Here is a 115,343-nt window from a genome sequence, read left to right as displayed (position 1 = left end):
GCGCAGGCGATCCTCCGCCTTGCGATGCACCGCACCGGACCCCACGGCCGATCCGACCTGATCCGAACGAAACCCCCTAGCGGGCGGCGCAGTCCGCCAGGTGGTCGTTCACCAGGCCGCAGGCCTGCATCAGCGCGTAGGCCGTGGTCGGGCCGACGAACCGTATGCCGCGCTTCTTGAGTGCCTTGGACAACGCGGTCGACTCGTCGGTGACGGCCGGCACGTCGGCCAGGGTCCTCGGGGCCGGGCGGGAGGCCGGGTCCGGGGCGAACGACCAGATCAGCTCGTCCAGCTCGCCCGCCGCCCAGTCGGCCAGCACGCGCGCGTTGGCCACGGTCGCCTCGATCTTGGCGCGGTTGCGGATGATGCCGGGGTCGGCGAGGAGGCGCTCCTTGTCGGCGTCCGTGAACGTCGCGACCTTGGCGATCTCGAAACCGGCGAAGGCGGCCCGGAAGCCGGGGCGGCGGCGCAGGATGGTGATCCAGGACAGGCCGGACTGGAAGGCCTCCAGGCACAGCCGCTCGTACAGTGCGTCGTCGCCGTGGACGGGGCGGCCCCACTCGTCGTCGTGGTAGGCGACGTAGTCCTCGGTCGACAGGGCCCAGGGGCAGCGCAGGGCTCCGTCGGGGCCCGCGAGTGCGTCGCTCACTGGGAGTCCTCCTCGGTGTCCTTGTGCAGCGAGGGGCCGGGGGTCGCGCGGGCGCCGGCGAGCGCGGACTCCAGGTCGGCGATGCGGGAGTCCCGCTCGGAGATCTCGGCGCCGAGGCGGACGAGCGCGTCGTCGACGTCGGCCATGCGGTAGCCGCGCAGGGCGACGGGGAAGCGCAGCGCGTCCACGTCGGTGCGGTTCACCGGCCGGTCCTGGGGCAGCGGGTCGGCGAGCAGTTCGGGCGTGGCCTCGGGCAGCGGCGCGCTCTCGCCGCCGCCCACGACGGACAGGGTCACCGCGGCGACCACGACGGCGAGCGCGACGACCAGGAACAAGAACATGTACATCGCTGAGGTCCCCACGCTCTGGTGCCGGCACGAGCGCGCCGACGCGGAAGTACGGAAGCTGAAACTGTCAGGGTCAGATCGTGCCATGCGAGTCTGACAGTTAGGGTCGCAGGCGGCTCATCGGCGGAACTTACTGGGAGAGGTCACAGGGGATGCTCAGGCTGGGCAGGCGTGAATTCGGCACGCACGAGCCGGTGATCATGGCGATCGTGAACCGGACCCCGGACTCCTTCTACGACCAGGGAGCCACCTTCCGCGACGAACCGGCGCTCGCACGCGTGGAGCAGGCGGTGGCCGAGGGCGCCGCGATCATCGACATCGGCGGGGTCAAGGCCGGGCCGGGCGAGGAGGTCACGGCCGAGGAGGAGGCGCGGCGCACGGTCGGTTTCGTGGCCGAGGTCCGCCGGCGCTTCCCGGACGTGGTCATCAGCGTCGACACCTGGCGGCACGAGGTGGGCGAGGCGGTCTGCGAGGCGGGGGCCGATCTGCTGAACGACGCGTGGGGCGGGGTCGATCCGCGGCTGGCGGAGGTGGCCGCGCGGTACGGGGTGGGGCTGGTGTGCACCCACGCCGGCGGGGCCGAGCCGCGTACGCGTCCGCACCGGGTCGCGTACGACGACGTCGTGGCCGACATCCTGCGGGTGACCGTGGGGCTCGCCGAGCGGGCGGTGGAGCTGGGGGTGCCGCGGGAGTCCGTCCTCATCGACCCGGGGCACGACTTCGGCAAGAACACCCGGCACAGCCTGGAGGCGACGCGGCGGCTGGGCGAGATGACCGCTACGGGGTGGCCTGTGCTGGTCTCCCTGTCCAACAAGGACTTCGTCGGGGAGACGCTCGACAAGCCGGTGAAGGAGCGGGTGCTCGGGACGCTGGCGACCACCGCCGTGTCGGCATGGCTGGGTGCCCAGGTGTACCGCGTCCACGAGGTCGCGGAGACCCGGCAGGTGCTGGACATGGTGGCGTCGATCGCGGGACACCGGGCCCCGGCGGTCGCCCGGCGGGGGCTGGCGTAGGGGCGCTCGCCCCCACGCCGCCCGCGGGAACTACCTGCCCGCCTCCTTCGACACCAGGGCCACCGCCTCTTCCACCTCGTCCGTCAGGTGGAAGAGCATCAGGTCCTTCTCCGAGGCCTTGCCCTGTGCGATGAGGGTGTTCTTGAGCCAGTCGACGAGGCCGCCCCAGTAGGCCGTGCCGAACAGGACGATCGGGAAGCGGGTGACCTTCTGGGTCTGGACGAGGGTGAGGGCCTCGAAGAGTTCGTCGAGGGTGCCGAGGCCGCCGGGCAGCACCACGAACCCCTGGGCGTACTTGACGAACATCATCTTGCGGACGAAGAAGTACCGGAAGTTGAGGCCGATGTCGACGTAGGGGTTGAGGCCCTGTTCGAAGGGGAGCTCGATGCCGAGGCCGACGGAGATGCCCTTCGCCTCGCAGGCACCCTTGTTGGCGGCCTCCATGGCGCCGGGGCCACCGCCGGTGATCACGGCGAAGCCGGCCTCGACCAGGCCGCGGCCGAGGGCGACGCCCGTCTCGTACTCGGGCGAGTCCACCGCTGTGCGGGCCGAACCGAACACGCTGATGGCGGGCGGGAGTTCCGCCAGCGTGCCGAAGCCTTCGATGAACTCCGACTGGATGCGCAGTACCCGCCAGGGGTCGGTGTGCACCCAGTCGGACGGACCGCCCGCGTCGAGCAGCCGCTGGTCCGTGGTGCTCGCCTGCACCTGGTCCCGCCTGCGCAGCACCGGTCCCAGCCGCTGCTCCTCCGGTGGCCGCTTCTTGCCCTCGGGGTTGCCAGTAGCCATGTCCGCTCCCTCCGCATCGGGGTCTTACCCGGCCCGGTCCAAGCCGGAGACCGGGGAAGGCCGTTCCGCCCCAGCGTAGATCCACGCCGGTTACGGAGGGGGGACGCGAGCATGTCCGCCATGAACCGCCGTCGAGTACGGCTCAGGCGGTGAGCCAGGCCCTCAACCGCTCCTCGCCCGCGAGGACCTTGGCCGTTTCGACCCTTTCGTCACGCTTGTGCGCCAAGTGCGGGTTGCCCGGACCGTAGTTCACCGCGGGGACGCCGAGGGCGCTGAAGCGGGAGACGTCCGTCCAGCCGTACTTCGGCTGCGGGGTGCCGCCGACCGCCTCGATGAACGCGGCGGCGGCCGGGTGGGAGAGCCCGGGGAGGGCGGCGCCGCTGTGGTCGTCGACGACGAACTCCTCGACCCCGCAGTCCGCGAAGACCTCGCGGACGTGGGCCACGGCCTCCTCCTCGGTGCGGTCGGGCGCGTAGCGGAAATTGACGGTCACCACGCACTCGTCGGGGATGACGTTGCCGGCGACGCCGCCGGAGACGGCCACCGCGTTCAGGCCCTCGCGGTACTCGAGGCCGTCGATGACGGGGTAGCGGGGCTGGTACTCGGCGAGCCGGGCCAGGATCGGGGCGGCCGAGTGGATCGCGTTCGAGCCCATCCAGCTGCGGGCGGAGTGGGCGCGCTCGCCCGTCGTCCTGAGCAGCACCCGCAGCGTGCCCTGGCAGCCGCCCTCGACCTGGCCGTCCGAGGGCTCCAGGAGGACGGCGAAGTCGCCCTCCAGCCAGTCGGGGTGCGCCTCCGCCACGTGCTTCAGACCGTTCAGGTCCGCCGCGACCTCTTCGTTGTCGTAGAAGACGAAGGTGAGGTCGCGGTTGGGGGCGGGGACGGTGGCCGCGATGCGGAGCTGGACGGCCACGCCCGACTTCATGTCGCAGGTGCCGCAGCCCCACAGCACGCCGTCCTCGTCCAGGCGGGAGGGGACGTTGTCGGCGATGGGCACGGTGTCGATGTGGCCGGCGAGGATCACGCGCTCGGCGCGGCCCAGGTTCGTCCGCGCGACGACGTTGTTGCCGTACCGGTCGACCGTCAGGTGCGGCAGGGCGCGCAGGGCGGCCTCGACGGCGTCGGCGAGCGGCTTCTCGCTGCCGCTCTCCGAGGGGAAGTCGACGAGCTGGGCGGTGAGCCGGGCGGCATCGAGGGTGAGGTCAAGCGGGGTGTCGGCCATGGCGTCGACCCTAGCGTTCCCGGTCCGTGGCTCCGCTCCGCGGCCGGAGGCGGCCGGTCGCCCCGGGCGGCTCAGAAGTTGTCCACAACCCCAGGTACCACCGACAGGACCCTCCAGTACCTTGTACGTCGTGTCAGAGCCGTCCCCCGCACCCGTCCGGCGCGGCCGCCTCCTCCGTTCCGGGGCGGCCGTCGTGGTCCTGCTCGCGCTCGCGGGCTATCTCGCCGTGCAGTACCTCACGGGAGGCACCGGCGCGCCGAGGTGCAAGGTCGTCTCGGGCAAGGGCGACGGCGCGTCGTACGAGTTCACCCCGGAGCAGGCGGTGAACGCGGCGACGATCTCCGCGGTGGGCACCTCCCGGGGCATGCCCGAGCGCGCGGTGACGATCGCCCTGGCCACGGCGCTCCAGGAGTCCGGCCTGCGCAACATCACCCACGGCGACCGTGACTCGCTCGGCCTGTTCCAGCAGCGGCCCTCGCAGGGCTGGGGCACGACGAAGCAGATCATGGACCCGACGTACTCGGCGGGGATCTTCTACGAGCACCTGGCGAAGGTGCCGGGCTATTCGCGGCTGCCGCTCACCGTCGCCGCGCAGCGGGTGCAGCGCAGCGGCTATCCCCAGGCGTACGCGAAGCACGAGCCGGACGCCACCCTGCTCGCCGCGGCCCTGACCGGCCGCGCGGCGGCCACGCTGACCTGCGAAGGGCGCCCGGACGCGACCGAGGCGGGCGGCTCGGACTCGGTGCGGACCGCGCTCGTACGGGACTTCGGACGCGACGTGCTCCAGGAGGCGGGTGCCGACGTGGGCGCCGGGGGTGCCTCCGCCGCGCCGTCGGCCACCGCGCCGACTCCGGCGACGCGCGGCAGCCGGACCGTGACCGTCCCCGTACGCGAGGGGACCGCCTCCGACACGGACGCCGCCCGGCGCGGCTGGGAGGTGGCGCACTGGGCCGTGGCGAACTCCTCGGCGCTGCACATCGAGCGGGTGTCGTACGCGGGGCGCGAGTGGACCGCCGGCAGCACCGAGGGCGAGTGGCGCACGACGGGTGCGCAGGGAAGCTCGGCCGCGGGGAAGGCCGTCACCAAGGTCCGGATCGTCACTGCGCAGTAGTACGGCGCCTCACCCGTCCGGGGGACTCGCACCGTGCGGCTCCGCCGATGTGCGCAGGTTTTCGCGCGGTCACCCTCGCCACCGTCGAATCCCTTGAGAACAAAGGGCGGTAAGGATTCAGCAGACTTTCCGACCGGGTGCCCTTTGCCCGCTTTTATCCGCAGCCGATAATGCGACGCATTGCCAACTCTTTACGTCGGGCCACCGCAACCTTCGCGGGTTTCGAGCGGTAGTCACTGCGTCCGACGCCCAGAACGATCACCGGCAGCCAGCCGGTCAACTTCCGGGCTCGGGTGGACACTTCCACGTTCTCTCCCGTCTAAGGAGCATCATGTCCCTCCCCCTGACCCGCCGGATCGCCCGTGCCGCGCTGCTCATCGCAGCGGGAGCGGCTCCCGTGGTCGGTGCGGCCGGCTCCGCCAGCGCTGCGGCCGAACTCCCGGCCACCCCCGACCTCGGTGGGCTGACCGCCCTGGACGGGGCGAGCGTCGGCAACACCGTCGACGGTGCGGCACAGAACGTCACCAAGCTCGCGGGCGACACCGGCGGCAAGGCGGTCAAGAAGGCCGTGCCCGCCGCGGGCAAGACCGGTGGGAAGGTCGCCAAGAAGGCGACGCCGGCCGCGCAGAAGGCGGCCGGCGGCGCGGCGGGGCAGGCCGGCGGTCTGCTCGGCGACACCACGAAGACGGCGACCGGTGGTGGCCTGCCGACGGACGCGGTGACCAAGGGCGGGCTGCCGACCGGCCAGCTGCCGCTGAAGGGGCTGCCGCTCGGCTGACCACAGGGCCGGTACGCCTGATCCAAGGCCGGTACGACGGAGGGGTCCGGGGAGCTGTCCCCGGACCCCTCCGCGCTGTTCGGCCGCGGGCTCAGGCCCGGCGGGACAGTCGCTCGACCGCCGCGGCGACCCGCTCGTCCGAAGCCGTCAGGGCGACGCGAACGAACGTCTCGCCCGCCGTGCCGTAGAAGTCGCCGGGGGCGACCAGGATGCCCAGCTCGGCCAGATGGGCCACCGTGTCCCAGCAGGACTCGTCGCGGGTGGCCCAGAGGTAGAGGCTCGCCTCGCTGTGCTCGATGCGGAAGCCGTGGCCGAGCAGCGCGTCACGCAGCGCGGTGCGCCGGGCGGCGTAGCGCTCGCGCTGCTCACGGACGTGGGTGTCGTCCGAAAGGGCGGCGACCACCGCGGCCTGCGTCGGCGCCGACGTCATCATGCCGCCGTGCTTGCGGATCTGGAGGAGCTCGCCGAGGACGGCGGGGTCGCCCGCGAGGAAGGCGGCACGGTAGCCGGCCAGGTTCGAGCGCTTCGAGAGGGAGTGCACCGAGACGATCCCCTCGTAGGAACCGCCGCACACGTCCGGGTGCAGCACCGAGACCGGGTCCGCCTCCCAGCCCAGCTCGATGTAGCACTCGTCGGAGAAGACCAGCACACCGTGCTGGCGGGCCCAGGCGACGATCCGGGTCAGCTCCTCCTTGGACAGGACCCGGCCGGTGGGGTTCGACGGCGAGTTGAGCCACAGCAGCTTCAGACCCGTCGGGTCCAGTTCGGTGGGGTCGTCGTAGACGACGTGCTCGGCCCGGGCCAGCCGCGCCCCGACCTCGTACGTCGGGTACGCGAGGCGCGGGTAGGCGACCTTGTCGCCGGGGCCGAGGCCCAGCTGCGTCGGCAGCCAGGCCACGAGCTCCTTGGAGCCGACGACGGGCAGCACATGGCGGTGGGTGACGTCCCGCGCCCCGAGGCGCCGCTCCACCCAGCCCGTGAGCGCGTCCCGCAGCTCGGGCGTGCCCCACACGGTGGGATAGCCCGGCGAGTCCGCGGCGGCGACCAGAGCCTTCTGGATCAGCTCAGGCACCGGATCGACCGGGGTGCCGACGGACAGGTCGACGATGCCGCCCGGGTGAGCGGCGGCCGTCGCCTTGTAGGGCTCCAGCTTGTCCCAGGGGAAGGTGGGAAGCCGGTCGGAGACTGCGGACACGGGATCGGGCTCACTTTCTCGTACGTACGACCCGTACGTATCGCTGGTACTCGCTGTGCTCGCCGCGGGCCGTACCCGTCGCGCGCGGCGCACGCGCCCGGTACGGCAAACGCCTCGGTCCCGTACGGCGACCGGAACGATCCGGCCGTACGGGACCGAGGCGGTGCGTGTGCGAGCCGCTTACTGGTTCTGCGGCGGCAGCGCTGCGACGAAGGGGTGGTCGCGCTCGATCAGACCGAGCTTGCTGGCGCCGCCGGGCGAGCCGAGCTCGTCGAAGAACTCGACGTTCGCCTTGTAGTAGTCCTTCCACTCTTCGGGAGTGTCGTCCTCGTAGAAGATCGCCTCGACCGGGCACACCGGCTCACAGGCTCCACAGTCGACGCATTCGTCCGGGTGGATGTACAAGGACCGGGAGCCCTCGTAGATGCAGTCGACCGGGCACTCCTCGATGCACGCCTTGTCCTTGACGTCGACACAAGGCTGCGCGATGACGTAGGTCACGCTGTCGTTCCTCCTCGATAGGGCGCTGGCGGGCCTCCGTAGGCTCCGCCGCCTGGCGCGCGGGAGCGCGGCGTCGTCGATGCCCGCCCCTAGTATCTCCGTTCTTGGGCATGATCCGAACAGGAGGGGTGAACTGACCTGTGGAAATCTCGTCGTCCGGCCGCCTTGAGGTCCGTATCACCGCTGCTGACGTGGGAAAACGTGTCTCGGTACGACGCTTGAGCGACGATGGAGACACGGGGGAGAAGTTCACCGACACGGTCGGTGTTCTCACATCATGGGACAACGGTGTGCTGCTGATCACACGGCGGACCGGCGAACGTGTCCGGATCGCGGAATCCTCGCTGGTCGCGGGCAAGGTCGTGCCGGCCGCCCCGGCGCGTCGCCGGGGCCCCGCGGCCTCGTACGAGGAGCTGGCGCGGGTCGCCGCGCGGGCCTGGCGGCCGGTGGAGAGCGAGCGGCTCGGCGGATGGGAGCTGCGGGCCGCCGCCGGGTTCACCCGGCGGGCCAACTCGGTGCTGCCCCTCGGGGACCCCGGCATGCCGCTGGACGACGCGCTGGCGTACGCGAGCGCCTGGTACGCCGCCCGTGACCTGCCCGCCTACGTCCAGACCGCGACCGGGGCCGAGGGCACGCAGGAGCTGCTGTGCGCGGACCTGGAGGAGCGCGGCTGGGTCCGTGAGGTGACGGCCGGCCTGTGGATCGGTTCGCTCGCGCCGATCGGGGACCGGGACGCGCCGGGGGTCACGCTCTCGCGTACGGCCGACGACGCCTGGCTGGGCCGCTACCAGCGCAAGGGCCTCGGCGAGGTGGCGCTGAAGGTGCTGGGCAGCGGGCCCTCCGTGTGGTTCGCGACCGTGCCGGGCGAGGAGGGCGCCGCGCCCGCCGCGATCGGCCGCTGCGTGGTGGACGGCCGCTGGGCCGGGTTCGCCGCCGTCGAGGTCGACCCGGCGCACCGGCGCAGGGGCCTCGGCACCGCCGTGATGGCCGCCCTGGCCCGCCGGGCCCTGGACGAGGGCGCCTCGGCCGCCTGGCTCCAGGTGGAGGACGACAACGCGGCCGCACGTGCGCTGTACACCGGGATGGGCTTCGGGCCCCACCACTCCTACCACCACTACCGCCGGGTCGCGGGCGCCGGAGCGGCCGGGCACGGTTTCGGCGCCGCCGAGCCGTATCGATCGGCGTGAAGGGGCACGAGTCCGGCATGCGTTCCTCTCCACAACCACCGGAACCGGAGCGGGCCGCCGAGGTGCGACGGCTCTTCGCCGAGGAGGCCCGGACCGAACGGCCGGACCTGTCGATGCTGTGCCTGCTGATCGGGGCGGCGGCCGACGGGACGCTCGACGAGGCCGGGACGGACGCGGCGCAGATCGAGCTGGACCGGCTGGCGGGACTGCTGCCGTTCCGCCCGGGCGGGCCGCGGTCCTGGGCCGCGGCCCTCGCCGAACTGCTCGGGGGGCGCTGCGGGTTCCACGGCTCGCCGGCCGACTACCAGCGGCTGGAGTCCTCACTGCTGCACGAGGTGCTGATGCGGCACCGCGGGCTGCCCATCCTGCTCTCCGTGGTGTGGATGGAGGTGGCGCGACGGGCCGGCGCGCCGGTGTACGGAGTCGCCCTGCCCGGCCACTTCGTCGTGGGCTTCGGACCCGCCGAGCAGCAGGTGCTCGCCGATCCCTTCGACGGCGGGCGGGTCCTGACCGGCCCGGACGCCGAACTGCTCGTCGCGGGGGCGACCGGCGCGCCCCTCGACCCGTCGATGCTCTCCCCCGCCGACCCCCTCGACGTCGTCCTGCGCGTCCTGAACAACATCCGGGCCTGGGCGGCCCCCCGTCCGGAGCGCTCCGACGTGTCGCTGTGGGCCGTCGAGCTGTCCCTCCTGCTGCCCGCGCACCCGGCGCGGCTGCGCTACGAGCGGGCCCAGCTCCTGGTCAAGCGCGGCGACTTCCTGGGTGGGGCCACCGAACTCGACGCGTACGCGGACGTGGTGGCCGCCGTCGACGAGCCGGCCGCGGTCCGGGTGCGCCACCAGGCCGACGCGGCACGGGCGATGCTCAACTGACCAGGCCTACAGCCAGCCCTTCTCGCGGGCGATCCGTACCGCCTCCGCCCTGTTGCGGACCGCCAGCTTCTGGATGGCCGTGGACAGGTAGTTGCGGACGGTGCCCTGGGAGAGATGGAGGGCGGCGGCCAGCTCGGCATTGGTGGAGCCGTCGGCCGCGGCGCGCAGCACCTCACGCTCACGGTCGGTCAGCGGGTTGGCCCCCTCGGCGAGCGCCGCGGCGGCGAGGGTCGGGTCGATGACCCGCTCTCCGTCCAGCACCTTCCGTACCGCCGCGGCGAGTTGGGCCGCGGGGGCGTCCTTCACCAGGAAGGCGTCCGCGCCGGACTCCATGGCGCTGCGCAGATAGCCGGGGCGGCCGAACGTCGTCAGGATGAGCAACTTGACGTCCGGGAGGGCCGCGTGGACCTCGGCCGCCGCCTCGATGCCCGTCCTGCCCGGCATCTCGATGTCGAGGAGCGCGACGTCGACGTCGTGCTCGCGGGCGGCGGCCAGCACCTCGTCGCCGCGCGCCACCTGGGCGACCACCTCGATGTCCGGTTCCAGGCCCAGCAGGGCTGCCAGCGCCTCGCGGACCATCGACTGGTCCTCGGCGAGCAGGACCTTGATCGTGCGGCTCATGCCCCGGATCCTACGGGGTCGTCCGCGGCGTCCGCGCCCCCCTCCGCTCCCGTCAGCGGCACCCGTGCGACCAGCCGGAACCCGTGCCGCACCCGGCCGGCCTCCAGTGTTCCGCCCGCCTTCTCCAGGCGTTCGGTCAGCCCGGTCAGACCGTTGCCGTGCGAGCCGCCGGAGCCGCCGGAGCCGTCGTCCTCCACGGACAGTTCGAGCACCGGCCCGTCCAGCGTCTGGCGGCGCAGGAGCTCCACGGCGCAGCGCCGGGCCCCGCTGTGCCGTACGACGTTGGTGACCGCCTCGCGCAGCGCCCAGGCGAGCGCCGACTCGCTCTCCTCGGGCACGCCGGTGAGATCGGGTTCGACCGGCAGGTCGGCCCGCACGCCCGCCGCGGTCAGCGCGACCTGGGTGCCGGCGAGTTCACCGGCGAGCCGGGGCCGGCGGTAACCGGTGACCGCCTCGCGCACGTCGACGAGGGCCTGGCGGCTGACCTGTTCGATGTCGGCGACCTGCTGGGCCGCCTTCTCCGGGTGGTCGGGAAGCATCCGCCCGGCCAGTTCGCTCTTCAGCGTGATCAGCGAGAGCGAGTGCCCGAGCAGGTCGTGCAGGTCTCTGGCGAGCCGCAACCGCTCTTCGTTCGCGGCGAGTTGGGCCACCGTGGCGCGGGCCTCGCGCAGCGCGATGGTGGTCCGCAGGAGCTCGCGCACGCCGGTCATGGCGAACCCGCCGAGGAAGGCGGGGATGAGCAGTCCCGCCAGATATGCCTTGCCGCCCGGGACGATCAGGGCGACCGTCGTCAGCACGGCCGCCACGGTGGGGATGGTCAGGCGCGCCCAGCGCAGCGGGAGGGCCGCGCCGGCCGCGATGGCCACGTACACGAACAGCACGAGCCATTCCCGCCCCAGCGTGAGGGAGAGGACGGCCGCCTGCGTCGCGAGGGCGCCCAGGGAGCCGAGCACCAGCCTGTTGCTCTCCCCGCGCCCCGTACGGAAGACGAGGGCGCCGTACCAGAGCACGAATGCGATCAGGCCGATCCAGCCGAGCACCACGACACCGGTGCTGTGTCCGCCGTGCACGAGGTCGCTGACCGGCGCGCTCAGGTAGACGAGCCAGATGCCGGTCCACACGACCTTGACGATCTGCTGCTTGCGGTTCTGCGGGCGCTGCCCGATGCCGACGCTGCTCACGCCTTCAGCGTGTCCTTCCGGTACAGCCAGGCCGCGCCGCCCACGAACAGGACGAAGGAGACGGCGAGGATGGCGAGGTCCTTCGCGTGCGGGGCGTCGCCGAGTTCGATGGCCTGCCCGAGGGCAGCGTACGCGTGCGTGGGCAGCCACTTGGCGATGTTCTGCAGCCAGTCGGGGAAGGTGGTGGTGGGCATCCACAGGCCACCGAGCATCGACAGACCGAAGTAGGTGATCATCGTGATCGGGCGGACCGCGTCACCGCTGGCGAGGTAGCCGATGGCGACGCCCAGCGCGGCGAAGACGAGGCTCCCGGCCCAGATGGCGAGGGTGAGGGCGATCCACTGCCAGGCGTCCAGCCGTACGTTCTTCACGGCCGCGGCGACCACGAAGACGATCACGATCGAGGGCAGGCTGATCACGGCGGCGCTCGCCGTCTTCGCGAACACATAGCCGCGGCCCGGGAGCGTGGTGAGCCTCAACTGCCGTACCCAGCCGCTCTCGCGCTCCTTGGCGATGCGCTCGCTGTTGCCCATCAGGACGGCGGTCAGGGCGCCGAAGGACGCCATGGAGACCATGAAGAAGGTCGGCAGGTTCAGGCCCGTCCCGTCGACCTCGGTCGTGCTGTCGGCGCTGCCCGCGATCAGCAGGAACAGGGCCGAGGGGTAGATCACCGAGAAGAACAGGAACTTGCGGTTGCGCAGGGCGCGGGTGATCTCCAGTTTGATCAGGCTGTTCACTTCGCCTTCGCCTCCTCGGCGGCCGTGATGGCGACGAAGGCCTGCTCGAGACCGAGCCCGGACACTTCGAGGTTGCGGGGGTAGACACCGAGCCCGTACAGCGCGTGCACGGTCGCGTCGGCGTCGGAGGACTGGATGCGGACGGTCTGCCCGGACACGTCGACGGACGTCAGGAAGGGCAGCGCGCGCAGCGGGCCCTCGTCGATCGGACCCTCCAGGTCGAAGGAGATCCGGCGGGCGCCGGCCTTCGCCTTGATCTCGGCCGCGGTGCCGTCGGCCAGCAGTCGGCCCCGGTGCAGGACGAGCACCCGGTCGGCTATCGCGTCGGCCTCCTCCAGGTAGTGCGTGGCGAACAGGACCGTGCGCCCCTGGTCGGCCTGTTCGCGCATGGTCGCCCAGAAGGACTGGCGGGCGGAGACGTCCATGCCGGTGGTGGGCTCGTCGAGCACGATCAGGTCGCTGTCGCCCGCGGTGGCGAGGGCGAAGCGGACGCGCTGTGCCTGGCCGCCGGAGAGCTTGTTGACCTTGCGGTCGGCGATCGGGGAGATCCCGGCCCGGGCGAGGACGTCCTGGACGCGGAAGGGCTTCGGGTGCAGGTCGCACGCGAGCTTCACCAGCTCGCCCACCGTGACCTCGTCCATCAGCCCGCCGCTCTGCAGCATGGCGCCCACCCGGCCGCCGACGATGGCCTCGCGCGGGCTGGTGCCGAAGACCCGGACCGCGCCGCTGTCGGCCTGCTTGAGGCCGAGGAGGAGGTCGAGGGTCGTGGACTTGCCCGCGCCGTTGGGGCCCAGCAGAGCGACGGTCTCGCCCGGGTGCAGGTCGAGGGTCAGCCCGTCCACGGCCCGTACGCTGCCGTAGGTCTTGGTCACCGATTCGAAGCCGACCACCGAGGTGGCGGTCGCCGCAGTCGTTGTCATGGCATCCATCCTGGCGACGGACGGGGTGCCCGGGGCAGTGCAGCTTGTCGTCTCTCGGAGATGACAGATGTCATGTGCGGCGGGTGGCACGCCACTTCGCGCCGCGCGTGGTCCCGGTCGCGCGGAAGGGGGCCCGGTCGTGACCGGGCCCCCTTCCAACCGGCTCGGGACTAATTCGGGTTGGTCTCGATGACCGCGACGCGGTTGGTCTTGCTCATCAGCGCCTGGCGGAGGGCGCCGTAGACGTCCTGCGGGGTGACGGGCGTCTTCTTGCCGTTGGCCCGGGTGATGAGCACCCCGTCGAACGTCTGACCGTACAGCTCCTTCAGGGCGTTCAGGTCCGGCTTGTCGGTCAGCTTGCCGTCGGGGGTCGCTTCCACCCCGAGGAACTTCCACAGCGAGTTCTGCGGGCTCATCGGGATCGAGTGCACCGCGTCCGTCTGCACGGTCACGTTGGCCGACATCGCCGGCTTCGCGAACTTCGCCATCATCCGGTCGACCTCGGCGTTCGCGACCTTCGGCTGACGCGTCGTGGTGGCGACCTTCACCGGAGCGGTCGCGCCGGTCTCCACCTGGGCGCGGTACGCGTCCTGCACGGCCTGGGTCGAGGAGGCCACGTCGATGCCCTTGCCCGCCTTGCCGTACACAGGGACGGCCTTGCCGGACACGAACTTGATCGTGCCGTCCTGCATCGACCCGGAGCCGCCCGCGACGCCCTCCAGCGCGGCCTGGAGCTTCTCCTCGTCGACCGGCATCACGGGCTCGACCACGCGCTCCTGGCCGAACAGCGACCCGATCACCGAGACGGGGTTGTAGTCGCTGCCCGCCGCGGCACGGACCGTGGCCTGGCTGTCGAGCTGGAGCCCGGCCTGGTCCGGCTTGAGGGCGACGGTGTCGCCGTCGACCGACAGCTTGAGCGCCGTGTTCGTGCGGTCGCCGAGGGCGTCGTCGAGCTTCCTGACGGCGTCGTCGCGGGTGCCGCCGCCGATGTCGACGCCGAGCACGGTGGTGCCCTTGGGCACGTCCGAGTGGTTCATCAGAAGGCCGGCGCCGTAGGCACCGCCGACGAGGACCACCACGAGGACGCCCAGGAGGGCCGGCTTGTTGCGGCCCTTCTTCTTGTTCTTGGCCGGCTTCGACGAGGCCGGGGGCTGCTGGACCGGCTCGGGAAGCTTCGGCGGGGTGTGCGGCATCGGTCCATCGGTGTGCGCGCCCGGCGCGAACGGAGCGTTCTGCGCGGACGGCACGACGGGGATGCCGCTGGTCAGGGTGTGACCGGAGACGTTGTCCCCGGGGGCGCCGTAGCCGCCGGGGCCCGGCTCGGGGGCCGGCTTCTGCGGCGTGAGGATCGCGGTGTCGTCGCTCAGACCGCCGCTGAGGCCGCCGCCGGGCACGGCACCGGGAGCACCGGAGCCGCCGGGTCCGCCCGGACCCTGCCTCGCGGCCAGGCTGCCGGGCGCCACACCGGGACCGGCGGGCGGCACCATCGGGCCGTCCCCGGTGACCGGGCCGCCGGTCGGGCCCGCGGGTCCGCCCTGGCCGTTCTCCGCGAAGTACGGGAGGTCGTCGCGGCGCGGCTCGGAGCCGCCCGCGCCGACGGCGGGGAAGGAGCCGGTGCTGCCGAGTGCTCCGGAGACGTCGAAGGAACCCGTGCCGCCACCGTGGCCGGGGGCCACGGGTCCGGCGCCGGTGGCGCCGGGCAGCCCGGCACCGTTCGTGCCGCCGGGACGGGGAGGGTTCGCCCCGCCACCGGGCCGGGCTCCGGCCGGGGGACCCGGCCGCGCGCCGTTCTGGCCACCGGGGCGCCCGCCCTGCGCGGGCGCGGCGGCCGAACCGCCGGTGACACCCGCTCCGTTGGTGGATCCGCCGCCCGGCCCGCCCTTGGGCGCACCGGACTTGCGGGGCGCGAACCAGTCGCTCGCCTTCTCCTCGGCCGCTGCGGGCGCAGCGCCGGATTGGTCAGCGGGCACGGGCGCGGGGGCGGAGCCGGCGGCCGGCGCCGGCGAACCGGCGTTCCGCGGCGGCTCCGACGGGTTCCCGCTGCCGTCGGCGGCGTCGGCGGACGTGTCCGCGTCCGCGACGGGTGTGCGCACGACGACGGGCGGGATGGGCCGCGATCCGGGGATGTTGATCCGGATGCGCGTCGTCAGCGTTGTCTCGGTCTTGCGCTCCTCCGGCGGATTGCCGGCGTCGGCACCGCTCTGGGAAGCCATGGGGGTCCCGTACGGCGGCGTCCCCGACGGGTACGCGGCTCCACCGCGCCCGTTGGGCCCGGAGGACGAACTGTCAGTTTCACGACTCAAGGCAGGTTCTCCCGGTTGGCTCCACCGCCCGTTTACTCGACCTCATCTCGGGCAGTTCGGCGGCGCGCACCACCATACTGGCCGTGTCCGGCGCGCAAACCTCGCCCGCGAAGGAAACCCGCACGGGACCCGCACCTGTCCGATGCGGCGAAGTGGTACGTCACTTGCCAAGTCGGACGTCGGAGGCGTCCGGTTGCCGCCCCTGACCGAGGGTGGCGCACATCACAGCGACAGCCATGCCGCCGAGCAGGAAGAGATAGGAGACAAGGCCCGCGCCGAACAGGAAGTCGCCCTCGGGGCGGCTGGCGGTGAGCAGGATGACGGCCACCAGCCAGCCGGCCGCGGGAGCGACGGCCCCGGCACGCGTGCCGGTCGCCCGGCTGCCTCCGAGGAAGAGTCCGGCCGCACCCGCGAGCGCGAGCAGCAGTCCGAGGGGGAACCAGCCGGACTGCACCAGCGCCCCGGCTGCGCCCACGAGGGCGCCGAGCAGAAAGAGCCCCAGGTAAACGGCGATCCGCCCGGCGGAGGGCCGTGTCAGCGGCTGCGCGAGCATGCTCCCGCGCTGTCCGGTCGTACTCATCGCGCGTCCGCTTCCTCTCGGTCGATCCCCGCGAACAGGTCGGTCTCCCGCGTCCCGGGCCGCTCCCCGCTCACCAACTCGTAGTACTCGGTGGTGAAGAGCGGCTGCGCCAGCTGGTTCGAGAGGATGAACCAGGGCTCGGACACCTCGATCTGGGTGGCGTGGGCCCGCATGGCGGCCGCTTTGGCGGCGGCGTACGCGGTTCCGTCGATCTCGGTGGTGATCGCCGTGTCGTCGACGACACCCGGGACGTCGGCGAGGTCGGCGGACCGGGTGAACGGCAGCTCCGGGAGCGCTTCCCGCAGCCGCGCGAACGCCTGCTCGCCCACGGAGCGCGGCACCCGGTTCCAGTAGACCTTGGTGATCTTCCAGGGGTCGCCGAGATCGCGGCGGAAGGCGCCGTCACCGGCGAGCTCGGCGGCGCGCACGGCCACGCGGTGGGCCTTGATGTGGTCGGGGTGCCCGTATCCGCCGTCGGGGTCGTAGGTGACGAGCACCTGGGGGCGCACCTCGCGGATCACGGCGACGAGGTCACCGGCGGCCTCGTCGAGGTCGGCGGACCAGAAGGCACCGGCGCGACGGTTCTGTTCGACGCCCATCATCCCGGAGTCGCGATGGCGTCCCTGACCGCCCAGGAACCGGTGGTCGGTGACGCCCAGTTCCTTCATGGCGGTGGCCAGCTCGCCCGCCCGGTACGGCCCGAGCCCGCCCTCGCGGTCGGGCGCCAGGTGGGCGAGTCCGGGCGGGATGACCTCGCCCTCCTCACCGAGAGTGCAGGTCACCAGCGTCACCTGGGCGCCCTCGGCCGCGTACTTGGCCATGGTCGCGCCGTTGTTGATCGACTCGTCGTCCGGGTGCGCATGCACCAGGAGCAGACGCCGGTCGGGCAGTTCCGTCATGGAACCCACCCTACGAGGCGGCCGCCCTCGTCCCGAGCCGGGCGCGGTCGCCGGACGGGCTCAGAACTTGATGCTGCCGATCATCCCCGCGATGTTCGTGGTCAGCTCGTTGATCGTGGGAGCGACCGTCGAGGAGGCGAGGTAGAAACCGAGCAGGACACACACGATGGCGTGGGCGGCCTTCAGCCCTGACTTCTTCACCAGGATGAAGACGATGATCGCCAGCAGCACCACCGCCGAAATCGAGAGTGCCACGGCGGTTCACCTCCAAAGATCCCAGGGACATGGGGGGTCGGACATGGGGGTCGTAAATACATACAGGAGCCAGCAGGTTCATACCCACGCAGCGCTAGTGATCATAACTATCCGTACGCGCGCATCGATCGGCGCACGGCCGCACAAGGGGGCGCATGGCCAATATGGTCGGGGCATGACGAGCGAGCCTTTCTCCTTCCCGCGTCGGTACGCCCGGACGCAGCGGTTCACCTCCGGCGCACCACGGGCGTTCACGGTGTCTCCCGACGGTTCCCGTGTCGTGTTCCTGCGGTCCCTCTCCGGTACGGACCGGGCGCATCACCTGTGGGTCCTCGATGTGCCCCGGGACGGGGCGGGAGCCTCCCCGGGCGGTGGCGGGGAGCGGGTCGCGGCCGATCCAGGGGCGCTGCTCGGCGGCGCGGGCGAGGAGCTGTCTCCGGAGGAGCGGGCGCGCCGTGAACGCAGCCGTGAGGGCGGTGCCGGGATCGTCGGCTACGCCACCGACACCGCGGTCGAGCTGGCCTCTTTCGCCCTGTCGGGGAGGCTTTTCACGGCGGAGCTGCGGGCCGGGACGGCGCGTGAACTCCCCGTGGCGGGACCGGTGATCGACCCGCGCCCGTCGCCCGACGGCCGGTTCGTCGCGTACGCGGCCGGGGGCGCCCTCCGGGTCGTCGGCGCCGAGGGCGAGGACGACCGGGCCCTGGCGGAGCCGGAGCCGGCCGCGGGCGAGGGGTCGGTCTCGTACGGGCTGGCCGAGTTCATCGCGGCCGAGGAGATGGGGCGTTCGCGCGGGTTCTGGTGGTCGCCCGAGAGCGACCGGCTGCTCGTCGCGCGGGTCGACGACACGCCCGTGCAGCGCTGGTGGATCGCCGATCCCGCGCAGCCCGGGACCGAGCCGCGGCGGGTCGCGTATCCGGTGGCGGGCAGCGCCAACGCGGACGTACGACTCTTCGTCATCACGCTCGACGGGGTGCGCACGGAGGTCTCCTGGGACCGGGCGCGCTACCCCTATCTGGCGCATGTGCACTGGTCAGCAGGGGGTGCGCCGCTGATCCTGGTGCAAGCGCGGGACCAGCGCAGCCAGCTGTTCCTGGCCGTGGACCCGGACACCGGGACGACCCGCATGGTGCACGCGGACGAAGATCCACAATGGCTGGATCTTTTCCCTGGTGTGCCGTGCTGGAGCCCCGCCGGACAGCTCGTGCGGATCGCCGACGAGGGCGGGGCCCGGGTGCTCGCCTTCGGTGAACGCCCGTTGACGGGGCCGCAGTTGCACGTGCGTGCGGTGCTCGACGTGTCGGACGACGACGTGCTGGTCTCGGCGTCGGCGGGCGAGGCGGCACCCGCCCCGGAGACCGGCGAAGTGCATGTGTACCGCGTGAACGAGCTCGGAGTGGAGCGCGTCTCGCAGGAACCCGGCGTGCACTCGGCCGTGCGCGCCGGCGGCGTGACCGTGCTCGCCTCCTCGGTGCTCGACCAGCCGGGCGTCCAGGTCCATGTCCTGCGCGAGGGGAAGACGATCGCGACCGTACCTTCCCTTGCGGAAAGTCCCGGTCTGTCCCCGCGCGTGACTCTCACACAGGGGGGCGCACGGGAAATCCCATGCGCCGTGCTTATGCCTACTGACTACGACGGTGTCACTCCCCTCCCCGTCCTCATGGACCCCTACGGCGGCCCGCACGGCCCCCGGGTGCTCGCCGCGCACAACGCCCACCTCACCTCGCAGTGGTTCGCCGACCAGGGATTCGCCGTGATCGTCGCCGACGGGCGGGGCACCCCCGGCCGCTCCCCCGGCTGGGAGAAGGCGGTCCGCGACGACTTCACGCTCTCTCTCGACGACCAGATCGACGCCCTCCAGGGCCTCGCGGAGACCTTCCCGCTCGACCTGTCCCGGGTGGCGATCCGCGGCTGGTCGTACGGGGGGTGGCTCGCGGGGCTCGCCGTGCTGCGCCGGCCCGACGTGTTCCACGCGGGCATCGCCGGCGCCCCGGTCACGGACTGGCGGCTCTACGACACCCACTACACCGAGCGGTACCTCGGTGACCCCGCGACCGACCCGCACACGTACGCGCACAGCTCGCTGATCACCGACGAGGGCCTCTCCGAGCCCGCCGCCCGGCACGCCCCGCTGATGATCGTCCACGGCCTCGCCGACGACAACGTGGTGGTGGCGCACGCCCTGCGGCTGTCCTCCGCGCTGCTGGCCGCCGGACGCCCGCACGAGGTGCTGCCCCTGTCGGGTGTCACGCACATGACCCCGCAGGAGCAGGTCGCCGAGAACCTGCTGCTGCTCCAGGTGGACTTCCTCAAGCGCGCCCTCGGACTCGCCTGACGCCCGGGCCCGCGGTTGCAGGTGCGCAGGGTCGCGGCGCACCGGACCGGACGGGTTCGCGGAAGGGGTCCCGCACGCCGGAGAGGTCCGGCGTGCGGGGCGGGACGGCGAGCGCCGTCAGTTGCAGGAGCCGACGCCGGAGTAGTTGTCGATGACGACCCTGCCGCCCGTCTTCATGTACGAGTACACCTTCCCGCAGTAGCCCTTCTTCTGGCGCACGGGTCCGGCGTAGGTGCTGAACGTGCCGAAGTCCTCGTCGTCCGGGGTGGCGGTGTAGTTGTCCTTCAACCGGATACCCATCGACTGGGCCGAGCCGGTCTCGTTGAACAGCACACCGCAGGTCGGCACGTCGTAGATGCGGTCACCGGTGGTGGTGCCGTCGGTGTACACGTAGACGGTCGCGTAGCGGGCGGAGTCGCTCGGCAGCCGCTCCGCGGTGATGACCTTCGTGTAGTCGGCCCCGCAGACCGTCCCGGCCCGGGCGGCGACCGACGGGTTCGCGGCCACGACGGAGCGGGTCTCCTTCGACGCCTGGCGCGCGAAGGTGAGGTCGTCGGCGTCGACGGCCGAGGCGCGGTGCGGCGGTGTGTCGGTGGCGGCCAGAGCCTGGCCCGGCACGGTCGTGCCGAGCAGCGCCAGAGCGGCGACGGTCATGACGGAGCGGAACGCGGTCTTCGCGCGCATGTGAACATCCCCCTGATGTCGGCGTCAACAGGGGCGCCCGGCCTGGTCGGTGGCCGGCTCCCCACGAGACACACGGGAACCTATCAACGCACCCATCACTTCAACAGATCTTTACCGGTCGCGGGCCACGAGCCCGCCCGGCACGGCAACGAGCCGGGGTGACATGGCGCACCCCGGCTCGTTCACGGCACCCGCACGGCCGTACGGTGTTCACCTTGGCGCGTCCGTATATCGGTACCGCTTCCGCCAAGTTGCCTGCGTGTTAACGACGTTCATCCGGGTTTGCACACTTATGGCGCCGACTCCGGCCCTTCCGCGGGGGGTTCACCGCCCGGCTCCTCCGGCGGGACGACCTGCTTCTCCTCCGCGAAGTGACACGCCGAGTCGTGCGCGGCCGGCCCCTCGGTGAACCGGAACTCCGCGGGCACCGCGAGCAGCGGCACTTCCAGCGCGCACCGCTCCTGTGCCTTCCAGCAGCGGGTGCGGAAGCGGCACCCGGACGGCACGTTCGCCGGGGACGGCACGTCGCCGGTCAGGATGATCCGCTCCCGGTGCTCCCGGGCCTCCGGATCGGGCACCGGCACGGCGGACAGCAGGGCCTGGGTGTAGGGGTGCGTCGGATGGTCGTAGATCTCGGCGTCCCTGCCGGTCTCCACGATCCGCCCGAGGTACATCACCCCGACCCGGTCGGAGATGTGCCGCACGATCGACAGGTCGTGCGCGATGAAGACGTACGACAGGTCGAACTCGTCCTGCAGCCGCTCCAGCAGGTTGACCACCTGGGCCTGCACGGAGACGTCGAGCGCGGACACCGGCTCGTCGGCGACGATGATCTCGGGCCGCAGCGCCAGCCCGCGCGCGATGCCGATGCGCTGGCGCTGGCCCCCGGAGAACTGGTGCGGATAGCGGTTGACGTACTCCGGGTTGAGTCCGACCACGTCGAGCAGATCCTGGACCCTCCTGCGGCGGTCGCCCTTCGGCGCGACCTCGGGATGGATCTCGTACGGCTCCCCGATGATGTCGCCGACGGTCATGCGCGGGTTGAGCGAGGTGTACGGGTCCTGGAAGACCATCTGGATGTTGCGGCGCACGGCCTTGAGCGCCCTGCCGGACAGCCGGGTGATGTCCTCGCCCTTGTACTTGATGGTCCCGGCCGTGGGCCGCTCCAGGTTGACCAGCATCCTGGCCACCGTGGACTTGCCGCAGCCGGACTCGCCGACGATGCCGAGGGTCTCTCCGCGCCCGAGGCGGAAGTCGACCCCGTCGACGGCCTTGACCTCGCCGATCTGCTTCTTGAACAGGATCCCCCGGGTGAGCGGGTAGTGCTTGACCAGCCCGTCGACCTCCAGGATCGTCTCAGCCGTCGTGTCGGCCATCGAGGCACTCCCTCCAGAAGAAGCAGGCGCTCCTGCGGGCCCCGCCGCTGCCCTCCACCTCCGCCTGCGGCGGCACGTCGGTCCGGCAGACGTCGCGGGCCATCGGGCAGCGCGGGTGGAAGGCGCAACCCGGCGGAATGCGCATGAGGTTGGGCGGCAGCCCCTTGATGGCGTAGAGCTCGTGGCCCTTCTGGTCGAGCCGCGGGATCGAGTCCAGGAGGCCCCTCGTGTACGGGTGGGCGGGTGCCTTGTAGATGTCGTGCACGGGTGCCGACTCCACGATCCGTCCCGCGTACATCACGGCGATCCGGTCGGCGACGTCGGCGACCACGCCGAGGTCGTGGGTGATGAGGATGAGCCCCATGTGGAGTTCGCGCCGCAACTCGGCGAGCAGATCCATGACCTGGGCCTGGACGGTGACGTCGAGCGCGGTGGTCGGCTCGTCGGCGATGATCAGAGCGGGCTCCAGGGCCAGCGCCATGGCGATCATGATGCGCTGGCGCATGCCGCCGGAGAACTGGTGCGGATAGTCGCGCACCCGGTCGGCGGCGGCCGGGATACGGACCCGGTCCATCAGCTCGACCGCCTTGGCGCGGGCGTCCTTGCGGGACATGCCGCGGTGCACCACGAACATCTCGCCGAGCTGGTCGCCGACGCTGAGCACCGGATTCAGGGCGGACAGCGCGTCCTGGAAGATCATCGCCATCCCGGCGCCACGGACCTTGCGCCGCTCGTCCTCCTTGAGCGTGAGCAGGTCCCGGCCCTGGAAGAGGATCTCGCCGCCGGTGATGCGCGCGGGGGGTGTGTCGAGAATGCCCATCACGGCCTGCGCGGTCACCGACTTGCCGGAGCCCGATTCGCCGAGCACGGCGAGGGTCTCCCCCTCGTCCACGCCGTAGGCGACCCCGTTGACGGCTTTGGCGACACCGTCCCTGGTCCTGAACTCCACGTGCAGGTCACGCACTTCGAGCAGCACGGCCGTCACCTCAGCTTCGGGTCGAGGGCGTCGCGCACCGCGTCGCCGAGCATGATGAACGCGAGCACGGTGATCGCGAGCGCGCCGGCGGGCCACAGCAGCATGTGCGGGGCCTGGCGGATGTACGCCGACGCCGAGGAGATGTCGATGCCCCAGGAGACGGTCGGGGGTTTCAGACCGACGCCGAGGTAGGACAGCGTCGCCTCCAGGGCGATGTACGTGCCGAGCGCGATGGTGGCGACGACGATCACGGGCGCGACGGCGTTCGGGGCGATGTGCCGCAGCAGCAGCCGGGAGTTGGAGGCGCCGAGGGCGCGGGCGGCCTGCACGTAGTCGTTCTGCCGGGTCGTGATGACGGAGCCGCGGGCGATGCGGGAGATCTGCGGCCAGCCGAGCAGGACCATGAACCCGATGACCGGCCAGACCGTATTGCTGGTCACCACGGAGAGGAGGACCAGACCGCCGAGCACGACGGGGATGGCGAAGAAGATGTCGGTGATGCGGGACAGGATCGAGTCCCACACCCCGCCGTAGAACCCGGCCAGTCCGCCGAGCAGTGAACCGAGGAGGGCGACACCGAGGGTGGCGAGGACACCGACGCTGATCGAGATGCGGGTCCCGTACACGGTGCGTGTGTAGACGTCGCAGCCCTGGCCGTCGAAGCCGAAGGGATGTCCGGGCTGGGAACCCTCCTGGGCCTTGGCGAGGTCGCACTGGAGCGGGTTGCCGGAGGTGATCAGCGAGGGCCGGACGGAGATGACGACCAGGAAGAGGATGACCAGCGCGGAGACGATGAAGACGGGATTGCGCCGCAGGTCCCGCCACGCGTCGGACCACAGCGAGCGCGGTTTCTCCTGCGGTCCGGTGCCCTCGGGTCCGCCCGGCGTCTTCTCCAGGGTCAGGGCCTCGCCGGCGCCGAGGTCCATGGTGCCGCCCATCCCCGTGGGGGCGATGACGCCTTCCGGCTGCTGCGGTTCAGGCATAGCGGATCCTCGGGTCGAGTACGGCGTACAGCAGGTCGACGAGCAGGTTGGCCACCAGGAAGACGAGGACGAGGATGGTCACGAAGCCGACCACGGTCTGGGTGTTCTGCCGGACGATGCCCTGGTAGAGCTGGAAGCCGACGCCGTGGATGTTGAAGATCCGCTCGGTGACGATGGCGCCGCCCATCAGCGCGCCGATGTCGGTGCCGATGAAGGTGATCACGGGGATCAGCGAGTTGCGCAGCAGGTGCCGCGTGATCACTCTGCGCCGGGGCAGCCCCTTGGCGACGGCGGTGCGGACGTAGTCGGACCGTCTGTTCTCCGCGATGGAGGTGCGGGTCAGCCGGGTCACGTAGGCGAGCGACACGGACGCGAGGACCAGACCGGGGACGATCAGCTCGCCGAACGTGGCGTCCGGGGAGACGGACGGTCTGATCCAGCCCCACTCGACTCCGAGGAGCAGCTGGAGCAGCAGACCGGTCACGAAGGTCGGCACCGAGATGACGACGAGGGTGAGCAGCAGGACGCCGGTGTCGACGGGCCTGCCGCGGCGCAGACCGGTGACGACACCGAGCGAGATGCCGATGACGATCTCGAAGAGGATGGCGACGACCGTCAGCCGGATGGTGACCGGGAAGGAGCTGGCCATCAGCTCGGTGACCGGCTGCCCGTTGAACGCCGTCCCGAAGTCACCGGTGAACACTTTGCCCATGTATGTCAGGTATTGCTGCCATACGGGCTTGTCGAGGTTGTACTCCTGGCGCAGCTGAGCGGCCGTGGCGGGGTCGCACTGCTTGTCGCCGCACAGGCCGGCGATGGGGTCGCCCATCACGTTGACCATCAGGAAGATCAGCAGGGTGGCGCCGATGAAGACCGGGATCATCTGGAGCAGGCGCCGGATCACATACCGTCCCATGGAGTGGCTCCGGGGGTCGTGGGACAGCCGGCCGGCCGCGGACGGTCCGGCTGTCCCGGCGGCTCAGCTGACCTTGATCTCGTTGTAGACGGGGACGCTGAACTGGTTGAGCGCCACGTCGGAGAGCCGTTCCGAGTAGCCGGCGCTGCCGTTCTGGTACCAGAGCGGGATGGCGGCCATGTTGTCCCGCACGACGCCTTCGGCCTGCTGGAAGAGCTGGACGGCCTTGGCGCGGTCGGTCTCGGCGTTCGCCCGGTCGACGAGCTTGTCGAAGTCCTTGTTCGACCACTTGCCGTCGTTGGAGGAGGCGTTCGTGTAGTACAGCGGCTGCAGGAAGTTCTGGATGAGCGGGTAGTCCATCTGCCAGCCGGCCCGGAAGGGACCGGGCATCTTGTGCTGGTCGATCTGCTTGCGGAAGTCCGCGAAGGTGCCGACCGGATTGCCGACACAGGCCTTGTCGTTGCTCAGCGCGTTGTTGATCGAGTTGCAGACGGCGTCGATCCACTCCTTGTGGGAGCCGGTGTCCGCGTTGTACGTGAGCTTGACCTGACCGCCGGGCAGGCCGCCGCCCTCCTGCACCAGCTGCTTGGCCTTGGCGGGGTCGTACTCGCAGGAGGCACCGCACAGCCCGTCCTGGAAGCCGCCGTCCTTGCCGAGGACCGGCGAGGTCCAGTCGCTGGCCGGAGTGCGGGTCTTCTGGAAGATCGTGTCGGTGATCTGCTTGCGGTTGATCGCCATCGACAGGCCCTGGCGGACCTTCTGCGCTCCGCTCGAGTCCCACTTCTTGTCGTAGAACGGGAAGGCGATCGTCTGGATGATGCCGGCCGGCGTGTTGATGTACCGGCCGCCGAGGTCGCTCTTCGCGTTCTTGAGCTGGGCGGCGGGCACGTCGTCGACGAGGTCGAGGTTGCCGGCCAGCAGGTCGGTGTAGGCGGTGTTGTTGTCGGTGTAGACCTTGAGGTCCACTCCGTCGTTGCGCGCCTTGTCCTGCCCGGGGTAGGCGTCCCACTTGCGCAGGGACAGCTGCGAGCCCTTGGTGTAGGAATCCACCGTGTACGGCCCGTTGCCGACCGGCTTCTGGAGCCAGGCCGCGTGGTCGCTGAAGAACGCGCTGGGCAGCGGCGAGAAGGCCGCGTAGCCGAGGGTGTCGGGGAAGGTCGAGAACTTCTGGTTGAGCTTGACGGTGAACGTGTCGGTGCCGGTCGCCTTGAGCCCGGACAGCGTGTCGGCGCTCTGGGCGCCCGAGGAGGGGTGGACCTTGTCGTAGCCCTCGATGTAGCCGAAGAAGTACGCGTTCTTCTGCTTGTTCTTCAGGCTCGCCCCGTAGTTCCAGGCGTCGACGAAGGACTTCGCCGTGACGGCCTCGCCGTTGCTGAACTTCCAGCCGTCCTTCACGGTGATCGTGAAGTTCTGCGAGTCCGGGGTGTCGATCTTCTCGGCGAGCATGTTCTGGGCCGCGCCGGTCTTGGCGTCGTAGCGCTTCAGCCCGCGGAAGATCATGTCGAGGACCTTGCCGCCCTGCACCTCGTTGGTGTTCGCCGGCTCCAGCGGGTTCTGCGGGTCTCCCCAGGAGGAACTGAGGACTCCGGCGTTGCCACCGCCACCGTCTCCGCCGCCGCCTCCGCAGCCGGCCGTCGCGAGGGCGACGACCGTCGCACAAGCGGCCCATCTGGCGTGCGTGGCTCCACGCATGGAGTGCCTCCTCAAGAGTGCGCTGTGGCACCGGCTCCGGGTGTTCACGTCCGGCTCCGGTGCGCCCTGCCTGTAGCGCCCAATATCGGCACACACAGGACGTATCGCACATTCACCCCACCCGTCTGGACCCCACCGTCACCCGGATGCATTCGGAGGCGGTCGCTCCGGATGATCTTTGCAATGGATCTTCGCCGTTCGATGCAGAACCGTTGATTTGGGTGCACCAGATGTACGCATTCCGAGACTCCGGCGTCCGGTTATCGAACCCCTTGCCCGTTTCGCGTAGTTGGTCCGATTCCGGACACAGAACGGCCACGGTGCGCTACACGCGTAGTTACGCTGAGGTCAAGTCAAGGCAAAGAAGGTAAAGAGAAGCCCAAGGCGACCGAGAATTTATTGACCTTGAATGAATTGCGTTGAAAAAGTCCGGCGTAGCCCGTAGGGAGCGCCCTGCGGAGCCGTTGACCCCATCGGGCCTGGAGCACCATGACCCTCCCTACTCCTTCCGCGGCCGCATCGCTTGAGGTGACCGACGAGATCGGCCAGATCCCGGATTCGTCCGCCAACCCCAAGGGCTCGGAGAGTCGCTCCCCGGGACGACTCGCCTGGAAGCGGTTCAAGCGTGACCGCACAGGCGTCATATCCGCGTACATCGTGATCTTCTTCTTTGCGATCGCGATCCTCGCGCCGCTGATCGCAAAGCTGTACGGCAAGGACCCGTACACCACGTACGCCAGCCAGCGCCCGGAACTCCTCGACGCCTTCTCGTACCCCGCAGGTCCCAACGGCGGTATCAGCTCGGATTTCTGGTTCGGCATCGAGCCGCAGCTGGGCCGTGACGTCTTCACCTTCCTGCTGTACGGCATCCGCACCTCCCTGGGCATCGCCGTGGCCGCCACGCTGCTGACCACCTTCATCGGTGTCGTCGTCGGCGTCACGGCCGGCTACCTGGGCGGCAAGACGGACTACCTCGTCGGCCGCATCATCGACATCCTGCTGTCGTTCCCGTCGACGCTGTTCTTCATCGCCTTCATGCCGGTGGTGTACGGCCTCTTCGTCGCCCCCGACGAGAACATCCCCACCTCGCTGCGGGCCATCTCCCTGATCCTGGTCCTCTCCGCCTTCGGCTGGGCGTCCATCGCCCGTCTGCTGCGCGGCCAGGTCCTCGGTCTGCGCGAGCGCGAGTACATCGAGGCGGCCAAGGTCACCGGTGCGTCGCCCCGCCGCATCGTGTTCAAGGAACTGCTGCCCAACCTGTGGACGCCGATCATCATCCAGTCCACGCTGATGCTCCCGGCGTTCGTGACCGCGGAGGCCGGTCTGGCCTTCCTCGGCGTCGGCATCATCGACCCCACCCCGGACTGGGGCGTCATGATCCAGCGCGGCGCCCAGTTCTACACCGAGGACATCACCTTCATGCTCTTCCCGGGCCTGTCGATGGTGATCTTCGTCCTCGCCTTCAACCTGCTCGGCGATTCGGTGCGCGACGCGCTCGACCCGAAGTCCAAGCGGTAGCCACCAGATCCACCCGGCCCGTTCAGTGTCGTGCGGCCGGTAACACCCGTCCCGATCGTCCCTATAAGGCAGGCTCATCCATGTCTTTCTCCCGTAGAAACTTCCTGATCGCCACCGGCGTGGTCGCGGCCTCGTCGTCCGTCCTGACCGCCTGTGGCGGCAGCGGAAGCGACAGCAAGTCGAAGAGCAAGGTCCCCTCGGTCAGCGGCTCCAAGACCCAGGAGATCCCGGTCGGCACCAAGGCCGACTCCGTCGGCCCCGCGCCGGAGGTCAAGGGAGCGGTCAAGGGCGGCACGATCTACTCGCTCGACCAGTTCGACATGGACCACCTGGACCCGGCGCAGATCTACGTCTCGACCGAGGGCGCCATCACCGTCCCGATCCTGCGTGGTCTCACCGGCTACAAGATCGACGAGAAGGGCGGCGCGACGCTGGTCGGCGACGCGGCCACCGACGCCGGCACCATGAAGGACGGCGGCAAGACCTGGACCTTCACGCTGAAGGACGGCGTGAAGTGGGAGGACGGCTCCGACGTCTCCTCCGACGACCTCCGCCACACCTTCGAGCGCCTCTTCGCCTCCTTCATCACCGAGGGTCCCCGCTACGTCCAGCAGTGGCTGGAGGGTGGCGACAAGTACAAGGGCCCCTACGACGGCAAGAAGCTCGACTCCATCGAGGTCGACGGCAAGACCATCACGTTCCACCTCAACGAAGCCCGCACGGACTTCAACTTCACGCTCGCCATGCGCGGCTACTCCCTGGTGAACAAGAAGCACGACACCAAGGAGAAGTACGACAAGAAGCCCTTCTCCTGCGGCCCGTACAAGATCGGCGCCCGCAGCATCGGCAAGTCGCTCACCTACGTGCGCAACGAGCACTGGGACCCGAAGACCGACGCGATCCGCAACAACTACCCGGACAAGTACGTCTTCCAGTTCGGCTTCGAGCTGCTGGCCTCGACCGACCGCTACATCGCGGACAAGGGCAACGACCAGTACGCGATGTCGATCTTCAACGAGGTCGCCCCGGAGCGCATCGCCCAGGTCCTCACCAACGCGAAGCTCAAGCAGCGCGTCCTCACCGAGGTCGACACGGTCACGTACTACTGGCCGATCAACATGACCCGCATCAAGGACGTCAAGGTCCGTCAGGCCATCAACTGGGCCTGGCCGCACCAGCAGCTGCAGACGATCCGCGGCGGCGCCTCCACCAGCGAGCTCGCCACCACGATCCTCTCGCCGGTGACCCCGGGTTACCAGAAGTTCGACCTCTACGGCGTCACCAAGAAGCCCGGTGGCGACGCGGCCAAGGCCAAGGCCCTGCTGAAGGAGGCCGGCAAGGTCGGCCAGAAGCTGGTCATCGCCTACCAGTCCTCGGACAACTCGGTGAAGTCGGCCGTCGCGATCAAGAACGCCCTGGAGGCCGCCGGCTTCAAGGTCGTCAACAAGCAGGTCGACAAGTCGACCTTCTACACGCAGATCGGCAAGGTCGACAACGACTTCGACCTGTTCGCGGCCGGCTGGAGCCCGGACTGGCCGAACGGTTACTCGGTCTTCTTCCCCTGCTGGAGCGGCAAGAACATCGGCGACGGCCGCAGCAACTACGCCCAGCTGAACGACCCGAGCGTCAACAAGGCCATCGACGCCGCCGCCAAGATCACCGACGTCGAGGCCGCGAACAAGGCCTGGGGCGAAGTCGACCGCCAGATCATGGAGCTCGCCGCGGTGGTCCCGGACTACCACTCCATCCGTAACTGGATGCACGGCTCCAAGGTCGGCAACGTCACGTACGACAGCGGCAACACCTGCGTCGCGCTCTGCAAGCTGTACGCGATGAAGTAAGCCGTACGACCCGGGTCCTGTCGCCGGACGCCGCCCGACCCGCCCACGAGGCGGAGAGAGCGGGTCCGGCGGCAGGGCCCAAGGGCGGTGTTCACCCGAACGCCTCCCTGCGGCCCTCCCACACCCACGCCCCCGGCGACGGCGCCCCGTCCGGAAAGTCACGCCCCCATGTCCCGCTTTCTCATCCGCCGAGTCTTCGGCGCACTGGTCATCCTCCTGATCATCAGTGCCATCACCTTCGGCCTCTTCTACGCCATTCCGCGTGACCCGGCGATGATGTCCTGCGGCAAGAACTGCACGCCCGACATGCTCGCGCAGATCCGGCACAACCTGGGCATCGACCACCCGATCCCGGTGCAGTACTGGGACTGGCTCAAGGGTGTGTTCGTCGGGCGCGACTACGGCAGCTTCGGCAACTGCAACGCCCCCTGCCTCGGCTACTCCTTCGCCAACCGCGAGCCCGTCCTCGGCACCATCCTGGACCGTCTGCCGACGACCCTCTCGCTCGCCTTCGGCGCGGCCATCGTCTTCCTGATCTTCGGTGTCGGCGCCGGTATGCTGGCCGCCGTCAAGCAGGGCAAGTTCCTGGACAAGTTCGCCAGCTCGGCCTCGCTCTTCGGCTCCTCGCTGCAGATCTACTTCGTCGGCTACATCGCGATGTTCTTCTTCGTCGCCAAGCTCGGCCTGTTCGCGCAGCCGTCGTACACGCCGCTCAGCGAGGACCCGGTCTCCTGGTTCTCCGGGCTGCTGCTGCCCTGGCTGACCCTGGCGATCATCTTCACCGCCAACTACACCCGCATGACCCGCTCCCAGCTGGTCGAGCAGCTCAGTGAGGACTACGTCCGCACGGCCCGCGCCAAGGGCCTGTCCCGTGCGAACGTGTTCTTCCGGTTCGCCTGGCGCGGTGCGATGGGTCCCATCGTCACGGTCTTCGGCATCGACCTGGGCACCCTGATCGGTGGCGCGATCATCACCGAATCGACCTTCAGCATCCAGGGCATCGGCCGCCTCGCGGTGGACTCCGTGAACAAGAGCGACCTGCCCATGCTGCTCGGCGTCACCGTCCTGTCGGCCGGCGCGATCGTGTTCTTCAACATCATCGTCGACGCCGTCTACGCCCTCATCGACCCGCGGATCCGGCTCGCCTGACCCCGGGCACCCCGCCCCCGACAGCAACCCCGGCATCACCCCCTCAGGAGCGTCCCCGTGACGAGCACCGATCAGCAGCCCTTCCTGTCCGTCAGGGATCTGAAGGTCCACTTCTCCACCGAAGACGGCGTCGTCAAGGCCGTCGACGGTCTCTCCTTCGACCTGGCCAAGGGCAAGACGCTCGGCATCGTGGGCGAGTCCGGTTCGGGCAAGTCCGTCACGAACCTCACGATCCTGGGGCTCCACGACCGTGACCGCACCTCGATCGACGGGGAGATCCTCCTCGACGGCAAGGAGCTGCTGACCGCCTCCGAGCGGGAGCTGGAGCAGCTGCGCGGCAACAAGATGTCGATGATCTTCCAGGACGCGCTGGCCTCGCTCTCGCCGTACCACACCATCGGCAAGCAGATCGGCGAGACGTACCGCAAGCACACCGGTGCCTCCAAGAAGGAGGCCCGGGAGCGGGCGATCGAGATGCTCAGGCGCGTCGGCATCCCGCAGCCGGACGTCCGGGTGGACGACTACCCGCACCAGTTCTCCGGCGGTATGCGCCAGCGCGCGATGATCGCCATGGCCCTGGTCTGCGACCCCGAGCTGCTGATCGCGGACGAGCCGACCACCGCGCTCGACGTGACCGTGCAGGCCCAGATCATGGACCTCCTCAAGGACCTCCAGCAGGAGTTCGGCACGGCGATCATCTTCATCACGCACGACCTCGGTGTCATCGCCGACATCGCGGACGACGTGCTGGTGATGTACGGCGGCCGGTGCGTGGAGCGCGGCACCAAGAAGGAGGTGCTGCGCGCCCCGCAGCACCCGTACACCTGGGGTCTGCTGGGCTCGATGCCGAGCCTGGAGGGGCCGGTCGACGTCCCGCTGTCGCCCATCCCCGGTTCGCCGCCCTCGCTTCTCAACCCGCCGTCGGGCTGCCGCTTCCACCCGCGGTGCACCTTCGCGGAGAAGGTCCAGGGCGGCCTGTGCTCCACCGAGCAGCCGCTGCTGGACATCACGGACGGGCGGGGCTCCGCCTGCCACCTCACGGACGACCAGCGCCGTGAGTTCTTCGCCGACTACGCCGCGACCCGGTCGCACTGACGGACACGAGACGGGAATCACGATCATGAGCAACACCAACCCCCTCCTGGACGTCACCGGACTGACCAAGCACTTCCCGGTCATGGGCGGCTTCCCCTTCAAGCGGAAGATCGGCGCCGTGCAGGCCGTGGACGGCCTGGACTTCCAGGTCGCCGAGGGCGAGAGCCTGGGTCTGGTCGGCGAGTCCGGCTGCGGCAAGTCGACCACGGGCCGGCTGATCACGCGTCTGCTGGAGCCCACCGGCGGCAGCATCAAGTACCGCGGCCAGGACATCACGCACGCGGGCCGCAAGCAGCTGGCTCCGGTCCGCTCCGAGATCCAGATGATCTTCCAGGACCCGTACGCCTCGCTGAACCCGCGGCAGACGGTCGGCAAGATCATCTCGGGCCCGATGGAGATCAACGGGATCAACCCGCCCGGCGGCCACGAGAAGCGCGTGCGTGAGCTGCTGGAGACGGTGGGTCTCAACCCGGAGCACTACAACCGCTTCCCGCACGAGTTCTCCGGCGGTCAGCGCCAGCGCATCGGCGTGGCCCGCGCGCTCGCCCTGGAGCCCAAGCTGATCGTCGCGGACGAGCCGGTCTCCGCGCTCGACGTCTCCATCCAGGCGCAGGTCGTCAACCTGCTCCAGGAGCTCCAGCAGGACCTGGGCATCGCGTTCGTCTTCATCGCCCACGACCTCGCCGTCGTCCGCCACTTCTCGCAGCGTGTGGCGGTCATGTACCTCGGCAAGATCGTGGAGATCGCGGACCGCGAGGACCTCTACGACAACCCGCGTCACCCCTACACGCGTGCCCTGCTCTCCGCCGTCCCCGAGGCGACGGCCGACGACATCCCGGCCCGCGAGCGCATCCGCCTCACCGGCGACGTGCCCTCGCCGCTCAACCCGCCGTCGGGCTGCCGCTTCCGCACCCGGTGCTGGAAGGCGACGGAGAAGTGCGCGACGGAGGCTCCGCCGCTGGTCCAGGTCGCGGGCAACAAGGAAGGCCACCTGACGGCCTGCCACTACCCCGAGACCCACGACACCGTCCCGGCGCCCCGCCTCTCCAAGGACGTCGCGGCCTGACACACCCCTTTTCGTCAGCCCGCGGCTTGCGGGACCGACCTTCGCCGGCCCATTGACCCGAGCCCACGAACGTCCGGTTCCCGGGCATGAAGAAGGCCCGCACCCTGCTGGGTGCGGGCCTTCGCGCGTTCGTACCGCGCCGTGCCGGGCTCAGCCCGCGGCGCCGCGCTCCATGCAGAACTCGTTGCCCTCGGGGTCGGCGAGGGTGACCCAGCCCCGGCCGTCGGGACGGGTGTGGTCCGCGACCAGGCGGGCCCCGAGCCCGATGGCGCGCTCGACCTCCGCCCCCCGGGTGCGGTCCTGAGGCTGGAGGTCCAGATGGATGCGGTTCTTGGCCGTCTTGCCTTCGGGGACGCGCACGAACAGCAGGGCCGGTCCCCCTGACGGGTCCTGGATCACCGCTTCCGGGTCACCGGGTTTGTCGTCGTCGGCGAGCGGCCGTCCGAGCAACTCGCTCCAGAACAGCCCGAGATCGTACGGGTCTCCGGTGCAGTCGAAGGTGATGGTGCGGATCGTGGGGTTCAACAGGGCTTCTCCTCAGGAGCCGGTGCGGCCGTCGGCCAGCTCGCGCAGGATGTCGAGGTGGCCGTTGTGGCGGGCCGTCTCCTCGACCAGATGCAGGATGATCCAGCGCAGGTTCACATGGCGGCCGTCACGGATGGGCCGCTTCGCCTCGGCGTCCAGGTCGTGCCCGGCCACCAGGTCCTGGTAGCGGGCGCTCTGCTCCTCGTACTCGTCGAGGAGCTGGGCGAGAGGGACGTCGACGGCGATGCGCATCTCGCGGTCGGGGTCCTCGTCCGTCCAGGGGCCCTCGTCCTCCTCGCCGAGGAAGACGACCTGGAACCAGAAGTACTCGACCCAGCGCAGATGGCTGATCAGCCCGCACAGGGTCATCAGCGGGGAGCCCGGCAGCGGCGCCTTGACGGCGTCCTCCGCGGAGACGCCCTCGCACTTGTCGCGGGCGGTGGCCCGGGCGTAGTCGAGGAAGGTGGCCAGCTGAGTGCGCTCGTCCCAGGAGGGAGGCGTATCGGTTCGCGTCATCGAACGGAAGCATCCCGGCCCGGCCGTTCGATGTCGAGCGATTTACCACCGGTACTTTCCGAACATGGTTCGAGCGGCCTTGCGGGCTGACAGACTGCTGCGATGACTGATCGTTCGTTCAGTGACGTCACCCTCGCCGCCCTGTACGACGCGCTCAATCCCTGGGGCCCGAGCGACGACTTCTATCTGGACCTGGTGATGTCCGCGCAGTCGGTGCTCGATGTCGGGTGCGGGACAGGGCAGTTGCTGGGCCGGGCCCGGGAGGCCGGACATCGCGGCCGACTGTGCGGGCTCGATCCGGCGGCGGCCATGCTGGTGCAGGCGCGGCGGTGGGACGCGGTCGAGTGGGTGCTCGGGGATCTCGCCTCCACCCGCTGGGAGCGGGAGTTCGATCTCGTGGTGATGACCGGCCACGCCTTCCAGGTCCTGCTCGGTGACGAGGAGTTGCGGGTCGCCCTCGGCACCGTGCGCGAAGCGCTGTGCGACGGCGGGCAGTTCGTGTTCGAGACGCGCCATCCCGCCGCCCGCTCCTGGGAGTCGTGGAGCCCCGAGCACGTGCACGAGGTGAGCGACGCGCACGGAGCGGTCGTCCGCGTGTGGCACGAGGTGGAGGCGCCGGTGCTCGGGGAGCGGGTGACGTTCACGGAGACGTTCGAGCATCCGGCGTGGGAACGGCCGCGGACCAGCCGCAGCACGCTGCGCTTCCTCGGCCCCGAGGCGCTGTCCTGCTTCCTGGACGAGGCCGGGCTGCTGGTGCGCGAGCAGTTCGGGGACTGGGGGCGGAGGCCACTGACCCCCGCCTCCCCCGAGATCATCACCGTGGCCGGCCCGGCGGGGCGCCGCTGACCGCTCCCGGCCTGGGACCGGGACACGGAGCCTGCGCGGCCGGGCCGCGATCCGGCGGACGGGCGCCCGGGTTCGCTCGGTACCCCCCTAGTCGTCCTCGGCCTCCAGCGCCGCCAGTGCCGGATCCAGCACGATGTCCTCGGCACGCGCCTCGATGGTGGGATCCTCCGGGAAGTGGCAGGCGGTGAGGTGGCCCTCGGCGTTGCCGGAGAGGCGGACCAGCGGCGGTTCCTCCTGCGCGCACTTGTCCTGGGCCTTCCAGCAGCGCGTGCGGAAACGGCAGCCGGACGGCGGGGAGATGGGGGACGGGACGTCGCCCTGGAGACGGATGCGTTCCTTCTTCTCGGCATCGATGTCCGCGTCGGGGACGGCCGACATCAGCGCGTGGGTGTACGGGTGCCGGGGGCCGGTGTACAGCGACGTCCGGTCGGCGAGCTCCACGATCTTGCCGAGGTACATGACCGCGACGCGCTGCGAGAAGTGCCGTACCACCGCGAGGTCGTGGGCGATGAAGACGAACGCGATGCCCATCTCCCGCTGGACCTCCTGCAGGAGGTTCACCACCTGCGCCTGGATGGAGACGTCCAGAGCCGAGACCGGCTCGTCCGCCACGATCAGTTTCGGCTTGAGCGCGAGCGCGCGGGCCACACCGATGCGCTGGCGCTGACCGCCGGAGAACTCGTGCGGGAAGCGGTTGTAGTGCTCGGGGTTGAGACCCACCGTCTCCAGCAGCTCACGCACACGCTTCTCGCGCCCGCCGGGCGGGTTGACGCCGTTGATCTCCATCGGTGAGGAGATGATCGTGCCGACCGTCTGCCGCGGGTTCAGCGAGGCGTACGGGTCCTGGAAGATCATCTGGATCTCGGAGCGGATCGGGGACAGCTGACGCCGGCTGGAGCGGCTGATGTCCTTCCCGCGGTACGAGATCGTGCCTTGGGTGGGTTCCATCAGGCGGGTCAGCAGCCGTCCCGTGGTGGACTTGCCGCAGCCCGACTCTCCGACCAGTCCGAGGCTCTCACCGGGGAAGACGTCGAAGGAGACGCCGTCCACGGCCTGCACGGCGCCGACCGTCCGGCGGATCGGGAAGCCTCCCTTGACCGGGAAGTACTTCTTCAGGTCGGTCACCCGCATCAGGGGTTCGCCCGGGTCCACGTCCCGCTGACCGGGGATCACATCGGTCACGACCGCGGTTTTCTCGTCGCTCACAGTCAGTCCCCTCAGCCCAGCCTGGGCCGAATCGTCTCGGTGAAGATGCGGCTCTTTTGATCCGACGTCAGATGGCAGGCGGCGCCGCGTCCCGTCGGCAGCTCGGGCCGGATGTCCACGCACCGGTCGGCGCCCTCGACCTCGTTCCTGAACGCGCACCGCGGATGGAACGGGCAGCCCGAGGGCGGGTTCAGCAGCGACGGCGGCGCGCCCGCAATGGGGGTCAACGGCTCGTCCACGTCCGCCGTCAGGCGTGGCATGGACGCCAGCAGGCCCCAGGTGTACGGGTGTTGCGGAGTCTTGAGCACCTCACGGACGGTGCCGCGCTCCACCGCGCGGCCCGCGTACATCACGAGCAGGTCGTCCGCCATGTTGGCGACCACGCCGAGGTCGTGGGTGATCATGATGATCGCGGAGCCGAACTCCTGCTGGAGGTCCTTGAGCAGGTCCAGGATCTGCGCCTGGACCGTCACGTCGAGGGCCGTCGTCGGCTCGTCGGCGATCAGCAGATCCGGGTTGCAGACCAGCGACATCGCGATCATCGCGCGCTGGCGCATACCGCCGGAGAACTGGTGCGGGTAGTCGTCCACGCGCCGCTTGGCGTGCGGGATGCCCACCTTCTCCAGCATCTCGATCGCCCGCTCCCGCGCCTCCCTCTTCGAGGCGCCGGTGTGCTTGCGGAACGGTTCACCGATCTGCCGCCCGACGCTGTGGTACGGCGACAGGGCGGTGAGCGCGTCCTGGAAGATCATCGCCATCTTGTTGCCGCGGAGCTTCTCCAGCTCCGGCTCCGTGGCGGTGATGAGCTCCTTGCCGTCGAGGACGATCTCGCCCTCGATCGTGGTGCTCAGCGGGTTGTGCAGGCCCAGGATGCTCAGGTTGGTGACGGACTTCCCCGACCCGGACTCGCCGACGATGCCGAGCGTCGTCCCGCGCTCCAGGTCGAAGGAGAGTCCGTCGACCGCCTTGACGACGCCGTCCTCCGTGGCGAACCGGACGTGCAGGTCACGCACCGACAGGAACGCGTCGGAGGCGCCGGCGGCCGGGGCGTCCTCGGGCTTGGTGAGTGTGGTCACTTCAGAGGGCTCCTCAAGCACTAGGACAGCCGCACACGCGGGTCGATCACGGCGTACAGGGCATCCACGATGACGTTGAGCAGGAGGATGAACGCGGCGCTGAAGAGCATCACGCCCATGAGTTTCGGCAGGTCCTTGCCGACCACCGAGTCCACGGCGAGCCGTCCGATGCCGGCGAGTCCGAAGGTGAACTCGGTGACGACCGCGCCGCCGAGGAGCGCCGACAGGTCCATGCCGAGGATGGTGAGGATCGGGATCAGCGAGCCGCGCCAGGCGTACCGGAAGAAGACGTACCTCCCGGTCATGCCCTTCGCACGGGCCGCGCGGACGTGCTCCTCCTGGAGTTGCTCGATCATCGTCGAGCGGGACATACGTGTGTAGTTGGCGGTGAAGATTACGGACATCACGATCCACGGGATCAGCAGGCCCATGAACCACTGCGCCGGATTCTCGCTGAACGGAACGTACTTGGGCTTGTCCAGCCAGCCGGTGCTGTAGACGAAGATGCCGAGGACGACCGGGCCGAGGAAGTAGATCTGCATCGAGCTGAGCACCAGCGAGATGCTGGAGAACGTCTTGTCGAGCCAGGTCCCGCGGTAGCGGGCGGCGATGAGGCCGGTGCCGAGACCGACGATCAGGAAGACGAGCAGGCCGCCGATGGTGAGGGACAGCGTCAACGGGAAGCGGTCCATGATCGTGTCCCAGACCATCTGCTGGTCACGGAAGGAGACGCCGAAGCAGGGTGCCGGACAGTGTCCTACGGCGAAGTCGCGCCCGGCGAACAGGCCGGAGAGGAACTTCCAGTACTGCACCGGGATCGGATCGTCGAGCCCCAGATTCTTGTGGATGATCGCCAGCGCGTCCGGGGTGCAGTTCTTGCCGCACGCGAGTGTCGCCGGGTCCTGGGGGATCGCGTAGTACATGAAGAACGTGAAGGCGCTGATCAGCAGGAGGATGAGCACCGCGCCGAACGTCCGGCGAAGGATGAATCGAAGCATGGCGGAACGCTGCTCTCAGGACGGCGGCCAGGGACAGGAGCGCCCGGGGCGCACTGCGCGCAGTGCGCCCCGGGAGGGTGGTCAGCTCTTGAGGAAGACCCGGGTCGGGTCGGTGTAGCTGGTGACCGTGGAGTAGCGCAGGCCGCCCACGTTGGTGCCGGCGATCTGGAACGTCTTGGTGTAGTAGATCGGCGACGCGGGGTTGACCTTCTCGCTGATGTACTGGTTCAGCGCGGTCCAGGCCTTGGTGGCCTCGGCGGTGTCCGTGATCTTCAGGATCCGCTGGATCTCGGAGTTCACGTGGTCGTCGTTGATGTGCGCGTAGTTCGACGCACCGTCCTGGATCTGCGTGCCGTCGTACAGCGGCGGGAAGACGGTCGAGGCGGAGGACCAGTCCTGGCCCCAGCCGGTCATGTAGATGTCGAAGCCGTTCTTGACCTTGCCCACCTGCTCGTACCAGGTGGCGGCGTCGATCTCCTTCTTCTGGACGTCGAGGCCGATCTTGGTGAGGGCGTTCTCGACGAGGACCGCCTGCTGCTGGCGGACCGGGACGTTGGCGTAGGCGTAGACGATCTTCATGCCCTTGGCGCCGGCCTCGTCGATCAGCTTCTTGGCCTTCTCGATGTCACCGTTGGGCTTCTTCGAGCGGTCGAAGGGGTCGTAGTTCTTCTGGTAGCCCGGAGTGGTCGGCGACATCAGGCTGTTGGCGACCTCACCGCCGTACGCGCCACCGTCCGTCTTGTACATGGCGGTGGACGGCATGGCGTAGGTGATCGCGTCGCGGATCTTCTTGTCCTTGATGCGGTCCATGTTGAAGTTCATCTGCCACACGTACGGCGCGTAGCCCTGGATGGTGCGCTTCATCGCCGCGGCGTTGGAGACGACCTTCTGCACCTGCGTGGTCGCGACCTGACCGGTCATCATGATGGCGTTCTTGGCGTCACCACGGTCGGCGAGGATCGTCTTGGTCTGGTCCTCGTCGTCGTGGTTGATGTCGATGTTGAAGCCGTCGACGTACTGGTGCCGCATGGCGTCGCTCTTGGCGTCCCAGTTGGTGTTCTTGACCAGCTTCACGCTCTTGCCGGCCTTGAATTCCGAGACCTTGTACGGGCCGAGGGCGACCGGCTTGGTGTCGTACTTCGCCTTCGTGTCCGTCTTCTCCGGGACGACGGAGTAGCCGGCCATGGCCAGGGCCTGCGGCAGGTCGGGCTGGGCGACCTTGAAGTGGAAGACGACCGTCTTGTCGTCGGGGGTGGCGAGCACCGAGTCCGGCAGGTGCTTGCCGCCCTTGAACGGACCGGCGTACGCCTTGCGGTAGGTGGTGCCGGAACCCGACATCCACTGCTGGATGTAGGACGGGCCGTCCGTGATGAACGGGTCGTAGAGCCGCTCGAAGGTGTGCCGGACGTCGGCCGAGTCGATCACATGACCGGTCTCGTCCTTGATCCCGTCCTTCAGGGTGTACGTCCACGTCTTGCCGCCGTCCGACATCTTGCCGGGGTCGGTGGCGAGGTCACCCACGACGGTGAGGGCGCCCTTGTCGTCCTCCTTGTACGTGGTGAGGCCGCGGAAGATGAGCTTGGAGAGCAGGCCGGCGTCGCTCACGTAGATCTGGCCGGGGTCGAGGTGCGAGAAGTCGTCCTCCTCGTACACCTGGATCGTGCCGCCGGGCTTGGCGCCCGGGACCTCCTCGGCAGGACCCGTCGAGTCCGCTGCGGTACCCATCGTCACCGCGGCCGACTGAGCGGCGGCCTCCTTCTTGCTCTTGCTCTTGTCCTTGCCGTTGCCGCTGTCACTGCTGCTGCAGCCGGCCAGCGCGAGGGCGCCGGCCGCGACCGCGACGACGGCGGTCCGCGCTCTGCTAGAACTGATGATGCTCATGGAGTCGAGTCCACCTGCCTGTGAGTTGTGATGATCCACTGGTGCTGCCTGGCGGTGCACTGCCGGTTCGTCGCCGGCTCCCGGGTGGCAGCGGCACCCCGCGCTCGGGGTCAGCGGCCCGTCTTGGGATCGAAGGCGTCCCGGACCGAGTCACCGAGGAGGTTGAACGCCACGACGAAGATGACCATGGCGACACCCGGGAAGAACATGTAGACGGGGTCCTGTTCGTAGATGTCCGACCCGATGGCGAACATCCGGCCCCAGTCGGGGGTCGGTTCGGTGTAACCCACGCCGACGAACGAGAGAAACGCGACCGACAGGATGGTGCTCGGCAGCATGTAGGTGCCCTGCACCAGGATCGGTGTGACGAGGTTGGGCAGCAGTTCCTTGCGGATGATGCGCCACGGCGAGGCGCCCGCGACCTTCGCGGCCTCGACGAACTCCCGCTCGCGCAGCGAGAGGGTGACCGCCCGGATGAGCCGGGCGAGGCCCATCCAGCCGAGGAACCACAGCACTCCGATGATGGCGAGCGCGTGGATGTAGGTGGGTGTCTCCTCGTCGGGAGCCACGAACACCGCGGTGATGACCGGCATCGAGGCGATCATGAACAGCTGCTGCGGGAAGGCCAGCAGGAAGTCCGTGAGACGGCCGAGCCAGTAGTCGACCTTGCCGCCGAAGTAGCCGCCGAACAGGCCGATCAGCACACCCATGAAGACCATCGCGACGGTCGCCGCGAGCGCCGTGTACAGCGAGGTGCGCATGCCGTACAGGAGCTGCGTGAACACATCGCGCCCCAGGGTGGGTTCGATGCCGAACCAGTACTCCGAGGTGATGCCGCCGTTGGGGCCGGCGGGCATGTTGAAGTCGTTCAGGAGCAGCGGATCGTCCTGCCCGTACAGCGTGTACGGGTTCTTGCCGTACAGCTTCGAGATCAGCGGAGCGAGGGCGGCGATCAGGAAGAAGAACAGCACCACGTAGGCGGAGACCACACCGGTGCGGTCTCGCTTGAACCGGCGCCACATCAGCTGGCCGGGCGATCGGCCCTCCAGCTTCTCCGGCGCGTCGGAACCCTTCTGCGGCGTCTGCTCGTCGACCTCGGTGGAGGCTTCCGCGCCCTCGATCTCGATCGGACTCGTCATGATTCGTCCATTTCATGGGTACGCCGAGTCCGTGGCCGCCTCAGGGTGCGGGCGGCCACGTTCGGACCATGCGGATCAGGAGAGACGTATGCCTAGCGGTCGCTGTACGCCGCGGCGCGGCGTGCGACAACTCGCAGATGAACACGCGTAGTTGGCATCTGGTGCCTCCTCATGACTCAACCGGTGCACGGACAGGAGGGGCCCCTGACTGACCTCCGACACCCCTGACGGAGGGTCAAACACCCCACTGTGCTCGTGAGTCGGCGCTGTCCCCACAGCGCATGACCCATTGACCCGAGCGTTACGCGGCTAACTATCTGACATGAGCCAACTACCGACCACTGCCTTTAGGTCTCGGTTCCATCACAGCTGTCGCGTACATCTTCCAAAATCTGGACAAAATGATCTGAGAGAGAAGCCCGCGAAACGGACGTGTTACATGCGTATCGGGCGGCAGGCTCCGCATTTCGGACACGAGAGCCGGAAAAAACCGGTTGTACGGGACGGCGCGAACGGCTAGATCTTCCGCAACGAAAAAACCCGGGCACCCCATGACGGGGTACCCGGGTTCGATTCCCGGTGGATCAGCCGCGCTCGGCGCGGTCGATCAGCCGCGCTCGGCGCAGTGGATCAGCCGTGCTTGGCGCGGCTCGCGGTGCGGGCACGGTCACGCTGGTCGAGCACGACCTTGCGGATGCGAACGGCCTCCGGCGTCACCTCGACGCACTCGTCGTCGCGGCAGAACTCCAGCGACTGCTCCAGCGAGAGCTTGCGCGGCGGCACGATCGCCTCGAACGAGTCGGCCGAGGACGACCGCATGTTCGTGAGCTTCTTCTCCTTGGTGATGTTCACGTCCATGTCGTCGGAGCGCGAGTTCTCGCCGACGATCATGCCCTCGTACACCTCGGTGCCGGGGTCGGTGAACAGCACGCCGCGCTCCTGGAGGTTCGTCATCGCGAACGCGGTGACGGCGCCGGCGCGGTCGGCGACGAGCGAGCCGTTGTTACGGGTCGCCAGCGTGCCGAACCACGGCTCGTGGCCCTCGTGGATGGAGTGGGCGATGCCCGTGCCGCGCGTGCCGGTCAGGAACTCCGTACGGAAGCCGATGAGGCCGCGGGACGGGACGACGAACTCCATGCGGACCCAGCCGGAGCCGTGGTTCGACATGTTGTCCATCCGGCCCTTGCGGACGCCCATGAGCTGCGTGACCGCGCCCATGTGCTCCTCGGGCACGTCGATCGTCATGCGCTCGACGGGCTCGTGGATCTTGCCGTCGATCTCCTGGGTGACGACCTGCGGCTTGCCGATGGTCAGCTCGAAGCCCTCACGGCGCATCTGCTCGACCAGGATGGCGAGCGCGAGCTCACCACGGCCCTGGACCTCCCAGGCGTCCGGGCGCTCGGTGTCGAGCACGCGGAGGGAGACGTTACCGATCAGCTCGCGGTCGAGGCGGTCCTTGACCTGGCGGGCGGTGACCTTGCGGTCCTTGACCGCGGCCTTGGCGTCCGCGCCCTTGCCCGTGCCGCCGCGGCCGACCAGCGGCGAGGTGTTCGTGCCGATGGTCATGGAGATCGCCGGCTCGTCGACCGTGATCAGCGGCAGCGCGATCGGGTTCTCGGTGTCGGCGAGGGTCTCACCGATCATGATGTCCGGGATACCGGCGACGGCGCAGATGTCACCGGGGCCGGCCACCTCGGCGGGCTTGCGGGTGAGCGCCTCGGTCATCAGCAGCTCGGTGATGCGCACATTGGCCATCGTGCCGTCGCGCTTGATCCACGTGACGCTCTGGCCCTTGCGCAGCTCGCCCTGCTCGACGCGGAGCAGCGCGATACGGCCGAGGAAGTTGTCGGCGTCCAGGTTGGTCACGTGGGCCTGGAGCGGCGCGGACTCGTCGAAGGACGGGGCCGGGACGTGCTCCAGGATCGTGGAGAAGAACGGCTCCAGGTTGTCGCTGTCGGCCGGGACGGTGCCGTCCTCCGGCTTGGTCAGCGACGCCACGCCGTCACGCGCGCAGGCGTAGACGATCGGGAACTCGATCTGGTCCTCGTCGGCGTCCAGGTCGAGGAAGAGGTCGTACGCCTCGTTCACGACCTCGTCGATGCGCGAGTCCGGGCGGTCCGTCTTGTTGATGCACAGGATGACGGGCAGGCGGGCCTGCAGCGCCTTGCGCAGCACGAAGCGGGTCTGCGGCAGCGGGCCCTCGGAGGCGTCGACGAGGAGGACGACCGCGTCCACCATCGACAGACCGCGCTCGACCTCACCACCGAAGTCGGCGTGGCCGGGGGTGTCGATGATGTTGATCGTGATGGCGTCGCCGCCATCCTTCGGGTGGTACTTGACCGCCGTGTTCTTCGCCAGGATCGTGATGCCCTTCTCACGCTCCAGGTCGTTCGAGTCCATCATGCGGTCGTCGAGCGACTCAGCGGCGTGCGCGGCGAAGGCACCGGCCTGCTTGAGCATGGCGTCGACCAGGGTGGTCTTGCCATGGTCGACGTGGGCGACGATGGCGACGTTGCGGATGTCGTGGCGCGTGGCCATATTGAGGCGCTTCTCCCGGGGTGAGTGGACGGCCTCCGCTGCGCGGGGCCTGCCGGGCTGAACACGCCACGGCCTTACCCCATGGTACGTGGCCGCGACGGAGGCGGCCTCCGCAGGGCCACGACGGCGACGGCCCGGCGAGCTCTTCTCCCAGCTCACCGGGCCTTTTCGGTCCGTCGGGTGCCACTCCAGGGGAAGGGGAACCCCAGGACGTCCCCGGCTGTTCGACCGACGGTCCCCCGCTGTTCGACGGCGGACCATCCGTCGGAGCGCCGGCGGGTACCCCCTAGCTCTTCGACGGGCTGGCGGAGGGGTTCGCGCCCTTCTTCAGGAAGCCCATGTCCTCGTAGATCGGGGTCTGGAAGCCGAAGGCGCCGGTGTTGACGAGGGTCGAGCGGGCGGCCGTGAGCTGGGGGCGCTGGAAGAGCGGGATCGATCCGGCGGCGGCCCAGATCCGGGCGTCGGCCTTGCGGACCAGCGAGCTCGCCTCGTCCTCGTCGAGCGTGCCGATGGCCTGGTCGAAGAGCTGGTCGACCTGGTCGGTGCCGACGCGGGTGTAGTTCTGCTCGACACTCAGGGAGCCGTCGGCGGCGGGCACCGGCTTGGCGTAGATCGGGCGCGCGTCGGTGGCCGGGAAGGCGGAGGCGGGCCACGAGTAGAGCGCCAGGTCGTACTGGCCCGAGGCGATGTGGTCCTTGAAGTAGCTCTCGTCCGCGACCCTGGACACGTCGGTGCGGATGCCGATGCGCTGGAGCATCTGCGAGATGCGGTCGGCGACCGTGCGCAGGGGCTCCGAACCGGGGCCGGAGGGCAGGACGAAGCGGAGCGTCAGCGGCTTGCCGTCCTTGGCGAGCGCGCCGGCAGCGGCGCCGGCCGGGGCGGCCGTGCCCTTGGGGGCGTACGCCCCGGGCGCCCCGCCGGCCGGAGCGTCCCGATGGGCGTCCTTGTGCCCGTAGCGGGTCCCGTCGAGGTGCCCGCCCGCCTGTTCGTCGGCCGACTTGTACTGGTGGTTCCCCGAGTGGTCCTTCGGGTCGTTCTTCTGCTCCCGGTCGGCCTCGGCGGGCTTGTTGTCCTCGCCGACGATGTACGTCCCGTCGTCGCCGGAACCGTCCTGGTCCTCGGCGTCCTCCGCCTTCTTGCCCTTGGACCCGGCGGCCTTCTCCGTCTTCTTCTCCTCGGTGATCGGCCCGCCGCGCACCCATCCCGCGTCGGAGAGCAGGGCCTGCGCCTCGGCGGTGTCCTGGTCGCCGAGCGCGCCGCTGTTGTCGGCGTACGCCTGCTGACCCGCGAGCGCGAGGTGGCTGCCGACCGGCTCGGCGGGCAGACCGAGCGGCTGGAGCACCACCCGGGCGAGTTCCTTGCGGTCGAGGGCGCGGGCCACGGCGCGGCGCACGCGCTCGTCGGCGAGCGGGCCCTCGGAGCCGTTGAGGGCGAGCTGGGTGTAGGCCGGTTCGAGGGACTTGCGGATCACGAATCCGCTCAGGCCCGCGACCTGGTCGGCCGGCTCCGCCTTCTTCCCGTGCTTCGTGCGGCGTGCGGGCTTGCCGTCGTCGGACGCGCTCGCCGATGCCTTGCCGCTCGCGCTCGCGGATGCGGAGGCAGACGCCTTCTGGGAACCGTCGGGAGAGGCCTCACCGGACGTGCTCGCGGAGGCCTCGCCGGACACGCTCGCGGACGTGCCGGCGGACGCCTCGCCGGATGCCGGGGCCGACGCGGACGCCTCGCCGGATGCCGTGCCCGACGCCGACGCGGACGCGGACGTGCCGGGCGAGACGTGCGCCCCTTGAAGGGGTGCGGTGCCCTTGTCGCGGGAGGCGAGGGTGATCTGCTCGGCCTGCGCGGCGTCGACGTCGGCCAGGTCGACCCGGCCCGCGGCAAGCGCGGTGGTCCGATCGGCGCGCGGGACAGCGACGAGGTCGATCTCGGAGAGCTTGGTGGGACGGCCCCACCAGCGCGGATTGCGGGTGAGACTGACCTGCCCGGCCGTGCGGTCGACCGCCTGGACGGCGAACGGCCCGGCGGTGACCTTCAGCTTCCTGCGCGCGCCGTCGTTGAAGGTGTCCGGGGTGCCCATGACGTCCTTCGGGTACAGCGGCGAGAACAGCGACTTCCAGTCGGCGTAGGGCCGGCTGAAGGTGACGCGGACCTCCAGGTTGTTCTTGCCGCGCTCGACCTTCTCGATGCGGTCGTAGCCGGCATTGCGGGCGGTCCAGTACGCGGTGTCCTTGCCGGACAGGGCCCGCCACTGGGCGGCGAAGTCGGCGGCGCCGATCTCCCGCCCGTCGCTCCAGACCGCCTGCTGGTTGAGCTTGTACAGCACGACCTGCTTGGGCTCGCTCTCGACGACCTTCGCGGACTCCAGGTAGTTCGGGTTGATCTGCGGGCGCCCGTTCTGGTCGAGGCGGTACATCGACGGCAGGACGGCACCGGCGACGCGCGTGGTCGCGGCGTCGGCGTCCGCCTGGAAGGCGTTCAGAGTCTCCGGAACGGAGTCCACGGCCCAGCGCAGCGTGCCGCCGTCGGTGATCAGGTCACGGGACGCGGGCGCGATGTCCTGCGCGGCAATGGGCTTGCTCGCGTCGTCCTCCGAGCTGCACGCGCTGAGGAGGGGTACCGCGAGCGCTCCCGCGGTGAGAAACGCGACCGAGCGCATCACCGCGCGCAGTCCGACGCCGTCGTGGGACATCACTGCAACCTCCGGGGGATGCTCCGCTGTGGGGCAGCTCGGTTTCTGATCACGTTTGGCGGTATATGGAGCTGATCAGATCTATGCGCCCACTGAAGGGGAGAGGGGCCTCGCGGGCGCGGCGACACGGCGGTGGAGGGCCCGAAGCCCACCCGTGCGGAGCAATGCCGGGCGGTTCCGGGGCCTCCGCGGCCGTCCTGTGGGCCCGAGCCCGGCCTGTCACCGCTCCGCCCCCTGGAGCCGCGTCGCTCCCCGGAGCCGGGCCGCCCCCGAGTCGCGTCGTTCGAGCCGGCCCGCGCCTGGAGCCACGTCCGTCCCCCGGGCCCGGGCCGCCCCCTGAGCCTCGCCGCCCTCAGCGGCTCCGAAGAGCTCCGGAGGGTTCCGGGGCGCTCCGGGGCGCTCCGGGGCGCTTCGGGCTCTCGTCCCCCGCGCCCCGGCTCTCACAGCCGATCCGGTGGCCGAGCCGCGGGGGGCGTGACCTCAAATCCGTGCACGCGCCTTCACACGGGCGTATGTGACGCGCAACACTCGCAGGCGCATGAACGTTGCCGCCTGGGACCGCAGTGTCCGTGGAAGTGAGGGCAAGTCATGTCCGTGCACGACGACTTGACGTCAGTCCAGCGCTGTCTCGACGACCTCCAGAGGTCGGTCGGGCGCCTGGAACAGCAGATGGGCGGCGGTCTGGAGATGCGCCGGGTGCGCACAGACGCCGATCACCTGCGCGAAAGCGTCGCGCTGCTGCGCGAGGCCGCCTCGGGGACCTCCCCCGAGCGCTCGGCCGCGACCGCCCGGGGTGGCCCCCCGTCGCCCCGCCGACCCGACCTGGTCCCCATCCCCGACACCCCGTACGACAGCTCCCTGTGGACCGATTCGGACGACGAGGGTCTCGGCGCCCGCGACCGGCACGCCCCCTGACCCCGACCGGAGCATTCGTTGACCACTGGTACGGAACCTCATCTGAACAGCGGCGGCGTACGTTCCGGTACGCGCGCCGCGATCGCCGAACCGCATCTGCGGACCGACCGCTGGTGGCTGGCGCCCGCCGTCACGGCGGCCGGGCTGCTGGCCTTCGTCGTGTACTCGACCTGGCGGGCCTTCGCCGACACGTACTACTACGCGGCGCCGTACGTCTCGCCCTTCTACTCGCCGTGTCTCGCGGACCGGTGCAGGACGATGCACGCCGGGCCCAACGCGGACCTCTTCGGGAGTTGGTGGGGCCTGTCCCCCGCCATCATCATCCTGATCTTCCCGCTCGGCTTCCGGCTGACCTGCTACTACTACCGCAAGGCCTACTACCGGGGCTTCTGGGCGTCGCCACCGGCCTGCGCGGTCGCCGAACCGCACAAGAAGTACACCGGCGAGACCCGCTTCCCGCTGATCCTCCAGAACATCCACCGGTACTTCTTCTACGCGGCCGTCGTCGTCGCGGGAATCCTCACGTACGACACCGTGCTCTCCTTCCGCGACGAGCACTACCGCTGGGGCCACATGGGCCTGGGCACGCTGGTGTTCCTCGTCAACATCGTCCTGATCTGGGCGTACACCCTTTCCTGCCACTCGTGCCGGCACATCGTCGGCGGCAAGCTGAAGCACTTCTCCAAACATCCCGTGCGTTACCGGATGTGGCAGTGGGTCGGGAAGCTGAATGCCCGTCACATGCTGCTGGCCTGGTCGTCGTTGGTGAGCGTGGCACTCGCCGACTTCTACGTGTACCTGGTCGCGTCCGGCGCCTTCGACGATCCGCGCTTCTTCTAGTGAGTGGGGCCTTGTGATGTCCGTGGTCGACCGGCAGGAGTGGGACGTGGTCGTGGTCGGCGCCGGTGGCGCCGGGCTGCGTGCCGCCATCGAGGCCCGGGAGCGGGGCGCCCGCACGGCGGTGATCTGCAAGTCGCTGTTCGGCAAGGCGCACACCGTGATGGCCGAGGGCGGTATCGCCGCGGCCATGGGAAACGTCAACTCCGGTGACAACTGGCAGGTCCACTTCCGCGACACCATGCGCGGCGGGAAGTTCCTCAACCAGTGGCGGATGGCAGAGCTGCACGCCACGGAGGCCCCGGACCGCGTCTGGGAACTGGAGACGTGGGGCGCGCTCTTCGACCGCACCGGGGACGGGCGGATCTCGCAGCGCAACTTCGGCGGCCACGAGTACCCGCGGCTCGCCCACGTCGGCGACCGGACGGGTCTGGAACTGATCCGCACGCTCCAGCAGAAGATCGTCTCCCTCCAGCAGGAGGACATGAAGGAGACCGGGGACTACGAGTCGCGCCTGAAGGTCTACCAGGAGTGCACGGTCACCCGGATCCTGAAGGACGGCGAACGCGTCTCCGGTGCCTTCTGCTACGAGCGGGAGACCGGCCGTTTCTTCGTCCTCGAAGCGCCGTCCGTGGTGATCGCCACCGGCGGCATCGGCAAGTCCTTCAAGGTGACGTCGAACTCGTGGGAGTACACCGGCGACGGGCACGCGCTCGCCCTGCTCGCCGGTGCGCCCCTGCTGAACATGGAGTTCGTGCAGTTCCACCCGACGGGCATGGTCTGGCCGCCGTCGGTGAAGGGCATCCTCGTCACCGAGTCCGTGCGCGGCGACGGCGGAGTGCTCACGAACTCCGAGGGCAAGCGGTTCATGTTCGACTACATCCCCGACGTCTTCAAGGAGAAGTACGCGCAGTCGGAGGAGGAGGGCGACCGCTGGTACGAGGACCCGGACCACAACCGGCGTCCCCCCGAACTGCTCCCCCGGGACGAGGTCGCGCGCGCCATCAACTCCGAGGTGAAGGCGGGCCGCGGCTCGCCGCACGGCGGTGTATTCCTCGACGTGTCCACCCGTATGCCCGCCGAGGTGATCAGGCGCCGGCTCCCCTCGATGTACCACCAGTTCAAGGAGCTCGCCGACGTCGACATCACGGCGGAGGCGATGGAGGTCGGCCCCACCTGCCACTACGTCATGGGCGGCATCGCGGTCGACTCGGACACGGCGGCGGCACGCGGCGTACCGGGACTGTTCGCGGCCGGTGAGGTCGCGGGCGGCATGCACGGCTCCAACCGGCTCGGCGGCAACTCGCTCTCCGACCTGCTGGTGTTCGGCCGCCGGGCCGGTCTGCACGCGGCCGAGTATGCCGCCGGCCTGGACGGCGGGCGCCCGCCCGTGGACGACGTCCAGATCGACACGGCGGCGGCGGAGGCGCTGCGGCCCTTCTCCGCCGAAGGCCCCGAAGCGGGTGAGGAGGACGGCCGTCCGCCCGAGAACCCGTACACCCTGCACCAGGAACTCCAGCAGGCCATGAACGACCTGGTCGGCATCATCCGGCGCGAGGCGGAGATGGAACAGGCCCTGGAGAAACTCGCGGACCTGCGGGTACGGGCACGCCGGGCCGGCGTGGAGGGGCACCGCCAGTTCAACCCGGGCTGGCACCTCGCCCTCGACCTGCGGAACATGCTCCTGGTCAGCGAGTGCGTGGCCCGGGCCGCGCTGGAACGCACCGAGTCCCGTGGCGGGCACACCCGCGAGGACCATCCGTCGATGGACCGCGCCTGGCGGCGGATCAATCTGCTCTGCCGACTGACGGACCCGACGGGCGGACTGGCCGCGACCGACCCCGTACGCGGGCAGATCGACCTGGTCCGCGAGACCACCGAACCCATCCGCTCCGACCTGCTCGCTCTCTTCGAGAAGGAAGAGCTGGTCAAGTACCTCGCCGAAGAGGAGCTCTACGAGTGAGCAGCTACGAGGCCCGCTTCAAGGTGTGGCGGGGCGACGTCAAGGGCGGTGGCCTGGAGGACTTCGCGGTCGAGGTGAACGACGGCGAGGTGGTGCTGGACATCATCCACCGGCTCCAGGCCACCCAGGCCCCTGACCTGGCCGTGCGCTGGAACTGCAAGGCGGGCAAGTGCGGTTCGTGCTCGGCGGAGATCAACGGACGGCCGCGGCTGATGTGCATGACGCGGATGTCCGTGTTCACGCGCGAGGAGACGATCACCGTCACGCCCCTGCGCGCGTTCCCCGTGGTGCGCGATCTGGTCACCGACGTCGGCTTCAACTACACGAAGGCGAGGGAGGTCCCGGCCTTCGTGCCGCCCGCCGGACTGGGGCCCGGCGAGTACCGGATGCAGCAGGAGGACGTCGACCGGTCGCAGGAGTTCCGCAAGTGCATCGAATGCTTCCTGTGCCAGGACACCTGCCATGTCGTGCGTGACCACGAGGAGAACAAGACCGCCTTCGCGGGCCCGCGCTTCCTGATGCGGGTCGCGGAGCTGGACATGCACCCGCTGGACGCCGCCGCCGACACGGGACTCGACCGCAAGGCGACCGCCCAGGACGAACACGGCCTCGGCTACTGCAACATCACCAAGTGCTGCACGGAGGTCTGCCCCGAAGGCATCAAGATCACGGACAATGCGCTGATCCCCCTGAAGGAACGCGCCGTCGACCGCAAGTACGACCCTCTGGTGTGGCTCGGGTCGAAGATCGGCAGGCGCCGGACGTAGCGGACACGGGCCGGACCCGAGCCGGCGGGCGGCAGCGGCCGCGGGCCCGGCTCAGGGCCGGCCGGGTCGCTGCGCCGCCAGCTGGAACACGTTGCCCAGCAGGAACAGGCCCATCCCCGACATGGCGAACGAGGTCATCTCGGCGTCGGGGCCGTGGAACGGGCCGAGGAACATGAACAGGGTCATCCCGACGCTCGCCGTCACCGCTCCGTAGCCCCACAGCTTCGGGCGCAGCACGCGGTGGCGGCCCAGCGGCATCAGCCAGCCCGTCGTGATGGCCACGATCCCCAGCCCCGCGAGAGCCACCACGGCCAGTACGGCGGCCGCCACCAGATACGGGTGCATCGCTCCCCCTCCCTCCGGCGCGCCGGAGAAGCGCGCCGTCGCGTGGGCGGGCCGGAGCACGCCCACGGGCCGATCATGGCACGCGGGCGCCGGGGCCTCCAGGGACCCCGCGTCAAGAACGCGTACGGATCGGTGGCTCCCGGCGGGGGTGGGACGCGTCAGCGCATCCAGCCCTCCCGGTAGGCGGTCCAGTCGGCCTCGGTCGCCGCGAAGTCGACGTACAGGGCGAGGCCGAAGCGGTCGCGGTGGCGGTCCGTGCGGGACAGGCCGAGGCGCGCGCCGCGCACGGCCGCGGTGACCGTCTCGGCGGACTCGTGGTGGCTCATGTCGTCCTCGTGGAAGAACGGCAGGCCCATCAGCAGGTCGGTCGACTTCGGGGTGACCTCCAGGGCGAGAGAGGTCTGCTGGGCGACGTAGCCGCCGTACAGGCTCTCCATCGGAAGGGCCGTGTCGTACGACATGAGGGCGATCTGGTCGACCCGGCGGGCGACCTGTCCGAAGTACCACTGGGACCACCACTTGGGGTGGTTCGTGAGGGAGCCGCGGACCGCGTGGGCGGCCGGCAGCGGGTCGATCTGGTGGGCGGCGACGGAGAGCGGGACGTGCCGGGAGCGGGTCACCTCACGCAGGTCGTCGAGGAGGGAGAGGTAGTCGCGGTTGCCGGAGTGCAGGGGCTCGAAGTCGAAGTGGACGCCGTCGAATCCGGCCGCCAGGATCTGCCGGGTGGAGCCCACGACCGCCTTCCGGGTCCCCGCCCGCTCCATGCGCAGCCCGTGCGGCCCTTCGCTCGCCAGCGCGTCGCCGAGCCAGGCCTGCACCCGTACGCCGGGCAGTTCGCGGTGCACCGCCGCGATCAGCCACGCGGCCCGCGGGTAGGCCGTCCTCGGCAGGGTCCCGTCGTGCTCCAGCGGTCCCGCGTGCACGTACAGATCGCGTATGCCGGTGCTCCGCAGCCGCGCCGCCAGCGAGGTGACGTCCGCGTCCTTCTTCCGCCCGTCGACCCAGGCGTGCCCCAGCCAGAGGGCGTCACGGTTCCTCGTCGCGGTCCCGGGCCCGGGGTCTCCGGCGTAGTTCACCCGCAGGGCGATGCCCGCGGCCAGGGAGGGCACCAGCAGGACGAGGACCAGCGCGAGCAGCACGCGCTTGGGCCACCGCAGGCGCGGGTGCCGCCCGACGGGCCCGCGCCGGGTTCCCGCCCCGGACTCCCGGACGGCCCCGGGCGGCTCCTCGGTGGGGTGCTGCGGGGTCTCGGCGGAGCCTGCCGGGGTGTCCGCCCGGCCCGACGAGGTCTCCGCGGGGGCGGACACGGTGTCGATGTCCGCGGGGCCCGACGCGGGACCTGTGGCGGGGCCCGGCGCGGGATCGGTCGCAGGTCCGGTCACGGGATCGGCCGCAGGACCGGTCACGGAGGCCGGCGCAGGGGCGGGTGCGGAGGCCGACGCCGTATCGGGTGCGGAGGCAACATCGGGTGCGGAGTCCGGCACAGGACCGGGTGCGGGATCCGGCACAGGACCGGGTTCGGGATCCGGCACAGAACCGGGTTCGGGATCCGGCACAGAACCGGGTTCGGGATCCGGCACAGAACCGGGTTCGGGATCCGGCACAGAACCGGGTTCGGGATCCGGCACAGAACCGGGTTCGGGATCCGGCACAGGATCCGGCGCGGGACCGGGTTCACGGCCCGGGGCCGCCGGAGGCGCGGTGGTGACCGGTGCGGCGGGCGATGCCGCGGCCGGTGTCCCCGTGCCGGGCTCCCCCCGCCGTGTCTCCGTCTCGGGACCGGGGCCGCCCGCACGGGCCTCGTTTCCGGAATCCGCCCGCTCAGTAGCCATCCCCCGTGCCCCTCCCGTACGTCCCCGTATCCCCCGTACCTTAGGTGTCCCCGCCTCGGCGCACCCCGGTCGCGTCTGCGCGCATGCGGCCATACGCTCCCAAATGTGACGTCGCCCCTGAGCCGAAGCCGGTCGCGCCAGGTCCCGTCGCACATAGCCGTGCGAGTGGCGCATACCGTGCTCGGGGGGCTCATGGCGGTGGGGTGGCTGGTGCTGCCCCTGGCCACGGAGGACGGCGAGGCACCGGTGACCGCGGCACGCAACGCGCAGGGCACCGACGGGGCCGTGGCCCAGGAGACGGCGGCCTCGGACGGACCGGACGGGACGACCAACGGGGACCTCGTCCTTCCGCTCGTCGCCGTCGGCACCGCGGCGGCGCTGGGGGCGTACGGATACGCCCGGCGCAAGCAGCGCGCGAGGACCCGCACGACACCCGGCGGGCATCCGGCCGGACTGACGTCCGTGCCCGAACTCGACCGGCAGATACGGTCGTTACTCGTGGACACCGACGACTGCGTCCGTACGAGTGCCGAGGAACTCGACTGCGCCAGAGCGCAGTTCGGCGACGCGGCCGTCGAGCCGTACGCGGGCGCACTGGCCGGTGCGAAGTCCGAGCTCGCGGCGGCCTTCGGGCTTCGGCAGCTGCTCGAGGAGACCGGCCGCGGTGCCGAGGACCGGGGCACGCTGGAGGAGATCCGGGCCCACTGCGGCGACGCCGGGCGGCGGCTGGACGCGGAGGCGGCCGGGTTCGACCAGCTGCGCGGCCTGGAGCACGACACGGCCACCGCGCTGGGGCTCACGGAGACCCGGTTCCGCGCGGTGGCGGCGCGGACCCCGGCCATGGAGACGACGCTGGGCGAGCTGCACAAGCGGTACGCCCGCTCCGCGACCGCCCCGGTCACGGGCCACCGCGAACACACCAAGGAGCGGCTGGTGTTCGCCACCATCCGTCTCAACCTCGCGCGTCAGTGCGCCGACCGGGGCAAGGGCGGCAAGGCGGCGGCCTTTCTGCGTGCGGCGGAGGGCGCCCTCGGCCAGGCCGCCCTGCTCATCGACGGGGTCGACCGTCTCGCGGGCGAACTGGGTTCGGCGGAGGGGCGGTTGCCGGCCGCACTGGACACGCTGGAGGACGATCTCGCCGAGGCGCGCGGACCGCGCGCCGACGGGGCCGTCGGGGAACTGCCCGTGCGGGTCGCGCACGCCGAGGCGCTGCTCGTCGATGTGCGCCGGGAGATCACGGCCGGACCGTACGATCCGCTCGACGCGCTGCGGCAGGTCGCCGAAGCGGGCGTGGTCCTCGCCGAGGTGTGCGCCGTACCCGGGGAACGTTTCCGCGCCCTGCGCGACGACGCCCTCCTTCCGGCCCGTGCGGCGGTCGGTGCCGCGGAGGACTTCGTGGCCACGAACCGGGAGGCGGTCGGCTGCGCGGCGCGTACGCGTCTCGCGGCGGCCGAACAGCTCCTGGCGGCCGGGGCCTTCGCTCTCGCCGAGGTGCGGCGGGCCGACGTGCTCGGCCGCGAGGCACGGGACCTCGCGGAACGGGACGTGCGGGCGCACGGCAACCCCGCCGGGGGGTACGAGGGCGCCGGGGTCGGTGGTGCCGTGCTCGGCGGCATCCTGCTGCCCGGCGCTGCCGGTCCGGCGTGCTTCGGCGGTCCCCGCACCCGGCGCCGGCGGGCGGTGCGTCCCGACTGACGCGGGACCCCTGCCCACGACCCGCCGGGGCCCTCGGCCCTGCGCGCCTCGACGGCGGGAGCAGTTGTCGGCCGCGCCGCCTCAGAACAGACTCAGAAGCGCCTCCGCCGGGTCCACCAGGCCCGATTCACCGTCCGGCAGGGGGAGTTCGAACCACACGGTCTTTCCGCGAGGGGTTCTCCGGGAGCCCCAGGCGGCGGACAGCAGGCCGACGAGCTGAAGGCCCCGGCCGCCCTCGTCGGTGTCCCGGGCGCGGCGGCGGCGCGGCTGCACGAGGCCCGCGTCCCACACCTCGCACACCAGCGTGCGGTCGAGGAGCAGCCGGAGTCTGATCTCCCCCTCGCCGTACCGCAGTGCGTTGGTCACCAGCTCGCTGACGAGGAGTTCCGTCGTGTCCACGAGGGGCTCCAGGTCCCAGGCCTGAAGCTGGGTGCGCGCGTACTCGCGGGCGCGGCCCACGCTGCGCGGCTCCCGCGGCAGCGTCCAGTCGCCGACGGACTCGGCGGGCAGTCCCTGAACACGTGCCATCAGCAGGGCGATGTCGTCCTCGCCATGGTGGGTGTCGAGGGTGTTGAGGACGTGGTCGCAGACGTCCTCCAGGGGGCGGGTGGGGTCGGTCAGGGCGCCGACGAAGGCCTGCAGGCCCTCGTCGAGGGGATGGTCGCGGGATTCGACCAGCCCGTCGGTGTAGAGCGCCAGCAGCGCGCCCTCGGGGAGTTCGACCTCGACCTCCTCGAAGGGCTCGCCGCCCACGCCGAGCGGCATCCCGGGCGGCACGTCGAGCATGAGCGCGCTCTCGCCGGGTTCGACGAGCACGGGCGGCAGATGGCCCGCGTTGGCGAAGGTGCACCGGCGCGTGACGGAGTCGTAGACGGCGTACACGCAGGTCGCGAGGTACACCTCGGAGAGGTCGGCGTCGCGGGGCTGGCGGGCCGTGCGGGTGGCCTGCTGGACTCCGCCGGGGGTGCCGAGGCCGCGGGCGATCTCGTCCAGCGCCGAGAGGACCTCGGCGGGTTCCAGGTCCAGCAGCGCCAGCGTCCGTACGGCGGTGCGCAGTTCACCCATCGCCACGGCGGCGCGCAGCCCGCGCCCCATCACGTCGCCGACGACCAGCGCGGTGCGGTGGCCGGGAAGTTCGATCACGTCGAACCAGTCGCCGCCCACCTCGGTCGCCGCGTTGCCCGGCAGGTAGCGGCACGCGATGTCCAGGCCGGACGCCTCGGGGTCGCCCGGGGGCAGCAGGGAGCGCTGGAGGATCAGCGCGCGCTCGTGCTCACGGCGGTACAGGCGCGCGTTGTCGATGCAGACGGCGGCACGCGCGGCCAGCTCCACCGCGAGCGCGCGGTCGCGTTCCCCGAACGGCTCGCTGCCCTTGGTGCGGGAGAACTGGGCGAGCCCGACGACGGTGTCGTGGGCGACCATCGGGACCGCGAGCGTGGACTGGATGAGGCCGCCCTCGTCGGCCGGGATGTTCTGCGGCCGCGCGGTGCGCAGGGCGTCCGCGCAGGGCGAGTTGAAGGGGTAGTGGTGGACGGCGCCCACGGCCACCGGTGCGGGCCCGCCGACGAACGGCGCGTCGGCGACGGCGCTGGCGAAGGCGACGCGGCGGAGCTCGGCGCTGCCGTCGGCCAGGCCCGGCGGGGTCTCGTCGCCGGCCAGCAGGCCTTGGTACAGGTCGACCGTCGCCAGGTCGCAGAACCCGGGGACGACGACGTCGAGGAGTTCGCGTGCGGTGGTCTCCAGGTCGAGGGAGTTGCCTATGCGGGCGCCGGCCTCGTTCAGGAGGGCGAGATTGCGCCGGGCGGCGGCTGCTTCCCGGGCGGCGGCGCGGCGGGCGGTGATGTCGGTTCCGAGCCAGGCGATGCCGATGGGGCGCCCGGTTCCGCTGTGCACGCGGTACAGGTTGACGGACCAGTGGCGGCGCTCGTCGGACCCGGGGACGTGGCCGGTGACGTGCATGTCCGTGATGGAGTCGCCGGTCTCCAGGACGCGGCGCAAGGTCGCCGAGACGCGTTCGGCCTCCGCGTGCGGCAGGTAGTCGTGGACACCGCGTCCGCGGTGGTCGTCGACGGTGCCGCCGAAGGTCGAGGCGAACCGCTGGTTGGCGCGGCGGACGTGCAGGTCGGTGTCGATCAGCAGGAAGCCGAAAGGAGATTGACCGAAAATCGCCTGCGAGGCGGCGAGGTCCGTCTCGATCCGGCGGAGGGTGCGGACGTCCACGACGATGCACACGGCGGCCCGCTCGCCGTCCTCCGTCGTGGTGGGCATCACATAGACCTCGGCGAGCCCCTCGGCGCCCTCGCCGAGGGGCTCGGGGTCGGCGTCGAGGGGGTCGGGCATCCGGAACGGGACCACACCCGTCCACTCGCGGCCGTCCAGGATCTCCGCCATCTTGCGCTGCCCGAACTCACGCCGGTCGGGGGTGACGAACGCCTCGATGGGGTCCATGCCCACGGCGCGTTCGGAGGAGATGCCGAAGAGCTGTTCGGCGCGCAGACTCCACTGGTCGATCAGCCCGTCGGCGCCGATGGAGAAGGAGGCGACCTTGATGTAGTCGTACATCGAGCCGGGCGGGCTGCTCTGCCACATGGCGTCGCCCGCCGAGTCGCCCTCGCCGGGCGTCGTGCGCAGGGAGTCGTGGGCCTCACCGACCGCGGAACCGCCCTGGTCCCGGGCCTCGCTCCGGGAGCCTTCCTCGCTCCGGGAGGCCTCCTCGCTCCGCGCCCCGCGACGGACGGCCTCCTCGGCCCTCGTGCCGCTGCGGGAACCGTCCGCGGCATCCGTCCCGCCGGGCGTCGTGCGCCGGTCGTCGCCCGCGTAGTGGGCCCCGCCGGGCGTCTCGCGCACGGAGTCGTCCCCCGAGTGGCCCGCGGGATCGCCCGACGCATCAGCCCTCGCGCCGTCCGACGGGTCCTCGGACTCCGTGGCCTTCGCTGGTATCTCGCTCACGCGAACCGTCCCCTCCAGCTCACCGCGTCCGGCACCGGTCACCGGAGGCGGCTGCCCGCAGTATCCAGCACTACGGCGCCGCACAACACGGTGTTCACGATCACAGCAGGGTCCCGATGGTTTTTGGACCCGCCGCGACATACTCCCAGTCTTCTAACCAGGTCGCGCCCCCTCGAACCAAAGAGTCCGGCAAGCGCCAGTGGCCTGAACCACACGGTCGCATCCCGCCGCGTCCGGACGCGCCCCGCCCGCCCCGCCCGGCCTGCTCATGGGGCCGCTCGGCAGGGGAGGGTCCGCCGGCGCTCAGCCGGGCACCGCGAGTTCGAACCAGACGGTCTTGCCGGCTTCCGCGAGGCGGGTGCCCCAGCGCCGCGACGATCCGGCCACCAGCTGGAGTCCGCGGCCGCTCTCGTCCTCGGAGTCGGCGGTCCGCTCGCGCGGCGGTTCGGGCAGCGGGTCGGACACCTCGACCAGCAGGGTTTCGCCCGGCAGCCCGTCGGGGCGGACGAGCCGCACTCCGATGGGGCCGGTGGCGTACCGCAGGGAATTCGTCACCAGCTCGCTGACCAGCAGGGCGGCGATGTCACCGAGTGAGTCCAGCTCCCACGTGCGCAGCTGGCTCCGGACGACGGCGCGTGCCGTACGGACGGCACCTGGCTCCGCGGGAAAGGTCCACTCGGCGCAGTCGCCTTCGGTGTCGATCACGCCGATCACTTCCCAGGCCAGCAACCCATGTCCGGTTTCGTGGGGTTAATGGGCACATACCCGATATACGGGGAGGCTTACCGCCCACGGAGGCGCACTGTGGCACGAACGGCGTACGAGCCGCGAAACCCGTTCGCCTCTTCCTTACGCCATCCGTACGACCCGTCCCGTCGCGGCGACCGGGGCACGGCCGGGGCACACCGGCACGGCTGCGCGCCGGGCCGTCACGCCCGCGCGTCCAGCCTCTGCAGCGCGCCCTTCACGGCCGGCACGTCCTGGTCCAGCCAGTCCACGTCCCAGATCTCGTCGGGCGTGAGCCAGCGCAGCTCGTCGTGGTCCTCCAGGGGCCGGGGCTCTCCGGAGAGCAGCCGGGCGGTCCACACCCGCAGGACGTATCCGGGCTTCAGGGGCCACTCGCCGGGGATCCGCTCCAGCGGTTCCGCCTCCACGCCCAGTTCCTCGCGCAGTTCGCGTACGAGCGCGCGCTCGGGGGTCTCCCCCTCCTCGACCTTGCCGCCCGGCAACTCCCAGCGCCCGGCCAGCTCGGGGGGCGCACTGCGGCGCGCGGCGAGCAGACGTCCGCCGCCGAGCAGGGCGGCTCCGACGACCACGATCCGTTCCGTCATGCGCCGGAGCCTACGGGAGCGTCGCCCCGGTCACCGGCTTCCGTTCTGTCCGATGCGCTCGACCCAGTAGAGCTGCTTGTGCCCGCGATCGTCGAGGCTGTCCGCGATCTTCTGGGCCTCCGCGCGGGTCGCGTACCTGCCGACGCGATAGCGATTTCCGTTGTCGTCCTGTCGTATGACGAGCCAGGGAAGAGTGATCGTGCCGTCGTTCATCGCGCCCCTCCACTTCCCGTCCCGGGCCCCCGTCGTGCTCCGCCCTCTAAGGAAACCGCAATCCGCATATGCCCGAGCCTACGCCTAACCTTCACGCAGCGAATACGGCTTTTCACAAAGAGGTACGCAACCAGCCAATAAGGGAGCCGGGACCGGGGGGCGCGCGCCGTTGAACGCGCTGCCGGTCGCTCCTGGTGCGCCGTCGAGCAGGGCGAAGTCCGGCCCCGGCGCGGCACTTGAGAAAGGCCAGATTCCAACCGGGCTTCACGGGGTGGCCACTTGGTGTCCGGACTGGTCGGCCCGGCAGCCCTGTCACCGCAGTGGCCACCAGGCACTTCTCGTCCCGGAAGGCCCGTCCGCCACAGCGCCCGCAGGCGCCCCACGCCCCTTCACTCCCGGGCTGAATCCGGGCACTTCGCACGACGGCATCCTGCCCCCGTCGGTCCGTATGCCGGCGGAACGGCGCCCGCTACTTCACCGGCAGGTGATAGGCGATCCGGTACCGGTCCGCCGGGACGACGACGTCGGCCGTCTCCACCGGGCGTCCCGACGCGTAGAACGTCCGCTGGATCACCACGACCACATGCCCGGGGACCCCGCCGAGCGCGAGCAGTTCCTCGGCGAGGCCCGGGCGCGCTCCGACTTCCTCGGTGACGTTGTCCACGATCACGTCGATGGCGGCCATGCGCTCGACCACGCCCATGCCGCCGAGCGGCCCCTCCTCGGGGAGCATGACGGGGGTGCGGCCGGTGACGACGAGAGGTTCCCAGGAAGTGGAGAGCATCATCGCCTCACCGCCGTCCCGGTAGACGTAGTGCGTGCACATCACGCGGTCGCCGGGCGGGATGGACAGCCGCTCGGCGATCGCGCCGCTCGCCTCGACCTGCCGGCTGTGGGACTCCCAGGTTCCGCGCGCGGCGAGGTCGGCCTGCTCCTGCCGGAAGGGGGTCGCGCCGCTGTCCGGGCGGTACCCGGAGCGGGCCACGCGGCGCGGCACCGGGCGCTCGCGCACATATGTGCCCGAGCCGGAGCGGCCCTCGACCAGCCCTTCGGCCATGAGCACCTTGCGGGCCTCCAGGGCGACGGTGTCCGAGACGCCGTACTCCTCGCGGATTCTGGCCTGCGAGGGGAGGCGGGTGTGCGGTGGCAGCGAACCGTCGACGATCTTCTTGCGGAGATCACCCGCGACGCGCAGATACGCCGGCTGCTCACCGAATGTCACTTAGCCGCTCCCATCAGGTTGTACAGACAGCAACAGCGTGGCAACCGTGGGTTGTGCCATGCAAGCGAAGGCCAGGGAATCACTCGATGTGATGACGAGATCTGTACAAGGGCTTTACGCAGGCACTTTCTCCCCGCTATGGCCGCCGTCACACCTCCATGCCGGTACCACTTCCCGCGCCGCTTCCGTCGCCGCCCTCCTCGTCGACCGCCGGCGGTGTGGTGGCGAGGCCCAGAGCCTTGCGTGCGGTGACCGTCTTCTTGGGATCGATGAGCTTCATGGCCTTCTCGTAGTGGGCGTAGAAGGCTTCGGCGTCGTCCGCCTTCGCCGCCTCGGCCCACTCCTTCCGCGACCGGCCGATGGCCTCGACCAGCGCGGCGACCGGCTTCCCGGCGGCCGGGGCGAAGGTGTGTCCGCGGAGCCGGTCCGACTGCCGGCCGAGCGCCTCCACGACGTCGGTCGCCCACTTCTTGTGGCCGGGCAGGTCGTCCTCGACGTACTCCTCGTCGGGCGCCGCCTCCATCGCCCTGTTGAGGATCTGAGCGGCCCCCAGGTAGGCGTACTGGTCGGGGTCGAGCGTCAGGGAGTCCTTGCGCAGCGAGCCCGTCAGGCTGCCCTTCTCGTCGGTGTTGCCGAACAGGCAGGTGATCTCGCGGTCGCCGAGGCGCCAGCTCTGCGAGGTCGGGGTGAAGTAGTACACGTCGACGTCGTCCGGGACGGCCCAGGTGTCCATCGCGTAGCTGTCCTTCAGCGCGTAGCACCGCTGGTCGGCGGTCTCGGTGATCGAGCTGTCTCCGGGGTAGCCACCGCTGTCGTGCAGCTTGAAGTCCGCGAACACCTCGGCGTCGTGCTCGCCCGTGCAGGACACCTTGTCGACGTCGTACGCCATGCCCTCCAGCGCACCGCCCGGCGCGTCGAAGCACTCGCCCTTCTCGAGCGAGAAGGCGGCGCCGCCTCCGTCGTTCGCCGCGTCGCGGAAGCCGTCCCAGAAGTCGCGGGCACCGCCGGTCGCCACCGCGACCGCGAGCAGCACGACGCCGATCGACGACATCACCATGCCGCCCACGGCCATGCCCCGGCCGCGCTCCCCCCGCTTCTTGATCTGCGCGAGCGCCACGGCCCCGAGCACGAGACCGACGGCGGGCAGGAAGCAGAGGATGCCGAGCACGAGGGCGGAGATGGCGAGCCCGTTGACCGGCGCCGGACTGTTGTACGGGGAGTACCCCTGGCCCCACGACTGGTACTGCCCGGGGACGCCCGGCTGCGGGTACGCCCCGGGCTGCTGGTACGGGCCCGGTTCGCCTGCCTGCGGATACGCCCCGGGCTGCGGGTACGCCCCAGGCTGCTGGTACGGACCCGGTTCACCGGCCTGCGGATACGCCCCGGGCTGCTGGTACGGCCCTTGGGGGTGCGAGGGGTACGCGGGGTGTCCGCCCGGCGGTGTCCCTGGAGGCGGGTACTGGTCCTCGGGCTGCTGCGACCCGGGCGGCGGGGGTATGGCCACGAGTTCCCTTGCTCCTAGTCCAGGCGGGATGGAACGTGCGTACGGCTGCCAACTGGCTGGGCGCATCGTAAGCGCGCGGCGGCCGGGCGCGGAACGCGGGCGTCCCGCTGCCCCGCCCGTCCTGCCACGGCCGCCACGGTCACCGCATCTAACCTGCGGGCATGACTTCCTTGCCGGACTGTTTCTGCCCCGTGGACGGCACCCGCGTCCCCGGGGGTTCCCTCGCCTGGTGCTGCCCGGTGTGCCGCGGTCCGCTCGACCTGGACTTCGCACCGACCCCGGCACCCCTCAAGTCCCTGACCGGGCGGGTGAATTCGCTGTGGCGGTACGCGGAGTGCCTGCCGCTGGCCGCTCCCTCGGTGAGCCTGGGTGAGGGCCGCACCCCGCTGGTCCCGCTCCGGGACGGCATCTCGGCCAAGCTCGACTTCTTGATGCCGACCCTGTCGTTCAAGGACCGCGGGGCGGTCCTGCTGGCCGAGCTGGCGTTGCGGCTGGAGCCCCGGCAGGTGCTCGCGGACAGCAGCGGCAACGCGGGCACCGCGATCGCCGCCTACTGCGCGCGGGCCTCGCTGCCCTGCACGGTGTACGTCCCCGAGGGCACCTCGCCGAAGAAGCTGGAGCAGATCGAGGCACACGGGGCGCGGCTCCGCGTCGTCGAGGGCGACCGTGAGGCGACGGCACGGGCGGCGCGCGAGGACGCGGACGAGCCCGGCACCTTCTACGCCTCGCACGTCTTCAACCCGTACTTCCTGCACGGCACGAAGACCTACGTCCACGAACTCTGGGAGGACCTCGGCGGACGGCTCCCCGACGTCATCGTGGTCCCCGTCGGCAACGGCACCCTGCTGCTCGGCGCCGCGCTCGCCGTGGCCGAGCTGTACGCGGCGGGGCTCGTGGACCGCCGGCCCGCCCTGTACGCCGTGCAGTCCGCCGCGGTCGCACCGCTGGCACTCGCCTGGTCGAAGGACGCGGACGACCTGGTCGGTGTCACCCCCATGGCACCCACCTTCGCCGAGGGCATCGCGATCCCGGCTCCGCCCCGGGCCCGCCAGATCCTGCGGGCGGTACGGGACTCCGGGGGCACCTTCCTGACCGTGACGGAGGATCAGATCCGCCACGCCCAGGCGGATCTGGCCTCCCGCGGGCTGTACGTGGAGTCCACGGGCGTGGCCTGCTGGGCGGCCGTCCGGGAAGGAGCGCTCGGGGAGCGCTCGGCCGTGGTGCCGCTGTGCGGGGCGGGACTGAAGACGGGGCCGGCGCGGGGGTGAGGGACTGCGGCCCCGCGCCGCCGGCGGAACGGCCCCACGGGCGAGCGTCCCGGACCGCCGGCGGAACGGCCCCACGGGCGAGCGTCCCGGACCGCCGCCGGATGCGCTCCGCGCGGCACGGGCGAGCGCGGTCCCGGACCGCCGCCGGACGCCCTCCGCGCGGCACGGGGCAGTGCGAGCCCTCACCGTCGCCGGATGCGCTCCGTCCGTGGGACGCCCCGGCGCGCGTACCGCTCCCCGGCCGGTGCGCGCCGCATGGTCGGACGGTGATCACCCCGCGCCGCCTCGTCCCGCTGCTCGCCGCCGCCCTGCTGCTGCCCGTCCCCGCGGCGTCCGCGGCCGACGGGCCCCGGGGCTGCGCGGAGGGCGATCGCGCCTGGTCCCCCACCGCGACGACGATCGACCCCGCGGACAGCCACCACCCCTACGTCGGGAACGGCTACCTCGGCACCCGCGTCCCGCCCGCCGGCACCGGGTACGCGGCCACCGGCGAGAGGACGGGCTGGCCCCTCTACACCCCGCGCTACGACGGCGCGTTCGTGGCGGGGCTCTACGCCCGGGGCCCGGAGAACACGGCCGGCCGCGAGGCACTGGCCGCGCTGCCCACCTGGACGGGCCTCGACATCCGCGTCGGCCACGAGACGTACGGCGCGGACAGCCGGACCTCGCACTACCGCCAGACCCTCTCCCTGCGCTGCGGATACGTCCGCACCTCCCTGACCTGGACGACCGCCGACGGCCGCCGCACCGACCTGACGTACGACGTGCTCACCGCCCGGGACTCCCCGCACACCGGGGCCGTACGCCTGCGCCTCACCCCGCACTGGGACGGCGAGGTCACCGTCACCGACCGCATCGACGGCCGCGGGGCCCGGCGTCTCACGCAGACGGGCACGGTCCGCTCCGGCCACCGCACGACGGGAGTGACGTTCCGTACGGACGGCACCGCGGTGGACGGCGCGGTGGTGTCCACGCTGGACGCGCCCCGACGCCCGCGGCCGGCCGCCGCGCACGGCGCACTCGGCGCGGACCGGTCGGCGACGTTCCCGGTCCGCGCGGGCCGCGCCGCCGACGTCACCAAGTACGTAGGCGTCGACACCTCGCTCACCGCGCACGATCCCCGCGACGCGGCTCGCCGGGCCTCGCTGCGCGCCGCGGACCTCGGCTGGGACGCGCTCGTCGCGGCGCACACCGCGGCCTGGCGGGCGTTGTGGAGCGCGGACATCGAGGTGCCGGGCCACCCGGACATCCAGCTGTGGACGCGCTCGGCGCAGTACGGCCTGCTGACCGCGCTGCGGGCCGGGGCCCGCGACAGCGTCGCACCGGCCGGGCTGACGAGCGACAACTACGCGGGCATGGTCTTCTGGGACGCCGAGACGTGGATGTTCCCGCCGCTGCTCGCCACCCGGCCCGAACTCGCCCGCCCCGTGGTCGAGTACCGCTACCGCACACGCGGCGTGGCGGCCGACAACGCGCACCGGACCGCCGTCCAGGGGCTGTTCTATCCGTGGACGAGCGCGCGGCACGGCCGGCTGTGGACCGAGTGCCAGAGCTGGAACCCGCCGCACTGCCTCACCCAGAACCACCTCCAGGGCGACATCGCGCTGGCCGTCTGGCAGTACTACCTCGCGACCGGGGACCGCACGTGGCTGCGCACGCACGGCTGGCCGCTGCTCAAGGGCCTCGCGGAGTACTGGACTTCGCGGGCCACGGCGAACACCGACGGCTCGTACTCGGTCAAGGGCGTCGCCGGGCCGGACGAGTACAGCAACGGCGTCGACGACGGCGTGTACACGAACGGAGTCGCGGCCACCGCCCTGCGCGCCGCGACCCGCGCGGCGGCTCTCCTCGGCACACCCGCCGCCCCCGAGTGGTCCGAGGTCGCGGGCGGGCTGCGCATGCCGTACGACCCGGAGCGCAAGATCTTCCTCCAGTACGCGGGGTACGACGGGTCACGGATCAAGCAGGCCGACACCGTTCTGCTGATCTACCCGCTGGAGTGGCCGATGCCCGAGGGCGCCGCGTCCGCGACCCTCGACCACTACACGGCGCGCACCGATCCGGACGGCCCCGCGATGACCGACTCGGTGCACGCGATCGACGCGGCCGCGATCGGCGAACCGGGCTGCGCCGCGTACACCTTCCTCCAGCGTGCCTACCGGCCCTTCGCCCGCGGCCCGTTCGCCCTCTTCTCCGAGGCGCGCGGCGACAAGGCGGGTGCGGGCGACACCCTCGCGGGCTCCCCGGCCCAGGACTTCCTCACCGGCAAGGGCGGCTTCCTCCAGATCTTCACCCACGGGCTGACCGGGCTGCGGCTGCGCGAGGACGCCCTGCGTCTCGATCCGCTGCTCCCGCCCCAACTGTCCGCCGGGGTACGCCTGTCGGGCCTGCGCTGGCGCGGCCGTACGTACGACGTCGCCATCGGGCCCACGACCACGACCGTCCGGCTGCGCTCCGGCGCCCCCTTCACCCTGGAGACGACCGAAGGGCGCCGCACGCTCACCGGCACCACCACCCTCAGGACCCGCCGCCCGGACCTCGCCCCGACCTCCGACCTCGCCCGCTGCCGCAAGGTGACGGCCACCTCGTCGGAGCCCGGCCTCTACCCGGAGGCGGCGGTGGACGGCAACGCGGCGACCGCGTGGGCGCCGGACGCCGACCGGGCCTCCCTCACGGTCGACCTGGGGCGCGTGACCCCGGTCGGTTCCGTCCGGCCGGCCTGGACGACACAGCCCGCTTCGGCCCGTGTCGACGTCTCGGCGGACGGGCGGGCCTGGCACGCGCCCGACGGCGGCGCGGCCCGGTACGTACGCGTGAGCGTGCGAGGGCCCGCGGCGCTCGCCGCGCTGGACGTGCGGCGCTGACGGCGGAACGAGGACCTTGACCAAGGGGGCCCAGGGGGTCTGGGGGCCTGGGGGCCTAGGGGCCTAGGGGCGTTCCTTCTCCAGGAGTGCGACGCACCGGCCGACGAGGCCGACCAGCGTCGCGCGCTCCTCGTCGGTGAACTCGGCGGCGAGGGCGCGTTCGACCCGCACCGCGCGTGCGTCCGCGTCGGCCAGGACGGAGCGTCCTTCGTCGGTGAGCCGGGTCTCCAGGACGTTCTTGTGCCACTCGTGCGGAGTGCGCTCGATGAGCCCGCGGTCCTGGAGGTTCTTCAGGACCGTGTTCATGGTCGGGGGCGTGACCGCGCACAGGCGGGCCAGGGCCGCCGCCGAGATGCCGGGGTTGGCGCCGAGGTGGAGCAGCGCCGAGTACTGGGCGACGGTCACGCCCGCCGGTTTGAGGACCGCGGTCTTGGTCGCGTTGAGAGCCTGTTCGGCCCGCTTGAGGTGGGAGCCGAGGCGCTCGGACACGGGCATGGACGTCATCTCCGCATGGTAGCGGCGCACCGTACAGGCGATACGAAGATGAGTACCCACCCATCAATAAATACATTGACGATGATTAGAGCTCTAACATAGATTCGCATGCATCGCTCATCGCCAGATGCTCGCTGCCCTTAGCTCCTTGCTCCTTGCTCCTTGCTCGTGCCATGGAATTCGAGAAGCCGACCGAGAGGCACCGTCGTGTCCCGTCCGATCCAGCACCCTCCGCTCATGGACCACACCCGTCACGCGCTTCAGGAGAGCCCCTCCCGGCAGCCCTCCTCGCTGCCGCGCCGTTCGTTCCTGGCCGCCGCCGCCTCGACCGTGGCCGCGGTCGCCGTCTCCGCACCGGCCGCGGCCTCCGCGCACCGGGCCTCCGCCCCGGCCCGGGCTCGGATCTCCACCGCCTTCGCGCTGCCCGGCGACGGCGTCTATCCCGAGGGCATCGCGGCCGACCCGCGGACGGGAGACCTGTACGTGGGCTCGTACACCACCGGCGCCGTGTACCGGGCGGCACCGGGCCGTCGCACGGCCGAGGTCTTCCTGCCCGCCGGCGCGGACGGCCGGAACACCGCCAACGGGCTGAAGACCGACGCGGCGGGGCGCCTCTGGGTGACCGACTCGACCGCCGGCGTCGACGTGTACGACCTGCGGACCCGCGCGCTGCTCGCCCGCTTCGACGTGCCCGGCGACGCGCCGTGCTTCGTCAACGACCTGGCGATCGCAGCGGACGGCACCGTGTTCCTGACGGACAGCGTGCGCGAGGTCGTCCATCGGGTCACCCCGGCCGACCTGGCACGCGCCGTGGCGCGAGGGGGCCGCGGCGACCTCACCGCCGCGTACGACCTCGGCGGCGCCGTGGCACCCCACCCCGCGGGCACCTTCACCCTGAACGGCATCGTCGCCCGCGGCCGCCACCTGTTCGTCGTCGACATGACCGCGGGCGCCCTCCACCGGGTGGACCTCGTCGACGGTTCCGTACGACAGGTCACCCTGCACGGGGGCGACCTGGTGAACGGCGACGGCCTGGAACTCGTGGGCGGCACGCTGTGGGCCGCCCAGAACAGGACCGACACCGTCAGCCGCTGGCACCTCTCGGCGGACGGCACCTCGGCCCGCCTGGAGCGGAGCGTCACAGACCCGGCTCTCCAGATCCCGACCACCCTCGTCCGCCACCGCGGCCGCACGCTCGTCGTCCGCTCCCAGTTCGACAAGGGCGGGCCGATGGGGTCGGGCACACCCGAGACGCCCTTCACCGTGGCTCAGGTGCACGGGATCTGAGGGCACGGGATCTGAGGCGCACGGGATCTGAGGGACGCTCAGCCTCCGGCGGCCAGCCGCCGCTGCTCCTCCTCGACGATGCGCCGGGCCAGCCCGCCGTCCGAGACGTCGACCGCGTCCGGGGTCGCCTCCGCCGTGTCGCTGCGGCGGGCGTACGCGTCGAACAGGCGGTCCTTGTCGCGCAGGATGTGCAGGAGCCGGTCGTCCACGCTGTCCGCGGCGAGCAGTCGGTGCACCTGGACCGAACGGACCTGTCCCATGCGGTGGGCACGGGCCACGGCCTGGTGCTCCAGGGTCGGCTTCACCTGCGGTTCGCACAGCACGACCACGGACGCCGCCTGCAGATTGAGGCCGACGCCGCCGGCCTCGATCTGGCAGAGCAGCACAGCGTGCCCGTCCGCCGCCGCGAACTCGTCGACGAGCCGCTGGCGGCGGGCGGCGGGCACGCTCCCGGTGACCGGCCCGAACACTCGACCGCCGTCGGCTTCCCGGCCCGGCCCACCTCCTGGGGCCGCGGACCCGGCCACGCTTTCGGGGCGGGGCACGTCGTCGCCGGTCGGCCGGGAGCCGGTCGCCTCGATGCCGATCGGTTCGGAGCCGGTGGTGTCGACGCCGGCCGGCTCGGAGCCGGTCACGTCTTCGTCCGTCGGCTCTGGGTCGGCCGACTCGGAGGCGGTCACCTCGACGTCCGTCGGCTCTGGGTCGGCCGGCTCGGTGCCGGGCTCCTCGGGGGTCGCGCCGGCGTCGTCGTCCAGAGCCTGCCGGACGGTGGCGAGCACATCACGGAAGTACGAGAACACGACCACCTTCAGCCCGTTCCCCGCTGCCTCGGAGACCAGTTCGCGCAGCCGCTGGAGCTTCGCGGACCTCTCCGCGTCCACGTACGCCGCCCTGCGCATCGCCATGAAGTTCCCCGCCTCGACGGCCTCCCGGTAGGCCCGCCGGTCGGCCGCGCTGAACTCCTCCCACTCGTCGACGTGCAGCAGCGCGGGGAGTTCGGTGAGCACGTCCCGCTGGTTGCGACGCAGATAGGCGGGGGCGACGGAACGGCGGAAGGCGTGCGGGCCCGCCGCCGCGCTGCTGCCGTGGATCTCCGGCAGCAGCTCGGGGCGGAGGTGGCGCACGAGGGTGCGGAACTCCTCGACGCGGTTCTCCATCGGTGTGCCGGTGAGGAACAGGACGCGGTCGCACCGGCCGGTCCAGGCCGCGACGGCCCGGGAGCGGCGGGTGTCCGGGTTCTTCACGTAATGCGCCTCGTCGACGACGAGCATGCCCGGCGCCGCGCCGTCCGGCGCGGGCAGCGTGTGCAGCACGTCGAACGTGGTGATCGCGACACCGCCGGTCTCCCGCCACTCGGCGTACGCGTCCTGCCGGTCCGCGCCGTGCACCGGGAGCGCGCGCAGGGTGCTGCGCGCGCGGATCTCCCTGGTCCAGTTGATCAGCACGCTGGCCGGGCACACCACCAGGAAGTGGCTGCCGCCCCGCCCCGCGAGATGGGCGAGCGCCGCGATGGCCTGGACGGTCTTGCCCAGCCCCATCTCGTCGCCGAGGACGACCCGGCGCTGCGCGAGCGCGAACCGGGCGCCGAAGGACTGGTAACCACGCAGCGAGACCCGGCGGTGGGTGTCGTCGAGCGGCTGCGCGTGGACGCGCTCGGCGATCTCGGACGGCAGAAAGCCCTCGGCGGCCTCGACGTCCCCCGCGCCCCCGGGACGGTCGGAGATCTCGGCGAGCTGGCTGTAGTACTCCGTGGAGCGCAGCTCGAAGTCGACCCACGCCTCGATGTCTGAGGTCGGTTCGCGCAGCAGGTCGGTGGCGGCCTGCGCGAGCAGCAGGCGTACGTCCCTGGCCGCGGCGTCCGCGGCCAGTTCGCGGATCCCGGCGACGGCCGCGAGCGCGTCCCGGCGTCGGCCGCGCCCCGCGAAGGCCATCCGGAGCCGTCCGCCGGCGGGGCGGGCGGCGGGCAGCAGCACCCCGAGCCGCCCGTCGAGCCGCCGGGCCGCGTCGACCGCCCGGCGCAGCTCGGGCCCGGCCTCCACCAGTCGGCCCAGGGCCATGACCAGCGCGGTGGTGCGGGGTTCGGGGTGGTCCACGTCGATGCGTACGGACACGGTCTCCTCGACCGCGCGGGCGATCTGCCGGGCGGCGGCAAGCGCCTGGTCGGCGGTCTGGGCACCGACCCCAGGGATCTGCCGCAGTTCGTAGCGGCTCGCCTCGTGCACCGCGCGCACCGAGCCGAGGCCGGCCGCCTCGACCGCCGCGAGACGCAGTCGCCCCTCGGTGACGTCCTTCAGCCGTGAGACCGGGATGGACTCCAGTTCCTGGGCGACGAGTTCGGCGCGGAGCGGCGCCAGGGCGGCACGTACCGCCTCGACGGCACGGGTGTGGTCGGCGAGGACGGTGCGTGCGGCCTCGTACAGCCCCTCGCCCTCGGCGAGCAGTTCGCGCGCCGCGCGCCCGACGGACGGTGGGCCGCCCGCCGCCGCTTCCGCCTCACCCCTCGCCATGACACCCCCCGCGCCCGCGTCCACACCGCTCCGTACGCACCGATGCGCGCATCCTTCCACGCGGCGCCGACAGTGCCGCGGGGACGGGTGCGACGCCGGCCGGCCCCGTCTCCGCGCCCCGGCATCCGCGGGGCGGTCGCACCATTGACGATCTCGTGGCCCGGCCCTCGCCGAGTCGCTACCGTTGAGTCATGACCGCACTGCCCGACTGGATGCGCCCACCGCGCGCGGAAGGCTGGCTCGCGGAGGACCTGGACCGCCTCCCCGAGGCACCCCGCCACACCGAGCTCATCGACGGAGCCCTCGTCTTCATGATGTCGCCGCAGCGGTGGTGGCACGGCCACCTCGTCACCATGCTCACCCTCGCCCTCATGGAACAGGCGCCCTCGGACACCCGAGTCAGTCGCGAGATGACCATCAGGCTGGACGACCGCAATCGGCCGGAACCGGACCTTCTCGTGACGACTGCCGACTTCGACGGCGACCGCACTTGGTTCGCGCCGGACGAAGTACGACTCGTCATCGAGGTCGTCTCCACCGAGTCCGCCCACCGTGACCGCACCGTCAAGCTCCGCAAGTACGCGGAGGCGGGCATCCCGCACTACTGGTGCGTGGAGGAGGAGGACGGCGCACCAGCCGTGCGCGTCTACGAACTCGACGAACCGACCGGCCGCTACGCGCCCGCGGGCATCTTCCGGGGAGCCCTGGAACGCCCCGTGCCCTTCGAGATCAGCCTGGACCTCGACAAGCTCACCCCGCCGAGGGGCAAGTAGGGGTCGGCGTCGACGGAACGCGGAAGGGGCCGGGCTCGCGGGAGCCCGGCCCCTTCCGCTGCGCGCACCCGACGGTCGTCGGCGCGCGACGGGCGTTCGATCAGACGTTGAAGCGGAACTCCACCACGTCGCCGTCCTGCATGACGTAGTCCTTACCCTCCATGCGGGCCTTGCCCTTGGCGCGGGCCTCGGCGACCGAGCCGGTCTCGACGAGGTCGTCGAAGGAGATGACCTCGGCCTTGATGAAGCCCTTCTGGAAGTCGGTGTGGATGACACCGGCGGCCTCGGGGGCGGTGGCGCCCTTCTTGATGGTCCAGGCCCGGGACTCCTTGGGGCCGGCCGTCAGGTAGGTCTGGAGGCCGAGCGTGTTGAAGCCGACCCGGGCGAGGGTCGCGAGACCCGGCTCCTCCGCGCCCACGGACTCCAGCAGCTCCATGGCGTCCTCCTCGTCGAGCTCGGCGAGGTCCTGCTCCAGCTTGGCGTTGAGGAAGATCGCCTCGGCGGGGGCGACCAGGGTGCGCTGCTCGGCCTTGAAGTCCTCGTCGACCAGCTCGTCCTCGTCCACGTTGAAGACGTAGAGGAACGGCTTGGTGGTGAGCAGGTGCAGGTCGTGCAGCAGCTCCTCGTTGCCGGAGCCCTGGACGATGCCCGCGGAGAACAGCGTGTCGCCCTTCTCCAGGATCTCCTTCGCCGCCTCGACGGCCGCGACCTTGGGGGCGATGTCCTTCTTGATGCGCGACTCCTTCTGGAGGCGCGGCAGGACCTTCTCGATCGTCTGGAGGTCCGCGAGGATCAGCTCGGTGTTGATCGTCTCGATGTCGTCCTTGGGCGAGACCTTGCCGTCGACGTGGACGACGTTCTCGTCCTTGAAGGCGCGGATGACCTGGCAGATCGCGTCCGACTCGCGGATGTTCGCGAGGAACTTGTTGCCCAGGCCCTCACCCTCGGAGGCACCGCGCACGATGCCCGCGATGTCGACGAAGTCGACGGTCGCCGGAAGGACGCGCTGCGAGGCGAAGATCTCGGCCAACTTCGTGAGCCGGGTGTCCGGGACGCCGACCACGCCCACGTTGGGCTCGATCGTGGCGAACGGGTAGTTGGCCGCGAGCACGTCGTTCTTGGTCAGGGCGTTGAACAGGGTCGACTTGCCGACATTGGGCAGACCGACGATTCCGATCGTGAGCGACACGTTGCGACTTCCCGTACGTGAGGATGGTGTGGAGTGCGGACCGAGCCGTGTGGCCCCGGACCTTCCTGGCCGGCATGACCGACATGGCGATGCGCGGGCCGATCCACCAGTCTACGGCGTGCCGGGGGCCCGGACCGGCGGCGTATCGAACGCATGGCCAAGCTCTTCTCATCGGCGTGTCTGTGGGGCCATTCGGCACATAAACCGACCTAAGTTGGTCCAGTGGAGCAACACAGGACGCGTCCCCCTCAGTACAGGCCGCGGCGCGGCATGCCCGTCCCGGCGCAGACGGGACGTGGCGGGGCCGACGCGGTCCGGCGGACCGCGCCCGTGGTGCGACGGCCCCCGCCGCCGCCCCGGGCCCCCGCGGCGCGGCGCATGCCGAACCCCCGGCTCACGGGGCTGGGCACCGGGCTGTTCTGCGGCGTGACGATGTTCGCGCTGGCCTGCCTCGACCAGTTGCTGTTCGGGGCGTCGATGGTGGTGTACGGGGTGCTGTTCCTGCCGGTGTGCGCGCTGACCGCGGCGTGGGTGCGGCGGGGGGACCTGGCGACGGCGCCCGTCGTCGTCCCCATCGCCTTCACCTTCGGGCTGCTGCCCGTCGCCGACGACAGTGGGGGCGGGCTCGGGGGCCGGTTCATGGGCCTGGTCACCGCACTCGCCCTCCAGGCGGGCTGGCTGTACGGGGGGACGCTGGTCGCGGGTCTGATCGTGACCGTCCGCAAGGTGCGGCTGATGAGCCGCCGTGCGGCGCAGCGGCGGGCGGCCCGCCGCCCGGTCTGACCCCCGCCGGGCCCCGGGGCATGCCGGGTCCGGCCTCTCCGCCCGCTGTGAAGCCGGGGGGCACTTACGGTCCGTGCCGCTCGCCGCCCACCGTCCGTGAACCCGGGCGCATGCGCGGTCCGTGTCGCTCTCAGCCCTCTGGTCGCCATGAAACCCGGGCACATGCCAGGTCAGAGTCCCCCAGCACCCCGGGCGACCCGAACCCGGGCGCATGCTCGGTCGGAGTCCCTCAGCGCCGCCGGCGACCCGAACCTGGTCGCACCATCGGTCCGAGTCCCCCACAGCCCGCCGTGAACCCGTCGCACGCCCGGTCCGAGTCCCCGCCTGCCTCTCCGGGCGACCGCCCCGGCCCGGCCCGGCCCGGTCCCGTCCGGTCCGGCCCGGTCCGGTCCGGCCGGCCTCGGGTGTCAGCCCCCGGCCTTCGCCGCCCGCATCGCCGCCCCGACGATTCCCGCGTTGTTCTGCAGCTGCGCCGGGACGAGCTCCGCCTTGATCCCCTCGATCAGGTGCAGGAACTTGTCCGCCTTGCGGCTGACGCCTCCGCCGATGATGAAGAGCTCGGGGGAGAACAGCATCTCCACGTGGGCGAGGTACTTCTGCACGCGATGCGCCCACCGCTCCCAGGAGAGGTCCTGGTCCTCCTTGACCTTGGTGGAGGCCCGCTTCTCCGCGTCGTGGCCGCCCAGCTCCAGGTGGCCCAGCTCGGTGTTCGGGACGAGGTCGCCGTCGATGAAGAGGGCACTGCCGATGCCCGTGCCGAAGGTGAGGAGGATGACCGTGCCCTGGCGGTCGCGGCCGGCGCCGAACTGCATCTCGGCCACGCCGGCCGCGTCCGCGTCGTTCAGCACGGTCACCGGGAGGCCGCCCAGCCGTTCGCCCAGGAGGGCCCGCGCGTCGGTGTCGATCCAGCCCTTGTCGACGTTGGCCGCCGTACGGATGGTGGCACCGCCGGTGACCACGCCGGGGAACGTGATGCCGACGGGGCCCGTCCAGCCGAAGTGGCCGACGACCTCCTTCACGCCGTCGGCCACCGCGTCCGGTGTCGCCGGATGCGGGGTCAGCACCTTGTAGCGCTCCTGCGCCAGGTCCCCGCGGTCAAGGTCCACAGGGGCGCCCTTGATCCCGGATCCGCCAATGTCCACACCGAAGATCTGCATGGCTCTACGTTACGTCGTACGACGGACAGTCACTCCGCGGAGGGACCGGTGCCCGTGCGCCGCTCCACGAGGGCCGCCGCCTCCGCGCGCAGGTCGCGGCGCAGTTCCTTCGGCAGCGAGAAGGTGATGGACTCCTCGGCGGCCTTGACGATCTCCACGTCCTCGAAGCCGCGCTGCGACAGCCGCTCCAGGACCTGCTCGACCAGGATCTCCGGGACGGACGCGCCCGAGGTGACACCGACCGTGGTCACGCCGTCCAGCCATGCCTCGTCGATCTCGTCGGCGAAGTCCACGAGGTACGCGTCGCGCGCGCCCGCGAGCTTGGCGACCTCGACGAGCCGCTTGGAGTTGGAGGAGTTCCGGGAGCCGACGACGATCACGAGGTCGGCTTCCGCGCCCATCTGCTTCACGGCCAGCTGGCGGTTCTGCGTGGCGTAGCAGATGTCGTCGCTGGGCGGAGAGATGAGCTGCGGGAACTTCTCCTTGAGCGCGTCGACCGTCTCCATGGTCTCGTCGACCGACAGTGTGGTCTGGGACAGCCAGACGACCTTGGACGGGTCGCGGACCTCGACCTTGGCGACGTCCTCGGGGCCGTCGACGAGGGTGATGTGGTCGGGCGCCTCACCGGAGGTGCCGATGACCTCCTCGTGGCCCTCGTGCCCGATGAGGAGGATGTCGAAGTCCTCGCCCGCGAACCGGACCGCTTCCTTGTGCACCTTGGTGACGAGGGGGCAGGTCGCGTCGATCGTGGCGAGCTTGCCGGCCGCGGCCTCCTCGTGGACCACGGGGGCGACGCCGTGCGCCGAGAACATGACGATGGCCCCCTCGGGGACCTCCGTCGTCTGCTCGACGAAGATGGCGCCCTTCTTCTCCAGGGTCTGCACGACGTACTTGTTGTGGACGATCTCGTGGCGGACGTAGATCGGGGCCCCGTACTGCTCCAGGGCCTTCTCGACGGCGATCACGGCGCGGTCCACGCCCGCGCAGTAGCCCCGGGGGGCGGCGAGCAGGACACGGCGGCCAGGCGAAGCAGACATGCCCCCCATCGTAAGGCCGCGTCCGGCGGGTCGGAGATCGCCTCCTTGGGGAGACTGGTGGGGAGCCGGGAGGGGTGGGACAGGCGCGACCCTCGGGAGAGACGATGTCCGACACGCGGACCGCCGCGGACGCCGCCGGCGCCGAGCAGGGACTGCGGCGCAGCCTCGGATTCCGCGATCTGGTGGTCTACGGACTGCTGTTCATCGCGCCGATGGCGCCGGTCGGTGTCTTCGGGACCCTCGACGCCAAGTCGCACGGCGCCGTCGCGCTGGTCTACGTCGTCGCCACGGTCGCCATGGCGTTCACCGCCTTCAGCTACGCCCAGATGGTGCGTGTGGTCCCCCAGGCGGGGTCGGTGTTCGCCTACGCGCGCGCGGGGCTCGGCAGGAGCGCGGGGTTCGTCGCCGGGTGGATGGTGATGCTCGACTATCTGCTCATCCCCGCGGTGGCCTACCTCTTCTCCGGGATCGCGATGAACGCCTTGGTCCCGGGGGTCTCCCGGTGGGTGTGGACGGCGCTGGCCGTGGTCGTGACCACGGCGCTGAACCTGTGGGGGGTGCGGACGGCCGCCCGGGTCGGGTTCCTGGTCCTCGCGATGGAGATCGTGGTCCTGCTCGTCTTCGTCGTCTCCGCGGTGGTGGTGCTCGGGCGGGACGGGGCCCACCGCGGCTGGCTCTCCCCGCTGTCCGGTGACGGTGCGCAGGGGGCGTTCGCGCTGTCGGCGGTCGTCGGTGCCGTCTCGGTCGCGGTCCTGTCGTACCTGGGCTTCGACGCGATCGCCACGTTCGCCGAGGAGGTCACGGGCGGCTCGGAGAAGGTGGCCCGCGCGGTGCTGTTCTGCCTCGCTCTGGCGGGCGTGCTGTTCGTCGCTCAGACGTATCTGGCCGCGCTGCTGGAGCCGCTGTCGTCCGCGCAGCTGGCCGCCGATCCCGGGAAGCAGGGTTCGGCCTTCTACGACGCCGTGGACTCCTCGGTCGGTGCGTGGCTGCACAACGTGGTGGCCGTGAGCAAGGCGATCGGGGCGGCGTTCGCGGCGCTCGCGGGGCAGGCGGCGGCCGGCCGGCTCCTCTTCGCGATGGCCCGCGACCGGCGGCTGCCGCGGATCCTCGCCCGGACGGAGTCCGGTGGGCCGCGGCCGGCCCTGCTGTGCGCGGCGGTCGTCACGCTGGCGGCCGCGGTCTGGGCGGCGCGGCGCGACGACGGCCTGGACAAGCTGGTGTCCGTGGTGGACATCGGCGCGCTGACCGCGTTCACGCTGCTGCACGCGAGCGTCGTGGGCTGGTTCGCGGTACGCCGCCGGGACGGGCCCGTGGTGTGGTGGCGGCACGTCCTCGTGCCGGTCGTCGGCGCGGCCGTCACCGTCGCGGTGATCGTCGAGGCGTCGGGGACGGCGCAGGTGGTGGGGGCGGTCTGGCTGGGGGTGGGGCTGGTCGTCCTGCTCGTGCAGCGGGGGCGCGCGGAGCCGGGGGTTCCCGTCCCGCCGGGCACGCTCCGGGGGTCCTCGGACGGTTCGCCCGGTCGGCCGTGACGACCCGGCTCCGGCCTGGGCCGACGGGAGTCCTGGCGATCCGCCGCCGGCGACTGCCGGTGGGTGGGTCGGGGCCGTGCCGGTGATGTGATCCGCCCGTCGCAGTCGTTGTGCGGGGCGGTGTGCCGTCCCTGCGGAGGCCGTGCCGTGGGTGAGTCCTGGCGGTCCGCTGCCGGCGACTGCCGGTGGGTGGGTCGGGGCCGTGCCGGTGATCCGCCCGTCGCAGCCCTTGTGTGGTCCGGTGGCTCAGTGCGGTGGGTTCGTGTTGCCGTCCGCAACGGGCATTTGATGCACCGGCACGGCCCCTTCCGTGCGTGGGCGGGGCGCGGGTGGTCGAGGGATGCGGTCCAGGGGCGGATGGCGCGCGGCCCATTCACCAGCACCGCCCCCTCCGCGCGTGGGCGGGGCGCGGGTCGTCGAGGGATGCGGTCCAGGGGCGGATGGCGCGGGGATTGCCTCCGGTCGGGCCGGGGCGCCGCCGGTGGGGATACCAGGGGCGCTGTCGGTGGTGGCCGTTACGCTCGGGCGCATGGCTCTCAACACGTCCGCGGACGCCCCGCTGCCCGTCGGAGAGGTGTCGCGGCTCATCGGGGGATGGATCGACCGGCTCGGCGCCGTGTGGGTCGAGGGACAGATCACCCAGTTGTCGCGGCGCCCGGGTGCGGGCGTCGTGTTCCTCACGCTGCGCGACCCGTCGCACGACATCTCGGTGAGCGTGACCTGTTACCGCCAGGTGTTCGACGCCGTCGCCGACGTGGTCAGCGAGGGCGCCCGTGTGGTGGTCCACGCGAAGCCCGAGTGGTACGCGCCGCGGGGACAGCTGTCGCTGCGGGCCGCCGAGATAAGGCCGGTGGGCGTGGGCGAACTCCTCGCCCGGCTGGAGCAGTTGAAAAAGTCCCTGGCCGGCGAGGGACTGTTCGCGCCCGAGCGCAAGAAGCCCCTGCCGTTCCTGCCGCAGCTCGTCGGGCTGGTGTGCGGGCGCGCGTCCGCGGCCGAGCGCGACGTCCTGGAGAACGCGCGGCACCGCTGGCCCGCCGTCCGCTTCGAGGTCCGCAATGTCGCCGTGCAGGGCGTCCACGCGGTGCCGCAGGTGGTGCAGGCCGTGAAGGACCTCGACGCCCTCGACGACGTCGACGTGATCATCGTGGCGCGCGGCGGCGGCAGCGTGGAGGACCTGCTGCCCTTCTCCGACGAACAGCTCGTCCGGGCGGTCGCGGCGTGCCGGACGCCCGTCGTGTCAGCGATCGGGCACGAACCCGACACCCCCCTCCTCGACTATGTGGCCGACCTGCGCGCGTCGACCCCGACGGACGCCGCCAAGAAGGTCGTGCCGGACGTCGGCGAGGAGTACGAACGGGTGCGGTTCCTACGGGACCGGGCGCGGCGCTGCGTGGCGTCCCTGATCGATCGCGAGGAGCGCGGCCTGGCGCACGCGCTCGCCCGGCCGTCGATAGAGGACCCGCACCGGATGGTCGACGAACGGGCGGACCACGTCGCCTCCCTGTTGGACCGCGGGCGGCGCACCCTCGGCCACCTCCTCGACCGCGCCGACTCCGAGCTGACGCACACGCACGCGCGCGTGGTGGCCCTCTCCCCCGCCGCCACCCTCCAGCGCGGGTACGCGGTGCTGCAGAAGGCCGACGGTCACGTGGTGCGTGACCCGGAGGAGGTCGCGGCGGACGAGACGCTGCGGGCGCGGGTCGCCGAGGGTGAATTCACGGTTCGAGTCGATGCATAGGGTGGGCGGATGACCAGCAAGGTGGACGAGGCGCTCGGGTACGAGCAGGCGCGGGACGAGCTCATCGAGGTCGTACGTCGCCTGGAGGCCGGCGGTACGACCCTGGAGGAGTCCCTCGCCCTGTGGGAGCGGGGCGAGGAGCTGGCGAAGGTGTGCCGGCGCTGGCTCGAGGGCGCACGGGCACGGCTGGACGCGGCCCTGGCCGAGGAGGAAGCGGAAGAGGAGGACGCCGCCGACTCCGAGTGATCGCCGCCGCCGACTCCGGGTGATCACCGCCGACGGGGTCCGTCGGCGTCCGGTCACGGACGACGCCGGCCGGCACCCTGACACCGCCTTGCCGCCCAGGTCAGGCGGTGTTTCATCACTTCATGGCGTGTGAAGCGGATCACCACGCCCCGCTTTTGGTTGAAACTTAAACCTCCAAGCCGTACTGTCGGTGCCGCAAGAAGATCCCCCCGGATCGACCGCACGTACCGAGAAGGTTTTCGATGTCCCTCGTTCTTGACCCCACCGCACAGGACCTGCTGTTCCGCGAGGCCCGTACCGCGAACACGTTCACCGAAGAGCCGGTGACCGACGAGCAGGTGCAGGCGATCTACGACCTGGTCAAGTACGGCCCGACCGCCTTCAACCAGTCGCCGCTGCGCATCACCCTGGTCCGCTCCCCCGAGGCCCGCGAGCGCCTCGTGCAGCACCTCGCCGAAGGCAACCAGGCGAAGACCTCCACCGCCCCGCTGGTCGCGATCCTCTCCGCGGACAACGAGTTCCACGAGGAGCTCCCGACCCTCTTCCCGCACTTCCCGGCCGCCAAGGACGTCTTCTACTCCGAGCGCCCGGCCCGTGAGGGTGCCGCCGCGCTGAACGCCGCCCTCCAGGCCGCGTACTTCATCATCGGCGTCCGCGCCGCCGGCCTCGCCGCCGGCCCGATGACCGGCTTCGACTTCGCCGGCGTCCAGAAGGAGTTCCTGGACGACGACCACACCCCGCTGATGATCGTCAACATCGGCCGCCCGGGCGACGACGCCTGGTTCCCGCGCTCCCCGCGCCTGGAGCTCGACCAGGTCGTCACCACCGTCTGACCCCGCACGTAGTGCGCGTACACCGACCCCGTACGTGCACGAGAAGGGCCCCCGGCAGTCGCCGGGGGCCCTTCCGCCGTCTCGGTGCGCACGGCGCGCGGACACGGGGCTCAGGAGGTGGCGAGCGACTGCGCCATCTTCGTCAGCCGGTCGAAGGACGCCGTCCCGGTCACCACGGTCGTGGAGCCCTTGCTCCTGAGCACGAGCGCGTCGTAGTGGTCGCCCTCGTAGCGCTCCCAGGTCCGGTCGCCGATGCGCTGGGTGGCCTTGGTCTGCTCGGCGCCCTGGCTGGCCGTCTCGATGAACACGGCGGGCTTCTGAGTGGACTGCTCGACCGCCACGTACTGACCGTCGGGGTCGTGGAAGCCCAGGTGCCAGGCGTCGAACTCGGAGCCGTCGTACCGCACCGACGTCGCCTTCCACGTCCGGGGCAGGCCCTCGGGCGCCGCCACGGGATAGCTCGCCGCACGGCGAGCCGTCAGCAGCTCGACACGGTAGTCGACACGCTTGAGAGGAGGCTCAGAGTCGTCGTGCGGGATGAAGATGTAGATGATGCCCGCCATGAGCCCGATGAGGCCCAGGGAGATGAGCATGTCCCGGACCGACTGCTTGCCTTTCATACCTGCCACGTACCTATCGTCGCAGGTGCCCTGGCCTGCTCATCCGTGGGGCCCCCTGCTCATTTTGTCTGCCTAACGATAGAGTCGGGACACACCCTCATCCGGCCGTCGTCGTATCAGAAAGGTGCGCTCCGATGACCGAGCATCATCTGCCGTCCGAACTCGAGGTCCCTTCCGAGGCCCCGGACCGAAACCTCGCCCTGGAACTGGTCCGGGTCACCGAAGCCGCCGCCATGGCCGCGGGCCGCTGGGTCGGCCGCGGCGACAAGAACGGCGCCGACGGCGCCGCCGTCCGGGCCATGCGGACCCTCGTCTCCACCGTCTCGATGAACGGCGTCGTCGTCATCGGTGAGGGTGAGAAGGACGAGGCCCCGATGCTCTTCAACGGAGAGCGCGTCGGCGACGGGACCGGGCCCGAGTGCGACATCGCCGTCGACCCGATCGACGGAACCACGCTCACCGCCAAGGGCATGACCAACGCGATCGCGGTACTCGCCGCCGCCGACCGCGGCACCATGTTCGACCCGTCCGCGGTCTTCTACATGGACAAGCTGGTGACCGGCCCCGAGGCCGCCGACTTCGTCGACATCAACGCGCCCGTCTCGGTGAACATCCGGCGGGTCGCCAAGGCCAAGCGGGTCACCCCCGAGGACGTCACGGTCGTCATCCTCGACCGCCCCCGCCACGAGGGGATCATCAAGGAGATCCGGGAGACCGGCGCCCGTATCAAGCTGATCTCCGACGGCGATGTCGCGGGCTCGATCCTGGCCCTGCGCGAGGGCACCGGCATCGACCTGCTGCTCGGCATCGGCGGCACGCCCGAGGGCATCATCTCGGCCTGTGCGGTCAAGTGCCTGGGCGGCACGATCCAGGGCAAGCTGTGGCCCAAGGACGAGGACGAGCGGCAGCGGGCCGTCGACGCCGGTCACGACCTGGACCGCGTGCTGACCACCGGTGACCTGGTCTCCGGCGAGAACGTGTTCTTCGTCGCGACCGGCATCACCGACGGCGAGCTGCTGCGCGGGGTGCGCTACCGCTCCGAGACGGCGACGACCGAGTCGATCGTCATGCGCTCCAAGTCCGGCACCGTCCGCCAGATCAACTCCGAGCACCGGCTGAGCAAGCTGCGCGCGTACAGCGCGATCGACTTCGACCGGGCCAAGTGAGCGCCACCGTATGAGCGGCGCCGGGTGACCGGCGCCGCCCCGGCACTCGAAGCAGCCGTACGGGCGCGATCAGGCGGTCGTACGGAGGCGGGTGCAGGCGGGTCTGCGGGCCCGCCGAGCGGTCGTACAGACGTGAAAGAGGGCGCCCTCCGTGCGGGGAGGGCGCCCTCTTTCACGTCCGGCGGACCGGGCGGGCGGCTCCGGCCCGCGGGGGCGGGCCGCCCGGTCACGGCCCCGGCTAACCGGCGGCCGCTATCCTCCCCGTCGCACGCGCGGCCTTCTTGAGTTCGAGGTCGCGGCGGCGACGCCGGGCGAGCACCACACGGCGCTCGGCGGCGGTGAGGCCGCCCCACACGCCGTAGGGCTCGGGTTGCAGGAGCGCGTGTTCGCGACACTCGACCATCACCGGGCAGCGGGCACAGACTCGCTTGGCCGCCTCCTCACGGGAGAGCCGGGCCGCGGTGGGCTCCTTGGAGGGGGCGAAGAACAGGCCGGCCTCGTCTCGGCGGCACACGGCCTCCGTGTGCCATGGCGCTTCCTGATCCCTGTCCCGCACGGGCGCCCGCGGGGCCGGAACGGCAGCTACCTGCAGGGACTGATGCGGCGGTTGCAGCACGGTCTACTCCTGACGACGGCTTCGCGAGCGTGCCGGGCGCCGCGGAAAGTCCCACGGCGCCCTCCAAGAGACGATGCAGCAAGGCCTACCCGCTGTGCGCGTGCCTATGCACTGAGTTCCGAAGCCCTGGAATTCTCATGCGCGGCACGGCTGTTGGGATCGGACCAATACGCGGCGGACGCCGTTGAATTCACAAGCGTCAACGGTCCAGATGCTTGCGCAAACCCCTGTCGACGCGGTCCGCCGCACGCTCGCTCACGCGGCTGGTCACGCGGTCGAGAATGTCCGCGACGAGCTTGCCGCGCCTGGGTCGTGCCTCGACATTTCCCAGCACGGCGATTCCGTCGACATAGACGACCGGCGCGTGAGGATCGCCCGAATCCAGCGTGTCCACTTCGAAGTTGCCCAGCACACCGCCACCATTGCCGCGGAGCGAGACGTTCTCCGGGACGCGGACCTCCACGTGACCGAAGACGGAAATCGCCTTGATCACGACCTGCTGGTACTCGAAGATCGCCTCGCTGAGGTCTATCTCGACGCTGCCGAAGATCGAGTACACGTGGATACGGCGGCCGGCGCGCCAGCGGCCCTTGCGGACCGCGGCGCTGAAGACCGCCACCACGTTCTCGTCGGCCTCGACCGGGATCGCGCCCGCGGCCGGGCGGTTGGGCGCGGAGGTGTACGCCGCGTTCGCCCGGGCCGCGTGGGCGGCGGGCAGGTCCTGGACGAAGCGGTCGAGCTCGCCCACGGTCTTGGTGGCGAGCACCCCCTCCACCCGCTCGGCGTGCTCCTCGGCGGTCAGGCGCCCTTCGGCGAGCGCCTCGCGCAGCATGTCGGCGATCCGGTCGCGGTCGGCGTCGGAGGCACGGAGCTCGGACGGCTGCACGGCCGTGGCCGCGGTCGGCTTCGCCGCCGTCGGGGCGGTCGGGTCGGGGCGCTTGTGAAGGTCCACGACAGCAGCGTACCCAAACGCGATAGATCGCGACTAGAGCCTGTCCGGCAATTGCCGGACAGGCCCTGTCGGGGTGTGGACGACTCCCGGTCGGGCGATGTCGGGCAACTGAGCCCTACCTCACAAGCTCACCGTCCGAGCCAGGTTCTAGGCTGGTGGGCGCTGCCAATGGAGGCACGCCGCTGTCTGTCGAGTGAGGAATGGGCGAGATGCCTGAGTTCGCGTACACCGATCTGCTCCCCATGGGAGAGGACACCACCCCCTACCGGCTGGTGACCTCCGAGGGTGTCTCCGCCTTCGAGGCCGACGGGCGCACGTTCCTCAAGGTCGAGCCGGAGGCGCTGCGCAAGCTCGCCGAAGAGGCCATCCACGACATCCAGCACTATCTGCGGCCCGCCCACCTCGCCCAGCTGCGCCGGATCATCGACGACCCCGAGGCATCGGCCAACGACAAGTTCGTCGCGCTGGACCTGCTGAAGAACGCGAACATCGCGGCGGCGGGCGTCCTGCCCATGTGCCAGGACACCGGCACCGCCATCGTCATGGGCAAGCGCGGCCAGAACGTGCTCACCGAGGGCGGCGACGAGGCGGCCCTGTCCCGCGGCATCTACGACGCGTACAAGAACCTGAACCTGCGCTATTCGCAGATGGCTCCGCTCACCATGTGGGAGGAGAAGAACACCGGCTCGAACCTGCCGGCGCAGATCGAGCTGTACGCGACCGACGGCGGCGCCTACAAGTTCCTCTTCATGGCCAAGGGCGGCGGCAGCGCCAACAAGTCGTTCCTCTACCAGGAGACGAAGGCGGTCCTCAACGAGGGCTCCATGATGAAATTCCTGGAGGAGAAGATCCGCTCGCTCGGCACGGCGGCCTGCCCGCCGTACCACCTGGCGATCGTCGTCGGCGGCACCAGCGCCGAGTACGCGCTCAAGACCGCGAAGTACGCCTCCGCCCACTACCTGGACGAGATCCCGGCGGAGGGCTCCGAGCTCGGGCACGGCTTCCGGGACAAGGAGCTGGAGGAGAAGGTCTTCGAGCTGACCCAGAAGATCGGGATCGGCGCGCAGTTCGGCGGCAAGTACTTCTGCCACGACGTGCGTGTGGTCCGTCTTCCCCGGCACGGCGCGTCCTGCCCGGTCGCGATCGCCGTGTCCTGCTCGGCCGACCGCCAGGCGGTCGCGAAGATCACCGCCGAGGGCGTGTTCCTGGAGCAGCTGGAGACCGACCCGGCACGCTTCCTGCCGGACACCACGGACGAGCACCTGGACGAGTCGTCGGACGTGGTCCGCATCGACCTCAACCAGCCGATGGACGACATCCTCGCCGAGCTCACCAAGTACCCGGTCAAGACCCGGCTCTCGCTCTCCGGCCCGCTCGTCGTGGCCCGCGACATCGCGCACGCGAAGATCAAGGAGCGGCTCGACGCGGGTGAGGAGATGCCGCAGTACCTGAAGGACCACCCGGTGTACTACGCGGGCCCGGCCAAGACGCCCGAGGGCTACGCGTCCGGTTCCTTCGGCCCGACGACGGCCGGCCGCATGGACTCCTACGTCGAGCAGTTCCAGGCGGCGGGCGGCTCCAAGGTGATGCTGGCCAAGGGCAACCGGTCCCAGCAGGTCACGGACGCGTGCGGCAGCCACGGCGGCTTCTACCTCGGCTCCATCGGCGGCCCCGCCGCGCGTCTGGCGCAGGACTGCATCAAGAAGGTCGAGGTCGTCGAGTACGAGGAGCTCGGCATGGAGGCCGTCTGGAAGATCGAGGTCGAGGACTTCCCGGCGTTCGTCGTGGTCGACGACAAGGGCAACGACTTCTTCAAGGACCCGGCGCCCGCGCCGACGTTCACGTCGATCCCGGTCCGGGGCCCCGGCCTGGCGTAGGACGCCCTGGGCGTCGTGACGGACGCGCGACGCCTCCGGCGTCATGAGCTCGCGCAGGGCCGCTCCTCGGGGGGTGGCCCTGCGCGAACGGGGGTCGACCGAAAGGGCCGCTCCGTCGGAGCGGCCCTTTCGGCATGTGCGGGTGCGCGTGTCCAGGACGGGCGGCGTGCCCGTGGCGTACGACTGGTCCGCCCGGACGAACACCCCCGCCCCGCTGACCGGCCGCGACGGGAACACCCGTGGGGTCCAGGATGCTGTCCCCCATGGAGGTGTCGTCAATGACAGATGGCCAGGCGGAAACCGCGTACCGGACCGAGCACGACTCCATGGGTGAGGTCCGGGTGCCGGCCGACGCGAAGTGGCGGGCGCAGACGCAGCGCGCCGTGGAGAACTTCCCGATCTCGGGGCAGCGGATCGAGCGGGCCCACATCGAGGCGCTCGCCCGGATCAAGGCCGCCGCGGCGAAGGTGAACGGCGAGCTGGGCGTGATCGGCAAGGACGTCGCGGAGGCGATCCAGGAGGCCGCTGCCGAGGTCGCGGAGGGCCGCTGGGACGCGCACTTCCCGGTCGACGTGTTCCAGACCGGGTCCGGGACGTCGTCCAACATGAACACCAACGAGGTCATCGCCACGCTCGCGAGCGAGCGGCTCGGCCGGGACGTGCACCCCAACGACCAGGTGAACGCGTCCCAGTCGTCGAACGACGTGTTCCCCTCCTCCATCCACATCGCCGCGACCGCGGCCGTGACCCGGGACCTGATCCCCGCGCTGGAACACCTGGCGACCGCGCTGGAGCGCAAGGCGCGGGAGTTCGCCGACGTCGTGAAGTCCGGGCGCACGCACCTGATGGACGCGACACCCGTGACGCTGGGGCAGGAATTCGGGGGGTACGCGGCCCAGGTCCGGTACGGGGTGGAGCGGCTGCGCGCCTCGCTGCCGCGGCTCGCCGAACTGCCGCTCGGCGGCACCGCCGTGGGGACCGGGATCAACACGCCGCCGGGGTTCTCCGCCGCTGTCATCGCGGAGGTGGCCCGGGCCACGGGGCTGCCGCTGACGGAGGCCCGCGACCACTTCGAGGCGCAGGGCGCGCGGGACGGCATCGTCGAGACCAGCGGGCAGCTCAGGACCGTCGCGGTGGGTCTGACGAAGATCGCCAACGATCTGCGGTGGATGGCCTCCGGGCCGCGCACCGGGCTGGCCGAGATCGCCCTGCCCGACCTCCAGCCCGGATCGTCGATCATGCCGGGGAAGGTGAACCCCGTCATCCCGGAGGCCGTGCTCATGGTCGCCGCCCAGGTCACCGGGAACGACGCCACGGTCGCGGTGGCCGGAGCGGCCGGGAACTTCGAACTCAACGTCATGCTGCCGGTCATCGCCAGGAACGTCCTGGAGTCGGTCCGGCTACTCGCCAATGTGTCCCGGCTGCTCGCCGACCGCACCGTCGACGGGATCGTCGCGCACCGCGAGCGGGCCCGCGAGTACGCCGAGTCGTCACCGTCCGTGGTGACGCCGCTCAACAAGTACATCGGGTACGAGGAGGCCGCGAAGGTCGCCAAGAAGGCGCTGGCGGAGCGGAAGACGATCCGCCAGGTGGTCCTGGAGTCGGGTTACCTGGAGCGCGGGGACCTCACCCTGGAGCAACTGGACGAGGCGCTGGATGTCCTGCGGATGACGCGCCCGTGACGGCTCCCGCCTCCCCGCGGACGCCGGATGACGTGGCGGTTACGTCCTGAGTCCGCTGACGAGAACCGTGACGCGTGCCGCAGCGTCGTATGCCTGGGGCACCTAATATCTGTTCATGGCAGACGGTGGAGCGGTGAGACGAGTGGGAGCGGGCGGGCCGGCGGAGCACTGGACCCCCGGCAGTCACATCCTGTGGCGGTACCGGGAGAACGCCGGCGCGCGCTTCCACATCTGCCGTCCGGTGACCGTCGTGCGCGACGACCCGGAGCTGCTCGCCGTGTGGATGGCCCCGGGCACGGAGTGCGTGAAGCCGGTGCTGGCCGACGGCACGCCGGTGCACGGGGAGCCGCTCGAGTCGCGCTACACCAAGCCGCGCTCGGTGCTGCGCGACCGCTGGTTCGGCACCGGGGTGCTGAAGCTGGCGCGACCCGGGGACGCCTGGTCGGTGTGGCTGTTCTGGGAGCCGGGCTGGCGTTTCAAGAACTGGTACGTGAATCTTGAGGCGCCGCTGGCCCGTTGGGAGGGCGGGGTCGACTCGGAGGACCACTTCCTGGACATCTCCGTGCACCCGGACCGGAGTTGGCGCTGGCTCGACGAGGACGAGTTCGCGATGGCCCAGCGGGCCGGTCTGATGGACGCTCAACTGGCCGCGCGCGTGCGGGAGGCGGGCTGGTCGGCCGTGGACGTGATCACGTCGTGGGGTGCGCCGTTCTCGGACGGATGGCAGCACTGGCGGCCGGATCCGTCCTGGCCGGTTCCCTTCCTGCCCGATGACTGGGACCGTACGCCCGCGCACGTGTCCTCATGAGACCCTTGATGCGCCCCCGTGGTACAACCGTAGGATCGTCTTCCGCAAGGGCGCACCGCAGCAACAACTCCCGCAGTACGAGCCGGGCTTGACCATATGTCATCGAGGGGCGGCAGGACGTGAGCGAGCGGTACGAGGGGCACGGCGGCGCGGCCCGTGGCGGACCGGACGGAGCGGCGTCCCGCGCGGCGCTGCCGTCGGCGTCCGGCGCGCGGTCGCGTACGGTTTCCCTGTCGGCGTCGTCCGGCACGGCGTCATCCGCGCGGCCCGCAAGGCTGCCTGACGCGGTGTCGCGCACGGCGCTCCGGTCGGCGCGGCCCGTCCCCGGCACGGCCGCGGCCGTGCTCACCCTCGGGCCCGACCCCGACGACGCGCAGATTCCGTTCCCGGGGCACACATTCCGGGTATCGGGGCTGCGGGACGAACTGCACGCACGGCGCGCAGCCCCGGACGGATGGATTCGACACGCGTGACGGAGTACCCCACCTCGCACGAGCGCCGCCAGCCCGGTGCCGGCCGGCCGCCCGCCCCCGCGGACCCCCGCGGGGCACTCCTGCGTACCCCGGAACAGTCGTCGTCCCTGCCGGGTGCCTCCGCGTTACCCGTCCAGTCCGCCCGCACGGGCGACGCGCCCCAGGGACCGGCCGCCGCCACGCCGTGCAGCCGGCGCGCCTCCGGGCAGGTCTCGGCCGACGTCGACATGACGTCGTCGTCGGGCTCCTCCGGCACCGGCGCGTCCACACCGCCGCCCGCCTCCTCCGGCTCCGAACACTCCCAGCCGTCGGCGACCGAACCCGACGCGCACCGCCCGCGTCCCGCACCGGAGGGCATCCCGGCCCAGCCGGCCGCGGAGCAGGACCGCCCGCCGCGCGCCCCCGGCGCCAAGGAGCGGCGCACCGGGCAGACGCTGCCGCAGGGCGGCCCGATGCCGATGCGCAGGGACGGCGACCGGCTGCGCTTCGTGGGCGCCGCGACCCGCAGGATCGCGCGCGGCATCGACCTCGACGAGATCGTGATGGGTCTGTGCCGGGCCACCGTGCCGACGTTCTCGGACGCGATCCTCGTCTATCTGCGCGACCCGCTGCCCGTCGGCGACGAGCGGCCCACCGGGCCCCTCGTGCTGCGTCTGCGGCGCACCGACCGGATTCCCGAGGAGCGGGACACCGACGGCGGCTTCACGCCGGCGCTGCGGCCCGAGCCGAGCGAGCTGTCGGCGATGACGGCCGAGCTGTGCGAGGTGCGCCCGGGCGGTGCCCTCGCCGAGGTGCTGCGCGGTGTCCGCCCGGTGTTCGCGGACGCGCCCGCCGCACGGGCGGCGCTGCCCGAGCTGCTCGGCGACGATCTGGTGGTGCCCGGCGGGCAGCGCGCGATCCTGGCCCCGCTGCGCGGGCGCCGCAGGGTGATCGGCGCGGCCCTGTTCCTGCGCCGCCCGGAGCGTCTCGCCTTCGAGGCGGACGATCTGCTGGTCGCCGCGCAGCTCGCCACGCACAGCGCCCTCGGCATCGACAAGGCGGTGCTGTACGGGCGGGAGGCGTACATCGCCGACGAGCTGCAGCGCACGATGCTGCCCGAGACGCTGCCGCGGCCCACGGGTGTGCGGCTGGCCAGCCGCTACCTGCCCGCCGCCGAGACGGCGCGCGTCGGCGGGGACTGGTACGACGCGATCCCGCTGCCGGGCAGCCGGGTCGCCCTGGTCGTCGGTGATGTCATGGGGCACTCGATGACGTCGGCGGCGATCATGGGGCAGCTGCGGACGACCGCGCAGACCCTGGCGGGGCTCGATCTGCCGCCGCAGGAGGTGCTGCACCACCTCGACGAGCAGGCGCAGCGGCTGGGCACCGACCGCATGGCGACCTGCCTGTACGCGGTCTACGACCCGGTCTCGCACCGCATCACCATCGCCAACGCCGGCCATCCGCCGCCGGTCCTGCTGCATCTGGGCGGGCGTGCCGAGGTGCTGCGGGTGCCGCCGGGCGCCCCGATCGGTGTGGGCGGCGTGGACTTCGAGGCGGTCGAGCTGGACGCGCCCGCCGGGGCGACGCTGCTGCTGTACACCGACGGTCTGGTCGAGTCCCGGCTCAGGGACGTGTGGACCGGCATAGAGCAGCTGCGGGAGCGGCTGGCCGCCACGGCGCAGCTGACCGGGCCCGACCACCCGCCGCCGCTGGAGGCGCTGTGCGACGAGGTGCTCGACATGCTCGGTCCGGGCGACCGGGACGACGACATCGCGCTGCTCGCCGCCCGCTTCGACGGGATCGCGCCGAGCGACGTCGCGTACTGGTTCCTGGAGCCGGAGGACGCCGCCCCGGGGCGGGCCCGCAAGCTGGCCCGGCGTGCGCTGTCGCGGTGGGGCCTGGAGGAGCTGACCGACTCGGTGGAGCTGCTCGTCAGCGAGGTCGTGACGAACGCCGTGCGCTATGCGTCACGGCCGGTGACGCTGCGGCTGCTGCGGACCGACGTCCTGCGCTGCGAGGTCGGTGACGACGTGCCGCAGCTGCCCAGGCTGCGGCAGGCCCGCGCCACCGACGAGGGCGGCCGTGGGCTGTATCTGGTGAACCGGCTGGCCAGGCGGTGGGGCGCGACACGGCTGAGCACCGGAAAGGTCGTCTGGTTCGAGTTGAACCGGGGCTGAGGCGGGTACTCGCCCGGTCTCACCCCGGGGCCGCCCGGACCGGCACCGACGTGCGGCGCCGGGCGGCTGCGCCGGGCCCGTTGTTCGGCGTCGGCATCCCCGTCGGCGCCGGACCGGGACCGGGACCGGACGCTGTCCACATGTGGACCGACTCGGTCCACATGTTGCCGACATTCCGTCGGCGGCGTTGACTGCTGGGGTGAGCGAAGCGACCTGACGACTCTTTTCTGACGGGAGGACGCTCGTGACGCAGGCACCCCAGAAGGCTCCGTACACCACGAACAACGTCGGGAATCCGGTGGAGAGCGACGAGCACTCGCTCACCGTCGGCCCCGACGGTCCGATCCTGCTCCAGGACCACTACCTGATCGAGAAGATGGCCCAGTTCAACCGGGAACGGGTCCCCGAGCGGGTGGTGCACGCCAAGGGCAGTGGAGCGTACGGATTCTTCGAAGTCACCAACGACGTCAGCCAGTTCACCAAGGCGGATCTCTTCCAGCCGGGCAAGCGCACCGAGATGCTGGCACGGTTCTCCACCGTCGCCGGCGAGCAGGGATCGCCGGACACCTGGCGCGACCCCCGCGGCTTCGCGCTCAAGTTCTACACGGAGCTCGGCAATTACGACCTGGTGGGCAACAACACTCCGGTCTTCTTCGTCCGTGACACGATCAAGTTCCAGGACTTCATCCGCTCGCAGAAGCGCCACCCCGCGACCGGGCTGCGCAGCAACGACATGCAGTGGGACTTCTGGACGCTCTCGCCCGAGTCGGCGCACCAGGTGACCTGGCTGATGGGCGACCGCGGCATCCCCAAGACGTACCGCCACATGAACGGCTACTCGTCCCACACCTACATGTGGATCAACGGTGCCGGTGAGCGGTTCTGGGTGAAGTACCACTTCAAGACCGACCAGGGCATCGACTTCCTCACCCAGGCGGAGGCCGACGAGCTGGCCGGCACGGACGCCGACGTGCACCGCCGGGACCTGTACGAGTCGATCGAGTCGGGGAACGCTCCGAGCTGGACGCTGAAGGTCCAGATCATGCCGTTCGACGACGCGGCGGACTACCGCTTCAACCCGTTCGACCTGACGAAGGTCTGGCCGCACGGGGACTACCCGCTCATCGACGTCGGCCGGATGACCCTGCACCGGAACCCCGAGGACTACTTCGTCCACATCGAGCAGGCGGCCTTCGAGCCCTCGAACCTGGTCCCGGGCATCGGCCCCTCGCCGGACAAGATGCTGCTGGGCCGGCTCTTCTCCTACCCGGACACGCACCGGTACCGGATCGGCCCCAACTACAGCCAGCTGCCGCCCAACCGGCCGCACTCCCCGGTCAACTCGTACGCCAAGGACGGCCCGATGCGCTACGAGCCGTCCAACGCCGCCCGGCCGTACGCGCCCAACTCGTACGGCGGACCCGACGCCGACTACGGGCAGTTCGGGGATCCGGCGAGCTGGGAGACCGCGGGCGAGCTGGTGCGCGAGGCGTACCGGCTGCACAGCGAGGACGACGACTGGGGGCAGCCGGGCACGCTGGTCCGCCAAGTGCTCGACGACGCGGCCCGTGACCGGCTGGTGTCGAACGTCACCGGGCATCTGAAGGCCGACGTGTCGCGGCCGGTCCTGGACCGTGCGCTCCAGTACTGGCGCAACATCGACAAGGAGATCGGCGACCGGATCGCGCACCAGGTCAACGGAGGCTGACCCGGTCCCGTCCGGACGACCCCGGCGCCCCGCCCTCCGCGCACCGCGGAGGGCGGGGCGCCGTCGTCGCAGATCATTTTCAGCCGCGGTCGTGACGAAGGCCGCGCCGTCGCCCGCGAACCCGGATACGGTTCCGGAGCACCGGAAGGGCCGGTTCGGGCAGGCCCGTGTGGCGGCGAGAGGCGGGGACGGCACTGTGGACGGCATCGCATGGATCCGGGAGACCTACGACGCCTACTGCGTCACCTTCGCCAAAGGCCTGAGCGCGGAGGAACTGGTCCGCCGGATGGGCGGGGACCCCGGGCGGATCGTGCCTTCCCTGTCCGCCGAGGACGCGCTGGAGCTCGCCCGGGACAAGGGCCCGGTCGCCCGGCTGGGCACGAGCAACGGCTGGGCCTTCGCCCTGGAACCCGCGAGCGCCGAGGGCACCGACCGGCGTCTCCTGCGGCGCGTCTCCGAGGGCACCGAGGCGGTCATGCTGCTGGACAGCGGGATGCCGCCGTACTGGTTCGTCCACGCCCGCGACGGTCAGATCGCGGCGGACTTCGAACCAGGTGTGGAGGCCGAGCAGATCGGCGGCAGCGACCCGTCGTTCCTCGTCCCGGCCATGCGGAGCGCGGGCATGCTGCTACCGGACGGCACGGCGGACCCGGAGGACTGGGAGCCCGAGCAGCGGATCCTCACCGTGGCGGAACGGGTCTTCGCGCTGGACCTCCCCCGCACGGCACTGGAGGCCGGAACGCTGCCGGCGGTTCTTCTGTCCTAGGCTCTGGGCCGCCCCGGACGCGCCGCACACCCTGGCCCGGCGCGTTCCGTCGTGCCGGGCCCGTCCGCCCTGCCGGCCCGTCCGTCCTGCCGGGCCGGCGCAGAGACCGGAGCCCGGCCGGCCGGCATGACGCCGATCGGCCGGGCTCCGGTGGCAGGCGGTCGCGGGAACGGCTCCGGCCGTGCCGGCCGGACCTGACGGTCCGCCGCCCTACCGGGTACGGACCACGCAGATCTGCGAGAGATCCGTGCACCCCTCGAAGCCCGGCACGCTCACATAGAACGCGTCCTTGTCGAGCATCCGGTTGTTCGGCACGAAGAACAGGCCGATCCGGTTGGCCGCTCCCGAGTTCTCGTCGCCCGGGATGCTGGCCCGGCCGCAGATCTCGTTCCAGGTGTTCACCCGGGCGTAGCGCGGGTCCTCCAGCAGGGTCCAGCCGGTGCTGAGCGGCTTGGCGTACAGCTGGGTGCAGTCCTTGCCGGTGCTCACCGTCTGCGGGGGCATGCCACCGCTCTGATAGGTCGCCGCGAACGGGTACTCGTCACAGCTCGACGTGCTGTTCGGCGGCTTCGAGTCGGGGTGGCCGACGAACTTGTCGGGCCCGCTCGTCGGACAGATCACCTTGCGGTTCGCCTTCTGGCGTGCGGTGTCCGCCAGGTAGTTCAGCGGCGAACTGTGATCGCGGCTGCCCGGGTGGTAGGGCAGCTTCTGCATGAGGATCCAGTAGAACGCTGCCGCCGAGGGGTTCGCCTCGGTGTTGACGACGTACGTCGGGATGTAGTCGGGGAAGACGCATCCCACCGTGCTCTTGCCCTTGGCCTCACGGTCGCAGCGGATGCCCAGCTTTCCGCTCGGCGGCTGGTAGTCCGCCCCGCCGTTCGGGGCGCCGCCCATGGTCGAGGAGAGGATCCAGTTCAGGTGGACGGTCTCGTTGCCCGCCGTGCCCGACCAGGTGTGGTCGATCCGGCCGACCGCCTCGTGCTTGTCGAGGCCCGACCACTCCGGCAGGCCCGACCAGGTGATCCCGGCCGACGAGCAGTTGTGCTGGCAGAAGGACTGCACGTTGATCGTGACGGGCGGAACCTTCGGGTCGACCGTCGTCGGCTGGACCGACACCGTCTGCTGGATCGTGGGGCTGTCGAGGTTCAGGTCGATCTCGTGCTTGTACGCGTAGATGTTCTGCGCGATGGGCGTGCCGTTCTCGTACAGCGTGGCCGAGAAGCTGTCCTGGAGACACGCTCTGGTGCGTGTGTAGAACATGTCGGCGCCGCTCTTGGAACAGAACGCGGTGCCCGCCGCGGCCGCGGCCCCCTTGCGCTGCGCCGTCTTCCCGGCCGGCTTCCCCCGGAACTCCAGACAGACCTCGGAGTTCTTCTTGCCCTTGACGGCACGGCAGTCGAAGGCACGCGGGTGTTCGTCGGCGGCCGCCCCCGCGCGGGAGGACTGCACACCGGGCCGCGGGAAGACGTGTCCGGGCAGGGTGGTGACGGGCTCCACCGCGGGCGGCTCGGGAGCGCCGGGGTTCCACTCCGGCAGCCGCATGTCGGTGATCAGGTCGTAGCTGCCCGGGACGAAGGCCACCGCGTCGAAGGCGATGTCCTGGTCCCCGGTGCCGTCCGGGGTGATGGTGTCCAGCCGCACGGCGGCGGCGTTGTCGAAGCGGTACGCGCCGAGCGACACCCAGCGGTTGCCGTCGCCGGGCTGCTTGATCGTGCGGGTCTCGGTCCCGTACGCGGTGTCGATCTCGTACCGCGCGTAGTTGGTCTGCGCTCCGTGGTCGGGCAGGTGGACCATGACCTTCGCCTGGCCCTTGAGCGTGTCCTTCAGCTTCCAGGTGCCGGTGATCTTCAGCCGCTGGCCCTTGGCGTCGTCCTGGCGGGTGTGGCCGAAGTAGAAGTGGCCGCCGAAGCCCGCGCCCAGCTGGTGGAGGTCCACCTTGGCGGGATAGACCGTCTCCACTCCGTTGTTGGCGAAGTTGAAGCTGAACGTCCCGGAGTTCGTCCAGGAGTTGGTGCAGCCCGGGCGGACGACCGGGGTGCCCGCGGGCACGTCGTCGACGACGAGCGCGTTGCCCGGAAGACCGCTGGTGCTGCACACGGGCGGGTACGCCGTGCCGTCGGCCTCCTCCGGCATGCTGTCGCCGAAGCGGATGAACTCGTATCCGCACGTGTCGGCGCAGTCGCTCTTCCAGGTCACCGGCTTGTTCCACCAGCACTGGAAGTCGCTGCGTCCGCAAGGCCCGCTGCTCGCGGTGTCGTTGGAGGCGCCGTCGGATATCCGGGCCGGGTCGCAGCTGTTGGAGGAGTTGCAGAACGCGTCCTCCGGCGCCTTGAGGTGGGCGCGGTTGTACAGGGCGCTGCCCTTGACCGTGACGGCCTCGGAGGTGCCGTTCCAGGTGGAGGGGCGGAAGGCCGGGACCATCACGCCCGGGGACTCCAGGAAGGACGGCGGGTGCGCGGCGAAGCCGAGGACCTTCTCCTGGTAGGGCCAGTTCTGCGGGCGGGCGGCGGCGCTGGCGTCCTCGCCGCCGGCGGCGTTCTCCATGAACGGCAGGCGTCCGGCGTCCCATTCGGGGTTGGCGGGGTTGTTGGCCCAGCCCAGGCCCCAGGGCGAGCCGTTGCCGGCGTTGGGATGGAAGCCGGAGTTGTACGCCCACAGGGCGAAGTACCAGTTCTCGGGCCGTCCGGTGGTGCCGTGGTTCGCGATCATGCCCGCGGCGCGGGTCTCGTTCCACTTGGAGATGAGGGTCTGCAGGCCCGCGGAGATGTTCGCGGTGTAGTCCAGGGCGGCGGCCCGCTGCTTCTGGTAGTCCCAGGCGGCACCGCCGTGGCCGTCCTCGCGTCCGGCCATCCGCATGTGGTCGGTGATCTGCGTGATGCCGTAACCGCAGTCCGCCTTGGCGAAGTTGACGTCCCAGTCGTTGCTGGTGTCACCGTCGTAGAGGTTGATGCCGTAGTAGTTGCCGATCAGCGGGCTGGCCGTGACGCCCGGCACGGCCGAGCGGGCGGCCTGCCACATGTTCGACTCCTGGGTGGTCACGCCGAGCATGACCTGCGCCATGGCGCGACCGCCGCCGTCCAGCGCCGGGTTCAGGAAGAGGGCCTGCGGCATGTAGGCGGGCATGCCGAGGTTCTTCCAGTTCGCCGCACGCGAGATGTGCGTGTTGAGCATCCCCTTGACGGCCTGGTCCACCGCCCACTCCACCTGGCGGGGCTTGGGCTGCATGGCCTGGTTGCGCGGGTCGTTGCGGGGCACGGAGCAGGTGCGCTCCGACTCCACCGGGTCGCTCGGGTCACCGGCGGCCGTCGCGGTCACCGACGCCTTGCCGCTGCCTCCGGAACCGGTCAGCAGACCCGGCGACGCGTCACGGCCCTGGCCCGCGTGGGCCGACACCCGCCGCGCCGGGTCCACGGCGAAGGACGCCGTGCGCCCCGTGGCACGGGTGGTCAGGGAAATCTTCACCGTACGGGCCTTGGCGGTCTCGCCGGGCAGCAGCAGCGTGCCCTTGCCGTCGGCCCACGTCGTGTGGGTCAGGACTGCCTCGCCGCGCGAGGAGACGGTGGCGTCCTTCGGCACGGACGCCAACCGCCGTACGGTGGAGGGGAGTCGGTCGGCCGTCGGTCGCGTGCTGCCGGTCACGTACACGGTGCCGGCGCTCCGGGTCAGCCCCGTCTCGGTCGCGAGCCCCTTGGCCAGTACGGCAGCACGCGTGCCGCGCGGGTTCGGGTGCGCCACGGCGCCGGCCGTGATGCGCTTCACCTGGGACGTGGCGCCGCGCTTGTCGAGGAAGGCCAGCCCGCCGTCACCGTCGGGTGTGAGCCGGTAGGGGACGCCGTCGGTGCGGACGAGGGCCTTGCGCGTGCCGCGGGCGTCGATCCTGACGACCTCCGCGCCGGAGGCCGCGAGGACGGAATCGTGCGCGGCCGGGACGGCCGAGGTGACCTGCCCTCCCAGCGCGATCGGCTTGCCCACCTTGCCCGTCGACGCGTCCAGCCGGAACAGCCGGGTGCCGGGCAGGTCTTCGCCCCCGGACTGGGTCAGGATCACCGACTCCCCCGGTCCGCAGCCCGGGTTGTAGTACGACAGCGATGCCTTGAGCTTCAGCTTCGTCACCCGGCCGGAGGCCAGATCGACGACCGCCGTGAACCCGCCCCGGGCCATCAGCTGGGGTTTGTTGGTGAAAGTGCGGGGTGCGTAGACCACCACCGCCCGCTTGCCCGAACCAGTGACGCAGATGTTGCCGATCCAGGCGTCGGCGTCGAATCCCGGCTCGGAAAGCGACGCCGTACTGCGCCAGGTGTAGCCGTCCTTCTTCCGGGCCGTGAGGATGTGGAATCCCTCCGCGTCACCCGATGTGGTCCACGCCAGGTCGCCCGAATTCTTCCAGGTCTTGCCCAGTACCGCGGCCCGCTCTGCCGACGGCACCGCGTCGCGCCGCTTCTCGGCCGCCGTCTTCGCGGCGGGAGCCGCCGGTGTCGGCGGGGCGGCCCAGGCCACGGCCTGAGTCAGCCCCGCGAGCACCGCCCCGGCCGCCACGGCGGCCAGCGGTGCCCTCGTTCGTCTGTGGAATCTCAACGGTTCTCCTTCACAAATGGGCTCCCGCGTCGCGGGAGTTCTGGAAGGGGAAAGGGCGCATGAAACGCAATCCGGGCACGCGTGACAGCCCGCGCACGGTCGGCGGAATTCGTGAATACAGGCCTGAAAGGCGCGAGCCACTGGTCAGTGTGGAGCGCGCGTTGCCACTTGGGTTCCCTCCCCGTTACCGGAAAGCATGATCCGCGCGCGCAGCCCGGGTCAACAAAATTCTCATCGAACTCTGAGCCTCCGGAACGTCTGGCCAATAATCGACCGTCGACATATCCGGTAAGTCCCGCCCGCACACAAGGAAAAGACGCCCGGTGAATCATCGGGCGCCCTTTTCGCGTGCCACTGCACCCTCCTCGACCCGGGGTCCGAGGCTGACGGCGAAGGGTCGACGGGACCGTCCCCGGATCGTGTCGCGGGCCTGGCCGTTCGCCGGGTCGGGGTCGTGCCGCCGGTCCGGGTCCCGCGGGGGCGAGGACGATTCCGTTCCCCCGGTCACCACGTGGCCGTCGATCCACGCCCGTCCCGCGCCCTGGATGAATGATGCGAAGGTGTGAGTGGTCGAGATAGATGTCACCTGGTCGCGCGGGACTGACACCAGCCGCGTGCACCCACCGCGATCTGCCGCCTGAGCCGGGCCACGATGGGTGGAGCCTGGCCGGGCGGGTGGGAGCTACTGGAGGCGTGTCGCAGTCCGGATGAAGTCGGCGACGGCTCTGGACCGGCTGTGCGGTGGCCAGGCGATCACGGTGGTGACTGTCGGCGCGTCCAGCACGGGCACGGCGGCGAGGTCACCGTGCAGTTGGGCTCGGCACGACTCCGGTGAGACCGCACAGGCACGGCCGAGCGCGACGAGCTGCAACAACTGCGCATGGTCGCGGACCTGCGGGCCGGGGCCGGGCGGGTAGGTGCCGTCGCGGTCGGGCCAGCGTGGGAGGGGCAGGCCCGGCAGCCCGGTGATGTCGGCCATGTGCACATGGGCCCGGGCGGTGAGCGGATGCCCGGCCAGCAGGACCACGACCTGACTCTCCGTGCTGAGCTCTTCGGTGTGGAATCCGGCCGTGGAGTCGAACGGCCGGTGCAGCAGCGCCACGTCGGCCCGGCCCTCGCGCAGGAGTCGTTCCTGCTCGGCCGGACCGCACAGGATGACGTCGACGGGGACCGCGCCGGGCTCGGCGGCGTACGCGTCGAGCAGTCTCGCCAGCAGTTCCCTGGACGCGCTGGCCTTCGTGACCAGGACCAGGCCGGGACGGCCGGTCACGGAAAGGGCAGCGCGGCGGGTCCGACGCTCGGCGGCCTCGACCGCGTCGAGAGCCGCCCGGCCCTCGACCAACAGCACCGAGCCGGCCTCGGTCAGCGTGACAGTGCGACTGGTCCGATCCAACAGCACTGCCCCGAGCCGGCGTTCGAGCCGCTGGATCGCCCGTGACAAAGGCGGCTGCGCGATCCCGAGCCGCTGCGCGGCACGCCCGAAGTGCAGCTCTTCGGCGACAGCGACGAAATACCGCAGTTCCCGGGTCTCCATCCGGCCACGCTATCCCGGATCAATACCCTGACGGTATCGTCGCGCACCTGATCGGTCTTGGACCCCAGCCGAGGCCCGAGGCAGCATCGTCCCTATGACTGAACGGACGATCGCGCTGGTCACCGGCGCGAACAAGGGAATCGGCTACGAGATCGCCGCAGGCCTGGGCACCCTCGGCTGGAGCGTCGGCGTCGGCGCCCGCGACGACCAGCGCCGAAGCGCCGCAGTGGAGAAACTGCGCGCCGCCGGCATCGACGCGTTCGCCGTACCGCTGGACGTGACCGACGACGCGAGCGCGACCGCCGCCGCACGGCTGATCGAGGAACAGGTCGGACGCCTCGACGTGCTCGTCAACAACGCCGCCATCACAGGCAGCATGCCGCAGGAGCCCACCCGGATCGACCCCGCCACCATCCACACGGTCGTGGACACCAACGTGATCGGCGTCATCCGCGTCACCAACGCGATGCTGCCGCTGCTGCGCCGCTCCGCCGCACCACGGATCGTGAACATGTCCAGCAGCGTCGGCTCCCTCACCCGGCAGTCAGGACCCGCCGCCGAGCAGACGACGGGTCCCGTGTCCGCGGCGTACGCCCCGTCGAAGACGTTCCTGAACGCCGTCACCCTCCAATACGCCCGGGAGTTGAGCGGCACGAACATCCTGATCAACACCGGCTGCCCCGGCTACGTCGCCACCGACCTCAACGGCTTCCGCGGCGTGCGCACCCCCGAACAGGGCGCGGCGATCGCCATCAAACTCGCGACCCTGCCCGACGACGGCCCCACCGGACAGTTCTTCGACGACGCCGGCGTAGTGCCCTGGTGATGGGCACGGCGGCCATCACCCGCCGGACTGATGCCGCTGCGCCTACGCAACTCGAACAGATCCGTGGTGGCCGTCCCTGCCGACGCTCCGGTGCCCGGGGCGACGCCCCGCACCGCTCCCGGCTCCAACAATCGTGACCCGGGGATCCGAATCGCAAGACCTCACTGCTGTTCGAACGCCACCAGGGCCCGCCCCCGGGCGGAGTGATGGCCCGCGTCCTCCAACGCATCCTCGCCCTGACCAGCGCGATCTGGCACAACGACCACACCGGCCAGCCCGTCATGCGCTCGCTGACCGCCCATGACCACTAACACTTCGCATCATTCATCCAGGGCCTGTCTGACGATTCGCGGCGTCGCCCGAAGCGCGGCTCGGCGGGGTCAGGTGCGTGCGCTCGGCACGCCGGACGGCAGCCCCTCGTACGGGATGCACTTGGGGCTGTGTCCGGTGCGGCGAGCGTGCATGCATGGCGTCGCCGGGCAGGCGGGAATGGTCAGGCAGGCCCTAGGTCGGGCCTAGGCCGACTCGCGCACCACCAATTCCGTCGGCAGCGTCACCTGCTGCCGGGGCGCACCGTGTCGGGTGATCTCGGTGAGGATCCGGACCATCGTGCGGCCCAGTTCCTCCACCGGCTGGCGCACCGTCGTCAGGGGCGGGTGGGCATAGCGGGCGAGCGAGTCCTCGAATCCGACGACGGCGACGTCGCCGGGCACCTGCCGCTGTCGGCGGCGCAGTTCTTCCAGGGCTCCGAGCGCCATGAGGTCGGAGGCGGCGAACACGGCGTCCAGATCAGGGGCGCGTTCAAGAAGCGAATACATCGCTCGGCGGCCGCTCTCCCAGCTGAAGTCGCCGGTCTCGACCAGGACTTCGCTCGCAGGCGCGCCCGCTTCGCGATGGGCGGTGCGCCAGCCTTCGAGTCGGCTGCGGCCGACGTCCATGTCCAGCGGGCCGGCAATCGTGGCGATCTTGGTGCGTCCGCTGCTCAGCAGGTGCCGCACGGCCTCCGCCGCCCCGCCGGCGTTGTCGGCGTGCACGTAACTCAGCCGCTCGCCGACGTCACGGCGCCCGGCCAGCACGGTGGGCAGGCCGAGGTCCTCCAACATCCCGGGCAGCGGATCGTCGGCGTGGACGGAGACCAGCAGGACGCCGTCCACGCGGCGTGCCGCCACCGACTCGGTGAGCTGCTCCCGCTCGGCCTGGTCGCGGACGAGCATCAGCTGCAGCTGCGTCCGGCTGTCGGCGAGGGCTTCGCTGACACCTCGGATCAGCGCGGCGAAGAACGGTTCCGAGCCGAGTCGGCTCGCCGATTCCGGGATGACCAGGGCCACCGCGTCGGTGCGGCTGGTCACGAGACCGCGGGCGACCGTGTTGGGTACGTAGTTGAGTTCCTTGATCGCCGCCAGGACCCTGGCCCGGGCGTCGGCACTGACCAGCTCCGAGCCGTTGACGACCCGGGACACCGTCGTCCTGCCCACGCCGGCACGGGCGGCGACGGTCTTGATCGTCGGACGGCGATTCCCAGCCATGCGCTCCCCTCCCGGCAGCCGCGGCAGCGTCGGCCGCACTGATGACCAGCACCGATTCTTGCAGACGCCGCTGTCGGCCGGGCCCTGCGCCGTCCAGGAACGACGAACGCGACGGCCGGGGCAATCTCCCTTCGTCGTGTTCAAGTCATTGACAGATCGGCTCGATGCAGTGAGTCTGCCATGCGTCGGTGGGAACGTGCCCACTTTTTCTTTAGGCATCGATGGGCACGTTCCCACCACCCCACCAGAGCCGCAGTAGTCGTCGCAAAGCGTGTCAATTCGACGCGCCCGCGCCGCCGCCTAGGAGGAGACCCATGAGCAGTCCCGGTTCGTTCGGCAGAAAGAGGCTGGCGTCAGCAGCTGCGGCCGTATGCGCGTTGGCGCTCGTCGCCGGCTGCGGCGGCAGTGACGGCTCGGTCACGGGCGGTGGCAAGAAGGACGGCAAGACCGTCATCACCATGGGCATGTTCGGGGTGATGGGCTTCAAGGAGTCGGGCCTTCTCGAGCAGTACGAGAAGGAGCACCCGAACGTCGAGATCAAGGCCGAGATAGCCGGCGACGAGCAGACCTACTACACCGCGCTGCAGACCCATCTCGCCGCGGGCAACGGCCTGAAGGACATCCAGGGCATCGAGATCGGCCGGGCCAAGGAGATCACCGAGACGCAGGCCGACAAGTTCGCCGACTTCTCCCGCACGGCGGGCACCGACCACTTCCTGCCCTGGAAGCAGTCCCAGATCACCACCGAGGACGGCAAGGTGCTGGGCCTGGGGACCGACGCCGGCCCGATGGCCGTGTGCTACCGCAAGGACTACTTCGCCAAGGCCGGTCTGCCCACCGACCGCGACGCCGTCGGCAAGCTGTGGGCGGGCGACTGGAAGAAGTACGTCGAGGTCGGCCGCACCTTCAAGAAGGACTTCAAGGGCGGCCGCGTGTCGTACATGGACTCCTCCAGCGGCCTGTTCAACGCCATGGTCTACGGCTACCCGCAGCAGTACTACAACGAGAACGGCGACCTGATCTACGACAAGAACCCGGTCGTCAAGCAGGCCTGGAACCTCGCCGCGGACGCCGCCGACGACGGGCTGAGCGCGAAGCTGCGCCAGTTCCAGCCCGGTTGGGACCCTGGACTGGCCAACGGCACCTTCGCCACCGCGGTCTGCCCCGCGTGGATGCTGAGCCACATCAGCGAGAAGGCCGGTGAGAAGAACAAGGGCAAGTGGGACGTCGCCAGGGCCCCCAAGGGGGCCAACTGGGGCGGCTCCTTCCTCGGCGTGCTGGAGAAGAGTCCGGTGAAGGCGGAGGCCCAGAAGCTCGTCGCCTGGCTGACCGCGCCGGAGCAGCAGGCCTACATCTTCAAGAAGCTGGGCAACTTCCCCTCCTCCCGCCAGGCGCTCGACCAGGACGACGTCAAGAACGTCACCTCCGGGTACTTCAGCGACGCGCCGATCGGCCAGATCTTCGGTGCTGCCGCGCAGGAGATCCCCGACAAGCAGGTCCTCGGTCGCAAGGACGGCACGATCAAGGACACCTTCACCCAGGGCCTGGCCCTGGTCGAGCAGGGCCAGTCGCGGGACAAGGCGTGGAAGACCACCGCTGAGCGCATCGACAAGGCGGTCGGCTGACCCTCGGGCTTCCGACACCCCGGGCGCGCCCGCACTCCGCCGGCGCGCCCGGGGCCCGGCTCAGACATCCGCTCTCAGGAAGGAATTCCGGTGGCCACCTCCACCACCAACGCCCTGGCCGGCGAGGAGCGTTCAGGTCCGCCCACGAAGACCCCCGACGGGGAGACGGGCCGGCGGCGCAGTGCGCTGCTGCACCGGCTCGACCTCAAGGGCGCGCCGTATGCGTTCGTCGCGCCGTTCTTCGTGGTCTTCGCCGCGTTCAGCTTCTACCCCCTCGTCTACACGGCGTGGATCTCCCTGCACCATGTGGAACTGGCCACCCTCGACTCCATGCAGTGGGTGGCGTTCGACAACTACGTCGACCTGTTCAAGGACTCACGGTTCTGGAACGCGCTGCAGAACACCATCACCATCGGCGTCATCTCCACGGTGCCGCAGCTGCTGATGGCGCTCGGCATGGCGCACCTGCTCAACTACCGGATGCGCGCCTCGCTGTTCTTCCGCGTCGCGTCACTGGTGCCCTACGCCACCTCGGTCGGCGCGGCCGCCCTCGTGTTCACCATGCTCTTCGAACGCGACTTCGGCATGATCAACTGGGTGCTCGGCTGGGTCGGCATCGACCCGTTGGACTGGGAGGCCGACAAGTGGCCCGCCCAGGTGGCCATTTCCACCATCGTGATCTGGCGATGGACCGGCTACAACGCGCTGCTGTACCTGGCGGCCATGCAGGCCATCCCTGCCGAGCGGTACGAGGCGGCGTCCCTCGACGGCGCCTCTCGGTGGAAGCAGTTCACCCATGTCACCGTTCCCGGGATCCGCTCCACCGTCGTCTTCACCATCGTGCTCTCCACCATCGGCGCCACCCAGCTGTTCGGTGAGCCGCTGATCTTCGGCCAGGGGCCCAACGGGGTCACCGGCGGCGCGGACAACCAGTACCAGACGCTGGGTCTGCTGCTGTACGAGGAGGGCTGGAAGAACTACCAGATGGGCCGCGCGGCGACCGTCGCCTGGGCGATGTTCCTGCTGCTCATCCTCGTCTTCGCGGCGCAGCGCCTGATCCGCCGGCTGCGCCCCCGCACGCCCTGACCAGGAGCCGTCATGACCGTCAACTCCCTCCCGGTCCGCACGGACGCCCCGGTCCGGACCTCCGCCCCGAAAACCCCTCGCACCGGCCGTCGGCTGCTGCGCATACGCGCCGGCCGCCAGCATCACGCCGGCCCGCTCGCCTACGTCCTGCTCGCCGTCATGGCGATCGTGTCGATCTTCCCGCTGTACTGGACGATGGTGGCGGCCTCCACGGACAACACCCGGGTCAGCCAGACGCCTCCGCCGTTCCTGCCCGGCCCCAACCTGTTCAGCAACCTCGCCCGCGCGTGGGACGAGGCGGCGATGGGGAAGGCCATGATCAACAGTCTGATCGTGGCCGGGGTCATCGCGCTGTCCACGGTGCTGTTCGCGACGCTGGCGGGCTTCGCCTTCGCCAAACTGCGGTTCAAGGGACGCAACATCCTGCTCACGCTGGTGATCGGCACCATGATGGTGCCGCCGCAGCTCGGCGTCGTACCGCTCTTCATGATGATGTCGGAGCTCGGCTGGTCGCAGCAGCTGCCCGCCGTCATCTTCCCCACGCTGGTGAGCGCGGTCGGGGTGTTCTTCATGCGGCAGTACCTCTCCGAGGCGCTGCCGGACGAGCTCGTCGAGGCGGGACGCGTGGACGGCGCGCACTCGCTGCGGATCTTCTGGAGCATCGTGCTTCCGGTCGCGCGGCCCGCGATGGCGGTCCTGTTCATGATCACGTTCGTGCACGCGTGGAACGACTTCTTCTGGCCCTTCGTGGTGCTCGACATGACGAACCCGACCGTCCCGGTCGCCCTCACCCAGCTCAGCGCCGGCTATGTCCGCGACCAGTCACTGATCATGGCGGGTGCGCTGCTGGGCACCCTGCCGCTGCTGGCGATGTTCATCGTCTTCGGCCGCCAGATCGTCAGCGGGATCATGGCCGGCGCCGTCAAGGGCTGACGCCGGCCGGCCTTCCGCACCGGCCCGGCGCCCGGCCACCAGGCCGCCCCCCTCATCCGTATCTCTGTTTCTTCGCACCCCCGCGACACACCCCCTTGAGAGGATCTACGTGGTCACCGCAGCACGACATGGCGGATCTGCCCCGGACGCGGCCCGAACCTTCCCCGACGGCTTCCTCTGGGGCTCCGCGACCGCCTCGTACCAGATCGAGGGCGCTACCGCCGAAGACGGCCGCACCCCCTCCATCTGGGACGTCTACGCCCGCACCCCCGGCCGCGTCCGCAACGGCGACACCGGCGACATCGCCACGGATCACTACCACCGCTGGCGCGAGGACGTCGCGCTCCTGGCCGACCTCGGCCTCGGCGCCTACCGCTTCTCCCTCGCCTGGCCCCGGATCCAGCCCACCGGCCGCGGCCCCGCCGTCCAGAAGGGCCTGGACTTCTACCGCCGGCTCGTCGACGAGCTGCTGGCCAAGGGCATCACGCCCGTGGCCACGCTCTACCACTGGGATCTGCCGCAGGAGTTGGAGGACGCGGGAGGCTGGCCCGAGCGCGTCACGGCCGAGCGGTTCGCCGAGTACGCGGCCATCGCGGCGGACGCCCTCGGCGACCGGGTGACGACCTGGACGACGCTCAACGAGCCCTGGTGCAGCGCCTTCCTCGGCTACGGCTCCGGTGTCCACGCCCCCGGCCGCACCGACCCGGTCGCCGCCCTGCGCGCCGCCCACCACCTCAACCTGGGGCACGGGCTGGCCGTCCAGGCACTGCGCGGCGCGCTTCCCGCCGACGCCCAGTGCTCGGTCACGCTGAACTTCCACGAGGTGCGCCCGCTCACCGGCAGCGACGCCGACACCGACGCCGCCCGCCGGATCGACGCGCTCGCCAACCGGGTCTTCACCGGCCCGATGCTGCAGGGCGCCTACCCGGAGGACCTCCTCAAGGACACGGCGGCCCTGACCGGCTGGTCCTTCGTACGCGACGGCGACCTCCGGCAGATCAACCAGCCCCTGGACTTCCTCGGCATCAACTACTACACGCCCACGCTGGTCTCGGAGGCGGACGGCAGCGGCACGCACAACGCGGACGGACACGGCAGGAGCACGCACAGCCCCTGGCCCGGAGCGGACCTGGTCGCCTTCCACCAGCCCCCCGGCGACACCACCGCCATGGGCTGGGCCGTCGATCCCACCGGCCTGTACGACCTGCTGCGCCGGGTGGCATCCGAATTCCCCACCCTGCCGCTGGTCATCACGGAGAACGGGGCGGCCTTCGACGACTACGCCGACCCCTCCGGCAAGGTCAACGACCCCGACCGGATCGCCTATGTGCGCGGCCACCTGGCCGCCGTGCACCAGGCCATCACCGACGGCGCGGACGTACGCGGCTACTTCCTGTGGTCGCTGCTGGACAACTTCGAGTGGGGGTACGGCTACAGCAAGCGCTTCGGCGCCGTCTACGTCGACTACCCGACGGGCACCCGCATCCCCAAGGCCAGCGCCCGCTGGTACTCCGAGGTGGCCCGCACCGGCGTCCTGCCCGGCGCCTGACCGGACCGGGTGGCGGCACCACCCTGCCCGCCCCGCACGGTGCCGCCACGCGGAGCCTGCCCCCACGCCCCGCTCTCCACGGGCCGGGGGCAGGCTCAACTCACCGTCCCGGCAGGGAGATCGGCTCTCCGTGCGGCGGTGACCAGGGCCTCCCCGGCCGCGGGCACCCGGTGGATCACCGGGTGCCCCTTCCGCACGCTATTGACTGTCCGGATCGAAGGGATTGTCCGGAATTCCGTCGGTCGGCGTCCCCGTCGGCGTGGCCGGCTTCGTGGTCGTCGGCTCGGTCGTCGTCGGCTCGTCCGTCGGAGACGGCGGACTGCTGCTCGTCGGCGGCTCGGTCGACGGCTCCTCGGTGGTCGGTGTCGACGAGGGGGTGCTCGACGGCGTCCGCGTGGCCGTGGGCGTCTCGGTGGGCTCCACCGCCGCGCCCGACGTGGTGTTCAGGTCGAACTTGCTGACCTTGCCGTCCAGCGCGTCGAAGGTGTACGCCGCCCAGATCTGCGCCGGGAAGCCACCGCCGTTGACGCGGCCGCCCTCGGCGACGAGGCCGGTGGCGCCCTTCATGGAGACGTGCTTGCCCGCTTCGGCGGTGCCGACCGCGGCTTCGCCGAACAGGCCGACCGAGGTGACCAGGTCCGGCGTGTAGCCGGTGAACCAGGCCGACTTGTTGTTGTCGGACGTACCCGTCTTGCCCGCGACCTGCTGACCGCCGCGGGACGGGTTGTCCCGCACGGACGTCCTGGCCGTACCGTCGTCGACCACGCCGGTCAGCACCGAGGTGACGGTGTCGGCCGCCTCCTCGCTGATGACCTGGTCGCCGATCGGGTCGGGGAAGTCGACCGAACGGTCCTTGTGCTCGGCCTTGGCGACGATGGCCGGGGTGACCTTCTTGCCGTGGTTGTCGAGCGTGGCGTAGACGCCGGCCATCTCCAGCGGGCTCGCGCCCATGGAGCCGAGGGTCTGGGCGGGCACCGTATCGAGACCCTTGGTGTCCATGCCGAGCTTGTCCGCGACCTTCAGGACCTCGTCCATGCCGACGTCGACGCCCATCTGCGCGAAGACGGAGTTGATGGACTTGTTCATCGCGGTCTGCACGGTGACGTCGCCGTAGCTGTGCTCGTCCTCGTTCGGCGGGGCGAAGCCGATGTCGCTGCCGACGACGGGCCGGCGGTTCGTGCCGTCGTAGACCGTGTTCGCCGTGATGGGCCTGTCGCGCTGCGTCTTGGCCTCCTCGTCCAGGGCGGCGGCGAAGATCAGCGGCTTGAAGGTCGAGGCGACCTGGTAGTCCCGGCGCGTGGCGTTGTTGTAGTAGTGCTTGAAGTAGTCCTTGCCGCCGTACATCGCGAGGACCCTGCCGTTCTTCGGGTCGACGGAGACGGCACCGGCCTGGATGTTGCCGTCGACCTTGCGCTTCTTCGGGTCCAGCTTGCTGGTGAGCTGCGCCTTGACGGTCTTCTCCAGCAGGGCCTGCTTCTTCTTGTCGATGTTGAGGGTGATGGTCCAGCCGCCGGCCTCCACCATCGCCTGGGCCTGGTCCAGGTCGGAGGCCGTTCCGTCGCTGACGAGTTGCTTGGCCAGCTCGTTCTCGGCGGACTTGACCAGGTAGCCGGTCTGGCCCTCCATGCCGGGGGCGCCCTGCGGGTCCTTCGGCACGGGGAACTTCATCTCCTGGCGCTTGCCGGAGTCCAGCCAGCCCTGTTCGACCATGTTGTCGAGGGTGTAGTTCCAGCGGGCCGTGACCAGCTTCTTGCCGGTCTCCGTCGCGACGCCCCAGTCGTACTGGCTCGGGGCCTGGAGCAGCGAGGCGAGGTAGGCGCCCTGCGCGACGGAGAGTTCGCTCGCGTCGACGCGGTAGTACGCCTGCGCCGCGGCCTGGATGCCGTAGGCGTTGCGGCCGTAGTAGCTGGTGTTGATGTAGCCCGCGAGGATGTCGTCCTTGGACTTCTGGCGGTCCACCTTCAGGGAGATGACCAGTTCCTTCAGCTTGCGCGTGACGGTCTGGTCCTGGCTCAGGTAGTAGTTCTTGACGTACTGCTGGGTGATCGTCGAGCCGCCCTGCTTGCCCTTGCCCGACAGGGTGTTGATCAGGCCGCGGGCGGTGCCCTTGAGGTCGACGCCGGAGTCCTTGTAGAAGGACTTGTTCTCGGCGGCGACGAAGGTCTTCTGGACGCTCTTCGGCACCTTGGACAGGTCCACGACCTCACGGTTGACCTTGCCCGTGCGGGCGAGGACGTCGCCGTTGCGGTACTTGTAGATGTTGCTCTGCAGCCGTGCGGCCGCGTTGCCCTTGGGGACGTCGACGACCATGTAGAGCACGATGAAGGCGCCCATGCCGAGCAGGCAGAGGCCGAAGAACGTCCCGGTGATCGTCTTCCAGTTGACGAACCGGCGTATGCCGCTGCGGCGGCCCTTGCCGCCGGCCGGCGCGCCCGCGGCGCCCGCCCCGGACGAGCGCTTGGGCGCCGCGCGGCGGCCCCGTGCCTGCCGCGCTCGTCTCTCTTCCGCTCGTCCCATGGGTCGATCCGCTCCGCTTCACTCTCGTGTGGCACTCAGGTTCGTCGCTCAGGTCAGCTCAGAAAGCTAACACCGCGCGCTATGACAAAGGGCCCCCGATCCGGTCTTTTCCGGACGTGACAATCAGCACGCCGGGCGCTCCTTCCCCAACGAAACCGACGAGCGAGAGGGGTGGAAGGTTGCCGAGCGCGTTAAAGTGATATCACTTGGATAGACGGAAGCTATGCCGTACGGAACGGGGGACCTCCCATGTCGACACACCGCTCAGCCGCGCACGACTCCACACCCGAGGGCGTGCCCGAGATGCCCGCGCCGCGGGTCCGGGAGTTCGCCGCGCACAGCATCGGCGGCGGCCTGGCCCTGTTGCTCGGACTCGTCGGACTGTTGCTGGGCGCCGGGCTGATCGCGGGCGCGACGGCCGTCGCCGCGACGGGCGCCAAGGCCGCGCTGATCATCGTCGGCGTCCTGATCGGCATCGCCGCGTTCTTCGCGATGTGCGGGCTGAACACGGTCGCGCCGGGCGAGGCCCGTGTGGTGCAGCTCTTCGGGCGCTACCGGGGGACGATCCGCCAGGACGGGCTGCGCTGGGTGAACCCGCTGACGTCCAGGACCAAGATCTCGACCCGCGTCCGCAACCACGAGACCGCGGTCCTCAAGGTCAACGACGCGTACGGCAACCCCATCGAGCTCGCCGCCGTCGTCGTGTGGAACGTGCAGGACACCGCCCAGGCCACCTTCGAGGTGGACGACTTCCTGGAGTTCGTTGCCACCCAGACCGAGGCGGCCGTGCGTCACATCGCGATCGAGTACCCCTACGACGCCCACGACGAGGACGGGCTGTCGCTGCGCGGCAACGCCGAGGAGATCACCGAGAAGCTCGCCGTCGAACTGCACGCGCGCGTGGAGGCGGCCGGAGTGCGGATCATCGAATCGCGCTTCACGCACCTCGCGTACGCTCCCGAGATCGCCTCCGCGATGCTCCAGCGCCAGCAGGCGGGAGCGGTCGTCGCGGCCCGGCGGCAGATCGTGGACGGCGCGGTCGGCATGGTCGAGGCGGCGATCGCCCGGATCACCGAGCGGGACATCGTGGAGCTGGACTCCGAGCGGAAGGCGGCGATGGTGTCGAACCTGATGGTGGTGCTGTGCGGGGACCGCGCGGCGCAGCCGGTCCTGAACACCGGGACCCTCTACCAGTGACGGCTCCCTCCGAGGGGACGTCCCCTCAGCGTCGGCCGCAGCAGCGCAAGCAGGTGCTGCTGCGGCTGGACCCGTCGGTGCACGAGGCGCTCGCGCGCTGGGCCGGGGACGAACTGCGGTCCGCCAACGCGCAGATCGAGTTCCTGCTGCGCAAGGCACTGGCCGACGCGGGACGCCTGCCCGGCGGGACCGGGCCGCTGCCCCGGCGGGGACGGCCGCCGGCGGAACCCGAGGGCCACCTCCACCGGGAACGACCTCCGGCGGACCCCGGGACGTAGCACCGCCGACGCGTGAACACCGGGGACACAGCACCGCCGGGCACGGCGTCGGCGGTGCCCGGGACGCGCCCGCGGGGCGTAGCCCGTCACCGGTGACAGAACCGTGACAATCGCCCCTCACCTGCACCGCGGTACACGCCGCCATGATCTACACACTGGGCGTATACATGCGGCGTATACACCGTGTGTAGAGTGCTCGCATGTCCATCGGTCACACCCTCCTGGGACTCCTGGAGTCCGGGCCGCGTCACGGCTACGACCTGAAGCGCGCCTTCGACGAGAAGTTCGGTCACGATCGGCCGCTGCACTACGGCCAGGTCTATTCGACGATGTCCCGGCTGCTGAAGAACGGACTCGTCGAAGTCGACGGGATCGAGCCGGGCGGCGGGCCCGAGCGCAAGCGGTACGCCATCACCGACGCCGGCATCACCGACGTGCAGCAGTGGCTCGCGACGCCGGAGAAGCCCGAGCCCTATCTCCAGTCGACCCTCTACACGAAGGTCGTGCTCGCGCTCCTCACGCACCGCAACGCCGCCGAGATCCTCGACACGCAGCGCTCGGAGCACCTGCGCATGATGCGCATCCTGACCGACCGCAAGCGCAAGGGCGACCTCGCGGACCAGCTGATCTGCGACCACGCCCTCTTCCACCTGGAGGCCGACCTGCGGTGGCTGGAGCTCACCGCCGCGCGCCTCGACAAGCTCGCCGAGGCGGTGACGACCCGATGACTCCCCCACCCGGTTCCCTGCTCACCGCCTTGGACCTGCGCAAGGCGTACGGGCCGACGACCGCCCTGGACGGCGCCGAGTTCTCCATCCACCCCGGCGAGGTCGTCGCCGTCATGGGTCCGTCCGGCTCCGGCAAGTCCACGCTGCTGCACTGTCTCGCCGGGATCGTGACGCCCGACTCCGGGTCGATCACGTACAACGGCCGCGAGATGGCCACGATGAACGACGCGCAGCGCAGCGCCCTGCGCCGCAGCGACTTCGGCTTCGTCTTCCAGTTCGGCCAGCTCGTACCGGAGTTGACCTGCGTCGAGAACGTCGCCCTGCCGCTCCGGCTGAACGGGACGGGCCGCAAGGAGGCCGAGCGCGCCGCCCTCACGTGGATGGAACAGCTGGAGGTCGACGACCTCAAGGGCAAGCGCCCCGGCGAGGTCTCCGGTGGTCAGGGACAGCGCGTCGCCGTCGCCCGTTCGCTGGTCACCAACCCGCGTGTGCTGTTCGCGGACGAGCCGACCGGCGCGCTCGACTCCCTCAACGGCGAGCGCGTGATGCAGCTGCTCACCGACGCCGCACGCTCGACCAACGCCGCCGTCGTGCTCGTCACGCACGAGGCGCGGGTGGCCGCGTACTCGGACCGCGAGATCGTCGTGCGCGACGGCAAGTCCCGGGACATGGAGCGGATCGTATGAGTGTCCGCCCTTCTCCCGGGACCGGCCCGGCCGAGGCTCCGCCCGGCCCCTCGCCCGTCGCCGCGTCCGCCGGGGAACCGCGGGTCCCGCGCGGCCTGCGGCAGTGGTCCCGTGATCTCGCCATGGGCGCCAGGTTCGCGGTGACCGGTGGCCGCGAGGCCTGGGTGCGCGTGCTGCTCACAGCCGTCGGCGTCGGCCTCGGCGTGGCCCTGCTGCTGCTCACCACGGCCATACCGAGCGCCCTGGGCTCCCGCCACGACCGGGAGCAGAGCCGCAACGACATGACGTTCCGCTCGGACGTCCTGAAGAAGTCGGACCGGACGCTGCTCGTCGCGACCGCCGGCACCACCTTCCACGACAAGGACATACGCGGACGGGTCCTGCGGCCCGAGGGCCCCCGGGCGCCCCTGCCGCCCGGGCTGAAGGAGTTCCCCGCGGCCGGCGACATGGTCGTCTCGCCCGCCCTGGACCGGCTGCTCAAGTCCCCGGACGCCAAACTGCTGCGCGAGCGCCTGGACTACCGCATCACCGGCACGATCGCCGACAGCGGCCTCGTCGACCCGCACGAACTCGCCTACTACGCGGGCTCCGACAGCCTGAAGGCGACCTCGCAGACGACCGGCCGGATCGAACGCATCGACTCGTTCGGGGCCGACAACCCGTCCGAGGCCATGGACCCCGTGCTGCTGCTGCTCGTCCTGATCGTCTTCGTGGTGCTCCTGATGCCGGTCGGCGTCTTCATCGCGGCGGCCGTACGGTTCGGCGGCGAGCGGCGCGACCGCAGGCTCGCGGCGCTCCGGCTGGTCGGCGCGGACGGGCGGATGACCCGGCGGATCGCGGCGGGCGAGGCGCTGGCCGGCGCCCTGGTCGGGCTGGTGCTCGGCGCCGGGTTCTTCCTGATCGGACGTCAGCTCGCCGGAATGATGGAGGTCTTCCGGGTCAGTGTGTTCCCCGGTGACCTCAATCCGGCGCCCGGCCTGGTGGCCCTGGTCGCCGTCGCCGTCCCGGCCGCCGCCGTCGCCGTGACCCTGTTCGCGCTGCGCGGGGTCGTCATCGAACCGCTGGGCGTGGTCCGTACGGCCCGGCCTTCGCGACGCCGGCTCTGGTGGCGGCTGCTGCTGCCGCTCGGCGGTCTCGCGCTCCTCTACCCGATGATCGGGCAGGGACGCGACAACGGAGACTTCAACCAGTACCTCGTCATCGGCGGCGTCATGCTGCTGCTGGTCGGCATCACCGCCCTGCTCCCCTGGGTCGTCGAGGCGGTCGTCGCCCGGCTGAACTCCGGCGGGGTCGCCTGGCAACTGGCCATCCGCAGGCTTCAGTTGAGCAGCGGCACCGCGGCCCGCATGGTCAACGGCATCGCGGTGGCGGTGGCCGGCGCGATCGCCCTGCAGATGCTGTTCGCCGGCGTGGACAGCGACTACACCAAGGTCAGCAAGAACGACCTCACCCGCGCCCAGATGTCCCTGCAGGTGCCCGACGGTGTCCCGGCGAGCGAGGCCGCCCGGCGGCTCTCCGCGACCGACGGCGTCCGGCACACCGTCGCGCTGGCCAACGGCCAGATCGGCGACGGCAGGAACGAGCCGGAGCGCCAGTCGTCCATCACCGTCGGCGACTGCGCCGCCCTGCGCGAGGTCGCCCGGCTGCCCTCCTGCAAGGACGGCGACGTCTTCGCCGTACCGAACGCCCAGTGGGACGAGTACACCGAGCAGCTGAACAAGGCCGGCACCAAGCTCTACATCGACCCGTCCTACGGCAGCGACAACAAGGGCAGGGAGATCGCCTGGACGGTGCCGAAGGGGGTCCGGGAGGCGGCCACGCGCAAGGACCCGCAGGGCGAGGAGCGCGGGGGCTTCCTGTTCACCCCGGCCGCGCTGCCCGAGAAGGCGGAGCCGGCCCTGTACGGGACCGTCTACCTCTCGCTCGACAAGTCGGTGCCGGACGTGCAGGAACTCGTCCGCAACACCGCGGCGGACATCGACCCGCTCTCCGATCCCTTCACCTGGAGCGCGTCGACCCAGTCGAACCGGTTCACGTCCATCCGCACCGGCCTGTTCGTCGGCGCGACCTGTGTCCTCGTGCTCATCGGGGCGAGCCTGCTGGTCTCCCAGCTGGAGCAGCTGCGCGAGCGCAAGAAGCTGCTGTCGTCGCTGGTCGCCTTCGGCACCCGGCGCCGCACGCTGAGCCTGTCGGTGCTGTGGCAGACCGCGATCCCCATCGCGCTGGGCCTGGCGCTGGCGTCGGTCGTCGGCCTGACGCTCGGCACGGTGCTGCTCAAGATGACCGGCACTCCGGTCGGCGTGGACTGGGCGAGCGTGCTGTCGATGACGGGCATCGGCGCGGCGGTCGTGGTGCTGGTGACGGCGCTCAGTCTGCCGCCGCTCCTCCGTCTGATGCGGCCGGACGGCCTGCGCACGGAATAGCCGGCCGGCGCCGCGCACGGGCGGCCCTTCCCCACCGGGGAGGGCCGCCCTTCGGCGTTCAGAGCCCGTACTCCCGCACCACGCGCCGGGTCTGGGCGAAGAGCATGCCGACGTTCACCGACTTACGGCAGACGACCACGGCGACCACGTCCTGCTGCTCGCTCATGCGCACGAACAGGTGCGTGAGGTTGTCGCTGTTCACCAGGATCTCCTGGAAGAAGTGCTGGTCGCTCTCGCTGCCGCGGCGTTCCTTGAACACGTCCTCGATCATCTGCACCGTGCGCCCCTGGAACAGGTCGAGGGTCGCGCCCGCGAGCAGGTCCAGCACCTCGGGCGGGTGGTTGTCGACGGTCTCGTACGACAGCAGCATCCCGGTCGCCATGTCGACGACGCCCGAGGCGACGCAGTCCGGTGCGTCGGTACGCAGTGCCTTGACCAGACCCATGACCTGGTCGGAGAAGCCCGATGTCATCCGCTTGCTCGCCATCCTCTCAAGCTCCTTCGGTAGCGGTCAGGATCGAACCGATGCGTCCGAGCGCCGGGCGGGTCTCCTCGTGCAGACGCTCGATGTCGATGCCCTCGTCGCCGAGCACGACCATCAGCGCCGTGTCGCCGACGGCGTAGAAGGCCGCGCAGCCCTGACTGCCGTACGTCACCGTCTGCCGGAAGGTGCCCCGGCCCGTCGCCTCGGCGGCGCGCCGGGCGATGCCCAGGCCCGCCGCGGCGATCGCGGCGAGCCCCTCAGGGTCGATGGTGGCGGCGGTGTCCGCCGCGATGAGCATTCCGTCCGCGGCCGCCACGGCCGTGTCGGTGATTCCGGTGACCTGCTCCCGCAGGCCTCTCATTTCCATCGCCAGTGCCTCGTGATTCATGTACCGAACTCCCTGACAGCTGATCGCATTTGCTTTTTCTCGCGCTGACGAGCGCGCGTCCACTACGCGGTTCTCCGGGAATGTCAGGTACCGGAATCCGGGGTCCAGATCCGGTTGCGCAGACGGAAGAACCCTTTCCAGCTCCCCCCGGCCGTTTCCGGGGCGAGAGTCTCGGTGATGCCGCTCGCCCCTGGCTTGCGCCGGGGCAGCGACGGCGCGTGGGGGGAAGGGGGGCCGCCCGGCGATCCGGGCTCGCCCGCGGTGTGTTCGGCCCCGGCCGAAGGCTCGGACCCGGCCGGCTCCTCGGGTCCCGGCGCCGCGGTCCTGGGCTGCCCGGGTCCGGCCTCCTCGGCGGGGGTGTCGCCGGACTCGGGCCACCCGGTCTCGGGCCAACGGATCTCGGGCCACCCGGCGTCGGCCCACCGGGCGTAGGGCCACTCCGCGTCGGCCGGATCGGCCTCGGCGCTTCCGGCGTCGGCCTGTTCGGACGCGGCGGGCTCGGGAGACGCGTGAGGAGTGCTTCCGCCCGCGGACCGCTCGGCGTCGACGGGTTCGGGAATCGGGCTCCCCTCCTGGGACCGCTCGGCGTCGACGGACTCGGCACCGGTGCTCCCGGCGTCGGCCCGCTCGGCGTCCACAGGCTCGGAAAGCGTGCTGCCCTCCTGGGACCACCCGCCGTCGAC

General features: G+C 70.9%; 93 protein-coding genes and 3 pseudogenes. 44 read left to right on the top strand and 52 right to left on the bottom strand.

Translation table 11 applies throughout. The annotated features are described in order from the left end of the window. Positions 1–76 precede the first annotated feature (76 nt). Positions 77–649: a DNA-3-methyladenine glycosylase I gene (locus tag BKI49_RS24610; RefSeq protein WP_095936461.1), complete on the bottom strand. Its 573-nt coding sequence runs from the start codon at positions 647–649 to the stop codon at positions 77–79. Continuing rightward, a complete protein-coding gene (locus BKI49_RS24605) occupies positions 646–996 on the bottom strand; it encodes a DivIVA domain-containing protein (protein ID WP_095936460.1) in 351 nt (116 codons plus the stop codon). The genes BKI49_RS24610 and BKI49_RS24605 overlap by 4 nt, the downstream gene beginning before the upstream one ends. Before the next feature lie 152 nt (positions 997–1,148). Here BKI49_RS24605 and folP point away from each other — a divergent pair, with 152 nt between their 5' ends. Continuing rightward, complete coding sequence (gene folP / locus BKI49_RS24600) at positions 1,149–2,009, top strand: dihydropteroate synthase (RefSeq protein ID WP_095936459.1); 861 nt, start codon at positions 1,149–1,151, stop codon at positions 2,007–2,009. Between the two features lie 30 nt (positions 2,010–2,039). Here the strand turns inward: folP and BKI49_RS24595 are convergent, their stop codons facing one another. Both BKI49_RS24595 and dapE read right to left on the bottom strand, forming a co-directional pair. Then, entirely contained in the window at positions 2,040–2,798 is a 759-nt protein-coding gene (locus tag BKI49_RS24595; RefSeq protein ID WP_095936458.1) for an LOG family protein, read from the bottom strand. Between the two features lie 142 nt (positions 2,799–2,940). Beyond that, positions 2,941–4,020 carry a succinyl-diaminopimelate desuccinylase gene (dapE, locus tag BKI49_RS24590; RefSeq protein ID WP_095936457.1) on the bottom strand — a complete coding sequence of 360 codons (1,080 nt, stop codon included), beginning with the start codon at positions 4,018–4,020 and terminating at the stop codon, positions 2,941–2,943. Between the two features lie 130 nt (positions 4,021–4,150). Here dapE and BKI49_RS24585 point away from each other — a divergent pair, with 130 nt between their 5' ends. Continuing rightward, complete coding sequence (locus BKI49_RS24585) at positions 4,151–5,131, top strand: VldE C-terminal domain-containing protein (protein ID WP_095936489.1); 981 nt, start codon at positions 4,151–4,153, stop codon at positions 5,129–5,131. 331 nt (positions 5,132–5,462) lie between these two features. Further along, positions 5,463–5,909 (top strand): ATP-binding protein, encoded by a 447-nt coding sequence (locus tag BKI49_RS24580; protein ID WP_095936456.1) that lies wholly within the window; start codon positions 5,463–5,465, stop codon positions 5,907–5,909. 91 nt (positions 5,910–6,000) lie between these two features. Here the strand turns inward: BKI49_RS24580 and BKI49_RS24575 are convergent, their stop codons facing one another. After that, positions 6,001–7,104, bottom strand: a complete 1,104-nt coding sequence (locus tag BKI49_RS24575; protein WP_095936455.1) for a bifunctional succinyldiaminopimelate transaminase/glutamate-prephenate aminotransferase — start codon at positions 7,102–7,104, stop codon at positions 6,001–6,003. Between the two features lie 180 nt (positions 7,105–7,284). Then, positions 7,285–7,605, bottom strand: coding sequence for a ferredoxin (fdxA, locus tag BKI49_RS24570; protein ID WP_019058397.1), 321 nt, complete (start codon positions 7,603–7,605; stop codon positions 7,285–7,287). Positions 7,606–7,745: 140 nt separating this feature from the next. Here fdxA and BKI49_RS24565 point away from each other — a divergent pair, with 140 nt between their 5' ends. Both BKI49_RS24565 and BKI49_RS24560 read left to right on the top strand, forming a co-directional pair. Further along, entirely contained in the window at positions 7,746–8,792 is a 1,047-nt protein-coding gene (locus BKI49_RS24565; RefSeq protein ID WP_095936454.1) for a GNAT family N-acetyltransferase, read from the top strand. Between the two features lie 17 nt (positions 8,793–8,809). Next, complete coding sequence (locus tag BKI49_RS24560; protein WP_095936488.1) at positions 8,810–9,664, top strand: transglutaminase family protein; 855 nt, start codon at positions 8,810–8,812, stop codon at positions 9,662–9,664. Between the two features lie 6 nt (positions 9,665–9,670). Here the strand turns inward: BKI49_RS24560 and BKI49_RS24555 are convergent, their stop codons facing one another. The 8 genes from BKI49_RS24555 to BKI49_RS24520 all read right to left on the bottom strand — a co-directional run bounded on the left by BKI49_RS24555 (position 9,671) and on the right by BKI49_RS24520 (position 17,160). After that, the gene (locus BKI49_RS24555) at positions 9,671–10,285 is read right to left on the bottom strand and encodes a response regulator transcription factor (RefSeq protein WP_028801960.1); all 615 of its coding nucleotides are present in this window, start codon (positions 10,283–10,285) and stop codon (positions 9,671–9,673) included. Continuing rightward, a complete protein-coding gene (locus BKI49_RS24550; protein ID WP_095936453.1) occupies positions 10,282–11,466 on the bottom strand; it encodes a sensor histidine kinase in 1,185 nt (394 codons plus the stop codon). The genes BKI49_RS24555 and BKI49_RS24550 overlap by 4 nt, the downstream gene beginning before the upstream one ends. Continuing rightward, positions 11,463–12,203: an ABC transporter permease gene (locus BKI49_RS24545; RefSeq protein WP_095936452.1), complete on the bottom strand. Its 741-nt coding sequence runs from the start codon at positions 12,201–12,203 to the stop codon at positions 11,463–11,465. Before BKI49_RS24545 ends, BKI49_RS24550 begins: the two co-directional genes overlap by 4 nt. Further along, positions 12,200–13,123, bottom strand: a complete 924-nt coding sequence (locus BKI49_RS24540; protein WP_179332563.1) for an ABC transporter ATP-binding protein — start codon at positions 13,121–13,123, stop codon at positions 12,200–12,202. The genes BKI49_RS24545 and BKI49_RS24540 overlap by 4 nt, the downstream gene beginning before the upstream one ends. A 170-nt stretch (positions 13,124–13,293) precedes the next feature. Next, positions 13,294–15,426, bottom strand: coding sequence for a hypothetical protein (locus tag BKI49_RS24535; protein WP_095936450.1), 2,133 nt, complete (start codon positions 15,424–15,426; stop codon positions 13,294–13,296). Positions 15,427–15,586: 160 nt separating this feature from the next. After that, positions 15,587–16,006 carry a DUF6113 family protein gene (locus tag BKI49_RS24530; protein WP_095936449.1) on the bottom strand — a complete coding sequence of 140 codons (420 nt, stop codon included), beginning with the start codon at positions 16,004–16,006 and terminating at the stop codon, positions 15,587–15,589. Further along, positions 16,003–16,905, bottom strand: a complete 903-nt coding sequence (gene mshB / locus BKI49_RS24525; protein WP_095936448.1) for an N-acetyl-1-D-myo-inositol-2-amino-2-deoxy-alpha-D-glucopyranoside deacetylase — start codon at positions 16,903–16,905, stop codon at positions 16,003–16,005. Before mshB ends, BKI49_RS24530 begins: the two co-directional genes overlap by 4 nt. Before the next feature lie 60 nt (positions 16,906–16,965). Continuing rightward, positions 16,966–17,160, bottom strand: a complete 195-nt coding sequence (locus BKI49_RS24520; RefSeq protein ID WP_028801953.1) for a hypothetical protein — start codon at positions 17,158–17,160, stop codon at positions 16,966–16,968. 175 nt (positions 17,161–17,335) lie between these two features. On the opposite strand from BKI49_RS24520, the gene BKI49_RS24515 reads away from it, so the two are divergent. Then, positions 17,336–19,492 (top strand): S9 family peptidase, encoded by a 2,157-nt coding sequence (locus BKI49_RS24515; protein WP_095936447.1) that lies wholly within the window; start codon positions 17,336–17,338, stop codon positions 19,490–19,492. 117 nt (positions 19,493–19,609) lie between these two features. On the opposite strand, the gene BKI49_RS24510 is transcribed toward BKI49_RS24515, so the two are convergent. The 6 genes from BKI49_RS24510 to BKI49_RS24485 all read right to left on the bottom strand — a co-directional run bounded on the left by BKI49_RS24510 (position 19,610) and on the right by BKI49_RS24485 (position 26,119). Beyond that, on the bottom strand, positions 19,610–20,176 hold the full coding sequence (locus BKI49_RS24510; protein WP_257004938.1) for a hypothetical protein: 567 nt from the start codon (positions 20,174–20,176) through the stop codon (positions 19,610–19,612). A 290-nt stretch (positions 20,177–20,466) separates the two neighbouring features. Then, the gene (locus BKI49_RS24505) at positions 20,467–21,552 is read right to left on the bottom strand and encodes an ABC transporter ATP-binding protein (protein ID WP_095936446.1); all 1,086 of its coding nucleotides are present in this window, start codon (positions 21,550–21,552) and stop codon (positions 20,467–20,469) included. After that, positions 21,533–22,528: an ABC transporter ATP-binding protein gene (locus BKI49_RS24500; protein ID WP_095936486.1), complete on the bottom strand. Its 996-nt coding sequence runs from the start codon at positions 22,526–22,528 to the stop codon at positions 21,533–21,535. The genes BKI49_RS24505 and BKI49_RS24500 overlap by 20 nt, the downstream gene beginning before the upstream one ends. A 5-nt stretch (positions 22,529–22,533) precedes the next feature. Continuing rightward, positions 22,534–23,511 carry an ABC transporter permease gene (locus tag BKI49_RS24495; protein WP_095936445.1) on the bottom strand — a complete coding sequence of 326 codons (978 nt, stop codon included), beginning with the start codon at positions 23,509–23,511 and terminating at the stop codon, positions 22,534–22,536. Then, complete coding sequence (locus BKI49_RS24490; RefSeq protein WP_095936444.1) at positions 23,504–24,427, bottom strand: ABC transporter permease; 924 nt, start codon at positions 24,425–24,427, stop codon at positions 23,504–23,506. The genes BKI49_RS24495 and BKI49_RS24490 overlap by 8 nt, the downstream gene beginning before the upstream one ends. A 63-nt stretch (positions 24,428–24,490) precedes the next feature. Beyond that, positions 24,491–26,119 (bottom strand): peptide ABC transporter substrate-binding protein, encoded by a 1,629-nt coding sequence (locus BKI49_RS24485; protein WP_095936443.1) that lies wholly within the window; start codon positions 26,117–26,119, stop codon positions 24,491–24,493. Between the two features lie 489 nt (positions 26,120–26,608). Between BKI49_RS24485 and BKI49_RS24480 the strand changes: the two genes are divergently transcribed. The 5 genes from BKI49_RS24480 to BKI49_RS24460 all read left to right on the top strand — a co-directional run bounded on the left by BKI49_RS24480 (position 26,609) and on the right by BKI49_RS24460 (position 32,788). Then, on the top strand, positions 26,609–27,637 hold the full coding sequence (locus BKI49_RS24480) for an ABC transporter permease (RefSeq protein WP_179332562.1): 1,029 nt from the start codon (positions 26,609–26,611) through the stop codon (positions 27,635–27,637). Positions 27,638–27,717: 80 nt separating this feature from the next. After that, positions 27,718–29,478, top strand: a complete 1,761-nt coding sequence (locus BKI49_RS24475) for an ABC transporter substrate-binding protein (RefSeq protein WP_095936441.1) — start codon at positions 27,718–27,720, stop codon at positions 29,476–29,478. Positions 29,479–29,646: 168 nt separating this feature from the next. Then, a complete protein-coding gene (locus tag BKI49_RS24470; protein WP_095936440.1) occupies positions 29,647–30,627 on the top strand; it encodes an ABC transporter permease in 981 nt (326 codons plus the stop codon). A 57-nt stretch (positions 30,628–30,684) separates the two neighbouring features. Then, a complete protein-coding gene (locus tag BKI49_RS24465; protein WP_095936439.1) occupies positions 30,685–31,722 on the top strand; it encodes an ABC transporter ATP-binding protein in 1,038 nt (345 codons plus the stop codon). 25 nt (positions 31,723–31,747) lie between these two features. Beyond that, on the top strand, positions 31,748–32,788 hold the full coding sequence (locus BKI49_RS24460) for an ABC transporter ATP-binding protein (RefSeq protein WP_095936438.1): 1,041 nt from the start codon (positions 31,748–31,750) through the stop codon (positions 32,786–32,788). A gap of 150 nt (positions 32,789–32,938) precedes the next feature. On the opposite strand, the gene BKI49_RS24455 is transcribed toward BKI49_RS24460, so the two are convergent. Together BKI49_RS24455 and BKI49_RS24450 are read right to left on the bottom strand one after the other, a co-directional pair. Next, complete coding sequence (locus BKI49_RS24455; RefSeq protein ID WP_095936437.1) at positions 32,939–33,316, bottom strand: VOC family protein; 378 nt, start codon at positions 33,314–33,316, stop codon at positions 32,939–32,941. 9 nt (positions 33,317–33,325) lie between these two features. Continuing rightward, on the bottom strand, positions 33,326–33,829 hold the full coding sequence (locus BKI49_RS24450; protein WP_095936436.1) for a DinB family protein: 504 nt from the start codon (positions 33,827–33,829) through the stop codon (positions 33,326–33,328). 102 nt (positions 33,830–33,931) lie between these two features. On the opposite strand from BKI49_RS24450, the gene BKI49_RS24445 reads away from it, so the two are divergent. Continuing rightward, on the top strand, positions 33,932–34,675 hold the full coding sequence (locus BKI49_RS24445; RefSeq protein WP_095936435.1) for a class I SAM-dependent DNA methyltransferase: 744 nt from the start codon (positions 33,932–33,934) through the stop codon (positions 34,673–34,675). An 87-nt stretch (positions 34,676–34,762) separates the two neighbouring features. Here BKI49_RS24445 and BKI49_RS24440 read toward each other — a convergent pair whose 3' ends face one another. From BKI49_RS24440 to BKI49_RS24410, 7 genes are all read right to left on the bottom strand, one after another. Next, positions 34,763–35,806 (bottom strand): ABC transporter ATP-binding protein, encoded by a 1,044-nt coding sequence (locus BKI49_RS24440; protein WP_095936485.1) that lies wholly within the window; start codon positions 35,804–35,806, stop codon positions 34,763–34,765. An 86-nt stretch (positions 35,807–35,892) separates the two neighbouring features. Then, the gene (locus BKI49_RS24435; protein WP_095936434.1) at positions 35,893–36,957 is read right to left on the bottom strand and encodes an ABC transporter ATP-binding protein; all 1,065 of its coding nucleotides are present in this window, start codon (positions 36,955–36,957) and stop codon (positions 35,893–35,895) included. 20 nt (positions 36,958–36,977) lie between these two features. Next, positions 36,978–37,955, bottom strand: a complete 978-nt coding sequence (locus tag BKI49_RS24430) for an ABC transporter permease (protein WP_095936433.1) — start codon at positions 37,953–37,955, stop codon at positions 36,978–36,980. An 81-nt stretch (positions 37,956–38,036) separates the two neighbouring features. Next, the gene (locus BKI49_RS24425; protein ID WP_095936432.1) at positions 38,037–39,836 is read right to left on the bottom strand and encodes an ABC transporter substrate-binding protein; all 1,800 of its coding nucleotides are present in this window, start codon (positions 39,834–39,836) and stop codon (positions 38,037–38,039) included. Between the two features lie 110 nt (positions 39,837–39,946). After that, positions 39,947–40,975, bottom strand: a complete 1,029-nt coding sequence (locus BKI49_RS24420; protein WP_095936431.1) for an ABC transporter permease — start codon at positions 40,973–40,975, stop codon at positions 39,947–39,949. Positions 40,976–41,605: 630 nt separating this feature from the next. Further along, the gene (gene typA, locus BKI49_RS24415; RefSeq protein WP_095936430.1) at positions 41,606–43,513 is read right to left on the bottom strand and encodes a translational GTPase TypA; all 1,908 of its coding nucleotides are present in this window, start codon (positions 43,511–43,513) and stop codon (positions 41,606–41,608) included. Between the two features lie 286 nt (positions 43,514–43,799). Then, entirely contained in the window at positions 43,800–46,199 is a 2,400-nt protein-coding gene (locus BKI49_RS24410; RefSeq protein WP_095936429.1) for an ABC transporter family substrate-binding protein, read from the bottom strand. 588 nt (positions 46,200–46,787) lie between these two features. On the opposite strand from BKI49_RS24410, the gene BKI49_RS24405 reads away from it, so the two are divergent. From BKI49_RS24405 to BKI49_RS24390, 4 genes are read left to right on the top strand one after another with little or no spacing between them, the layout of a single operon-like run. After that, positions 46,788–47,114, top strand: a complete 327-nt coding sequence (locus tag BKI49_RS24405; RefSeq protein ID WP_095936428.1) for a hypothetical protein — start codon at positions 46,788–46,790, stop codon at positions 47,112–47,114. Between the two features lie 18 nt (positions 47,115–47,132). After that, complete coding sequence (locus BKI49_RS24400; protein WP_095936427.1) at positions 47,133–47,954, top strand: hypothetical protein; 822 nt, start codon at positions 47,133–47,135, stop codon at positions 47,952–47,954. Positions 47,955–47,970: 16 nt separating this feature from the next. Next, positions 47,971–49,914, top strand: a complete 1,944-nt coding sequence (locus tag BKI49_RS24395; protein ID WP_095936426.1) for a fumarate reductase/succinate dehydrogenase flavoprotein subunit — start codon at positions 47,971–47,973, stop codon at positions 49,912–49,914. After that, a complete protein-coding gene (locus tag BKI49_RS24390; RefSeq protein WP_095936425.1) occupies positions 49,911–50,681 on the top strand; it encodes a succinate dehydrogenase/fumarate reductase iron-sulfur subunit in 771 nt (256 codons plus the stop codon). Before BKI49_RS24395 ends, BKI49_RS24390 begins: the two co-directional genes overlap by 4 nt. Before the next feature lie 51 nt (positions 50,682–50,732). Here the strand turns inward: BKI49_RS24390 and BKI49_RS24385 are convergent, their stop codons facing one another. Both BKI49_RS24385 and BKI49_RS24380 read right to left on the bottom strand, forming a co-directional pair. Continuing rightward, positions 50,733–51,092: a hypothetical protein gene (locus BKI49_RS24385; RefSeq protein ID WP_095936424.1), complete on the bottom strand. Its 360-nt coding sequence runs from the start codon at positions 51,090–51,092 to the stop codon at positions 50,733–50,735. Positions 51,093–51,184: 92 nt separating this feature from the next. Then, on the bottom strand, positions 51,185–52,183 hold the full coding sequence (locus BKI49_RS24380; protein ID WP_095936484.1) for a glycoside hydrolase family 18 protein: 999 nt from the start codon (positions 52,181–52,183) through the stop codon (positions 51,185–51,187). Between the two features lie 867 nt (positions 52,184–53,050). Between BKI49_RS24380 and BKI49_RS24370 the strand changes: the two genes are divergently transcribed. Further along, a complete protein-coding gene (locus BKI49_RS24370) occupies positions 53,051–54,553 on the top strand; it encodes a hypothetical protein (protein ID WP_179332560.1) in 1,503 nt (500 codons plus the stop codon). 81 nt (positions 54,554–54,634) lie between these two features. Here BKI49_RS24370 and BKI49_RS24365 read toward each other — a convergent pair whose 3' ends face one another. The 6 genes from BKI49_RS24365 to BKI49_RS24340 form a co-directional block, all read right to left on the bottom strand. Then, the gene (locus BKI49_RS24365) at positions 54,635–57,502 is read right to left on the bottom strand and encodes a SpoIIE family protein phosphatase (RefSeq protein ID WP_179332559.1); all 2,868 of its coding nucleotides are present in this window, start codon (positions 57,500–57,502) and stop codon (positions 54,635–54,637) included. Positions 57,503–57,805: 303 nt separating this feature from the next. Beyond that, positions 57,806–58,216, bottom strand: a complete 411-nt coding sequence (locus BKI49_RS24360; RefSeq protein ID WP_095936482.1) for an ATP-binding protein — start codon at positions 58,214–58,216, stop codon at positions 57,806–57,808. Between the two features lie 215 nt (positions 58,217–58,431). Continuing rightward, positions 58,432–58,833, bottom strand: coding sequence for a (deoxy)nucleoside triphosphate pyrophosphohydrolase (locus BKI49_RS24355; RefSeq protein ID WP_095936421.1), 402 nt, complete (start codon positions 58,831–58,833; stop codon positions 58,432–58,434). Between the two features lie 30 nt (positions 58,834–58,863). After that, positions 58,864–59,046: an SPOR domain-containing protein gene (locus tag BKI49_RS24350; RefSeq protein WP_028804678.1), complete on the bottom strand. Its 183-nt coding sequence runs from the start codon at positions 59,044–59,046 to the stop codon at positions 58,864–58,866. Positions 59,047–59,515: 469 nt separating this feature from the next. Then, complete coding sequence (locus tag BKI49_RS24345; protein WP_095936420.1) at positions 59,516–60,268, bottom strand: GntR family transcriptional regulator; 753 nt, start codon at positions 60,266–60,268, stop codon at positions 59,516–59,518. Between the two features lie 148 nt (positions 60,269–60,416). Next, a complete protein-coding gene (locus BKI49_RS24340) occupies positions 60,417–61,772 on the bottom strand; it encodes a DUF4190 domain-containing protein (protein WP_257004937.1) in 1,356 nt (451 codons plus the stop codon). 161 nt (positions 61,773–61,933) lie between these two features. On the opposite strand from BKI49_RS24340, the gene BKI49_RS24335 reads away from it, so the two are divergent. Continuing rightward, entirely contained in the window at positions 61,934–63,040 is a 1,107-nt protein-coding gene (locus BKI49_RS24335) for a threonine synthase (RefSeq protein WP_095936418.1), read from the top strand. Positions 63,041–63,306: 266 nt separating this feature from the next. Next, a complete protein-coding gene (locus tag BKI49_RS24330) occupies positions 63,307–65,904 on the top strand; it encodes a glycosyl hydrolase family 65 domain-containing protein (protein ID WP_257004936.1) in 2,598 nt (865 codons plus the stop codon). Positions 65,905–65,967: 63 nt separating this feature from the next. On the opposite strand, the gene BKI49_RS24325 is transcribed toward BKI49_RS24330, so the two are convergent. Further along, positions 65,968–66,408, bottom strand: a complete 441-nt coding sequence (locus BKI49_RS24325; RefSeq protein WP_257004935.1) for a MarR family winged helix-turn-helix transcriptional regulator — start codon at positions 66,406–66,408, stop codon at positions 65,968–65,970. A gap of 228 nt (positions 66,409–66,636) precedes the next feature. Here BKI49_RS24325 and BKI49_RS24320 point away from each other — a divergent pair, with 228 nt between their 5' ends. Beyond that, the gene (locus tag BKI49_RS24320; protein WP_095936480.1) at positions 66,637–67,686 is read left to right on the top strand and encodes an SMP-30/gluconolactonase/LRE family protein; all 1,050 of its coding nucleotides are present in this window, start codon (positions 66,637–66,639) and stop codon (positions 67,684–67,686) included. A gap of 38 nt (positions 67,687–67,724) precedes the next feature. Here the strand turns inward: BKI49_RS24320 and BKI49_RS24315 are convergent, their stop codons facing one another. After that, positions 67,725–70,193, bottom strand: a complete 2,469-nt coding sequence (locus BKI49_RS24315) for a DEAD/DEAH box helicase (RefSeq protein ID WP_095936479.1) — start codon at positions 70,191–70,193, stop codon at positions 67,725–67,727. Between the two features lie 191 nt (positions 70,194–70,384). Between BKI49_RS24315 and BKI49_RS24310 the strand changes: the two genes are divergently transcribed. Beyond that, positions 70,385–70,966 carry a Uma2 family endonuclease gene (locus tag BKI49_RS24310; RefSeq protein ID WP_095936416.1) on the top strand — a complete coding sequence of 194 codons (582 nt, stop codon included), beginning with the start codon at positions 70,385–70,387 and terminating at the stop codon, positions 70,964–70,966. A gap of 100 nt (positions 70,967–71,066) precedes the next feature. On the opposite strand, the gene ychF is transcribed toward BKI49_RS24310, so the two are convergent. After that, positions 71,067–72,155 (bottom strand): redox-regulated ATPase YchF, encoded by a 1,089-nt coding sequence (gene ychF, locus BKI49_RS24305; RefSeq protein ID WP_095936415.1) that lies wholly within the window; start codon positions 72,153–72,155, stop codon positions 71,067–71,069. Between the two features lie 378 nt (positions 72,156–72,533). Here ychF and BKI49_RS24300 point away from each other — a divergent pair, with 378 nt between their 5' ends. After that, entirely contained in the window at positions 72,534–72,938 is a 405-nt protein-coding gene (locus BKI49_RS24300; protein WP_306453572.1) for a DUF6542 domain-containing protein, read from the top strand. A gap of 407 nt (positions 72,939–73,345) precedes the next feature. Here the strand turns inward: BKI49_RS24300 and ppgK are convergent, their stop codons facing one another. Both ppgK and BKI49_RS24290 read right to left on the bottom strand, forming a co-directional pair. Further along, positions 73,346–74,095: a polyphosphate--glucose phosphotransferase gene (ppgK, locus tag BKI49_RS24295; RefSeq protein ID WP_095936413.1), complete on the bottom strand. Its 750-nt coding sequence runs from the start codon at positions 74,093–74,095 to the stop codon at positions 73,346–73,348. 29 nt (positions 74,096–74,124) lie between these two features. Beyond that, positions 74,125–75,141 (bottom strand): 4-hydroxy-3-methylbut-2-enyl diphosphate reductase, encoded by a 1,017-nt coding sequence (locus BKI49_RS24290; RefSeq protein ID WP_095936412.1) that lies wholly within the window; start codon positions 75,139–75,141, stop codon positions 74,125–74,127. 95 nt (positions 75,142–75,236) lie between these two features. Here BKI49_RS24290 and BKI49_RS24285 point away from each other — a divergent pair, with 95 nt between their 5' ends. The 4 genes from BKI49_RS24285 (at position 75,237) to BKI49_RS24270 (ending at position 79,478) form a co-directional block, all read left to right on the top strand. Then, entirely contained in the window at positions 75,237–76,661 is a 1,425-nt protein-coding gene (locus tag BKI49_RS24285; RefSeq protein WP_095936411.1) for an APC family permease, read from the top strand. A gap of 529 nt (positions 76,662–77,190) precedes the next feature. After that, positions 77,191–78,399, top strand: coding sequence for an exodeoxyribonuclease VII large subunit (gene xseA / locus BKI49_RS24280; RefSeq protein WP_095936410.1), 1,209 nt, complete (start codon positions 77,191–77,193; stop codon positions 78,397–78,399). Positions 78,400–78,408: 9 nt separating this feature from the next. Continuing rightward, positions 78,409–78,645, top strand: a complete 237-nt coding sequence (locus BKI49_RS24275) for an exodeoxyribonuclease VII small subunit (RefSeq protein ID WP_095936409.1) — start codon at positions 78,409–78,411, stop codon at positions 78,643–78,645. 242 nt (positions 78,646–78,887) lie between these two features. Further along, entirely contained in the window at positions 78,888–79,478 is a 591-nt protein-coding gene (locus tag BKI49_RS24270) for a malonic semialdehyde reductase (protein ID WP_095936408.1), read from the top strand. A gap of 110 nt (positions 79,479–79,588) precedes the next feature. Here the strand turns inward: BKI49_RS24270 and BKI49_RS24265 are convergent, their stop codons facing one another. Beyond that, positions 79,589–80,107 carry a DUF4245 domain-containing protein gene (locus BKI49_RS24265; protein ID WP_095936407.1) on the bottom strand — a complete coding sequence of 173 codons (519 nt, stop codon included), beginning with the start codon at positions 80,105–80,107 and terminating at the stop codon, positions 79,589–79,591. Between the two features lie 125 nt (positions 80,108–80,232). Between BKI49_RS24265 and glpX the strand changes: the two genes are divergently transcribed. Then, complete coding sequence (glpX, locus tag BKI49_RS24260) at positions 80,233–81,264, top strand: class II fructose-bisphosphatase (RefSeq protein WP_095936406.1); 1,032 nt, start codon at positions 80,233–80,235, stop codon at positions 81,262–81,264. A 238-nt stretch (positions 81,265–81,502) separates the two neighbouring features. Here the strand turns inward: glpX and BKI49_RS24255 are convergent, their stop codons facing one another. Continuing rightward, entirely contained in the window at positions 81,503–81,880 is a 378-nt protein-coding gene (locus BKI49_RS24255; protein ID WP_095936405.1) for a WhiB family transcriptional regulator, read from the bottom strand. 199 nt (positions 81,881–82,079) lie between these two features. After that, complete coding sequence (locus BKI49_RS24250) at positions 82,080–82,832, bottom strand: DUF1707 SHOCT-like domain-containing protein (RefSeq protein ID WP_095936404.1); 753 nt, start codon at positions 82,830–82,832, stop codon at positions 82,080–82,082. 209 nt (positions 82,833–83,041) lie between these two features. Between BKI49_RS24250 and BKI49_RS24245 the strand changes: the two genes are divergently transcribed. From BKI49_RS24245 to BKI49_RS24220, 6 genes are all read left to right on the top strand, one after another. Then, positions 83,042–84,709 carry a fumarate hydratase gene (locus BKI49_RS24245; protein WP_179332558.1) on the top strand — a complete coding sequence of 556 codons (1,668 nt, stop codon included), beginning with the start codon at positions 83,042–83,044 and terminating at the stop codon, positions 84,707–84,709. Between the two features lie 278 nt (positions 84,710–84,987). Then, positions 84,988–86,391 (top strand): class II fumarate hydratase, encoded by a 1,404-nt coding sequence (locus BKI49_RS24240; protein WP_095936402.1) that lies wholly within the window; start codon positions 84,988–84,990, stop codon positions 86,389–86,391. A gap of 115 nt (positions 86,392–86,506) precedes the next feature. Further along, positions 86,507–87,199 (top strand): cytidylyl-2-hydroxypropylphosphonate hydrolase, encoded by a 693-nt coding sequence (gene fomD / locus BKI49_RS24235; protein ID WP_095936401.1) that lies wholly within the window; start codon positions 86,507–86,509, stop codon positions 87,197–87,199. Between the two features lie 454 nt (positions 87,200–87,653). Continuing rightward, positions 87,654–89,831: an ATP-binding SpoIIE family protein phosphatase gene (locus BKI49_RS24230; protein ID WP_179332557.1), complete on the top strand. Its 2,178-nt coding sequence runs from the start codon at positions 87,654–87,656 to the stop codon at positions 89,829–89,831. A 244-nt stretch (positions 89,832–90,075) separates the two neighbouring features. Then, positions 90,076–91,539, top strand: a complete 1,464-nt coding sequence (locus BKI49_RS24225; protein WP_095936399.1) for a catalase — start codon at positions 90,076–90,078, stop codon at positions 91,537–91,539. Positions 91,540–91,735: 196 nt separating this feature from the next. Beyond that, entirely contained in the window at positions 91,736–92,305 is a 570-nt protein-coding gene (locus tag BKI49_RS24220; RefSeq protein WP_095936398.1) for a DUF6461 domain-containing protein, read from the top strand. Between the two features lie 210 nt (positions 92,306–92,515). Here BKI49_RS24220 and BKI49_RS24215 read toward each other — a convergent pair whose 3' ends face one another. Together BKI49_RS24215 and BKI49_RS24210 are read right to left on the bottom strand one after the other, a co-directional pair. Then, positions 92,516–96,880 (bottom strand): golvesin C-terminal-like domain-containing protein, encoded by a 4,365-nt coding sequence (locus BKI49_RS24215; RefSeq protein WP_143658513.1) that lies wholly within the window; start codon positions 96,878–96,880, stop codon positions 92,516–92,518. Between the two features lie 682 nt (positions 96,881–97,562). Then, complete coding sequence (locus BKI49_RS24210) at positions 97,563–98,414, bottom strand: LysR family transcriptional regulator (protein WP_095936396.1); 852 nt, start codon at positions 98,412–98,414, stop codon at positions 97,563–97,565. A gap of 94 nt (positions 98,415–98,508) precedes the next feature. On the opposite strand from BKI49_RS24210, the gene BKI49_RS24205 reads away from it, so the two are divergent. Next, the gene (locus tag BKI49_RS24205; protein WP_095936395.1) at positions 98,509–99,240 is read left to right on the top strand and encodes an SDR family oxidoreductase; all 732 of its coding nucleotides are present in this window, start codon (positions 98,509–98,511) and stop codon (positions 99,238–99,240) included. Between the two features lie 155 nt (positions 99,241–99,395). Then, positions 99,396–99,551, top strand: a pseudogene (locus tag BKI49_RS24200) (IS982 family transposase); the annotation flags it as partial. 204 nt (positions 99,552–99,755) lie between these two features. On the opposite strand, the gene BKI49_RS24195 reads toward BKI49_RS24200, so the two are convergent. After that, entirely contained in the window at positions 99,756–100,766 is a 1,011-nt protein-coding gene (locus BKI49_RS24195) for a LacI family DNA-binding transcriptional regulator (RefSeq protein ID WP_095936394.1), read from the bottom strand. A gap of 314 nt (positions 100,767–101,080) precedes the next feature. Between BKI49_RS24195 and BKI49_RS24190 the strand changes: the two genes are divergently transcribed. From BKI49_RS24190 to BKI49_RS24175, 4 genes are all read left to right on the top strand, one after another. After that, positions 101,081–102,391, top strand: coding sequence for an ABC transporter substrate-binding protein (locus BKI49_RS24190; RefSeq protein WP_095936393.1), 1,311 nt, complete (start codon positions 101,081–101,083; stop codon positions 102,389–102,391). A gap of 90 nt (positions 102,392–102,481) precedes the next feature. Continuing rightward, complete coding sequence (locus BKI49_RS24185; protein ID WP_095936392.1) at positions 102,482–103,477, top strand: carbohydrate ABC transporter permease; 996 nt, start codon at positions 102,482–102,484, stop codon at positions 103,475–103,477. A gap of 12 nt (positions 103,478–103,489) precedes the next feature. After that, positions 103,490–104,410 carry a carbohydrate ABC transporter permease gene (locus BKI49_RS24180; protein WP_095936391.1) on the top strand — a complete coding sequence of 307 codons (921 nt, stop codon included), beginning with the start codon at positions 103,490–103,492 and terminating at the stop codon, positions 104,408–104,410. A 109-nt stretch (positions 104,411–104,519) separates the two neighbouring features. Continuing rightward, positions 104,520–105,959 carry a GH1 family beta-glucosidase gene (locus BKI49_RS24175; RefSeq protein WP_095936390.1) on the top strand — a complete coding sequence of 480 codons (1,440 nt, stop codon included), beginning with the start codon at positions 104,520–104,522 and terminating at the stop codon, positions 105,957–105,959. Between the two features lie 198 nt (positions 105,960–106,157). Here the strand turns inward: BKI49_RS24175 and BKI49_RS24170 are convergent, their stop codons facing one another. Continuing rightward, complete coding sequence (locus tag BKI49_RS24170) at positions 106,158–108,476, bottom strand: transglycosylase domain-containing protein (protein ID WP_095936389.1); 2,319 nt, start codon at positions 108,474–108,476, stop codon at positions 106,158–106,160. 249 nt (positions 108,477–108,725) lie between these two features. On the opposite strand from BKI49_RS24170, the gene BKI49_RS24165 reads away from it, so the two are divergent. The 5 genes and pseudogenes from BKI49_RS24165 (at position 108,726) to BKI49_RS24145 (ending at position 113,788) form a co-directional block, all read left to right on the top strand. Then, a complete protein-coding gene (locus BKI49_RS24165) occupies positions 108,726–109,673 on the top strand; it encodes an SPFH domain-containing protein (RefSeq protein WP_095936388.1) in 948 nt (315 codons plus the stop codon). After that, a pseudogene (locus tag BKI49_RS24160) lies at positions 109,619–109,948 on the top strand (hypothetical protein); the annotation flags it as partial. The gene BKI49_RS24165 and the pseudogene BKI49_RS24160, both read left to right, overlap by 55 nt. Positions 109,949–110,151: 203 nt before the next feature. Continuing rightward, entirely contained in the window at positions 110,152–110,679 is a 528-nt protein-coding gene (locus tag BKI49_RS24155; protein ID WP_095936386.1) for a PadR family transcriptional regulator, read from the top strand. Further along, a complete protein-coding gene (locus BKI49_RS24150; RefSeq protein WP_095936385.1) occupies positions 110,676–111,365 on the top strand; it encodes an ABC transporter ATP-binding protein in 690 nt (229 codons plus the stop codon). Before BKI49_RS24155 ends, BKI49_RS24150 begins: the two co-directional genes overlap by 4 nt. Positions 111,366–111,487: 122 nt before the next feature. Then, a complete protein-coding gene (locus BKI49_RS24145; protein ID WP_179332566.1) occupies positions 111,488–113,788 on the top strand; it encodes an ABC transporter permease in 2,301 nt (766 codons plus the stop codon). 58 nt (positions 113,789–113,846) lie between these two features. On the opposite strand, the gene BKI49_RS24140 is transcribed toward BKI49_RS24145, so the two are convergent. The 3 genes and pseudogenes from BKI49_RS24140 to BKI49_RS35990 form a co-directional block, all read right to left on the bottom strand. Further along, entirely contained in the window at positions 113,847–114,275 is a 429-nt protein-coding gene (locus BKI49_RS24140; RefSeq protein WP_095936383.1) for a hypothetical protein, read from the bottom strand. A 4-nt stretch (positions 114,276–114,279) separates the two neighbouring features. Continuing rightward, on the bottom strand, positions 114,280–114,660 hold the full coding sequence (locus BKI49_RS24135) for a roadblock/LC7 domain-containing protein (protein ID WP_028804636.1): 381 nt from the start codon (positions 114,658–114,660) through the stop codon (positions 114,280–114,282). Positions 114,661–114,743: 83 nt separating this feature from the next. After that, a pseudogene (locus tag BKI49_RS35990) lies at positions 114,744–115,343 on the bottom strand (hypothetical protein); the annotation flags it as partial.

The sequence above is a fragment of the Streptomyces sp. Tue6028 genome (assembly GCF_002300165.1).
GTDB lineage: Bacteria > Actinomycetota > Actinomycetes > Streptomycetales > Streptomycetaceae > Streptomyces > Streptomyces siamensis.
This window is presented reverse-complemented; position numbering and strand designations above follow the sequence as displayed.

What these genes read in the sequence shown, in the direction of transcription:
- BKI49_RS24395 (WP_095936426.1), top strand. Translation starts at nt 47,971, where the DNA reads ATGTCCGTGGTCGACCGGCAGGAGTGGGACGTGGTCGTGGTCGGCGCC.
- BKI49_RS24605 (WP_095936460.1), bottom strand. Translation starts at nt 996, where the DNA reads ATGTACATGTTCTTGTTCCTGGTCGTCGCGCTCGCCGTCGTGGTCGCC.
- ppgK (WP_095936413.1), bottom strand. Translation starts at nt 74,095, where the DNA reads ATGCAGATCTTCGGTGTGGACATTGGCGGATCCGGGATCAAGGGCGCC.
- BKI49_RS24180 (WP_095936391.1), top strand. Translation starts at nt 103,490, where the DNA reads ATGACCGTCAACTCCCTCCCGGTCCGCACGGACGCCCCGGTCCGGACC.
- BKI49_RS24560 (WP_095936488.1), top strand. Translation starts at nt 8,810, where the DNA reads ATGCGTTCCTCTCCACAACCACCGGAACCGGAGCGGGCCGCCGAGGTG.
- BKI49_RS24515 (WP_095936447.1), top strand. Translation starts at nt 17,336, where the DNA reads ATGACGAGCGAGCCTTTCTCCTTCCCGCGTCGGTACGCCCGGACGCAG.
- typA (WP_095936430.1), bottom strand. Translation starts at nt 43,513, where the DNA reads ATGGCCACGCGCCACGACATCCGCAACGTCGCCATCGTCGCCCACGTC.
- BKI49_RS24190 (WP_095936393.1), top strand. Translation starts at nt 101,081, where the DNA reads ATGAGCAGTCCCGGTTCGTTCGGCAGAAAGAGGCTGGCGTCAGCAGCT.
- BKI49_RS24355 (WP_095936421.1), bottom strand. Translation starts at nt 58,833, where the DNA reads ATGACGGAACGGATCGTGGTCGTCGGAGCCGCCCTGCTCGGCGGCGGA.
- BKI49_RS24540 (WP_179332563.1), bottom strand. Translation starts at nt 13,123, where the DNA reads ATGACAACGACTGCGGCGACCGCCACCTCGGTGGTCGGCTTCGAATCG.
- BKI49_RS24460 (WP_095936438.1), top strand. Translation starts at nt 31,748, where the DNA reads ATGAGCAACACCAACCCCCTCCTGGACGTCACCGGACTGACCAAGCAC.
- BKI49_RS24240 (WP_095936402.1), top strand. Translation starts at nt 84,988, where the DNA reads ATGACAGATGGCCAGGCGGAAACCGCGTACCGGACCGAGCACGACTCC.
- BKI49_RS24230 (WP_179332557.1), top strand. Translation starts at nt 87,654, where the DNA reads ATGGATTCGACACGCGTGACGGAGTACCCCACCTCGCACGAGCGCCGC.
- BKI49_RS24480 (WP_179332562.1), top strand. Translation starts at nt 26,609, where the DNA reads ATGACCCTCCCTACTCCTTCCGCGGCCGCATCGCTTGAGGTGACCGAC.
- BKI49_RS24470 (WP_095936440.1), top strand. Translation starts at nt 29,647, where the DNA reads ATGTCCCGCTTTCTCATCCGCCGAGTCTTCGGCGCACTGGTCATCCTC.
- BKI49_RS24505 (WP_095936446.1), bottom strand. Translation starts at nt 21,552, where the DNA reads ATGGCCGACACGACGGCTGAGACGATCCTGGAGGTCGACGGGCTGGTC.
- BKI49_RS24440 (WP_095936485.1), bottom strand. Translation starts at nt 35,806, where the DNA reads ATGCGGGTGACCGACCTGAAGAAGTACTTCCCGGTCAAGGGAGGCTTC.
- BKI49_RS24530 (WP_095936449.1), bottom strand. Translation starts at nt 16,006, where the DNA reads ATGAGTACGACCGGACAGCGCGGGAGCATGCTCGCGCAGCCGCTGACA.
- BKI49_RS24150 (WP_095936385.1), top strand. Translation starts at nt 110,676, where the DNA reads ATGACTCCCCCACCCGGTTCCCTGCTCACCGCCTTGGACCTGCGCAAG.
- BKI49_RS24555 (WP_028801960.1), bottom strand. Translation starts at nt 10,285, where the DNA reads ATGAGCCGCACGATCAAGGTCCTGCTCGCCGAGGACCAGTCGATGGTC.
- BKI49_RS24485 (WP_095936443.1), bottom strand. Translation starts at nt 26,119, where the DNA reads ATGCGTGGAGCCACGCACGCCAGATGGGCCGCTTGTGCGACGGTCGTC.
- BKI49_RS24245 (WP_179332558.1), top strand. Translation starts at nt 83,042, where the DNA reads ATGCCTGAGTTCGCGTACACCGATCTGCTCCCCATGGGAGAGGACACC.
- BKI49_RS24510 (WP_257004938.1), bottom strand. Translation starts at nt 20,176, where the DNA reads ATGCGCGCGAAGACCGCGTTCCGCTCCGTCATGACCGTCGCCGCTCTG.
- BKI49_RS24300 (WP_306453572.1), top strand. Translation starts at nt 72,534, where the DNA reads ATGCCGAACCCCCGGCTCACGGGGCTGGGCACCGGGCTGTTCTGCGGC.
- BKI49_RS24285 (WP_095936411.1), top strand. Translation starts at nt 75,237, where the DNA reads ATGTCCGACACGCGGACCGCCGCGGACGCCGCCGGCGCCGAGCAGGGA.
- BKI49_RS24210 (WP_095936396.1), bottom strand. Translation starts at nt 98,414, where the DNA reads ATGGAGACCCGGGAACTGCGGTATTTCGTCGCTGTCGCCGAAGAGCTG.
- BKI49_RS24420 (WP_095936431.1), bottom strand. Translation starts at nt 40,975, where the DNA reads ATGACGAGTCCGATCGAGATCGAGGGCGCGGAAGCCTCCACCGAGGTC.
- BKI49_RS24205 (WP_095936395.1), top strand. Translation starts at nt 98,509, where the DNA reads ATGACTGAACGGACGATCGCGCTGGTCACCGGCGCGAACAAGGGAATC.
- BKI49_RS24595 (WP_095936458.1), bottom strand. Translation starts at nt 2,798, where the DNA reads ATGGCTACTGGCAACCCCGAGGGCAAGAAGCGGCCACCGGAGGAGCAG.
- BKI49_RS24495 (WP_095936445.1), bottom strand. Translation starts at nt 23,511, where the DNA reads ATGCCTGAACCGCAGCAGCCGGAAGGCGTCATCGCCCCCACGGGGATG.
- BKI49_RS24350 (WP_028804678.1), bottom strand. Translation starts at nt 59,046, where the DNA reads ATGAACGACGGCACGATCACTCTTCCCTGGCTCGTCATACGACAGGAC.
- BKI49_RS24320 (WP_095936480.1), top strand. Translation starts at nt 66,637, where the DNA reads ATGGACCACACCCGTCACGCGCTTCAGGAGAGCCCCTCCCGGCAGCCC.
- BKI49_RS24155 (WP_095936386.1), top strand. Translation starts at nt 110,152, where the DNA reads ATGTCCATCGGTCACACCCTCCTGGGACTCCTGGAGTCCGGGCCGCGT.
- BKI49_RS24315 (WP_095936479.1), bottom strand. Translation starts at nt 70,193, where the DNA reads ATGGCGAGGGGTGAGGCGGAAGCGGCGGCGGGCGGCCCACCGTCCGTC.
- xseA (WP_095936410.1), top strand. Translation starts at nt 77,191, where the DNA reads ATGGCTCTCAACACGTCCGCGGACGCCCCGCTGCCCGTCGGAGAGGTG.
- BKI49_RS24140 (WP_095936383.1), bottom strand. Translation starts at nt 114,275, where the DNA reads ATGGCGAGCAAGCGGATGACATCGGGCTTCTCCGACCAGGTCATGGGT.
- fomD (WP_095936401.1), top strand. Translation starts at nt 86,507, where the DNA reads ATGGCAGACGGTGGAGCGGTGAGACGAGTGGGAGCGGGCGGGCCGGCG.
- BKI49_RS24275 (WP_095936409.1), top strand. Translation starts at nt 78,409, where the DNA reads ATGACCAGCAAGGTGGACGAGGCGCTCGGGTACGAGCAGGCGCGGGAC.
- BKI49_RS24445 (WP_095936435.1), top strand. Translation starts at nt 33,932, where the DNA reads ATGACTGATCGTTCGTTCAGTGACGTCACCCTCGCCGCCCTGTACGAC.
- dapE (WP_095936457.1), bottom strand. Translation starts at nt 4,020, where the DNA reads ATGGCCGACACCCCGCTTGACCTCACCCTCGATGCCGCCCGGCTCACC.
- BKI49_RS24405 (WP_095936428.1), top strand. Translation starts at nt 46,788, where the DNA reads ATGTCCGTGCACGACGACTTGACGTCAGTCCAGCGCTGTCTCGACGAC.
- BKI49_RS24580 (WP_095936456.1), top strand. Translation starts at nt 5,463, where the DNA reads ATGTCCCTCCCCCTGACCCGCCGGATCGCCCGTGCCGCGCTGCTCATC.
- BKI49_RS24450 (WP_095936436.1), bottom strand. Translation starts at nt 33,829, where the DNA reads ATGACGCGAACCGATACGCCTCCCTCCTGGGACGAGCGCACTCAGCTG.
- BKI49_RS24370 (WP_179332560.1), top strand. Translation starts at nt 53,051, where the DNA reads ATGGCGGTGGGGTGGCTGGTGCTGCCCCTGGCCACGGAGGACGGCGAG.
- BKI49_RS24425 (WP_095936432.1), bottom strand. Translation starts at nt 39,836, where the DNA reads ATGAGCATCATCAGTTCTAGCAGAGCGCGGACCGCCGTCGTCGCGGTC.
- BKI49_RS24195 (WP_095936394.1), bottom strand. Translation starts at nt 100,766, where the DNA reads ATGGCTGGGAATCGCCGTCCGACGATCAAGACCGTCGCCGCCCGTGCC.
- folP (WP_095936459.1), top strand. Translation starts at nt 1,149, where the DNA reads ATGCTCAGGCTGGGCAGGCGTGAATTCGGCACGCACGAGCCGGTGATC.
- BKI49_RS24165 (WP_095936388.1), top strand. Translation starts at nt 108,726, where the DNA reads ATGTCGACACACCGCTCAGCCGCGCACGACTCCACACCCGAGGGCGTG.
- BKI49_RS24270 (WP_095936408.1), top strand. Translation starts at nt 78,888, where the DNA reads ATGTCCCTCGTTCTTGACCCCACCGCACAGGACCTGCTGTTCCGCGAG.
- BKI49_RS24170 (WP_095936389.1), bottom strand. Translation starts at nt 108,476, where the DNA reads ATGGGACGAGCGGAAGAGAGACGAGCGCGGCAGGCACGGGGCCGCCGC.
- BKI49_RS24410 (WP_095936429.1), bottom strand. Translation starts at nt 46,199, where the DNA reads ATGTCCCACGACGGCGTCGGACTGCGCGCGGTGATGCGCTCGGTCGCG.
- BKI49_RS24310 (WP_095936416.1), top strand. Translation starts at nt 70,385, where the DNA reads ATGACCGCACTGCCCGACTGGATGCGCCCACCGCGCGCGGAAGGCTGG.
- BKI49_RS24335 (WP_095936418.1), top strand. Translation starts at nt 61,934, where the DNA reads ATGACTTCCTTGCCGGACTGTTTCTGCCCCGTGGACGGCACCCGCGTC.
- BKI49_RS24475 (WP_095936441.1), top strand. Translation starts at nt 27,718, where the DNA reads ATGTCTTTCTCCCGTAGAAACTTCCTGATCGCCACCGGCGTGGTCGCG.
- BKI49_RS24430 (WP_095936433.1), bottom strand. Translation starts at nt 37,955, where the DNA reads ATGCTTCGATTCATCCTTCGCCGGACGTTCGGCGCGGTGCTCATCCTC.
- BKI49_RS24325 (WP_257004935.1), bottom strand. Translation starts at nt 66,408, where the DNA reads ATGACGTCCATGCCCGTGTCCGAGCGCCTCGGCTCCCACCTCAAGCGG.
- BKI49_RS24135 (WP_028804636.1), bottom strand. Translation starts at nt 114,660, where the DNA reads ATGAATCACGAGGCACTGGCGATGGAAATGAGAGGCCTGCGGGAGCAG.
- glpX (WP_095936406.1), top strand. Translation starts at nt 80,233, where the DNA reads ATGACCGAGCATCATCTGCCGTCCGAACTCGAGGTCCCTTCCGAGGCC.
- BKI49_RS24145 (WP_179332566.1), top strand. Translation starts at nt 111,488, where the DNA reads ATGGGCGCCAGGTTCGCGGTGACCGGTGGCCGCGAGGCCTGGGTGCGC.
- BKI49_RS24290 (WP_095936412.1), bottom strand. Translation starts at nt 75,141, where the DNA reads ATGGGGGGCATGTCTGCTTCGCCTGGCCGCCGTGTCCTGCTCGCCGCC.
- mshB (WP_095936448.1), bottom strand. Translation starts at nt 16,905, where the DNA reads ATGACGGAACTGCCCGACCGGCGTCTGCTCCTGGTGCATGCGCACCCG.
- BKI49_RS24490 (WP_095936444.1), bottom strand. Translation starts at nt 24,427, where the DNA reads ATGGGACGGTATGTGATCCGGCGCCTGCTCCAGATGATCCCGGTCTTC.